Genomic DNA, 113,903 nt, shown 5'->3' with positions numbered 1-113,903 from the left:
GGCTCATCTCGCGCTGACGCTGGCGCAAATGCTGTTTCGCTTCGGGCGAGCCTTCGGTTTCCTTGTGCTCGTCGCGCACTTCCTGCTTGGTCATGCGCAGCTTGCGGAGCAGCCGGATGATCTGGATCGGCAAGTCGATCCCCGCGATCACCACCAGCCCACCCGCCATCACGAACAGGATCGTAACGAACGTGCCCGATAACTGACCGACCGCCCCCGCGACGTCGGCCGACGACGACAGCCCCATCGTCGGCCGCGCCGTCCGCCACAGCAGCCACGCGCCGATCCCACCGAGCAGGATGACCTTGAGCAGCGACTTGCCGAGCTCGATCCAGCCGGTCGGACCGAAGATGCGCTTCATCCCCGAGGCGGGGTTGATGCGGGAGAATTTGGGCTGGATCAGCTTGCCGTTGAAATTGAACGAGCCGAGGCCCGCCTGGCTGAACACCGCCGCCGCAATCGCGATCAGCAACAGGCTGCCGATCGCTGGCAACAAGCCCCACCCCGCCTGCACCAGCGGTTTCATCGGCGACCAATCCTCTATGTCGCCGCGCCCGAAGCGGAAGCTCGCGGTCATGATGCCTTCGCACGCCCCGACCAGCGACTGGCCGAACAGCGCCAGCCAGCCGCACCCTGCCAGCACGATCAGCGCGGTTGCGAATTCGCGCGATTTGAGGACATCGCCCTGCTCGATCGCGTCCTTACGACGCTTGGCTGTTGGGCTTTCTGTCTTGTCGCCTTCGTACTCAGCCATCAGCCGAACACCAGGCGTTGCGCCGCATCCAGGCCTTCCTGGATGATGACGAGCATGTAATCACCCATAGCGGGCATCGCGAGCGCGAGCGCGACGACCCCGACCGCGAGGCTAGCGGGCAGGCCGACCGCAAACAGATTGAGGCTGGGCGCGGAACGGCTGATCATCCCGACGATCAGGTTGAGGCAGAGCAGCAGGAACCCGACCGGCAGCGCGAGCAACAATCCCGCCGCGAAGGTGTAGCCGCCGAAGAACGCGATGTCCTTGAGGCGATCCGCGGCGAGCCAGGCGCCCCCCGGCGGCAGCACAGCATAGCTGCGCACCAGCATGTCGACGAGGACGAGGTGACCGTTCACCGACAGGAACAGGAGCGTCATCAGCACCGACAGGAACTGGCCCAGCGCAGGCGTCGAGCGGCCGTTCTGCGGGTCGATCGCGCTGGCGAATCCGATTCCCATCGAAGTGCCGATCACTTCGCTCGCGATCATCGGCGCGGCGAAGGCGATCTGGAGGATGAAGCCCATGGCGAGGCCGATCAGCGCTTCGGCGGCGACGCTCATGAAGGTGGCGAGGCCGAATATCTCGGCGGGCGGCGTCACCGGATGGACCGCGAGCACCAGCACGCCGATCGCGCCCGACAACGAGATCCGCACGGGCAGCGGCACCGACACCGCACCGAAGATCGGCGCCGCGATGAACGCCGCCCCGATCCGCACCATCACGAAGACGAGCGCCCAGAGCTGCGGCTCTATCGCCAGGCCGAAGCCCAACATGCTATTTCACCAGATCGGGGATGCGCCCGAAAATATCGATCGTGAAGTCGCTCAACAGCCCCATCATCATGCCGCCGAAGATCACGAGCGCGATCCCGACCACGACCAGTTTGGGCACGAAGGTCAGCGTCTGTTCGTTGATCGACGTCGCGGCCTGCACCATGCCCAGGATCAGTCCGGCGAGAAGCGCGGGGATCAGCACGGGCGCTGCGGCGAGCGCGAGCACCCACATCGTCTGGTTGGCGACCCCCAGGAAATAATCGGCGTCCATCGCGTCAGTTGATCCGGTATTTGGGATTGGCGCCGGGCGGCACGTCGAGCCACCATGTGGTCGCTGGACGCTTCATCGGGCGTGGCGGGATGCGGAACGGTTCCGGCATCAAAGGCGGTGAGGCGGGCGTCATGTCGCGAAACTCCCGGCCAGGCTGCCCATCATCATCGCCCAGCCATCGACCAGCACGAACAGGAGCAGCTTGAACGGCATCGAAATGATCGTCGGCGACATCATCATCATGCCGAGCGACATGAGGACCGTCGCGACCACCAGGTCGATGACGATGAAAGGCAGGAAGATCAGGAAGCCGATCTGGAACGCGGTCTTCAGCTCGCTGGTGATGAAGGCGGGCAGCAACACCGAATAGGGCACGTCGACCGAATTCTTGTACGGCCCCGACTTCGCCATCTGCGCGAACATCGTCAGGTCCTTGACCCGCGTCTGCTTGATCATGAACGCATGCAGCGGCGCGCCGGCGCGGCTGATCAGTTCGGTGCCCTGGATCTGGCCGGCGGCATAGGGCTGGATCGCCTGTGTGTTGATCTGGTTGATCGTCGGCGCCATCACGAAGAAGCTGAGCATCAGCGACAGCCCGATCAGCACCTGGTTCGGCGGCGTCTGTTGCAGGCCGAGCGCCTGGCGAAGCAGCGACAGCACGATGATGATCCGCGTGAAGCTGGTCATCATCAGCAGCAGACCCGGCAGGATCGTCAGCAGCCCCATGATGATGAGGACTTGGAGGCTCAGCGACAGCGGCGCGTTGCCCGCTTTGTTGGTCGCGGCGGCGGCGCCGGGGCCGCTCAACTGGCCGAGCGCGCGATCGACCGCGTCGCCGACGCCGGGTGTGGCGATCGGGGCGGGAGCGGCAACGGTCGGCTGCGCCGGGGCAGACTGCGCGAAGGCAGGCGCGGCGACGACGAACAGCGCGATTACGGCGAGCGCAATCAGCACCCATTTCCCGTATCCCAGCGAAAGCGGGGATCCAGCGCCACGAGCGACATTGCCCGAGGCTCCTGGGCTCCCGCCTGCGCGGGAGCACTGGGTATTTTTGAAGAGCGAAGGCCCTTCCACGTTCAGGCGGCGAACCTGGGTCACAGGCTACCGCCCTTGTCGATCAACGTGACCCCGCCGCGCGCGACCGAGACGAGTAGTTTCTTGCCCTCGAACTCGATCACCGCGAGGCGAAGCCCCGGCGACAGCACCATCGTTTCCTGGACGTTGATCAGGCGCGAGGCCTGCTGCTTGTTCAGCCGCCCCTCGAGCTTTCGCCACGCGTACAGGCAACCGATCATGAGGCCGCAGACGAGCGGCAGCAGCACGACCAGCTTGAGGATGTAGCTCCAGAGCATCAGCCGCGCTTTTCGGGCGAGACCAGTTCGGTCAGGCGCACGCCGAAGCGTTCGCCCACCGTGACGACTTCGCCGCGGCCGATCAGCGTGCCGTTGACGAACACGTCGAGCAATTCGTTGGCCGCGCGATCGAGTTCGATGACCGAGCTTTCGCCGAGCGCGAGCAATTCGCGCAGCGTCAGCCGCGTCTGGCCGATCTCCACCGTCAGCTTGACGTCGACGTCCTGCAGCAGCCGGAAATTGGCCGCCATGTTGGCGTCGACCGGAAAAGTACCGGACATGTCGGTCATGCGAGTTCCTCAGGGTTGAGAGAAAGATGATTGAGCCGGATCGCGGCGCGGCCGTTCGAGGTGCCGACCGTGCCGGTGCCGAGCCGTCCGCGGGCGACCATCACGGGCACGTCGGCGGCGACGGTGATCGGGATCACGTCGCCTTCCTTGAGCTCCATGAGTTTCGCGAGGCTGATGACGGGCTCGGCGAGGACCGAGCGGACCGGAAAGGTCACGGTCATCATCGCGCGGGCCAGGCCGTTCTGCCACGCCGGATCGGGCGCCGCGCCCAGCACCTTGCCGGTTAGCGACGGCGCATAGGGCTTCAGCGCCTGGACCGGATAGACGATGTCGACAAATACGGGCTTGTGCGTGCCCTTGGCGATGCCGAAGCGAGTCAGCACCACCGGATCGTCGCCGTCGATCCCGGATACCATCGCGGCATCGGCGACGACCCGGCCGGGCGCAAAACCGATCTTGGCCAGCGGCTCCCAGGCAGAGGCCATCGGTTCGGCGATCATGCGGCCGATCCGCTGATACATCGCTTCCGCCGCCGGCGAGAATTCGGCCGGCATGTCGTGCGGCGCGGCGCCGGTACCGCCGAAGAAAAGGTCAAGTAGTTCGAGCGCGAACTTGCCGTCGATGATCAGCAAGGTCTGGCCCGTCCCCGGGCTCATCGCCATCGGCATCCAGCCGGTCAGGACCTCTGGCCGCTCCACGCGGTAATCCGCGAAACGCTGAACCAATAAAGGTTCGGCCCAGATACGCAGTTCGTGCCGCAGCAGCGGCTCGAACACGCCGCGCAAGCTGCGCGCGAGCCGCGCGGACAGATGCTGCAGCGTGTGGAGATCGCCGAACGGGTTGAGATTCGCGCCACCCAATGCCGCGGCGTGCGTCGCGCCTTCGCGCGGCCGCTCGCGGCGGTCGGTGCCCGCTTCGTCGACGGACATGGTTGGCGTCTCGTTAACCATGTCTCACTGAACAACGAAACTGGTAAAGTAAACGTTACTAATCCCGCCAAAACCTTCCTTCTGCTTCAGCGTCGCGTTGATCGCGGCGGTCAGCCGCTTGGCGAGTTTGTCCTTGCCCTGGCTGGTGAAGACCTCGTCCTCGGTCGCGTCGCCGAGCGCCATCAGGATCGCGGAGCGCACCGCGATCTCGTTGGTCTTCACATTCTCGATGACCGTCTCTTCGTACGGCGTCGATAGTGCGATGCCTACCTGGACGTAATGGACGCTGTCCTGGAGGTTGGAGGTGAACTCCTTGTCCATCGCGTAATAGTTCGACGCATATTTGTCGCCGCCGACGCCGGGAGGGGGCGCCTTGCCGGCACCGCCGCCTTCGCCTTCCTTGCCGCCCTCGCCGCCACCGCCGCGCTTCTGCTCGGACTTGGGCACCAGCTTGTAGCCGGCTTCCTCGGCCGGGGTCTTGGCGTGGCTGCCGCCGCCAAGATAGCCGAGCGCGTAGGCGCCGCCCGCGCCGCCGCCCAGCACGGTCACCGCGCCAAGTGTCATGATCAGCTTGCCTTTGCCCTTTTTCTTTTTGGGCGCGGCGTCGGTTGCGGCTTCGGTCTCGTCACTCATTACTGATCCCCCGGTTAAGCGATGCGGCCGTCATCGGCGGCCTGCTTGTCGTCGGCCCGCACGTCGGCGAGGCGATTGGTGGTCGGTCGGGCACGGTCGGTCTGCGACTGCGAGCGCTGATCGCCCTGCCCGCTCAGATCGACGCTGGTGCCCGACAGGCGGATGCCGCGCGCTTCGGCGGCGGCGGAAAGCTGTGGCGTCGCATCCACCAGCATCGTCCGCGTGCTCGGCTGCTCGGCGGTGAACCGCACGCTGATCGCGCCGTCGGTGTGGGTGCGCAGCGCAATGTCCACGCGGCCCAACGCTTCGGGCTTCAAGCGGATCGACGCGTCGTTGGCGTTGGCGTTGTCCCGCAGCGCCTCGATGTGATCGATCATCTTCTGCGGCCAGTCCTGACGCCCCATGTCGAGCATCTGGCGCTGCGTATCGGCCATCGGCGCGACCGAGAGCGCAGTAGTCGGCTGCGACAATGGCGTGGCGACGGACGCCAGCGTTGAAATCTTATTGTCGTCGCGATCGCTGCGATCCGCCGTCATCGACAGCGCGAACAGCGCGGGCAGCACGGCGGCGGACGTCGCGGGCGCCGCGCTGGTGGCTATCTCGGGGATTCGCAGCTGAAGCGGCGGCAGCTTGATCGGCTGGGGCGACGCGTCGGGCGGAGCGGCCGGCGCAACCTCAGGCTGCGTCAGCATCTTGGGCTTCACGACATCGACGTCGCAAATGCCCTGCGGTTCGACCGGTAGCGGCTTCACTTCGGGCGCAACAGTTGCGGTCAGCACCGCCGGCGCACCGTCCGGAACCGCTTCGGGTGTCACCGGCGGCGAGGCGATCGCGGTGACCAGCGGCGTTGGCACAGGTGTCGGCGCAGGCAACACGATCGCCGGCCCGCCCAACAGCCAGGCGAGCGCAGGGTCTGTGCTTTTGTCCTTATCCGGCAATTCCTTGCCGGTCGCGGCATCGTCTTGCCACTTTTCCTCGTCGGCGGGCGCCTTGATCTTGGGCTTGAACTGCTTGTCGTTCATCACTTGGCAGAACCCACCCTGGTTCGACGAACCGGGCGCGTTAACCGAGGGCGGCGCAGCCTTGGTAGGCAGCGCGACGGAGCTGGCGGCAGACATGGTCAGATCGGTCATGGTACCCCTTCGGCGGGACCTGCACTGCCCCGCACGAGGTGATCAGCAAGGATCGTGCCGAATTTTCCGAACGGGCGGCGCGGCTTCGAGCGCGCGGATCGCCTTGAGCGCCGCTTCGGCGTCGGCGCGGACCATCAGTTTCTCGATCGCGCTCTGGTCGCGGCGCGCTTCACGCGTGGCGTCGGCGGCGCGTTCGGCGGCGCGTTCGGCGTCGATCAACCGCGCCTGGGCCATCTCCGCCGAGGCGTGCAACCGCGAGCGGAAATGCGCGGCGGCGACCAGGGAGAAGCCGTTGCCTTCGGTCGGCGCGGGGGCAACGTTTTCGGCCAGCCGCGCGATGCGGTCCGCGAGGTCGGCTTCGCTCGCGCGCTTGTCCTGCGCAGCCGCCTCCGCAACGCGAGTCATGTTGAGCTGGAGCGTGCGGACGCGCAGCAGGCGTTCGAGTTGCTTCTTACTGGCCATGATCGCCGAACACGCCGATCAGTTCGGCGACGGCGTCGTCCATCGACACCACGCTGTCGGCGTCCTGGCGGATATATTCCATCACCGCCGGATGGCACGCGATCGCCGCGTCGATTTCCGGGTCGGCCCCGCCACGATACGCGCCCATCAGGACGAGATCGCGATTTTCCTCATAGGTCGCGAGATGGCGACGCAGCACGCGCGCCGCGGCGACGTGTTCCGCCCCGACGATGTCGGTCATCACCCGGCTGACCGAGGGGCCGAGATCGATCGCGGGATAGACGCCGCGTTCCGCAAGCTGGCGCGACAGGACGATATGCCCGTCGAGGATCGACCGCGCGCTGTCGACGACGGGGTCGTTGCCGTCGTCGCCATCGGCAAGCACGGTATAGATGGCGGTGATCGATCCGCCGGACTTCACGTCGACGCCCGCGCGTTCGATGAGGTTGGGCAGCATCGCGATCGCGCTGGGCGGATAGCCGCGCGCGGACGCCGGTTCGCCGAGCGCCAGCCCGATCTCACGCCCCGCATGCGCGACGCGAGTCAGCGAATCCATGATGAGCAGGACCTTCTTGCCCTCGGCGCGGAAGCCCTCGGCGATGGCCGTGGCGCGAAGAGCGCCGCGGATACGCAGGACGGGCGAATGGTTGGCCGGAACGGCGACCACGACCGACCGTGTCCGGGCTTCCCCGGCGACCTTGGTCTCGAGGAAGTCGGCGACTTCTCGGCTGCGTTCGCCGATCAGGCCGATCACGACCACGTCGGCTTGCGCCGCGCGCACGATCATGCCGAGAAGCACGGACTTGCCGACGCCCGATCCGGCCATGATGCCGACCCGCTGGCCCTGGCCGATCGTGAGCAGCCCGTTGATGGCGCGTACCCCGACATCCATAGGCTGAAGCACACGCCCACGGTCGAGCGGTCCCTGCAGCTTGCCGGCGAGCGGCCAGTGCTTCGCGCCGCGGATCGGACCGAGCCCATCGATCGGCTTGCCAGCCCCATCGACCACGCGCCCAAGCAGCGCCGAACCCACTTCGGCAGCACCCGGCGCACCGATCGGGCGGACCGATGAATGCGGAAGCAGTGCGGCCGGGCCGCCCAGATTCATCAGCAGCGTTCGGCCGTTACGAAAACCGATCACCTCGGCCTCGACCTTGGCGCCGTTCGCCGCGCCGACCTGGCACACCGTGCCGACCGGAAGATTGAGTCCTACCGCCTCCATCAGCAACCCGTCGAACGACGCCAGTCGCCCCGAAATCCTGGGCGCGGGCGCGAGATCGGGGAGGCCGAGATTTTCGAGATAATCGGCGGTGAAGCGGTTGAGCATCAGCCGGGCAAGCCCACGCGATCGATCTCCTGCGCGAGCTGTTCGAGCCATTGATCGGGACCGTCCTCAACGATGGTCGATGACGATTCGAGCACGAAATGCCCGCGTGCGACATGCGGATCGGCAACCGCGAAGACGTGGTCGGGCAATTTTCCCTCTACCAGCGGCATGTCGTCCGGGTTCATCCGGAGCAAAGCCGATTCGGCGTCGTCACCGATCATCCCGGCAGCGCTTACGACGCGGCGGGTCAGCAGGTCACCTTCGACCCCCGCTTCGCCGATCATCTTGGTCACCAGAAGCATCACCGTCGACCGCAGGTGCGCGGCGAGCCGCTCACGGTCGATCCGGCGATCGTCGGCGATCGCCCTGACCAATCCGTCCAACAAATTCTGGTCACGCTCGCCCAGACGTCCGCCATTGGCGAGCGCGGCGGCGAGTCCCTCCTCATAACCCTGAGTCCGCGCCGCTTCGACCGGATCGACGAACCCGGTCGGTTGCTGCCCGGCGTCGAACGGATCCCACCCCTCGGTCGGGTTCGCATCGGTATCGGCGGGCGAAAAATGGCGCGGCTGCGCGGGGTCGCCCGGCGGCGTCGGGGTGATGTCGCGCGGGGCGAACGCCACGCCCTTCGACGCATAAGCCTGGCGCAGCGCAGCGCCGGCGGCGTCGCGGCGACCGGCAAAGCCCGCGACGAATCCCGAGGCAACTGCGTCAGACATAATCGTCGTCGCCACCCATCATGATCGTGCCGTCCTTCGCAAGCGCGCGCGCCTGCTGGATGATGATCTTCTGCGCATCGAGCACTTCGGACAGCTTCATCGGTCCGCGCGCTTCCATCTCGTCGCGGATACCGTCGGCGGCGCGCGCCGACATGCAGCCGAGGAACCGGTTGCGGATGTCCTCATCGACACCCTTCAGCGCGCGAGTCAGCACGTCACTGTCGATATTGCGGATCAGCGTGCCGAGGTTCTTGTCGTCCATGTCGAGCAGGTTCTCGAACACAAACAGGGCCTCCTCGATCGCCTTGGCGACGTCGCGGTCGATCTTGAACAGCTTCGGCATGACGCGCTGCTCGGTGGCCTTGCGCGCGCCCGACAGGATCTTCGCCGCTTCGCGCGTACCGCCCAGCGTGACACCCGCCGATTGTGTCCCGCCGCCGCTGCGGCCGGCGAGCATCGTGCGCAGCGTCTCCACCGCTTCGGGCGTGATCGGGCCCAGCCGCGCGACGCGATGCAGGATGTCGGGCTGCGCCGCATCGGGCAGCAGTTCGAGCACCTGGCCCGCGACCGCCGGGTCGAGATTGGCAATGACCACGGCGGCGATCTGCGGATGTTCCTTTTCGATCATCGCCGCGATCTCGCCCGCCTCCATCCAGTCGAGCAGGTCGATCTGGCACGCAGCCTCCGGCGGAGTGATGCGCGCGAGCACGCTGTCGGCCTTTTCCTGGCCAAGCGCCTTGGTCATCACATTCTCGATGATCGGTTTCGGGTCGAAGCCGATCGCGGTGCGCTCCCGCGCGCGATCGACGAAATCGTCGAGCACGTCGCCGACCTGTTCCTCGCCGACATCGGCGACGGCGAACATCGCCTTGCCAAGCTGACGCACTTCCTCCGGATCGAGCTTCTGGAGGATGGCCGCAGCCTCCTCCTCGCCGACCAGCATCATCAGCACAGCGGCGCGTTCGACGCCGGTATAGGAGCGAAAGGGCGCGTTCATCAGCGTGCGTCCGCCTTGATCATGTCGCGGACCGCAAGCGCGGCGCGCGTCGGGTTGTCGCGAGTGAAGCCGCGGACGTTGCCGAGCCGCTGGTCGAAATTCTGTCCGCCTTCGAGCTGGTCGAGGCCGACCGGGCCGGCCACGCCGCCGCCCAGGGCAGGCGCGCCGATGCCGAGCGCGGCGAGGTCGCGATTGCCACGGCTCGCCTCGTCGCGTTTCTTGAGCAGCGCCTTGGCCAGCGGACGAACCCCGAGGATCAGCACCAGCAAGGCGATGACAATCGCGGTGACGTTGCGGACAACCGTCGCGAACCAGCTGCTTTCGTAGAAGGCCGGGCCGCTCGCCGTCGCCGTGCTTGGCGCGAACTTGCGGCTGATGACCGTCACCTGGTCGTTGCGGGCAGCGTCGGCGCCGACCGCCGACCGGACGAGGTCGGTGATCTGCTGCAACTCGACCGGCGAGCGCGGCTTCGATCCTTCGACGTCGCGCAGGACCACCGCCACCGACAGGCGCTTGAGGCCGCCGGGAGCATTGCGGGTGACCGAGACTTCCTTGCCCAGGTCATAGGCGCGAGCATATTCGTCGGACGCCTTGGAGGTCTCGGGCAAGCCACCGCCGGTCGCCGGGGGCGTCGCACCCGGGGTCGGGGTAGCGCCCGGCGCAGGGGCAGCAGCAGCGGGCTGCGCTTGTGGCGTCGTCACCGTAGTCGGCGCGGGCGGCGTGTTCGACAGCGCGCCGGGGATGCCCCGCGGCGGCGGCGAGGTCGATGCGCCGTCCTTGCTGGTCCAATTGCCCTGTTCGGCGCGCAAGCTACCGGCCTTGTCATAGCTTTCACGCGTCGAGCTGGTGTCGTCGAGATTGACGTCCGCCGACACCTCTGCGGTGAAGTTGCCCGCGCCAACCAGCGGCGTCAGCAGCGTGGTGAGCTGGTCGCGATATTTCTGCTCGACCTGGTTCTGGAAGCGGATGCGCGCGTCGTTGGCGCTGCCCGCGCCGTCGGGCTTCGACAGCAGCGCGCCCATCTGGTCGACGATCGTCACGCCTTCGGGCTTCATTCCCGGCACTGACGAGGCGACGAGGTTGACGATCGAGGAAACCTGCGCGTCGGACAGCGAGCGGCCGCCGACCAGCTTCAGCACGACGCTGGCGGTCGGCGACGCATTGTCGCGGACGAACACCGTGTTTTCGGGTACCGCGAGGTGGACGCGCGCTTCGGCGACCGCATCGATGTCCTCGATCGAGCGGGCGAGTTCGGTCTCGCGCGCCTGGCGCAGGCGTTCGCCCTCCACCGCGCGGCTGGTGCCCATCGGCAGATTGTCGAGGATCGCATAGCCCGCTGGCGCCGATTTGGGCAGGCCCTGCCCGGCCAGCAGCAGCCGCGCCTTCGAATAATCGCTTTCGGCGACAGTCACGGAATCGGTCGAATCGTCGAGCCGCCCGGTGATGCCGCCCGCCTTCAGCGCGTTGATGACCGCCGATTTGTCGCTGTCGGGCAAGCCCGAGAACAACGTCTTCTGCGTCGGCGTCGAAAGCATGAACCAGGCGAGCGCGGCGGAGGCGATCAGCCCGACCATCAGGATCATCGGCAAGCTGCGGCGGACCGCCGGCTGCGCCAGCATCCCGTTCAGCTGCCTCACCGGATTGGCGAAGGGTTCGATGCCCGTATCGGGCAAGGGTGTGAGTTGTGTGGCCATGATCGATTACACCGGCATGCTCATGATGTCCTTGTAGGCGGACAACAGTTTGTTCCTGACCTGCAACGTCGCTTCGAAGCTCACCGACGCCTGCTGGCGGGCGAGCATCACCTTGGCGATGTCGATCGTTTCGCCGCGTTCGTAGGACGCGGATAGGTCGGCGGCCTGGTTCTGGCTTTCGTTCACGTTGCGAAGCGCCGTCGTCAGCGAATCCGCGAATGTAGCTGGGCCCGTCGATGCGGGCGCGCCGACCCCGGCCTGAGCGTTGACCTTCGCCAGCGCCTGGTTGCGTTCCAGGATCTGCGCGCGCAGCGCCATCACCCGGTCGACGCTCATCGCGCCGTCGATCCCCCCAATGCCGCTCATGCCGACATCCTCGTGCTGCGGGCGAAGTCCTCACCCTGTTCGCGCGCCTTGGCGAGGCGATAACGGAGCGTGCGCTCCGAAATGCCGAGCCGCCGTGCGGTTTCGATCCGGCTGCCGCCGCACGCGGCGAGCGTTTCGCGGATCGCGTGGAATTCGCTGAACTGGACGACGTTCGCCAGTGTCTCGCCGGTTGCGGCCGCGCGCGCCGGGACGGCGTCGGCCTGCGGCGTCGGACGGCGATCGAAGATGATGTGGCTGGCCGAGATAGTATCGCCGGCGGCGAACAGCATCGCGCGCTGAACGACGTTTTCGAGTTCGCGGACGTTGCCGGGCCAGTCGTGCGCCATCAGCGCCTCGACCGCGCTCGCGTCGGGCCACGGCACGACCGAGCGCGTGCCGGCATGGCGCAGGATCATCGCGGCGGTCAGCGCCGGAATATCCTGCGGCCGTTCGGCGAGCGGGCGCGTGGTCAGCGGGAAGACCGACAGGCGGTAGTAGAGGTCTGCGCGGAAACGGCCGGCGGCGACTTCCTCCGCCAGATCGCGATTGGCGCAGGCGATAATGCGGACGTCGACCGGGATTGCCTGGGTCGCGCCGATCGGAATGACCTCGCGCTCCTGGAGCACGCGGAGCAATTTGGCCTGGAGGCCCAGCGGCATCTCGGCGATTTCATCGAGCAGCAGCGTGCCGCCATCGGCCGCACGGAAGAAGCCGTCGCCGCTGCCGCTTGCGCCGGTGAAAGACCCCTTCTGGTGGCCGAACAGCATCGCTTCGAGCATGGTTTCGGGCAAGGCGGCGCAGTTGATCGCGACGAAGGGCTGGTCGGCGCGCGGGCTGGCGCGGTGGATCGTGCGGGCAAGCACTTCCTTGCCGGTGCCGGTCGGGCCGTTGATGAGGACGGTGATGTCGGCGCCGGCGACGCGTTCCGCCAGCGTGAACAGGGCAAGGCTTTCAGGGTCGGCGGCGGTCGGGGCTTCGGGTCCGGCGACATGCGCGTGGACGAAGGCGTTGCCGATCGCGGCGTCCTGAGCGCCGAAAGCGATCCGCGCCGGCTGCCCGTCACCGCCCCGCGTGAAGCCGCGTCCCTGATCGGCGATCACCAGCGTGCGCGTGGCGATCGGTGCGGTCTCGCCGTCCATCACGAGGAAGCTGTCGGTCGCGACCGGGCGAGCGCCGTCCGCAGCGACGCTCAGCCCCTGGGCCTTGAGCGATGAGACGAGCGCATATTTCTGCCTGACGAGCGCGGCGGACGGATGGATCGAACGCATGTATTCCCCCTTCGAGAGAGGGAATGCCGCAAACATAGTAAACGACCGGTTAAGCACGTTGCCGGAAGCGGCAAGAAATTTCCGGCGGCGGGACGCGCACGCGCGCGCACGCCCCCGCGTGGAAGGGGAGGACGGCATCGAGCGGCAGGGCCAGGTCGGCCCGGCGCGTGATCTACGCGGCCCCAAATAAAATTACTTAATCCACGAACCAACCTGCCGTTTCTTCTTGCGACGGCTCGGTTCCCCGGTGGGGGGCAGCGGGGACGTCAGAGCAAATGGAGACGACCAATGACCGTTATCGGAACCAATATCGCAGCGCTCCGCGCTGGCGCCGCGTCGAACAGCGCGGACGTCATGCTGGGCACGGCGATGCAGCGCCTGTCGACCGGCAAGCGCATCAACTCGGCCAAGGACGACGCGGCCGGTCTGGCGATCTCGTCCTCAATGGGCGCGCAGATCCGCTCGATGAACCAGGCGATCCGCAACGCCAATGACGGCATGTCGATGGCGCAGACCGCTGACGGCGCGCTGGGCGAAATCAGCAACATGCTGCAGCGTATCCGCGAGCTGGCCACCCAGTCGGCTTCGGGCACCTATTCGACGACGGACCGCACCAACATGAACGCGGAAGTCACGGCGCTGAAGACCCAGATGACCAGCATCCTGACCAACACCACGTTCAACGGCGTGAACCTGTTCGACGGCACCGCGGGCACCGCGGGTTCGGTCAAGATCCAGACGGGCGTTGCCAGCGCCGACCAGGTGACCGTGTCCTATGCCAAGATCGACCTGGCCGCGCTCGGCCTGACGGCGACGGCGGTCGACACCGCCGCCAATGCCGGCACGGCGATGGGCGCCGTCGACACCGCGCTGACCACGCTGAACACCTCGCGAGCCGCTTTCGGTGCCGCGCAGAGCCAGCTGCAGTCGGTGGTCAACAACGTCACGACCAACGTCACCAACCTGAGCGACGCGCGTAGCCGCATCGAAGACGCCGACTTCTCGGCCGAATCGACCAACCTCGCGAAGGCGCAGATCCTGAGCCAGGCGTCGACCGCGATGCTCGCCCAGGCGAACCAGAACTCGCAGACCGTCCTCAAGCTGCTCCAGTAATCCGAGCAGCCGGAGTACGGCTCCGGCATCCTGCCCCCCTTCAAACAGGGTGCTGGGGCCGAACAGGGAACCCCGGTGGTCGCAAGACCGCCGGGGTTTTTCTATTGGCCGCAGCAGCGATTTGGTTCGCGCTAAAGCGTGTTCGGCCGAGGGCCGGCTGCGCCGCGACGGACTCCCGCGCGACGATACCCCGGCGCTCTCTCAGTCACGCCAATAATCGCCGCGCAGGCCGCCGTCGAAAGCGGCCCGAGCTAAGGCAGCAGCGTTTGAAATCTGAAGCCCAAACCGCACGGGCAAGGATCGTTGCGGCCAAGTTTTTCGACCAGTTCCTTGTCGCCATGGACGAAGCGCATGCCGCGCTTCACCCGCGTTTCGGACGGATAGCCCTTACGGCGCTTGGAAGTGCGCTCGAAAGCAGGGCAGGTCGAACGGATTGCGATGGTTTGCCATTGCCGCCTCCTGTCGTTGTGGGGCGGCTGCGCGCTAGCACGTGGCAGGCGATACGCCTAGATCGCCCGCGACATCGCCTTTTTCAACCGCGCGTGCGCGGAGGCCTTGATCTGGCACACGCGAGCGGCGCCGACGTCGAGCACCTGCCCGATCTCCTCAAGGTTCAGTTCCTCGACATAATAGAGCTGGATGACCTGCGCCTCGCGTTCGGGCAGCGCAGCGATGGCGGCGATCAGCGTGTCGCGCAGGTCGCTTTCCGCGAGCTGTTCGAACGCGTCGGGATCGTCCGACATGAACCACGGACCGTCGTCGGTATAGACTTCGTCGAGCGAATCGAACCGCACGGCCTCCGCGCTCGCATAATCGGTGCGCAGTTTCTCGATCGTGACGCCCAGCTGCGCGGCGACTGCCGCGTCGGTCGGGGGGGTGCGGCCGACGGTGAGCATCGCGACGGTCTCCTGATATTGCTTGCGGCGGCGCATCGCCCCGCGGGTAAGGGTCGCCTGACGGCGCAACTGGTCGATCATGCTCCCACGCAGCCGGGTCGCGAGATATTGTTCGAAGGTAACTTGCCCGCGATCTTCGAAGCCATGGATCGCCTCGACCAAGGCGACGAGCCCGATCTGGACGAGATCCTCGACCTCGCAGACGCCGGATACGCTGCCATGGACATGCCACGCGATGCGGCGGACCAGCGGCGTGTGCTTACGGACCAGGGCTTCGACATCGCGCGCGCGCGCAGGACCGTAGGTGAGCGGCCCAGTGGCGAGCGGGATCGTTCGCGGACCGGCATCGGTCGGCTGGGCGTTGTCGAACGCCACCTTCATCGGCTCCGTGCTCATGCCGGGATCGCCTGGGGCGCCCCGATGACGGCGACGACTTCGACCGCCTTTTCCTCGGGCACTTCGAAGAACGACATGACCGGCGTGTCGGGCAGCACGGTCTTGACCAGCTTGCGAATCGCCTGGCGGATCGTGGGCTGGACGACGAGCGCGAACGGCTTGGCCTCTGCGACCAGCGGGGCCGCGGCATGTTGCAGCGCGTCGACGATGCGGCGGCCGAGATCGGGTTCGATCGTGTGGCGGCGCGACGGGTCCGAACGCACGGCCTGGCCGAGCAGCCCTTCGAGCTGCCCCTCCAGCGTCATCACGCGCAGCGGTTCGTGGACGCCGCAGAGTTTCTGGATGATGAGGCCGCCCAGCTCCGGCCGGATCGCCTCGATGATTTCCTCGGCATCGGCGGTCTTCTGCGCGGCGACCGCGATGGCGGACGCGATGCGGCGGAATTCCTTGAGCGGGATTCCCTCGGCGAGCAGACCTTTCAGCACCTGCGTCAACGTCGTCAGCGGCAACGGCTGGGGCGACAGCGCGGCGACAAGTTGCGGGCTGCGTTCCTTCAACCCGTCGAGCAGAGCCTGCACTTCGTCCGCGCCGAGCAGATCGGCGGCGTTGGCGCTCAATTGATGGTTTAGGTGGGTCGCCATGACTGTACCCGAGTCAACCACCAGATAGCCTTGCCCCGTCGCGGCGTCTGCGTCGCCCGACGAGATCCAGGTCGCCTCCAGCCCGAAGGTCGGGTCCTTGGTCTTCTTGCCGTGGAGGTCGCCGAACCCTTCGCCGGTGTTGAGCGCAAGCATGTCGTCGGCCGACGCCTGATCCTCGCCGACGACGACACCGCCGACCATGATGCGATAGGTATAGGGCGCAAGGTTGATGTCGTCGCGCACGCGAACCTGCGGCACGACGAAGCCGAGTTCCTTCGACAATTGGCGGCGGACCCCAGTGATGCGGCCCATCAGCGGCGCACCGCGACGCTCGTCGACCAGCGGCACCAGGCCGTACCCGATGTCGAGGTTGATCTGCATGCCATCGGACACTTCCTCCCAGCCGATCCTCGACGGGTCCGGCGCGGGTGCGGCGGGCGCGGGCGGCGGCGGACGCTTGGCGATCTGGCGCAGCTTCCATGCGGCGAACCCGGCGATCGCCGCAGCCGACAGGAGAACGAAGTGCGGCATGCCCGGAAGCACGCCGAGGATCCCGAGGATCCCGGCGACCGGGGTCCAGGTCCGCGCCGAGCCGAACTGACTGCCGATCTGGCCCGCCAGATCGTGGCTCGACGTGACACGGGTGACGATCGCAGCGGCGGCGATCGACAGCATCAGGCTGGGCAATTGCGCGACCAGCGCGTCGCCGATCGCGAGCAGGACGTAATTATGCGCGGCGTCGCTGAGCGACAGGCCGTGGCTGACTGGTCCGAGGATCAGGCCGCCGACGATATTGGCGAACAGGATCAGCAAGGCCGCTACCGCGTCGCCCTTCACGAACTTGGACGAACCGTCCATTGAGCCGTAGAAATCGGCTTCGGTCGAGACCTCGATGCGGCGCGCCTTCGCTTCTTCGGGCGTGATCAGGCCGGCGTTGAGATCGGCGTCGATCGCCATCTGCTTGCCGGGCAAGGCGTCGAGGGTGAAGCGCGCCGACACTTCGGACACGCGCCCCGCGCCCTTGGTCACGACGATGAGGTTGATGATCACCAGGATCGCGAACACGAAGATGCCGACGACGTAATCGCCGCCGATCAGGAAGGTGCCGAACGCTTCGATGACGTGTCCCGCCGCGCTCTCGCCTTCATGCCCGTGGACCAGGACAACACGCGTCGAAGCGACGTTGAGGCCGAGACGGAAGAGGGTGGCGAACAGCAACACGGTCGGGAAGGCTGAGAAATCGAGCGGCTTCTGCGCGTTCAGCGCGACCATCAGCACCGCGAGGCTGATCGCGATGTTAGTGACGAAGAATATGTCGAGCAACGCCGCCGGGATCGGCACGACCATGACGCAGACGAGCAGCAGGATCGCGAGCGGCAGCGCGGCATTGCGGGCGTTGCCGCCGAACAGCTTGTTCAGGGAAGTCACCTAGTTTAGCCCCCCATGCTCGCGAGCATCATGTACGCCAGCCGCGCGGTGTCGGGCGTCGGGCGAAGAAGATTGACCGAATTGACGGTCGCGGCCGGCATCGCACCGGCGGTGTTCGTTGGCGTGGCGCGAGCGAGCGCCGCCTTGGCCCAGGCCGCGGCGCTGTCATTGCTGTCGCCCGATCCGGTGATGACGGTCGCGTCGCCGAGATTGGTGATACCGGCGAGCATCGCGAAATTGGCCTTGGCCGTTTCGAAATCGCCGCCCGTGCGTGGGAAGGCGGGATTGGACCCTCTGTTCCCATCGAGCGCGTCGGAGGCGAGTCCGGTCGCGCCGACCTTCGCCGCGCCCTTGTCGAGCTTGGCGGCGAAGCGCTGGTAGATCTCGCCCAGGCTGCGGGCGTTGCCGCCCGCGTCGTAGAAGATGCTGCGGTTAGCGCGCGCGGCCGCCGGGAACATCGCCGCCCCCGACACATTCGGATTGACCTGCATCGTGCGCAGGAACGACCGCGCACCGCCCAGGCCCAGGAAATGCGCCATGTAGAGATCGGTGCCAGTCGCGCCCCGGCCCAGCGAGCTTTCGAGCGAATTCTTGTTGTCCGACGCGAATTCGGCCGCCATCGCGGCGGACACGTCGGGATTGTTGCGCAGGGACAGGATCGCGCTCTTCGTCGACGGGTCGCTCACCACCCAGCGATTGCCCGAGCGCGTGATCGCGTTCGATGCCCAGCCGAGACCATATTCGCTGCCGTGCTGCTTGATGACGCCGAGCCAGCTCTGGTCGATGAACTGATAGAGACCGGTCGCGGAGGAGGTGCCGGCGCGCGCCATCGGGTTCAGGCCGCTTTCGAGCTGCGCCTGGCCGAGCAGATAGTCGAAATCGATCCCCGTCGCCTGCGCCGCCTTCGCGATCGCCGACCGAACCGTACCGATATTCCCCGAGATTGCTTCGACGCCCATCGGCCCCTTGCTGGTTGCCCCACTTCGGGAGCACGTTCAGCAAGAGGTGTGCCAGTTTATCTAAAACCGTCATTCCCGCGAAAGCGGGAATCTCTCTCCGGGCCCGTCAAAAAGCCGAAAGGGGCGTGTTGGCGGAGGGCGGAGGAGCTGGATCCCCGCTTTCGCGGGGATGACGCGGCGGGTTAGGCGTAAGCCGCCACACCGCCGTTCGGGCGGTATCCGCCGACATCACCGGCAAGAAGTTGCAGCCTGCGGCGCACGTTTGCCGCCAGCAAGTTGACGTAGATGCGCGCGGTTTCGTTGAGCCGCTGCGCTTCTTCGGCAAGCTCGCGAACGCCGGGTTCCAGGCTACCGCCGTCGATCGCGGCCAGCGCGTCGATCGCGACCAGCTTGCGCTGCGTCGCGCGATCCAGCGCGTCGACATCGTTCGACTTCATCGCCGCGATTTCGGCGTGGAGCGCGTCGATCACGCTGATCAGGCCGTCACGCCGCGTCATCGGACATCCAGTTGTAGCGCAGCGCAAGCATCTGATCCGCTATGGTCGCGGGCAGGATCGGGAAGGTCCCGTTCGCGATGGCTTGCTTGATACGCGCTACGCGGTCCGTATCGACCGGCGGCTGCGAAGCGAGCTGACTCGCCAGTTGCGTTGTCGGCGACAGTTGCGGCTCGGCGGTTGCCACGGGTGCCACTTTCGGCGCCGCCGCCACGGGCGTGACGGGGGCGATGCGGAGATCGCTGGGCGTCGAGCCCTTCGGTCCAATCGGATCGACCATAGTCCACCTTGACGTTAACTCGGACCATCAAACGACCGCCTGCCGGAAACATTTAGAAAAAATTATTCGCCGCCCGGAATCACGGCCTTGCCGGGTTCGACCGCGATAGCCTGGATCGGCGGTTTGCCATCGGCGATCTTAATCAGCACGCGTGCGCCAGCCGCGGCATCGTTGACCGCGACGCCGTCGCGCGTGACCGCGAAACCGTCGCTGCCGGCGGTCACCGACACCGGATCGCCGCGCTTGATGACGATCACGGGTTTGGCCACCGCGGGCGGCGTCGGCGCGAGCGGACTCGGCGGCACGACGGCGGGCGCGGCGATGCGGACCGGCACGAAGATGCGCCATTCGGGATCGGGACACGCCACGACCACGGAGTCGCGCGCGGGCGTGCGCCAGTTCATGGTCACCATTGGGCACGCGGCCAGCTTGAGCCGGCTGTCGACTGCGGTGCGCGCGCCGCCATCCTCGCCGATCGCATGACCGGTGAAGCCCGCGACGGCCCTGTCGATCAGGGTCGTGCTCTGGAAATTCTGCGCCGCCGCCGGAAGTGCGGCGACGGTGGCAAAGAAGGTTATAGTCGAACGGATCATGGCCTGGTCCTGTCGGCAGGATCGCCGGTAAAGCTGACGGTGACGAGCGCATTGCGACGCCCGGTGCCCGCCGGGGCGATGCGGATGCGGTGGGCGGCGACGCCGTTAGCGATGAGATAGGATACGATCGCGCGCGCCCGGTCGGTGGCGAGCAGATCGGCGCTGCCGGTTGCGGGGTCCACATCCCCTGCCCCGCTCGTCCCGCCACTCACGCGGAGACTCGCACGCGGATCACGCAGGTTGACAGTGGCGAAATCGATGAGCGTCACGGGCGATTGCGGCGCCGCCGAACCGATGGCGAACGCAACGGCGGCGGCGGCGAGCGGAATCGGTTCGGGCGGCGTTTCGGGCGCGGCGACGCCGAACCCTTCGCGCAGCCCCTTGGCCAGCGCGCGGCGGTCGGTCGCCTGCACGAGCACGAAGAAGCCGATCAGCAGCAACGCCAGGTCGGCGAGCGTCCACAGCCAGAGCGGACGCACGGGTGGCGGATCGAGGACCGCGTCGTCGGTCATGCCGCAGCCGACACGATAGAACCGCGTGGCCTTTCATGGTCAGCAAGCGCGGCGAGCGGCGCGACTAACCGCGACCGCTCCTCCGCCTCGGCGCGCGCGCGGCGGCGCAGGCGGACGGCGACCGGCATCGCGACGAGGTTGGCGATAAGCGCCCCATAGAGCGTTGCGAGCAAGGCGACCGCCATGCCCGCGCCGATCGCGGTCGGATCCTGCATCGCCAGGAACATCTTCACCAATCCGATCAACGTGCCGACCATGCCCATCGCGGGCGCGACTTCGGCCATGCCGGCCCACATGTCGGCGGCCCCCGCCTCGCGCAGGATGCGCGCGCGTCGGCGTTCATCAAGCAACCGGGTGACGTCGGCGGGGGTCGCGCCATCGACGATCTCGGCGATCGCGGCGGCTACGTCGGCATCGGCGATCACCGAGCGATCGAGCGTATGGACGCCGTGACGCCGGGCGATCCGGCCGAGCGCGGCGATCTGGTCGATCAGCGGCGTCGCGTCGAACGCATGGCGCGGCAGCGTTGCCAGCGCGGCCATCCCTCCGCCGAGGTCGCGCAGCGGCGTGCGCAACACCGTCGCGACGATCGTGCCGCCGGCGACGATGAGGATCGCAGCGGGATCGAGATAGGGGCCAAGCGCGTCGGGCGTGATCATGCGCGAGGATGTTGCAAGGCCCGGGCCAACTCAGGACCGCTCCCCTGCGACCGGCAACGCAGCCAGAAAACCGGCAATCGACTTGCCGCCGACCGGCAATCCCTTGCCGCTTTCGCCGCCGCCGCACCGAAAAAAGCGCACCGACCGGCAATTGGCACGGGCTTTGCTGAACTCTCGCGCAGGAATTTAACGCGAGGACCGGCAATGGCCGACAACAGTCTGTTCGGGATACATGGGGCGGCGCTCGAAGTGCGCGGCCAGCGCATGGGTATTCTCGCCTCGAACATCGCCAACTCGTCGACGCCTGGCTTCAAGGCGAAGGACATCGATTTCCAGAAGGCGCTGACGTCCGCGACCAGCGGCGGGGGCAGCATCGACGGCGCGCTGAAAAGCGCAACGATGTATCGCGTCCCGCTGCAGCCCAGCCTCGACGGCAACACCGTCGACCTGTCGACCGAACAGACCGCCTTCGCGGAAAACGCCGTCCAGTATCAGACGACGCTGGCGTTCCTGAACGGCCGCATCAACCAGATCACGCGCGCGCTGCGGGGAGAATAAGCCATGCCGGACCAGCCGCTTTCTATCTTCGCCGTATCGGGCCGCGCGATGAGCGCGCAGCTCGTGCGGATGAACACGACCGCTTCCAACCTGGCCAATGCCGGGGCCGTCGCGAGTTCGCCCGAGACCGCTTACCGCACGATCAAGCCGGTGTTCCGCACCAATTTCGACAAGGCGAGCGGGATGGCGACGGTCGATGTCGAGAACGTCGTCAGCGCCGGCGACGCGCCGACCAAGCGATACGACCCGACCAATCCGGTCGCCGATAAGGACGGCAACGTCTGGGTGTCGAACGTCGATGAAACGCGCGAGCTCGTCGACATGATGGAGACGTCGCGCAGTTATCAAAACAACGTCGAAGTGATGCAGACCGCCAAGTCGCTGATCATCGATACGCTCAAGCTCGGGAAGTAAGTAGATGACCAGCGCCTTCGATACCACACTCGCCAATCTGGGCATCAACCGCACAGGCTCGACGACGCCGACGGTCTCGTCCGCCACGTCGCAGACGCTGGGCCAGGCCGATTTCCTGAAGCTGATGACCGCTCAGTTGCAGAACCAGGATCCGTTCAACCCGGTCGACAATACGCAGATGGTCGCCCAGATGGCGCAGTTCTCTTCGCTGTCGGGCATCACGGAGATGTCGACGACGCTGAAGGCGATTGCGGCAAAGCTGACCGGCACGTCGACCAGCGACGCCATGTCTTATGTCGGCAAGACCGTCCTGACAGAAGGCGACACCGCTTATGCCCGCACTACCGGCGGCATCGCGGGCGCGGTCGAGCTGGACGACAACGCCACCGATATGAAGGTCACGATCCAGGACGCCAACGGCGCGACGCTGCGCACGATGAATTTCGGCCAGACCGCCAAGGGCACCGCGCAGTTCGACTGGGACGGCACCACCGATAGCGGCGCGGCCGCCGGCAACGGTCCGTTCAAGGTCATCGTCACCGCAACCAACGGCGGCAAGGCCGTCACCACCCGTCCGCTGGTATGGGCGCCGGTCACATCGGTGACGGACGTTTCCAGCGGCAGTCCCAAGCTCAACGTCGCCGGCCTCGGCGCGATCGACATCTCCGCCGTCCGCGAAGTCGGCTGATCACGAACCCCCTCGGAGTAACGCACCATGTCCTTCTACACGTCGCTTTCCGGTCTTCAGGCCTCCCAGGCGGAGATGAATTCCATCTCGCACAACCTGGCCAACGTCGCGACCAACGGCTTCAAGAAGAGCCGCACCGACTTCGCCGACGTCATTTCGTCCAGCATCAGCGTGTCGCCGACCAAGATGGTCGGGTCGGGCGTGATGGTCAAAGCCAACCGCCAACAGTTCACACAAGGCAACCTGGTCCAGTCGTCGTCGGGCCTCGACCTCGCCATTTCTGGCGACGGCTTCTTCCTGATCAAGCCGCAGCTCGACGGGTCGAAGGTCAACTTCACGCGCAATGGCGCCTTCGCCGTCAACCAGGACCGCTACGTCACCGACGCACAGGGAAATTTCCTGCAGGTGTATCCCGTCGACGGATCGGGCGCGGTCATCGCAACCGGTATCGACCAGACCCAGAGCCTGCGTCTGCCCGCGACCAGCGGCACGGCCGTGCCGACCAGCCAGATCAACATGACGGTCAACCTGCCGGCATCGGGCGCGATCCCGACGACGGCGACCTTCGACCGCTTCGATCCGTCGAGCTACAACCAGTCGACCTCGACCACGATCTACGACAACGACGGCAACCCGCAGACGTTGACGACCTATTTCAAGCGTACGTCGGCGTCGACCGGCCCAGGGGTCGATTCGACCTGGGAAGCATATAACTATGTCGGCGATACCCAGCTCACCGCCGGCGGCAACAACAAGATTACCCTGACGTTCGATTCGAACGGCGCGCTGACGGCGCCGACCAGCGCTACCACGTTCGATCCGTTTACGCCCGCCGGAGCGCCAGGCGCTCAGGTCGCCACCTTCAATTTCGGCAATGCGACCGCCCAGCTGGCGCAGCCGTTCAACATCGCGTCGCGCAGCCAGAACGGCAATGCGGTCGGCCAGATCGAAGGCGTGACCGTCGATGGCGACGGCATGGTCAAGGCGAGCTTCTCGAACGGCGACATCCAGACCCTGGGCAAGGTCGTGCTGGCGAACTTCACCGATCCGGCGGGTCTGCGCCAGCTCGGCGATTCGACCTGGGCGGCGACCGGCCTGTCCGGCTCGCCGCAACTCGGTTCGGCCGGCGTCGATGGCTTCGGCAACCTGATGTCGTCGACGCTCGAGCGCTCGAACGTCGACATTACGGAGGAGCTGGTCAACCTGATCGCGGCGCAGCGCAATTTCCAGGCGAACGCCAAGGCGCTCGATACCGCCAGCCAGATCTCCGAAACCATCTTCAACATCCGCACCTGATGATCGGGGCGGTGGGGGACGCTGAATGGACAAGCTGATCTACACGGCGGCATCGGGGCTCAAGGCGCACATGTCGTCGCAGGCCGCGATCGCCAACAACATGGCGAACGCCTCGACGATCGGCTTCCGCGCCGAGAAGGTCGATTTCGACGCGCTGCTGCTCAAGGGCGACGGCTTCGACAGCCGCCAGCCGACGTCGGAAGAGGTCAAGGATTTCGACCGTTCGTCCGGCGCGATGATCGCGACCGGGCGCAACCTCGACATCGCCATTCCCGGCGATCAGTGGATGGCGGTCCAGGCCAATGACGGCACCGAAGCCTATACCCGCCGCGGCGACCTGAATATCGCGGCGTCCGGCGTGCTGGAAACCGGCGACGGCTTCCCGGTGATGGGGACCAGCGGAACACCGATCACGGTGCCGCCGGCGGGATCGATCTCGATCGCGGCCGACGGCACGATATCCATCATCCCGGTCGGCGGCGACGCCAAGAACCCGCAGGTCATCGACCGCATCAAGTTCGTCAGCCCCAAGGGGTCGCAGACGGCCAAGGGCATCGACAACCTTGTCCGCGTCAAGGGCGGCGGCGTGCTGCCGACCGACGAGGACGCGACCTGCATGAGCGGGACGCTGGAACAGTCGAACGTGAACATGACGCAAGCGCTGGTCGATATGATCGAGAACCAGCGCGCCTACGAAGTGCAGGCCAATCTGATGAAGTCGGCCAAGGACATGGACGAAGGCGGCGCGTCGTTGATGCGCCTGCCGAGCTGAGGAGTGAAATGAGATGAGCAGCGCCGCGATGCATATCGCCCGCACCGGGCTCGACGCCCAGGACATGCGGATGCGAGTGATCTCGAACAACCTGGCCAACGTCAACACGACGGGGTTCAAGAAGGACCGCGCGTCGTTCGCGACCCTGTCGTACCAGACGGTAACGGCGGCGGGCGCGAATTCGTCGAGCGAAACGAAATACGCGACGGGCCTAAACCTCGGCACCGGCGTGCGCATTCAGGGCACCGCCCGGATGGACACGCAGGGATCGATGCAGACCACCGGCAACAGCCTCGACCTCGCGCTCGACGGCGACGGCTATTTCCAGGTCCAGATGCCGGGCGGCCAGCTCGGCTATACCCGCGCCGGTAACTTCTCGCGCAGCCCCGAAGGCCTCTTGGTGACCAACGAAGGCTATCAGGTGATGCCCGGCATCACCGTGCCCGAAGGCACGACCGCGATCACGATCGGCACCGACGGCACCGTCTCGGCGACGGTCGCCGGCCAGACCGAGCCCTCGACGCTCGGCCAAATCCAGATCGCGACGTTCGCCAATGCGGGCGGGCTGCAATCGAAGGGCGACAACTATCTGACCGAAACCGCCGCCTCGGGCGCCGCCAATCTGGGCGTGCCGGGCGAGGACGGCCGCGGCACGATCCGCCAGGGGATGCTGGAAGCGTCGAACGTCAACGTCGTGGAGGAGCTGGTCGACATGATCGAATGCCAGCGCGCGTACGAGGTCAATTCGAAGATGATCTCGTCCACCGACGACATGCTCAAATATGTGAACCAGAACCTGTGATGAAAAACGCTTCCAAGCTCATCGGCGTCTCGATAGTCGCCGCCCTCGTCATCGGCACGGGTGCGCCCGCGCAGGCCGGCATCTTCGGCAAGAAGAAGGCGAAGGAGGATTTCTCCGCCGCCCCGCCCCCCCGCGCGCTGCCGCCCGCACCCGCGAACGGCAGCATCTTCCAACCGCAGGACGGCTATGCCGCTTTGTACGAAGGCACGCGCGCGCGCCGCGTCGGCGATCCGCTGACGATCGTGCTGGTCGAGAATATGTCGGCGTCGAAATCCTCGTCGTCGAAGCTCGATTCGGGGGGCGGGTTCGGCATCACGCCGCCATCGACCGGCCCGCTCAACCTGTTCAAGCCGACCGATATCGGCGCCAGCGGCAACCGCAACTTTAACGGTAAGGGCACGGCTGACCAGTCGAACTCGCTGTCGGGCGAAGTCTCCGTCACCGTGGTTGAAGTCTATCCCAACGGTACGATGCTGGTGCAGGGCCAGAAGCGCGTCACGCTCAACCGCGGCGACGAATTCGTCCAGATCAAGGGCATCGTCCGCGTCGCCGACATCACCGCCGACAATCGTGTGCTGTCGACCCGCGTCGCCGATGCCAAGATTTCCTACACCGGCAAGGGCGACGTCGCGCGCGCCGGACGCCAGGGTTGGCTGAGCCGCTTCTTCTCGGTGATCAGCCCGTTCTGAGGCCGCTCAGCATAGTTAGCACGGCCTTAACTTCCTTTGATGCAAAGTAACCGTCGAACCGGTCGTTGAAAGGCATGTCATGTTGTTCCGTTCGCTCCTCGTCTTGCTCGCCTGCCTGATCGCGGCGCCGGCTTCGGCCGACCGCATCAAGGACCTGGGCAGCTTTCAGGGCATCCGATCCAACCAGCTGACCGGCTACGGCATCGTGGTCGGCCTGGCGGGGACTGGCGACGACAATCTGGAATATACCATCCAGTCGATGAAGGCCGTCGCCTCGCGCTTCGGCCTCAACCTGCCGGCCAACATTAATCCGGGGCTCAAGAACGCTGCGGTCGTGCTGATCACCGCCGAGCTGCCCGCGTTCGCCAAGCCCGGCCAGCGGATCGACATCACCGTCGCCTCGATGGGCAAGGCCAAGAGCCTTCGTGGTGGCGCGCTGATCATGACGCCGCTGATGGGCGCGGACGGCCAGATCTATGCGATGGCGCAGGGCAACCTCGCGGTCGGCGGTCTTGGCATCGAGGGCAAGGACGGCAGCCAGGTGGTGGTCAACGTCCCCTCGACCGGCCGCATCCCCGAAGGCGCGACGGTCGAACGCGCGGTCGCGACCGGCTTCGACACCTCGCCCACCCTCACGTTCAACCTCGCGCGGTCGGACTTCACCACTGCGCAGAATGTCGCGAAGGCGATCAACACGCGCTTCGGCGGCGGCGTCGCAGAAGCGGTCGACGGCGTGTCGATCCGCGTCAACGCGCCCGCTGGCGCGGACATTCGCGCGACGCTGATGAGCGGGATCGAGAATCTCGACGTCGTTTCCGCAGAGCCTCCGGCCAAGGTGATCGTCAACGCGCGCACCGGCACCGTCGTGATCAATTCGGCGGTCCGCGTCGGTCCGGCCGCTGTCACGCACGGCAAGCTGACCGTCCGCATCGACGAGAAGCAGACCGTCGTTCAGCCCGCGCCGTTCAGCAACGGCACGACCGCCAACGAGCAGAAATCGGGCGTCCAGGTCGACGAGGAAAAGAAGCCGATGTTCCTGCTCGCGCCGGGACCGAAGCTCGCCGACATCGTGAAGGCCGTGAACGCGATCGGCGCGTCGCCGTCGGACCTCGTCGCGATCCTCGAAGCGCTGAAGGAAGCCGGCGCGCTGAAAGCGGAGTTGATCATCCTGTGACCGACCTCCCCAACCTTTCGTCGGCGGCGACGCCGACCACCGGCATATCGCTCGACACGAGCCGCCTCTCTTCGTCCGCCAACCTCAAGAAGGCGGGCGAGAAGTTCGAGGCGGTTTTCATCGGCATGATGATGAAGTCGATGCGACAGACCAAGCTGACCAGCGAGGATGGCGGCTTGTTCGACACCAAGAACATGGAAACGTTCCGCGATATGCAGGACAAGAAGGTCGCCGAGAGCATGGCCGAGCATCAGCCGATCGGCATCGGCAAGGCGATGACCGATTTCCTCGCAAAGTCGCAGACGGCGCTCCAGCCGAGCGCCGCCGCGCCTGCCGCTGACACCACCGGGAGCAATACGCCATGAGCGACATGCTGGCGATCGGCGCGAGCGGGCTGCGCGCCTATCAAGTCGCGCTCAGCACCGTATCGGAGAACATCGCAAATGCGGGCACCGCCGGCTATTCGCGGCGGACGACGCAGATCAAGGAAGTCGCGTCGATCAGCAGCATCAGCACGCTGGCGGTCGGCAACGGGGAAGGCGCGGCGGTGGTCGGCGTCCAACGCGTCGGCGATATGTTCAAGATGGCCGAGGTGCTTTCGTCGGGGTCAGACCTCGGCAAGACGGCGACCAGCGTCAACTGGCTCGACCGCATCCAGACCTCGCTCAGCGGCAGTGTGCTGAGCACGCGGCTGTCGACCTTCTTCACTTCCGCGACCACGCTGGCGGGCGATCCGACGTCGACAGCGGCGCGATCCGCGATGCTGGAAGCCGCATCGGGCGTGGCCGGCGCGTTCAGCGAAACCGGCGCGTCGCTCGACCGCGTTTCGGCGGATCTCGACACTACGACGCGCGACACTGTATCGTCGCTCAATTCGCTAGCGGCGACGCTGGCGAAGATCAACCAAGGCCTCGGTCGCGCCGCGCCGGGAACCGCCGGCAACGCCGCCTTGCTCGACCAGCGCGACCAGACGCTGGAGGCGATGAGCGCGCTGACCGACATGCACGTCACCTATGACGATGCCGGCCGCGCGTCGGTCAATGTCGGGGGCAGCGGCGGGCCGTTGCTGGTCGACGGCAATTTCAACGCGACCGTCGGTTATTCCCGCAATGCCTCCGGCACGATGTCTTTCAGCGTGCTCGCCGGCGTGAACCAGCAGACGATGTCGCCGACCGGCGGCTCGCTGGCCGGAATTATCGACGGCGCACAGCGCATCGCCGACGCGCAGCAGGAACTGCACGCCATCGCATCGAAATTCGTTGGCGCGGTGAACAGCGTCCAGGCGCAAGGTCGCGACCTCGACAACAATCCGGGCGCCGACATCTTCGCGATCGACACGTCGCCGGGGGCCGGCACGGCTCAGGTGTCCGTCACGATGACCGACCCGCGTGGCATTGCCGCGGCCGCGGTCGGCGGCGGACAGCGCGACAACACCAACCTTGCCGCCTTTGCGTCGATTCGCACCGCGGGCGCGTTCGAGAGCAGGGTGGTCGACATGACCACGACCAACGCCTCGGCGCTGGCGCAGCGCAAGTCAGTTGCCGACGCGCAGCAAACGATTCGCGACAACGCCGTCAGCGCGCGCGACGCGCTGTCCGGGGTCGATCTCGATACCGAGGCGGTCGACCTGATGCGCTTTCAGCAGGCCTATTCGGCGACCAGCCGCGTGATCCAGGTCGCGCGCGAGACCATCCAGTCGATCCTCGATATCCGGTGAGCGCCATGCAGATCAGCACGCAGCAATTCTACACGTCGAACCAGCGCAACTTCAAGGCGCTGACCACGACTGCCGACATCCTGCAGACGCAGATTTCGACCGGAAAGAAGCTCAACGCGGCGTCCGACGACCCGGTCGGCTATCGCCGGCTGCAGGGGCTGATCCGCGACGGCAGCAACGACCAGGCCTATGCCGGAAACATCACGATCGTGCAGTCGGCGCTGAGCCAGGCCGACACCACGCTCAAGTCGGTGACCGACAATATCCAGCGCGCCAAGGAACTCGCGGTCAAGGCGAACAGCGGCACCTTGTCGGCCAGCGACCGCGGCATCATCGCGGACGAACTCGATTCGATCCTCAAAAGCCTTGTCGATCTCGCCAATACCAAGGATTCGCGCGGCGCTTCGATCTTCGCCGCGGGCGACTCCCCGGCCGTCGTCGACAATGGCAACGGCACCTTCACCTTCGCCACCAGCGGCCCCACGGCGATCCCGATCGGCGATTCGTCGAGCGCGGCGCCGGGCGAGGCGGCGTCGCGGCTGTTCGTCGATTCGGGCGGCGGCAATATCTTGAGCGACATTTCGACGCTGTCCGCGGCATTGCGCGGCACCGGCGACCCGAGCGCGATCGCGGGGTCGATCGGCGACAAACTGACCGCGTCGAACAACCAGATAGCCGGCGTCCAGGGTTCGCTCGGCGCGCGGTCGCAGCGCGTCGACATCGAATCGACCCGCATCACCGACGCCGCCACCGACCGCGAAGTCACGCGCCAGTCGATCGAGGATGTCGACGTGACCCAGGCGATCACCGACTTGCAGAAAACGATGACGATCCTGTCCGCGGCGCAATCCAGTTTCAGCAAGCTGTCCGGCCTGTCGCTGTTCAACTATCTGAAGTGACGCCGGTCCCCCTCCCGCCCGATGCGAGAGTGGCTTGCCAAAAAATCGGTACGGTTAACCGATTGATCATCAAAGCCCATTAACCCTGCCTGTGCCGGGCTTTGCTTGGCCTGGACCGCGGAACAAGGGGGTTTTCAGCACTAATGTTTCCGGTCATCGGCCTGGTTGTTCTGTTGGCGATGGTGTTCGGCGGGTTCGTCTTCACGGGCGGCGCGCTGGGGCCGGTGCTGGAGGCCATTCCCCACGAGATGCTGATCATCGGCGGCGCCGCAATGGGCGCGCTGATCATCGGCAATTCGATGAAGGAGCTGAAGGCGCTGGGCGGCGGCGTCATGAAGGTGCTGAAGGGCCCCAAATACAAGAAACAGGACTATCTCGACGTCATCTTCCTCGTGTCGAAGCTGATGAAGATGCTGCGGATGGACGGGCCGATCGCGCTCGAACCGCACGTCGAAGACCCCAAATCGTCCGCCGTATTCGCCGAATATCCCCGGCTGCTGGCCGACCACACGCTCACCAACCTGATCTCGGACACGCTGCGCCTTGTCGTCGTGTCGTCGGGTACGCTCGACGTTCACGCGGTCGAGGAAGTGATGGATAACGCGATCAAGACCCACCACCATGAGGTCGAAGGCCCGCAGGGCACGCTGCAGTCGCTCGGCGACGCGCTCCCCGCGCTCGGCATCGTCGCGGCGGTGCTGGGCGTCGTGAAGACGATGGGTTCGATCGACAAGCCGCCCGCAATCCTGGGCGGCATGATCGGCTCCGCGCTGGTCGGAACGTTCCTGGGCGTGCTGCTCGCCTATGGCATCGTCGGCCCGCTCGCCAATCGCCTGAAGCAAGTGATCGACGCGGACGCCGCGATCTATCATGTCGTCAAGCAGATCATCATCGCCTCGCTCCACGGCCACCCGCAGCCGCTGGTGATCGAAGCCGCCCGCTCGGGCATCGCACACTCGAACCAGCCGGGCTTCGCGGAGGTCTTCGACGGCCTGCGCGGGCTGGTGCCGCACGGCTCCGTCAGGAGCCGCATAAATGGCCGCGGCGCGCGCTCCACACGGCAACAACCAACCTCCGAAGATCATCGTCAAGAAGATCTTCATCGAGGGCCATGGCGGCCATCACGGCGGCGCATGGAAGGTCGCCTATGCCGACTTCGTGACCGCGATGATGGCGTTCTTCCTGCTGCTGTGGATCCTGGGCGCGACGACCGAGAAGCAGCGCAAGTCGATCGCCGACTATTTTGCGCCGACGCTCGTCGAGTTGAAGCAGAACAGCGCCGGCTCCAACGGCATTTTCGGCGGTTCGTCGATCACCGACAAGGACAATTACCCTGCCCGCGCCGCGCAGACCGGCACGCGCTCGATGACGATCCCGATCGGCGCGACCGGCGGCAACAAGGAAGGGTCGGGCGATAAGGGTTCGATGAAGAACCAAGCGACCGCCGCCGAGGACGCGAAGAACTTCGCGGCGATGAAGCGCACGCTGATGAGCGCGATGCAGGCGCAGCCGATGAAGCGGCTGGCGAGCCATGTCCGCTTCGTCCAGACCCAGGACGGCCTCCGCATCGACCTTGTCGACGATGCCGATTATTCGATGTTCGCGCTGGGCACGACGCAATTGGTGCCGGAGGCTGATAAGTTGATCGGGCTGATCGCGCAGACGATCAAAGACACCAAGAACCCGATCATGATCCGCGGCCACACCGACAGCCTGGGGTACGGCAACCCGCTCAACATGAACAACTGGATGCTGTCGTCAGGCCGCGCCGAGGCGACACGTCGCCGGCTCGCGGCGGGCGGCACGCCAGAGGCGCGCTTCTATCGCATCGAAGGCGTCGCGGATCGCGAGCCGATGATTCAGAACAACCCCACCGATCCGCGCAACCGCCGCGTGTCGATCACGCTCCTGTGGCGCGCGGGATCGTTCAAGCAATAGCTTGCCGGGGGCCCGGGTAGGGGACTAGCCTCCCGCCATGGGTCCTCTCCTCCTGCTCGCCGCCGTCGTCGCCGCGCAACCCGCTGCGACCGTGCGCGTGACTTTCGACCAAAGCGGCATCACATCGGTCGAAAGCGAAGGCTTGGCCGATGCCGCCGCCAACCGCGCGGTCACGCCAGACAGCGTGGTGCGGATCGCTTCGATCTCGAAGCTTGTCACCGCCATCGGCGTGATGCGGCTGGTCGAGGCGGGCAAGCTCGACCTCGACGCCGACGTCTCGAAATATCTCGGCTACACCTTCCGCAACCCCGAGTTCCCGCAAACACCGATCACGCTGCGGCTATTGCTGTCGCACCGCTCCAGCCTGACCGACAATATCGACTACGTCCTGCCGCTCGACGGCGACATGCGGAAGGTGCTGAGCGACCCCAAGGCATGGGACACCGAGCACGCGCCCGGTACGTACTTTCGCTACGTCAATTTCAACTTCCCGGTCGTCGCCGCTGTCATGGAGCGCGCAACCGGCGAGCGGTTCGACCGGCTGATGGATCGGCTGGTGATCAGGCCGCTGAAGCTGAAGGCGTGCTATCAGTGGGACACGTGCGACGACGCGACGATCGCGAAGGGCGTGGTTCTGTATCGCGCCGGCGTGGTCACGCGCGACGACAATCACGGCAAACGCCCCGCCTGCCCCGTCACCCCGGCGTCCGACGGCAGTTGCGACCTGTCGCGCTGGGTCGCCGGGCGCAACGGCGCGACCTTCGCCCCGCAGAGCGGACTGCACATGTCGATGCCCGATTTGGCCAAAATAGGCCGGCTGCTGATGCTCGGCGGCAAGGTCGACGGCGTGCGACTGCTGACCCCGGCGTCGGTCAGGACGATGATCACCCCGGCGTGGACCTATGACGGCACCAACGGCGACATCGGTGAGGGCTGGGCGTGCAGTTATGGCCTGGGCGTCATTACCACCGCGAACCCGACCAAGGGATGTCGCGACGATCCGTTCCGCGATTTTCGCCCGCGCTTCGGGCATCTCGGCGACGCTTATGGCCTCAAGTCCGGGCTGTTCGTCGATCCGGCGCGCGGGGTCGGCGTCGCCTATTTCGCGACCGACGTGCCCAACGAGCCCGGCACCAAATCGGCCTATACGCTGACCGAAGAGAATCTGGCGCGGCCTTGACGCGTACAACCCCCATGGGAAGGATTGCCGCGATGAAGCTACACGTCGCTCTCATTGTCGGCCTTCTTGCCGGTTGCTCGCTCGGCGCGACGCCCAAGCCGCAGGGTCGGATGGTCGACCTGATCATTCACGGCGGGACGATTTACACCGGCGATGGCCCGCCTTTCGTCGGCGACGTGATAATCGATGGCGACAAGATCGTCATGGTCGGCAACGTCACGGATTTCGTCGCGCACCGTGTCATCGACGCCAAGGGCATGATCGTCGCGCCTGGCTTCATCGATCCGCACACGCATGCGGGCGAGTGGCTCGCCTCGCCCAACCCGCAGACCCGGCTGATCCCGGCCTTCCTGCTGCAAGGCGTGACGACCGCCTTCATCGGCAATGACGGCGGCGGATCGACCGATGTCGCGAAGGTGCTGGCAAGCCCAGCGACCAAACCGGTGGGACTCAATTTCGTCACGTATGTCGGATTCGGCAGCATCCGGGGGGCCGTGATCGGCAGCGCCAACCGCGCGCCCACCCCCACTGAACTGGAGCGCGAAAAGGCCTTGGTCGCAAAGGGGATGTGCGAGGGCGCGATCGGCCTGTCGACCGGACTGTTCTACGCGCCGCAGAGCTTCTCCAAGACCGACGAAGTGATCGCGCTGGCGACCGAGGCGGCGAAGCGCGGCGGCTATTACGACAGCCATATCCGCGACGAATCGAGCTACACGGTGGGCCTGATGGCGGCGATCGACGAGATCATCGCGATCGGCCGCGCGACGGGCATGCCGGTGCATGTCAGCCACATCAAGGCGCTCGGCGTCGACGTGCAGGGCAAGGCGCCGGAAGTGATTGCCAAGATCAATGCCGCGCGCGCCGCCGGGGTCAACATCACCGCGAGCCAATATCCGTGGAGTGCATCGGGCACGAGCCTGGTTGCGAGCCTAGTCCCACTTTGGGCGCAGGACGGCGGGACCAAGGCGCTGATCGCTAGGTTCGACGACCCCAAACTCCCAACCAGATTGCGCGCCGACATGGCCGAGGGATTGCGCAAGCGTGGCGGCGCTGCGGCCCTGCTCATCACCGAGGGCAAGTATCGCGGCCAGTATCTCAGCCAGATCGCGACCGCGATGAAAACCGATCCGGTCTCCGCCGCGATCGCGACGATCCGACTCGGCGACCCGGCGACGGTCAGCTTCAACATGAGCGAGACGGACATCGCCGCGTTCATGCAACAGCCCTGGGTGATGACCGACAGCGACGCGTCGGGCGGCCACCCGCGCGTATGGGGCACGTTCGCGCGCAAATATGCGAAATATGTGGTGGCGGATAAGGTGATTTCCTTGCGCGACTTCATCGAGCGGTCGTCGAGCGTGACGGCGAAATGGTTCGGCCTGACCGGGCGCGGTGAGCTGAGGCCGGGCTATTTCGCAGATGTGGTCGTATTCGATCCGAAAACCTACGCGGCGCGGGCGACTTATGAGCAGCCCACCCTGCCCGCCGCCGGGGTGCGGACGGTGGTCGTCAACGGCGTCGTCGCGGTCGACAACGGCGCGCTGACCGGCAAGGCCGCCGGCCGCGCACTGCCGCATGTACCGACCAAGGGGACGTGTCCTTGAGCGCTACTTTCCACCGTCACCCCGGCCTTGAGCCGGGGTCCCGCTTTCTAACTGCGGAGGAAATTAGCGGGACCCCGGGTCGAGCCCGGGGTGACGAGACGTTGTGACCCGCTGGTTCGCGATCCCCCTCTGGCAGCGTGTCGTCGCGGGGCTGGTGCTCGGCGTCATCCTCGCCTTCGCCTGGCCCACCGGCGCGGCGCATTTCCAGTTCGTCGGCGACCTGTTCGTCCGCGCGATCCGCATGCTGGTCGCGCCGATCGTTCTCGTGACGATCGCGGCGGGGATCACCAGCCTCGCCGACCCCAAGCAGCTCGGCAGCCTCGGCGCACGCACGATCGGGCTGTTCGCCGCGACCACCGCGATCGCCGTGTCGGTCGGGATGCTCGTTGCAAGCGTAATCCGCCCCGGCGTCGGCGCCCCGCTCGGCACCACCGCGCCGCATGCCTTGGGCGCGCCTGTCACACCCTATGACCAGCTGATCGGCATCGTCCCGCTCAACATCGTCGACGCGCTGGCGAAGGGCGACATGCTCGCCTTGATCTTCGTCGCGATCCTGTTCGGGGTCGGCGTGGTGCTGACCGGCGAGCCGGGCAAGCCGTTCGCCGCCCTGTTGCAATCGCTCTCCGCGGTGCTGCTCCGCGTCGTCGGGATCGTGATGGAGGCGACCCCGTTCGGGGTGCTTACGTTGATCTGGGTCGCGGTGGCGGCGAACGGGGCGAACGTGTTCGTCCATGTCGGCTGGCTCGCGCTCGCGGTGGTCGCGGGGTCGCTGATCCAGATGCTGGTGGTGCACAGCCTGATCCTGCGCTTCGTCGCGAAGCTGCCGGTGTTGCCTTTCTTCCGCGGTATCGTCGATGCGCTCGTCGTCGCCTTTTCGACCGCATCGAGCGGTGCCACGCTCCCCGTCGCGATGCACGTCGCGGGCGATAATCTGGGCGTCGCGCGGCCGGTCTATTCGACCGTGCTCCCCTTGGGCGCGAGCATCGGCAAGGACGGCACGGCGATGTACGTCGGCCTGCTCAGCATGTTCGCGTTGCAGGCATTCGGCGTGCCGCTGACCCCGCAGGTCTACGCGACCGTCCTGCTGACCGGCGCGCTCGCCGCATTCGGGACCGCCCCGATGCCCTCCGCCTCGCTGTTCATGCTCGCCGCCGTGCTGTCGGCGGTCGGAGTCAGTCCCGAACAGACCGCTTTGGTCGTCGGCTTCGTCCTCCCGTTCGACCGTTTACTCGACATGACCCGGACCGTGCCGAGCGCCAGCGCAAACCTGACCGTCGCAACGACCGTGGCACGGTGGGAGGGGCAGTTGGACGAGGCAGTCTATCGCGCGCCGGATCAGCGATAGAAGCGCAGATTCCCGATCTCGAGCCAAGTCGTCGCGCCAGGATCGCCATGCAGCCGGATCATCAGTGACCGCAGCGATTTCGGATCGAATGCCCCCTGCCCCTGCAAGGCGCTGAACGGCACGCGGACTTCCTGCACGCTCTCGCCCGCTTCGAAATTCGCGTGGAACCAGTCGTCGGGCTGGACGCCGTAAGTGTCGAACGCCAGCGAATAGCGCCCCGATCCGCGGGCATCGAACGCAACGCCGGTGAACGCGCTCGCATCCGCCAGCGTCACCGCGCCCTTCGTCAGCGGCACGATCAACTGTGCGAACGGCTTGGCGCGGGCGCCCATCCGCGCGGTCAGCATCAGCTTCCTGCCCGACCGTGGATCGACCGGCCGCGCGAACAGAATCTTGCTCGCATCAGTGCCGCTTTCGCTGCTTTCCACCGGCAAGGTGTCGAGGTCGGTGCGCCCGTCGCTGCGCGCGCCGGTGTCGATCGGGCCAGCCATCTTCGTCACTGGCATCGGTGTCGGCGTCGGGCCGTCGGCGAGCTTGCGCAAAGCGATCAGGTCCTGATGGCGCCCCGCGACCCATACATGGCGGACGTTGTAGAGATCCTCGATCTTCTCGTCGGGCTTGCCCGCAACCAGCACCAGGTCGGCGCGCATGCCGGGCTTGATCGTGCCTTCGACCTTGTCGAGGCCCATGATCCCTGCGCTGGTGCTGGTCGCCGCGACCAATGCCTCGGCGGGCGTGAAGCCCAGCTGCGTCAGCCAGCGAATCTCGCGGATCGTGGAGCTGCCGTGATACGTGCCCGTGATCCCGGCGTCTGTGCCGATTCCGATGCGGATCCCCGCCGCCTTCAGCGCGCGGATATTGCCCTGCATGATCGCCCAGCGCTTGCTGTCGTACGCCGCGATCGTCTCCAGCGGCTTGGCCATCCGCGCTTCTTCGCGCGCGCGTTCGGCGGGGCGCATGCTCGCCCATTCGCCGGGCATGAACGTGCGGTTTTCCTGCGGCTCGTAGGTCGCGAGCGTCGCGATATAGGCCATCCGATTCTTCTTCATCAGGTCGATCAGTTCGGCATCAACCGGCGCGTCGCCGACGCCGTGGCCGACCGAATCTACCCCGGCCAGCGCGGCGATCTTCGCCTCGCGCAATGTCACCGTGTGCGTAATGACCGGAATGCCGGCCGCGTGGGCATCCGCAACGATCGCTGCCAGCGTATCTTCGTTGATGCTGTTGAGATCGGGATCGCGGCCATAGCGCCAGCCGTCGGCGAAAACCTTGATGACGTCGGGCCGGTAGGCGAGCGCCTTCTTCATCGCGAGGTGTGCGGAGCGCGGCGTCGAGACCTGCAGCGTGAAGAAATCGCCCCAGCCGAACTCGGTCCCATGCCCGCCCGGCACGCCGATCCGCACCGCCAGTTCCAGATGGGGCGCGGCGATGCCCCCCGGCTTCGTCATGTCGCGAACAGGCGCGATCATCTCACCCGACAGCGAATAATCGTTCACCGTCGTCACGCCCGCGAGCAGATAAGCGGCATAGGCCTTGCCAAAATCGTCGGGCGCGTCGAACGCCGGCGCGCGCAAATGCGTGTGGAGATCGTGGAGCCCCGGTATCAGCGTCATTCCGCGCCCGTCGATCACGCGCGTGCCGTGCGGGCGCTTCACGTTGCGGCCGACCGCGACGATCCGGTCGCCCTCGATCAGCACGTCCTCGACCACCGCCGGCGCGCCGGTGCCGTCGAATACGCGGGCATTGTGGATCAGCGTCGCGCGCGGAATTTCCGCCGACGCGGCGCTCATCCCCAGCGCGACGGCGAGGATCGTGGCAAGGCGGCGGATCAGGCTCACGCGCGGCATTTTCACGACTTGCGCGCCGAAGCACAACCCTTACCCTCGCCCGCCATGCTGAAAGGGGTTTTCACTACCGTCCTCGCGCTGGTCGTCGCGCTACCGGCGCCCGCGCAGGATGCGGGGCTGCGGAGCCGAGTCGATGCCGCGCTGGCGCAGGCGGCGGCAGGCACGCGGTTCGGGCTGCTGGTGGTCGACGCGCAGGGCCGCGAGGTCATCGCGATCAATCCCGACCAGCGCTTCATCCCGGCGTCGAACACCAAGATGTTCACCACCGCCGCAGCCTATGCGACGCTTCCCGACATGATCGGCCCCGACACTACCGGCGGCGCGGCAGTGCGGCTGGAGGGGCGCGACGTCGTGCTGATCGGCAATGGCGACGCGCGGCTGTCGAGCGCGGACGATTGCGTCACGGACTGCCTCGCCACGCTCGCCGACGCGATCGCGGCCAAGACGCGGATGGTCGGCAATATCACCGGCGACGACACGTTGTTCCCCGACGAGCGCTGGAGCCCGGGGATGAGCTGGAACAACATCCCGACGCGGTCGGGGACGGGCATTTCGGCGCTGACGCTGGACGACAACGAAATGGTCGTGACGGTGACGGCGGACGGGAGGGTGAGCCTTCCGGCCTATTACACCGTCGACAATCGCATCACCGTCGTGCCGGGGACGAAGAGCAATATCGGGTTCGATCGCGACCCCAACGAGTACGTCCTGCGGCTGACCGGCACGATCGGCGCCGGCGCCAGACCCGAGCGGCTGCGCGTCGGGATCGACGATCCGGCGCGCTACGCGGCGTGGCGCTTGGGCGAAATGCTCAACGCGCGCGGCGTCAAGGTCACGGGCAAGATCGACGTACGCCACCGCGCGCTGACATCGGCCGACGACCCGGCGATCCGCGGCGCAGCGCCACCCGCGCGGCCGCCGGTCGAACCGGTCCTCGCCAAGCTTACGCCGCCGCCGCTCGCCGACGATGTCGTGATCACCAACAAGGTCAGCCAGAACCTCCATGCCGAACTGTTCCTGCGCCGCGTCGCGCTGGTGAACGGGAGCGGATCGATCGCGGACGGGCAAGTCGCGGTCCGGGCGATGCTGGCCAAGGCGGGGGTGGCGCGGACCGCGTTCGATTTCTCCGACGGCTCCGGCATGTCGAGCTACAACCGCGTCGCGCCGCGCGCGAGCGTCGGCCTGTTGCGCTGGATCGCGGCGCAACCCTGGGGCGCGGCCTGGCGGGCGAGCCTGCCGGTGGGCGGGGTCGACGGCACGCTGGCGAAGCGGTTCGCGGGCACGATCCTCGACCGGAAACTGTTCGCCAAGACCGGCAGCCTCAACGCCACCTCGGCGCTGTCGGGCTATATGATCGCGGCGAGTGGTCGAACCTTAACATTCTCGATCTATGCCAACGACATTCCGGATGGGACCAGCGCGACCAGGGCGATGGATGCGGCTCTGGTCCTGATCGCGGCGGGTAACTAAATAGGTCAGCATGGATTACGTTAACGAGTATCGCGACAAGGGCTACGCCATCGTGCGCGGCGTGTTCGCCCCGGACGAGGTCGCGCGGATCGGCGCGGCGATGGACCAGATCTATGCTGAAGGCGTCGCCCATGGACGCAGCTTTCGCCATGGCAACTTGTTCTACAACGTCGTCTCGGGAGAGAACGGCCAGCCGCACGTGCCGATGGCGCAATGGCCGTCCTATCACCAGCGCGTGCTCGACGAAACGCGCACCGACCCCCGCTTTGCCCAGATTCTGAAGCCGCTGATCGGCGGCGACCTGAAGCAGATCATCAACCAGCTCCACTGGAAGCTGCCACACAGCCGTGGCGATTTCGCGTGGCACCAGGATTCGCGCTTCCGCCGCCCGGCCGAGGCGTATCGCAACCTGGCCAGCTCCTACGTCCAGACCGGCCTGGCGATCGATCCGCACAACCCGCACACCGGGGGCATGCGCTTCATTCCGGGGAGCCATACGCAGGGGCCGGTCGATCTCGACACCACGACCGAAGTTCTGGGCCGCGCGCCGCAGGACGCCGCGCTGGAAGCGGCCGGGATCGACCCGGCGAGCCAGGTCGACCTGGTCCTCGAACCCGGCGACGTGGCGATGTGGAATCCGTATCTGGTCCATGCCTCGGGGCTCAATTCGTCGGATCACCTGCGGCGGCTCTACATCAACGGCTATGTCCGGGCCGAGGATTGCGACCGTGGCGAATGGGCGTTTCGTGACGGCCAACCGGTGCCGATCCCGACGACGCCGTCGCTGGTGCATTACGAGCAACTCTTCGAGCGGCCCGAGCCGCACTACGTCTAGCTGACGGCTGCGATCACCGCGTCGCCGATTGCGGGGCGCAAGGCGAAGATGCTGGCCGCGGCTTCGCTGTGCCGGGTCGGATGGACGCGGTTGGTGAGAAGCGTCCACGCCACGCCGCGATCGAAATCGACCCACAGCCCGGTGCCAGTGAACCCGGTATGCCCGATCGTTCCCGGCGAACAGGCGTCCCCGCCAGGCCAGCCCGGATAGCGGCTGTCCCACCCGCAGGTGCGATGTTCGAATTGGGGTGTACAGATCGCGTGTATCATCGCCGACGATACGCTGCTGCCGTTGAGAAACGCCTCAGCGAAATCGAGTACCCCAGCAACCGTTCCGAACAGCCCGGCGTGCCCCGCCGTACCGCCCAGCGCCGAGCAATTCTCGTCGTGCACCTCGCCCTTGAGCATCCGCCCGCGCCAGTGGCAGAACTCCGTCGCGACCGCCGGGCCGGGCGGAGGCCCGTAGCTCAGCCCCTCCCCCAGCGGCCAGGCCGAGAGCGGCTGTCCGGTGATTCGCTCGATCGCGATGCCGAGCAGGATGAAGTTGATGTCCGAATAGACCGGCGGGCCATGCTTCCATTCGCGCTGCAGGACGAACGCGCGGAGCCGGTTGGGGTCGTCGCCATAGGTGTAGATCGGCTCGACCGCAGGCAGGAAGGTGCGGTGCGCCAGGCAATCGCGGAACGTCAACCGCCGCTCGGCCGCGTTGGCGACGTCGTATTGGCGCAGGTCGGGGATCGCGGTCGTCAGCGGCGCGTCGAGGTCGAGCCTCCCCTCGTCCGCCAGCATCAGGATCATTGTCGTCGCCGCGATGACCTTCGACACCGAGGCGAGGTCGAACCAGTGATGCTCGGTCAACACCTCGCGTTCGGGCACGAGCGCGGCATGCCCCGCGAACCGCACCGCGCGCTCGCCGCTCGCCGTCACCACGCCGAGCGTCGCGCCGGGTATTCGCCCATCCGCGACATAGGCCGCAGCGGGCGCGAAGGCGGCGTCGATATCGATCATGCGTCGTCAGGCCGCGGCTGGGCGCGGACGATGAAGGGCAGGAACACGATCGCCGCCAAGCTCATCGCGCCCGCCATGATGAAGAAACCGTCGTACCCGATCGCCTTCTGGAACACCCCCGACAGCCCGGCGAGCAAGCGCGGGATCAGGAAGGCGAGTCCCGACAGCAACGCATATTGCGCGCCGGGGAAGCGCGGGTTCACCAGCAACGAGAGGTACACCACGAACACCGCGCCTTCGAACCCATGCCCGAACTGATCGATCGCCATCGACAGGTAGAGATCGAAATCCCCTGCCGTTACCGCCATCGATCCGATATGAAACCAGACCGGCCCGCCCGGCGCCTGATGCGCGAGCCAGGCGAAGATCCAGTTCGACAGCGCCGACATGACCGCGCCGATCGCCAACGCCCAGCCCATCGGCGCCTTCGCCGCGAGCCAGCCGCCGAGCGCGACGCCGAGCATGCTCGAAAACAGCGCCACCGCGCCGTCGGAAAACGCGATCGCCTCCAGGCTATAGCCAAGCGAATTGAACAGCGGATGCGACAGCGTCAACGCCATCACGTCGCCCATCCGATAGACCGATACGAACAGCAGGATCGGGATGATTACGTAACCGAAGCGCCACGCGACATCGACATACGGCCCTAGCGCGGCCGAGCGACGGAGCGACGCGGTCGGCGGCAATTCCTTGAGCCACGGCACCGCCACGCCCAGCGCGATGAACGGCAGCAACGCGACTGCGAACACCCAATATTTGACGACATCGGGATTATCGAGGCCGACCGATCCCAGCGCCTTGAGCAACAGCCAGCCGACGATGGCGGTGGCGACCCCGGTCACCGCCAGCACCACGAGGCTCGCAATCGTGCCGGTGAGGAGCGCCGTTCCGCGCCCGCCGCCATGTTCGGCATCGGGCCGGGTCAAGGCCAGGATCGGAAACGGCAGGAACGCCGCCGCGGCGATGACCAAGTAAGCGATCGTCCAGTCGCTCTTGGCCGCGATGTAGATCGCCCCGCTCCCCGCCGCGACCATCGCGCTGCGATAGCCCCACAGGTTCGCGGCGACCATAGGCCCCTGCTGCTCGGCGGTCGGCGCGAGTTCGATCCGCCAGGCATCGGCGGCGACCTCCAGCGTCGTCGTCCAGAACGCGAGCAGCACCGCGAACAGCGCCGTCACCGCCAGGTTCTTGTCCGACGAAGTCAGCGCCATCGCGACGGTTGCCAGGAAAATCCCAAGCTGCGCGAGCATGATCCATCCGCGCCGCTTGCCCCAGAATCGCCCGAACCCCGGCACGTCATATTTGTCGAGCAGCGGCGCCCAGGCGAACTTGAAGGTCGGCAGCAACGCGACCCAGGCGAAGAATCCGACCGTGACGATGTCGACGCCATGCTTCGCCAGCCGCAGCAACAGCACGGCGTTGAACATGTAGAAGGGCAACCCCGCCGAAAAGCCGAGCAGCAGGTAGAGCGCCAGCCGCCGCCAGTCGCGCGGCACGGGCGCCGGGGCGGAATCGATCGCCATATCGCTCAAGCGTCGCGGCTCGCGAGTCGGTCGATGGTCGGTTTCATGCGCGCCCCTTCTTCATTGCTGCCCACGCTCCCCCGCCGGCGCGTCCGCGTCAATGGCGGTGATGTTGCAAGCGAGCAACGATTTGGCCGCGTCGCTCACGAAATGCGCCTTGACCATGGCGTGTCGAAAAAAGGGGTGGCGCATTATGGCAGTTTTGTTGCTTAATATGCCCATGAACCGCCGCGGGAACGGCGTGACAGGGGGATTTTCGTTATGATGGGTTCAGCCTCGCTTCGTCTTGTTCTGGCGTCCGGCACGGCGTTCGCTGCCTTGTGCGCGCTCCCGGGAGCTGCTGTCGCGCAAACCGCTGGCAGCGACCAGACCACCGCGTCCGCCGCGACGCCCACAGGCGCGGAGACGCCAACCGACGACAATGCGGGCAAGGACATCCTCGTCACGGGTTCACGCCTCAAGCAGGATCCGAACAATTCGGCGCTGCCGCTGACGATCATCACCAACAAGGATCTGAGCCGCGAAGGCATCAGCAATCCGGAGCAGCTGATCTCGTTCCTGGCGAACAACGGCAACGGCGCGGACAATTTGGCGTCGAACTCCGACGTCGTCACCGGTGCGGCGCGCGGCACCAACGGCTTGTCCGCGGCTAATCTGCGCGGCCAGGGCAGCGCGTCGACACTGGTGCTGTTGAACGGCCGTCGCATCGCGGCGCACGGCCTCCAGGGGTCGGCGGTCGACGTCAACCAGATCCCGTTCGCCGCGATCGACCGCATCGAAATCCTGAAAGACGGTGCCTCGGCGATCTACGGCACCGACGCGATCGGCGGCGTGATCAACTTCATCACCAAGACCGACTTCCGCGGCATCGACGTCGCCGGGTTCGTCGACACGCCGGAAGCGGGCGATGCGCAGATTTACCGCCTGTCGGGCACGGTTGGCTTCGGCAAGCTCGACGAGCAGGGCTTCAACATCATGGGCTCGGTCAGCAAGAGCTGGAACAAGGCGCTGTTCGGGAGCAACCGTGACTTCGTAAATGGCAACCAGCCCAATCGCGGCCTGTCGATCGACACCCGCGGCACCCCGATCGCGACCGCTTTCCCGATCAATCCCACCGCGGCGGGGGTCGGCATTACCCAGACCGGCACGTTGCTGGGCGGGACCAGCGGCGCCACGTCGCTGTTGACGAATCCCGGTTTCTTCATCCCCGGCACCACGACCGCGGCATCGGGCGGCGTAAACCCGCTGCGCCTACCCGGCGGCGCTGGCTGCTCGTCGGTCGACGGCGGCATGAATTACGATTCGGTGCTTTGGGCGAACGCGTCGGCGGCGCTGGCGTGTTCGTGGGACACGGGCCGCGCCGCGACGCTGCAACAGCCGATCCAGACGCTGACCTATTACGGTCGCGCGACAGCGCGGATCGGCAAGAACGAAATCTATCTGGAAGCCACCGGCTCCGACGCGACCTCGCACAAGCTTTTCTCGAACAACCAGTTCAGTTCGAACAATACGTCGCTGCCGATCGCCTATCCGCTCAATTCGCTGACGGCCGCGACCTATAACGCTGTCTACAACAGCATCGTCGCGGTGCTGCCGGCGGTTGCAGCCAATTACGGCAAGCCGATCGCGTTCCGCTATCGTTGCGTCGATTGCGGCAACCGGGAATACACCACCAACACCAAGACGTTCCGCGCCGCGTTGGGGGTCGAGGGTCCGCTGTTCGCCGGATGGGATTACCGCGCCGGCGCATCCTATGCGACCAGCCGGGCGAGTTCGATCCTCGGTTCGGGCTATTATTATCGCGGCACGTTCAGTTCGAACGCCGCCGCTGTCGCGTCGGGTACCGGCGCGACGCTCGCCGGCCAGCCCGACAGCCGCGCACCAACCGCCCCCGGCGCCACCGCGCCCGGCATCGTCGGCCTGTTCAATAGCGGCATCCTCAACCCGTTCTCGCTGACGCAGACGCCGGCGGCGCTCGCCGCGCTGGAGTCGGTATCGGCGCGCGGCGTCCGGCTCTACAGCGGCAAATACGAGACTCGCCAGTTCGACGCGTCGGTGTCGGGCGAACTGTTCCGGCTGCCCGGTGGCATGGTTCAGGTCGCGCTCGGCGTCGATTATCGCAGGGAAAGCTACAAGTTCGACGGATCGTCGGCGGCCACGACCGCCTCACCGGACATCTTCAACGCGGCATTCGACAACGCCAATGCGCTGAGCAAGGTGAGCCGCGACGTGAAGGCGGCCTTTGGCGAAATCCTGTTCCCGATCGTCAAGGGATTCGACATCACGGTCGCTGGTCGCGTCGATGACTATACGGGCTTCGGGTCGACCTTCAATCCGAAGGTCTCCGCCAAGTTCAAGCCGTTCGACTGGATCCTGTTCCGCGGATCGTACAATACGGGCTTCCGCGTGCCGTCGTTCAACCAGATATTCAACGGCGTCACACAATCGCCCAACCCCGGCAACACGCTGGTCGATCCGACGACCTGCCCGTCGGGCGTCGTCGGCACCGGCGGATGCGCGCCGATCACGCCCGATTCGCTGAGCGGCGGCAACCTGGCGCTCGGGCCGGAAAAGTCGAAGCAGTATTCGTTCGGCGCGGTGCTTCAGCCGACCAGCCGGATCAGTCTGTCGGCCGATTACTGGTCGATCGCGGTCGATAATACGATCGGCACGATCACCATCCCGCAGTTGCTGGCGAATATCAACGCGTTCCCGGATCGCATCACGCGGACCAACGGCATCATCACCCTGGTCGACTTGCGGACCGGCAATTTCGGGTCGCGGCGCACCCGCGGCATCGACTTCAGCGCCCGCGCCAGCATCGACGGGCTTGGCGGCGTGTTGTCGGCCGGGTTCGACGGCACCCTGTTGCTACAGAAGAAGGAAAAGCTGCTTCCCAACCTGCCCTATACCAATCTGCGCGGGGTATTCAGCCTGGCCGGCGACCTTGGCCTCAAATGGAAGCACAATGCGTTCATCGCCTACACAACGCCCGACGGGTTCGGTCTGACCTTCTCGCAAATCTATCGCGACGGCTATCAGAACCAGGCCTTGCCGGGCAGCGCCGGACGCCCGGACTACAATCCACGCGTGAAGCCGTACATCATCTACAACGCGTCGATCTCACAACGGGTCAACGAGCATTTCACGATCGCCGCCGGCGTTCGCAACGTGTTCAACACTGACCCGCCGTTCGCGATCACCTATGATTCGAACACCGGTGCCGGCAGCTCGTGGGAACCGCGCGTCGCCGATCCGCGCGGGCGTTCGCTGACGATCAACGCCGAGGTGAAGTTCTAGCCCAAAGCACCATAGGACGATCCAAGGGGCGCTCGCTGGCGGGCGCCCCTTTTTTTGCGGCCGGGCCAGCGCCCGTCTGGTCAGCGCAACTGCACTTTCGCCGTGACCGACAGACCGGGCCGTAGCCGGGCGAGCGCGGGCTGGCCCGGATCGAGCCGGATACGTACGCCGACGCGCTGGACGATCTTGGTGAAATTGCCCGATCCCGGTTCGAACGGCAGCAGGGTGAATTCGCTGCCCGATCCCGGCGCGAAGCTGTCGACGACGCCGGTCAGCGCTTCACCGCCGAGGGCGTCGACATAAATGCGCGCTTTCTGTCCGACGCGCATGTCGCGAGTCTGCGTTTCCTTGAAATTGGCGACGACGTAGAGCGCGTCGACCGGCACCAGGGTAAACACGCGCGAACCCGGCTGGACGAAATCGCCCACCTGGACCTGGCGATTGCCGACGACACCGTCGATCGGGGCGAGCACGACGGCGTGGCCGCGATCCTGCCGCGCAAGGTCGAGCGCGGCGCGCGCCTTCAGCACCGCCGCCTGCGCGCTTTGCAGTTGCGCCTCCAGCACCGGGCGGCGCGCACGGGTAACGAGGTCCTGTTCGCGGCTCACCTGCAGGTCGGCGCGAGAACGGTCGGCGGCCGAGACCGCGCTGACGGCGGTCGCCTTGATGCGCTCGGCGTCCCGGCGCGTCGCGAAACCGCTGGCGACGAGGGCGTCGTAGCGCGCGCGATCGGCTCCGGCGCGCGCGACTTCAGCGTCGGCGGACGCGATGCCCGTTCCCGCCGCCCGGACTTGCGCCGAGGCGAGCCGCTCGTCGGCGGTGAGCGCCGCGAGCGCGGCCCGCGCGCTCGCCACCCCCGCTTCGGCATCGGCGACGGCCGCCTGCGCCGCCGCCACCTTGGCGTCGTAATCCTGCGTGTCGATCCTGATCAGCGGATCGCCCGCGCGCACGACCTGGTTGTCCTTGACCAGGATCGCCGCGACCAGCCCGCCGACCTTGGGCGCGACCGCGCTCGAATCGGCGCGCAGATAGGCGTTGTCGGTGCTCTCGCTCGATCGCGGGGCGAGCAACCAGAACGTCCCAAGCGCCGCGACCGCCAGCGCGATCGCCGCCACGACCGGCGCCTTGCGCGGCAGGCGCAGCGCGCGGCGCGACGGCGCGGCCGCTTCCTCGGCGTCGAGCGTCACCGGCGCGTTCATGCGGCGAACACCAGCAGGGTCGAACTCGCGGTCGCGATCAGGCGCCCCTCGCCATCGCGGATCTCCGCCTCCGAAAAGGCGACGCGACGGCCCATGTTGATCACCCGCCCCTCGGCGCGCACCGGCCCGGTCCCGGCGGTCATCCCGCGAATGTACGACACCTTGAGTTCGATGGTCGTATAGCCCTGCCCCGGCTGGAGCATCGTGTGGACCGCGATGCCGCACGCCGAATCGAGCAAACCGGCCGCATAGCCGCCATGGACGCCGCCCATGGGGTTGTAATGCTGTTCGCCGGGCAAGCCTTCGAACACCGCGCGACCCTCGCTCGCCTCGATCAACCGCACGTCCATCAACCGTCCCATCGGCGGCTGTTCGTCGCGGTCCAGCAGGTCGAGCACTTGGCGCAGGCCGTTCGGCGCGTCGATCGTCTCGCTCATTGGGCGGTCTCCAGATTATACCGCGCGACCAGATCGGCGCGAGCGTCCGCGAGGATCGCATCGGATTGCGCCGAGTCCGCGACCGCACGCGACAGCGCCACCGCGCCGACCATTTGCGCCAGCATCGCGGAGGCTTCGGCATCGGGCGCTGCGCTGCCGATCGCGCGCAGAAGTTGCGCCAGCCGGTCGGACAGGCCCTTCACCCCCGCCCCGAACCGCTCGCGCGCCGCCGGGTCAGCACGCGCCAGGTCGCCCGACAGCGCCGGCAGCGGACAGCCGCGCTCGCGATTGTCGCGGTGCGCCGCGCTCAGGTAAAAATCGATATAGGCGCGCAACGCCCGCCGCGGCTCGTCGTCGGTCGTCGCCGCCAGTCGCGCCCGCGCATCGTCGAACATCGTAGCGACCGCTTCGGCGACCAGATCGTCCTTCGAGGAAAAATGCGCATAGAACCCGCCATGCGTCAGCCCGGCGCGCTCCATCACGCGCGCGACCGAGACGTTATCTCGCCCTTTCGCCCGCAATTCGCGCGCCGCCTCGCGCAGCACGCGTTCCCGCGTCTTCGCCTTGTGATCACCTGAATAGCGCACTTGCAGCCTCCATTTATATGATGCAGATAATATAATCGCGGCTGGAGGCAAGCAACTTGGCGTCGATTCCACTCTCTTCCCAGGCGTCGCACCATGCTCCAGCCGTGCCGTTCAACCCGGCGGCGCTGAGCAACCGTCAGAAATATCTGATTTTTGCGGTGATGGCGTTCGGCCAGTTCATGGCGCTGATCGACATCCAGATCGTCGCCGCGTCGCTCAACGAAGTGCAGGCGGGGCTGAGCGCGGGACCGGACGAGATCAGTTGGGTGCAGACGGCTTATCTGATGGCCGAACTGGTGATGATTCCGTTTTCCGCCTTCCTGGCGCAGGCGCTGTCGACTCGCTGGCTGTTCGCGCTGTCGGCGGGGCTGTTCACGCTGGCGAGCATCCTGTGCGGGTTCGCGTGGAGCATCGAATCGATGATCCTGTTCCGCGCGGTGCAGGGGTTCGTCGGCGGCGCGATGGTGCCGACCGTGTTCGCGACCGGTTACGTCCTGTTCGAGGGCAAGCAGCGGGCGATGATCCCCGCGATCCTGGGCATGGTCTCCGTCCTCGCGCCGACGCTGGGTCCGACGGTCGGCGGGTGGATCACGGATGCGCTGACGTGGCGCTGGGTGTTCTTCATCAACGTGGCACCAGGCACGATCGTGACGGTGATGGTGCTGACGCTGGTCCACGTCGACACCCCGAACCTAGCGATGCTCAAGCGAATCGACTGGGTCCATCTGGGGTCGATGGCGGCGTTCCTCGCGGGACTCGAATATGTGCTGGAGGAAGGACCGAAGAACGACTGGCTGGGCGACCCGTCGATCGCGGTCGGCGCATGGCTGTCGCTGGTCGCGTTCGTGCTGTTCCTCGAACGATCGTTCCGGTCGGACGGGCCGATCGTCAAGCTGACCCCATTCCGCAAGCCGACCTTCGCCTTCGCCTGCATGTTCAATCTGGTGATCGGGTTCGGCCTGTATGCGGGCACGTATCTGGTGCCGATCTTCCTGGGGCGCGTGCGGGGATACAATGCGGCGGAGGTCGGGACGACGGTGTTCATCGCGGGCGTCGCGCAACTGCTCGGCGTGCCGATCGCCGCCAGCCTGTCGCAACGAGTCGATCAGCGGATCGTCATCACCGTCGGCCTGTCGCTGTTCGCCGTCGGACTATGGCTGTTCAGCTACATGACGCCCGATTGGGGGTTCGCCGCTTTGTTCTGGCCGCAAGTCGTGCGCAGTTTCGCGATCATGCTGTGCATCGTGCCGTCGGTCGGGCTGGCGCTGGGTAATTTTCAGGGCGCGGAACTGCGTTATGCATCGGGGCTGTTCAACCTGATGCGCAACCTGGGCGGGGCGATCGGCATCGCGGTGGCGAACACCTGGCTGCAGGATGCGACGCGGTTGCACGTGCTGCGCCTGTCGGAGGCATTGGGCCAGTCGGCGCGCGCTGCACAGGAAATGGCCGCCGGGCTGGCGCAGGGCATCGGCCGGGCCGTGCCCGATCCGCAACGCGCCGCGCTCGCCGCCGACGCGATCCTGGCGAAGGTCGTCGGGCGTCAGGCGCTGACGCTGGCGTTCGACGACGTCTTCCGCATGATGGCCTGGCTTTTTCTGGCAGCACTGGTGATGGTGCCGTTCTGCAAGCCGCCGTCGATCAGCGGCCCGCCACCCGACGCACATTGATCGGACCGGGGACTGGACGAACCCGGACTCGCTTATTATATACCGCCCGTTATGGAAACAGTCCTGGAATCCGTTCCCTCGCGTGGGCGCCCTCGCGAATTCTGCATCGATCAGGCGCTGGTCGCCGCTTTGCGCGTATTCTGGAGCAAGGGATATGAGGGCGCGTCGATGACCGACCTCACCGAAGCTATGGGGATCACGCGTCCCAGCCTCTACGCCGCGTTCGGCAACAAAGAGGAACTGTTCCGCAAAGCGCTCGACCTCTACGAGCGTGAAAAGCTCTGTTACATGGGCGAGGCACTGAAGGCCCCCTCCGCACGCGGCGTCGCCCAGCATCTGCTGGAGGGCGCGCTGGCGAACCAGACCGGCGCGTCGGAGCCGCATGGGTGCCTGGGCGTCATCACCTCGATCGCGTGCGGCGCGGAAGCGGAATCGATTCGTCTGGAAGTGCTGGAACGCGGCAAGGTCGCGTATGCGGCACTGGTCGAGCGCATGGAGCAAGCGATCGCCGACGGCGATTTTCATGGCCCGGTCGATGCCGACGGCATCACCAAATATCTTATAGCGTTGCTGCAGGGCATGGCGGTGCAGGCCGGCGCGGGCGCGACGCGCGAGGAATTGCAGCGGCTGGTCGACACCAGCCTGGCGGTATGGCCGAGCCGTTGAACCCGGCCTTTTCATACTGCATCGCAAAAAATATCGTTCGGTATAAAAATAAGGGTTGAACTCGGCCTGAACGCTTTCTATACTGCACGGTATAGAACATGGATCGCTGCTCGAGCCAGAGAGTCAAACCGGACCCGGCGTGATCACATCCTGATCTGAAGTTGGCTTAAAATGCCGTCCCTGCCCGGGTGCCGCTTCCTGCCGTGCCGGACCAGGGTCGTCCATGATCGAAAAAATGAACATCCCGGCGGACTCCCGCTGCCGGGACCGGGCCGGCGCATCCCCTCTGCGCCGGCCCCAAGAACAAGGAGGAAATGGCCATGGCCTATCTCGATTTCTCACCGGCTGACGGCGGCGCCCTGCTGCTCGACCGTCCCGCCGTCGCGCCCAAGGGCTTTCGCAAGGCCGCCGAACTGACCCCGCTCGAATGGCAGGTGGTCGAGATCGCGCAGCACGACAAGCTTTCCTCGATCCGCCCCGCCGGCCCGATCGTCCGCGCCTTGCGCTGGATGTTCGGCGGCCGCGTCGCGACCGCGCTGTCCGACGGCCGGCTCGAAGCGTTGCGCCGCATGGCAGTGCTGAGCTGGTATCGCGGCTATGCCGTCGCCCCCGCAGAGGTTCGTCTGTTCCTCGCCGCGGGCTTCACCCCCGATCACTACGATTTGCTGCTTGGTCGGATCAACGCGATCCGCGCCAAGCTTCCCCGGAGATTCCGTCGATGAACATGATCGCCCCGATCAAGGACACCGAAGCGCAGCCCGTCGAGGCTGCGCCCGGCCGTTCCGCGCTGTGGAAGCGCGCGATGTGGGTCGTCGCCCCGCTGGTCGTGCTGGCCGGCGGCTACGGCCTCGTCCAGCGCCCCAACCCGGCCATGGCCGCACCGCCGCCGCCTACCGTCACCGTCGCCACGCCCTTGCAACGCGACGTGACCGAATGGGACGATTATGTCGGCCGCTTCGAACCGAGCCGCAGCGTCGAGGTGCGCCCGCGCGTCTCCGGCGCGGTGGTCGCAATCCATTTCACCGACGGCCAGATCGTCAAGGCGGGCCAGCCGCTCTTCACGATCGACCCGCGCCCCTATGCCGCCGCGCTGGCGGAAGCACAGGCGGGCATCGCGACCGCGAACAGCGACCTCGCTCTCGCGCGCGCCAACTACGACCGCGCGCTCAAGCTGGTCGATGTCGACGCCGTGTCGAAGAGCGAGGTCGATCGGCTGAAGGCACAGGTCCAGGCCGCTTCGGCCAGCCTCGCCGCCGCGCAGGCGCGCGTCCGCACGCGGGCGCTCGACATGGAGTTCACCGTGGTCCGCGCGCCGATCGGCGGTCGCATTTCCGACCGCAAGATCGACATCGGCAATCTGGTCGCGGCGGGCGAGGGCGCGAACGCTACCCTGCTCACCACGATCAACGCGCTCGACCCGATCTATTTCAGCTTCGACGGATCGGAAGCGCTGTTCCTCAAGGCCAAGCGCGCCGGCGCGGGCGCCGCCTCGCCGGTCGAGATCCGCTTGCAGGACGAAGGCGATTATCGCTGGAAGGGCCGGCTCGACTTCACCGACAACGGACTCGATCCCAAATCGGGGACAATCCGCGGCCGCGCGGTGCTGAGCAATCCGGCGCTGTTCCTGACGCCCGGCATGTTCGGCAACATGCGGCTGGCGAGTGGCGGCACCGTCCCGGCGCTCATGGTGCCCGACAGCGCGATCGTCACCGATCAGGCGCGCAAGACCGTGCTGGTCGTCGGCAAGGACGGGACCGTGTCGGCCAAGCCGGTTCAGCTCGGGCCGGTGGTCGACGGCCTGCGGGTGATTCGCGGCGGCCTGACGCTGTCCGACCGGGTGGTCATCACCGGCACGCAGATGGCGATGCCCGGCAGCAAGGTTCAGGTCGTGATCGGCGCGATCAAGCCAGTCGCCGCCACCCCCGCACCCGCCATCGCGCCACCCACTCCCGGCCAGGCGACGCTCGCGCAATAGTCCTGGTGCTCCCGCGAACGCAGGAGCCCAGGGCCACGCATCCCGACCTACCCCAGGCTCCCGCTTTCGCAGGAGCGCAGGGACCTCTTGTTTCGAGGAATAGACACCATGCGCCTGTCGCGCTTCTTCATTTCGCGCCCGATTTTCGCCGCGGTCATCGCGGTGGTGATCACCCTGGTCGGCGCGATCGCCTATTGGGGGCTGCCGGTGTCGCAATATCCGGACATCGTGCCGCCGACCGTGACGGTCTCGGCGAGCTATCCGGGCGCCTCGGCCGAAACCGTGGCGGAAACCGTCGCGGCGCCGATCGAGCAGGAGATCAACGGCGTCGACAACATGCTCTATCAGAGCAGCCAGTCGACCGGCGACGGCAACGTCACGATCACCGTCACGTTCAAGATCGGCACCGATCTCGACGCCGCGCAGGTGCTGGTGCAGAACCGCGTCGCGATCGCCGTGCCGCGCCTGCCCGAGGAAGTACAGCGGATCGGCGTGGTGACGCGCAAGACCTCGCCCGACTTCCTGATGGTCGTGAACCTGGTCTCGCCCGACGGGTCGCTCGATCGCGGGTACATGTCCAACTATGCCCTGACGCAGGTGCGCGACCGGCTGAGCCGGATCGACGGCGTCGGCAACGTGCAGCTGTTCGGCAATCGCGACTATGCGATGCGCGTCTGGATCGACCCCAACCGCGCCGCCGCGCTCGACCTGACCGCGGGCGAGATCGTCCAGGCGTTGCGCGCGCAGAACGTGCAGGTCGCCGCCGGCTCGCTCGGCCAGCCGCCCTATGCGCAGGGCAACGCCTTTCAGTTCAACGTCGAGACGCAGGGCCGGCTGACCGACCCCGCGCAATTCGGCAACATCGTGATCCGCACCGACGCCAGCGGCCGGCAGGTCCGCGTGTCGGACGTCGCGCGCGTCGAGCTCGGCGCGTCGGACTATAATTCCAACACATATATCTCGGGCAAGCCGACCGTGATCCTCGCGGTGTTCCAGCGCCCCGGCTCGAACGCGCTCGCCGCCGCCAAGGCCGTATCCGCCGAGATGGAGGCGATGTCACAGAAGTTCCCGAAGGGACTCGGCTATCGCGTCATCTACAACCCGACCGAGTTCATCAGCCAGTCGATCGACGCCGTGATGCACACGCTGTTCGAGGCGGTCGTACTGGTCGTGCTCGTCATCCTGGTGTTCCTGCAGAAATGGCGCGCGGCGATCATCCCGGTGGTCGCGATTCCCGTTTCGCTGATCGGCACCTTCGCGGTGCTGGCGGCGCTCGGCTACAGCCTCAACAACCTGTCGCTGTTCGGCCTGGTGCTGGCGATCGGCATCGTCGTCGACGACGCGATCGTCGTGGTCGAGAATGTCGAGCGCAACCTGGAGCACGGCCTGTCGCCACTCGAGGCGGCGCGGACGTCGATGGACGAAGTGTCGGCGGCGCTGGTCGCGATCGTGCTGGTGCTGTGCGCGGTGTTCGTGCCGACCCTGTTCCTCACGGGCCTGTCGGGCGCGTTCTACAAACAGTTCGCCATTACGATCACCGCCGCGACAATCATCTCGCTGCTGCTGTCGCTCACCCTTTCGCCGGCGCTCGCCGCCTTGCTGTTGCGCGCGCGCGCCGAGGAAAAGACCGGTGGCCGGCTGCACCAGTTGGTGCTCGCCGCCGGCGACCGCTTCAATCGCGGGTTCGACCGGATGAGCAACGCCTATGCACGGTTGACCGCCGCACTGGTCGCCAAGCCGAAGCGGATGATGGCTGTCTATGGCGGGCTGATCGCGGCGACGGGCGCCCTGTTCTGGGCGACGCCGACCGGGTTCATCCCGGCGCAGGACCAGGGATATTTCCTGACTGTCATCTCGCTGCCCCCTGGCGCCAGTGTCGAGCGCACCGACGCCGTGATGCGCAAGGTCGCCGACCGCATCCTGCCCTTGAAGGGCGTAAAGGGCGCGGTGATGCTCGCCGGGTTCGACGGCCCGTCGCAGACGCTCGCGCCCAATTCGGCCGCCGCCTATATCCCGCTCAAGAGCTTCGAGGATCGCGAGAAGCTGGGCGTCACGCTCGGCAGCATCATGGACGAAGCGCGCAAAGCGACCGCTGACATCAACGAAGCGCGGCTGATGATCGTGCCGCCGCCGCTGATCCAGGGCATCGGCTCGGCCGGCGGCTATCGCATGATCGTGCAGGATCGTGGTGGACACGGTTACGACGACCTCGCGCAGAAGTCGTTCGGTCTGATCGGCAAGGCCAACCAGACCCCCGGCCTCGCGATGGTTTATAGCTTCTTCGACACTGGCACGCCGCGCGTGTTCGCCGATGTCGACCGCGCCAAGGCGGACTTGCTGGGCGTGCCGCCGGAACGCGTGTTCGAAGCGCTGGGCGTCTATCTCGGCTCGGCCTATGTCAACGACTTCAACCTGCTCGGCCGCACCTATCGTGTGACGGCGCAGGCCGATGCGCCGTTCCGCGCGACCGTCGCCGACATCGCCAACCTTAAGGCCCGGTCCAATTCGGGCGAGATGGTGCCGATCGGGTCGGTCGCGACGTTCAGCGACAAGACCGGGCCGTATCGCGTGACGCGCTACAATTTGTTCCCGGCGGTCGAGGTCGATGGCGACACCGCTCCCGGCTTCTCCTCGGGCCAGTCGCTCAAGACGATGGAACAACTCGCCGACACGACCCTGCCGAGCGATTACGGGACCGAATGGACCGGCATCGCTTTCCAGCAGAAGGCGGCGGGCAGCACCGCGGGCATCGTGTTCGCGCTGGCGGTGGTATTCGTCTTCCTGGTGCTGGCGGCGCAATACGAAAGCCTCGTCCTGCCGCTGTCGATCATCCTGATCGTGCCGATGTGTCTGCTGGCGGCGATGGTCGGCGTGAACCTGCGCGGCATGGACAATAATGTGCTGACGCAGATCGGGCTGGTCGTGCTGATCGCGCTCGCCGCGAAGAACGCGATCCTGATCGTCGAATTCGCCAAGCAGGGCGAGGAGCAGGACGGCCTGTCCCCGGTCGAGGCCGCGATCCGCGCAGCGCAGACGCGGCTGCGCCCGATCCTGATGACCAGCTTCGCCTTCATCCTCGGCACTGTGCCGTTGCTGATCGCGAGCGGCGCGGGCGCGGAACTCCGCCAGGCCCTGGGCACCGCGGTGTTTTTCGGGATGATCGGCGTCACCGCGTTCGGCCTGTTGTTCACCCCCACTTTCTACGTCGTGTGCCGCGCGCTGGGCGATCGTCTCGCCCGGCCGCGCGGGAACCGCGCCGCTCGCGATGCCGGTCCGTCCGGCGCGCTGCAGCCGGCCGAATAAGGAGCTTTCGAAGATGATCTCGCTTCGTACCCTGTTGCCCGCAGCGTCGACGCTGGCGCTCGCTGCCTGCGCGGCCGGGCCGAACTATGTCGCGCCGACCCCGCCCCTGGCGGCGGCAGGACCGTTCGTGTCGGCCAATTCGCCCGCGCTATCGAGCGATCCGGTCGCGACCAACTGGTGGCGGCTCTATCAGGACCCGGTACTCGACGGACTGATCGCCGACGCGCTCAAGTCCAATACCGACGTTCGCGTCGCGGTCGCGCGGCTCGAAAAGGCGCGGTCGAGTCTGCGTGGCGCGCGGTCGGACCGGCTCCCCTCCACCGGGATCTCCGCCGGGGGCACCTATGGCCGATTGCCCGAAGGCCAGCGCGCGCCGGGCGCTCCGAGAGAGGATTGGTCGGTCGATGCCGGCCTCAATGTTTCCTACGAAGTCGATCTGTTCGGCCGCGTCGCGCGCGGGATCGAGGCGGCGCGCGGCGACGCTGCTGCCGCCGCCGCCGATGCTGACGCCGTGCGCATCGCGGTCGTCGCCGACACCACCCGGGCCTATGCCGACGCCGCATCGGGCGCGGCACGGCTGAAGGTCGCGAACCAGATAGTCAGCCTGCTCGATCGCTCGCTACTGCTAACCCAGCGCCGCCACGAAGCCGGCCTCAACACGCAACTCGACGTGTCGCGTATCGCCACGCTCCGCCAGCAGCGCGCCGCCGATATTTCGGCGATCGCGGCCGAGCGCCAAGCGGCGCTGTTCCGCCTCGCGACGCTGACCGGACGCACGCCCGCCGATTTGCCCGCCATCGCCGGCGAGCGCAGCGTCGGACTGGAAATCACGCAACCGATCCCGGTCGGCGACGGCCAGGCGCTGCTCGCGCGCCGCCCCGACGTACGCGCGGCCGAACGCCGTCTGGGCGCCGATACCGCGCGGATCGGGGTCGCCACCGCCGAGCTTTACCCGCACATCTCGCTCGGCGCGTCGATCGGATCGACCGGCCCCAACATCGGCGACGTGTTCGGCGGCGGGCCGCTGCGCTGGCTGGTTGGCCCGCTGATCAACTGGGCGTTCCCCAACCAGGAAGCCGCGCGCGCCAGAATCGCGGGGGCGAAGGCCGACACGCAGGCGTCGCTCGCGACGTTCGACGGCACCCTGCTGCGCGCGCTGGAGGAAACCGAAACCGCCTTGTCCAACTATGCCCGCGCGCTCGAGCGGCGGACCGCGTTGAAGGCGGCGCGCGACGAAGCGGCGAAGGCGGCGGCGATCACTCGCGCGCAGCAACGCGAAGGCGCGGTCGATTCGCTCGCCTGGCTCGACGCGGAGCGGACGGCGGCCGAGACCGAAGCGGCGCTGGCCGAACAGGATGCGCGCATCGCCGACGCCCAGATCGACGTGTTCCGGGCGCTCGGCGGCGGATGGTCGTCCTGACGGCGATTTTCAATTTGGCGCTGCGTCCGTCCAGTCTGGCGCAGCACAATTGCAGATCAATGCAGTAGGAATAGCATCAAGCGGTAAGTCGTAGCCCGATTCGGTTCGTTGTGTCCCTCGCTGATGAGAATACGCAATGCCATTCGCAGACCGCCCAGCCTTCAATTTCGGCCAGCTCAAGGTGCTGAGAGTCACCAGCCGTGGCGGAGCGCCAGCGTCGCAGGACAGGCTGGAGCTCGATTTCAACGGCTGGGCGCATGGCGGCCGCTGGGCGGTCCAGCTCGACACGGCGCTGGGCCGACCCGGCGATCCGACGCTGATCGTCGCGCAGGGCGTCGCGTGCCTCGCCGTCGCGTGGTGGGCGCAGCTTTCGCCGAAATCCTATATCGAACGCGTCGTCGGCGCGGTGTTCCTTTCCCCGCTCAGCTTCTCGCCGTCCGAAGCACCGGTCGCGCGCAGCCTGCGCCCCAGCCCGGGGACCAGACTACCCTTCCCGTCGATCGTGACGAGCCACGCCTCCCCGATCATCCAGCAAGTGCTCGACCTCGCGGATACCTGGGGCAGCCAGTTCGTCGATGCCGATGCCTCCGCAGAGGTCGCGCGGCGCACGCTCCTGGGGCATCCGCTCGTGTACGAACCGCACCTGATGGAATTGATCGACGCGTCATGGGTGCTGCCTGCACCCGCTGCGCCCGTCGAACCGACGATCCTGCCGGGCATCGACTTGCTCGCAACGACCCGCAAATAGGGCGGCGCGGAGCGGACGGTGGGAATGGCGCACCCGACAGGATTCGAACCTGTGGCCTCTGCCTTCGGAGGGAATAGACGGGACCAACCTAGATGCATGCGATTGCACGCTATGCTACGCTATCTGGTTGGAAAGTCTAAAAATTCTCTAAGGGCATAGCGACATTCGTATCCATCGGTGCGCTGTGATTTCCGCCAGCCTGCTTACGTGGTGCTTACGCGGATTTCCAGCGAAAGCTGGAGGATTGTCATGGGTAAGATCACAAAACGTGTCGTGGATGCCGCCGAGGGGCGCGCCAACGATTATGTCATTTGGGACGACGAACTGCCGGGCTTCGGGCTGCGCGTATTCGTCTCCGGCAAGCGCAGCTATGTTCTTCAGTACCGCGCCGCCGGCCGGTCGCGGCGCTATACGATCGGTTTGCACGGGGTTTGGACGCCTGAGACTGCTAGGCAAGAGGCAAAGGTTCTATTTGGTCGGATCGCAAAGGGGGACGACCCGGCCGAGGAGCGCCAGCTCGATCGCAAGGCGATAACAATGAAGGAGCTTTGCGAGCTTTACCTCGCCGATCTCGAAGCCGGGCTCATCCTCGGGAAGGGCGGTCGCCCGAAGAAGGCGAGCACGATCGTCACTGATAAAGGGCGCATCGCCCGCCACATCATCCCGCTCGTCGGCACGCGGAAGGTCAGGGACGTAACAAAGGTCGATGTAAACCGCCTGCTCAAGGACGTGATGGCGGGTAAGACGGCGACCGTCGTCAAAACCAAGAAACTCCGCGGCAAGGCAATCGTCCGCGGCGGCGTGGGCACCGCCACTCGAACGATTGGGCTGCTCGGTGGCATCTTCACTTACGCGATCGATGCTGGGATCATCGACACGAATCCCGCCCACGGAATTCGTAAGCCCAAGGACAATGTCCGGGAGCGGCGCCTCATCGAGTCCGAATATCGTCTTCTGGGCCAGATTCTTGACGACGCCAGGAGCGACGGTAAATACGCACTTGCAGCCGAACTCGGCAGAGTGATCGCGCTGACCGGCTGCCGTCGCAGCGAGGTGATCAACCTTGGACGGACGGAGGCGGATACGACCGCGAGCTGCCTACGGCTTAGCGACACAAAGGAGGGGATGTCGGTGCGACCGATCGGCCTCCCCGTGGTCGAGGCTCTCGAAGCTCGCATGGAGGCTACGACAGGCTCTTATCTGTTCCCCGGTCAGGGTGAGGATAATGCGTTCGGCAGCTTTCCCAAACACTGGAAGAAGCTCGTCGAGGATACTCCGTTGGCAGACGTGACGCCGCACGTTCTTCGCCACAGCTTCGCGAGCATCGCGAATGACTTGGGCTTCACGGAGGTCACGATCGCAGCCCTAGTGGGTCACGCCAAGGGCTCTGTCACGGGCAATTACATTCATACCCTCGACACGGCGCTGATCATGGCAGCGGACACGATCTCGGGTTATATTCAAGGCCTGCTTGATGGTGTGGAGTTCAAGCAAACCGCATATGCTCTCGATCGCGATTCACGGAAGGCTGCACTCGCCCGCTTCCTGCAGAAGGCAGCTGGAAATGATTCTGAACCTGCAGGCGAGGAGAAGCGGATGGCGGCATAGTGGGGATCATCACTACGACACCAGGATACGCAGGGCCCAGCGGATCGATCTTCACGCTTGAGACATGGGGTCGCAGTCAGCTATCTCAACAAAATCTAGATTTTGCGCTCCACAAGACGGCAAGCCAAGGCCTGTTCGCCCCAGGACGTGGCGAATGTGTCGGAGACTATTTTCCATTGTCCCGCCGGGCTGTGCATGCCGTGATGCTCGCCCATGCAGGAGCACTGACATTCGTCACCGGTCGCATTCCAACAAGCCGGCGCGCATTTCTCCTGCTCGCGATAGGGCTGAATGATATAGACCTTGCCGAATTTCTCGAGACACTGCGCGACGAGCGCGTTGAACCAGGCTTGCGGGGTTTCCCAGAAGCGGCGCTGCTCGTCCCACTCGGGATTGGAACGACGCTCGCGGCGGATCCAAGCTCTGTTGGTGATCTCATATGGCAGTCTCATCCGGAGGCGATGCCCCGGCCCCCGCCTCAGCAGGACCGGAATCTCCTTCTGATTCCAGATGCGCCGGAGTCGTTCGGGCGTACCTTCGTCCAAGCCGAGCCTTTCTAATTATCCTGCGTCGAGACCAACCTCATATCATTGCCCAGCAGCCCCGGACCGCGATGCGATATGCCATCGACAAGCCGAAAGAGGATGCTCTCGAGCTCATGCGTCGGCAGATGCAACTCGGCGGCGATGTGATCCCTCGTGGTGCGTTCACTCCACAATGCACCCAATACTTGCGGCCAGACCACTGAGCATTCCGGGTCCAAACCCTCCGGTTCGCGGGTTCGGTAGCCCCGACGTGAGATTTCGATATTGAACGTCCGGTTTTGCCACTCGCTGACAACGCCCATTTTGTTCAGCCGGTAGGTCAGTGCGGCCACTGAGACGCCCCACCGCTTTTTCGCGTGGATGACCTCCTCAAGCCCAGTGACGTAACGGATTCTGCCTGCGACATCGTCTTGCGGCATTAGGAAGTGCGAGGCGAACTGATCAGCTTCGTTTTCGGCCTGCCGGCTATCCTGCTGTTCGCCATGCCGGTGCATGACCAGATGCCCCAGCTCATGTGCTGCGTCGAAACGACTGCGCTCGGTCGATTTGAAGGTGTTGAGGAACACAAAGGGCTGGGCATTTCGCCAACATGAAAAAGCGTCGACGGTCTTGGTGTCCTCGCAAAGCGAAAAGACGCGGACGCCCTTGGCCTCCAGCAGCTTGACCATGTTGGGAACAGGCTGCTGACCCAAACCCCAATATTCCCGCACGGCCTGCGCGGCTGCCTCCGGTGTGGCGTCCGCGCGAAGGTCGGGTACGTCAGGGGCAGGAAGATTGAATCGCTCTTCAATCCAGTCGTCGAACAGGAAGGCGATGGTGCCAGCCGACAGCGCCGCGTCGCGCTCTTTGGCCGTCATGGAGGTCAGGCTGCGAAAGCTGGCCGACTGAACTGGGAGATCATCAAAATCTCCCGCAAAGAAGAACTCGGGGGGAAAATCTAGCACTCTGGAAAGAGCGCTCAGTGTTTCCTCTTCGGGTTCATTCACACCGTTTTCCAGGCGCGAGATCGTAATTGGCGAGACGCCCACCGCCGTGGCGAGCGCGCGCGCGGTCATCTTTCGCCGTTTCCGGCCGAGAATGAGCCTACGATGGTTAAACATAGCAATCGTCAGTTCTTACGCGAAACAGACACCTCGAAATCGACCGGGGGCGCGTCGTCCGCCAGCGGGTCGGGATTATCCCAATCGCCCTTCTGCACGAGGAGGATGCGCTCGTGGAATTGGTCGAACTGCTCGTCGTTGATCGCGACAGGGCAGGAAAGCTCAGCACGAACGTCGGGACCGTCGGCATAGACGAACAGATACCATGTCGCCGCCGTGATCTCGGCCACTTCCTGCTCCCGCACTTCGGGGAAGAGGTCATATTGGCCAAGCTCGACAGCGCGTGCCGCGCCGGCTCCCTTTTTCGAGGCGGCAATCGGATCGCAGATGGGATCCCCCGCACGGTCGGCATTCTGATAGACGATTTTGATGCCGATCTCGGCGTGGAAGATCGATTCGATATTGTCACGCCGGCATGTCTGCCAGCCCTGCGGCAGAAATACGCGGCGAAGATGTTCGGTGCCTGCGAGGTAGGCGAGCAGCCCGCCTGCGCTGAGCGGATGAAAGGGCGTGGCGTTGCGCCGAGCGCCGACCGCGGCGCGGACGACCTGGAGCAGCTCCGCCCTGGTCACGCGAAGCTGCTCGAGGCGGGGTGCGACTTCAAATTCTTCTGCGAGGACCGCCATGACCACCCCTGTTAACTTTTCACACCTCATTTGAGCAGATAAAAGTTAGCACGTCAATGCGTTTAAAATTCTTAAACCCTGAGACCAAGCTCGCCCGCCAAAAAACATTCTGCCACGGCTTGTTGATAAAGTGTGTCGAGAGTCGATCTAAGTGCAAGAAGCGCTGCAATCCGCTGGATCATTTGCCGCAGCCAGCGGCGCTCCTCGTCGGTGATTCCGTGGCCCACCCGGCGGTCAGCTTGGCGGTAGCCGAGCCACTTCTTGAGCACGGGATAGCCGCCGAGCTGATACCCCCATACCGCCTCTGGAACATGCGCAAAATGCGCTTCATCGTTCAGGAAAAGATCCCCGGTGTGATCTCCCCACATTTGATCCCACGCCGCGTCGGGCAGCTCGGGATCGGTGAATGGGCGTGGGGTCCATTTGCCCTTGCCGCCGCCCCAATATGTCACCGTCAGCTTAAGGTCGTCCGACGAGACTTGTGCGCCATCGACCCGGCGGAGCTGTCCGAGAAGGGCGGAGCGCGCGGGCGTCAGCACGGCGTCGATTACGTCGCGCGCATCCCTATTGGCGTCGAGCAGGCGCACGACCTTCTCGCCGGCGTCCACCATTTTATCGAACAGGTCGGTGTTCTTCGGAATGGGAATATGAGCCCAATCGCTGGACAGCGCGCTTTTATGTTCAGTCTGATAGCTCGGGGCATGGAGCAGGGCGAAGGAGACACGGAATAATCTGCGGACCAAGAGTCGTGCGGCATCGCCGCTGCGTTCCCCGGAGAGGCCAAAATGCTCGCGCAGGACCCGCCAAGCCGGCTCGGCGATATTGGCATCGCGGTGCGCAAGCAGGTCGTTGCTGATCGTCTCGCGCGGGAAAACCACCGAACCACGTTCATGGACATGCAGATTTACCAGCGTGGTGGCGTAAAGCGGCCACGTCTCGGATACCTTGCGCGGTTCCGGAACGGTGATCAGCCATTCGTTGTCGGCGAGGTTTTGCGAGAATTCCGGCCGGGCCTCATTGAGCCATTTGTGTTTCTCGACGTAATAGATATTCCGCTGATCAAGCGGGAAAGTCAGAAACGGCTTCACGCTGTCGGTCTTAAAATGTCCCTCTTCCTTGAGGGCAGCCCACGCCTTTTCCGGTTTATACCGCGCTTTCGCTTCAGCGATTTCGGGAGCGGCAAGAGCGGCGCTCTGAAAGCTTTCGGCGTCAAAGTATTTCCGGACCCTGGTCGTCAGCGTGGCGGTATCTGCGTCGATCACGCCGCCTTCGACGCCTCGATTGTGATTCACTCCCTGGAATTTTGTTGGGAATAGTTCGTCGAGCGCCGGCCAGGCCTCGAAGCCGCCCTCGATCACGCGCGGCGAGAGCCGCCAGCGTCCTTCGGCGCTGGGATGAATATCCTCATAGGCCGGCGCCTCGCCGGGGACGATCGCCTCCCCGCTCGACAGGCTGGCGATCAGCGCTTCGCGTTTCCGCGCGGCTGGACCCCAGAAATCGCGATAGTGGACCTGGGTGGCGGCCGGCGCGGTCGGCGCCTCGGCGCGCTTGATCCATGTAACGATCGCCGTGCCGGGCTGGATACCGCGCGAGTCCATGTCCGTGGTGAACACGCTGTCGTCGCGCGTGCCGGCGCCGGGCAGACCCTTGGGGATAACCTTGCCGGTGCGATATTTATCGCCGTTGAGGTTGTCGACCCAAACGGCATGGAAATTCGACAGCAGCGACCGTCGCATCAGCGGGTGGGACCGGCCCGTCAGATAGGAGGAGTTGGAGATGTAGGAGACCACACCATAGTCGGCGGCGATCCCGATCCGCTCTTCGGCCAACCGGAGAAAGCGAACGTAAAGATCGTCAAGCAGCTGCTTCCTGACCCCGAACTCCTCATAGAGCCTGCTGCTGCCCTTCTGCTTCATCAAGGGGCGGCCGAAACTGTCGAGCTTGACCAGGCCGTCCTTGGTCTTTTGCTCGACCAGCTCGATTCCCTTGTAATGAGCTACCAGCTCAGCCTCTTCCGCCTGCGCCGCGCCGGTGAAGCGGTCATAAGGCGGGTTGCCGATGACGACGATGATCTTGGCCTCGCGCTTCACCTGCTGGGAGGCGTCGAACTCCTCGCGCATCTCGGGAAAATTGAGTTTGACGTCGCCATGCTCGTGCCAGCCCGACAGCGCGTTCGTCAGATAGACGGCAAGGCGCCTGTCGGGATCCGGTTTCGCGCCGAGCTGCTCCAGCAGCAAATAGAGCTGCAACTGGGCGATCGCGAAGGGCGCGGTCAGAATCTCGAAGCCGATGACGCGGTCCTGAAACGCCCGTGTCAGTTCCAGCCCGACGGTGGTGGCGTCGCCTTCCGCGATCAGTTCTTCGGCAATGCAGCGGGCGACCTCGAGAAGATAGGCGCCGGTCCCGCAGCAGGGATCGAGCACGATCACACCGGGATCGGCCAGGCCTCGTGCGCGGCCGAGTTCGGTCTTGAGCAGATAGTGGACGCGCCGGACCTGATAGCGGACAACCTCGGGCGGCGTGTACCAGACGCCGAGATCCTCGCGCAGCTTGGGATCGAACGCCTCAAGGAACGGTTCGTAGAAATAGGTGATGGCCGCGGTCGAGGTTTCGCCATCGATCGTCGGGAAGGTCATCCGTCCGCGAAACAGCGGACGATCTACCCGATTCAGCGTGGCGATCGCCCGCGCCAGATACGGTTCGAGCCCGAGATGTTTCATGCGCGCCGGGTGGCGAATGTCGTGCAGCAACGCGTCGAGGAAAGGAATGGGGAGGAAGCTGTGGGCATCGTCGATGTCGAACACCGCTTCCGCGTCCGCCTCTTTGTCCCACAGGATCCACGCGGCGAACAGCGCATAGAAAACCGACTGGACGAGCGATGAGCGGAAGAAGCGCGCCCCTTTTTCGTCGTCGATGTCGAAGGCGAGGCCGAGTGCCTGATGATAGTCGTCGAGCAGCGGCTTGAGCGGCTTGAGATCGCCGGGCAGCGCGTCCTTCGCGTCGCGGGCCTGCCGCGCGAGGATTTTGGCGAGATCCGACGGCGCGCCGATCCTCGCCAGGTCGGTGACGGCGTGGGTAACGATGTCGATGAGCGCGGCGACGGCTTCGGCATCGACCTTTGGTTTGGCACCGCCGGTGACCGCTGCCCACAAATCGACCGTTTTCTGCAGCACCCGCTTGTCCGGCGGCACCGGCGTCACGCCGTCTCTTATATAGGCCGGGTCGCACACGAGTAGGCCGAAGCCGCGGACATTGCACAGCAGAACGACGCCCGTTTGCGCGAGGTAACGCCCGATCTGATCCTTCTGCTCGGTTGATGCAGCGAGATCTTCTAACGTCGTGCTGGCGCGTTTGACCTCGCCGAATACGCCGACAAAGAGCGCGCCATCACCGAGCACGAAGTCCGGCATGTCATGGCTGGCAGCGCCTTTTTCCGAAGTGCCGGTCCGGACATCGAACGGCAGCTTTTCGGATTTCAGGACGGACGCGAGCAAGGTGCGCACATCTGGATAGAAGGTCGTTTCCGTCGATGACGGGAGCGCTTCCAGATTGCGCGTGTCGGCGCAGTAGGCTGCGATCGACTCTGAAAGTGGCGTGGACAACCGGAAACCTTTCAGCGGGCGCGACGTGCCCGACATGGATCGAAAAGGCTCGGAGCACCGGGGCGGTGAACCGAGAAGACTATCTCTTCCAGCGCCGGCCACAGCAAGGCCGCGCTCATATCGTGAGCAATCTTACGTCGGGATCGGCATCCGGGATGCGCTTCATCCGGCCATCGGCGGTCACGAAGATCAGGTCGCGCTCCTTAGCCTGCGCGCACATCCAGAGGTCGTTCTCATCAATCCCGAGCTTCTGGCCGGTGGCTTTGTCGACCCATTCCTCGATATATTTCGGGCGGTCCTTTCGGAGCACCTTTGCCAGATATTTCTGCGCGATGCGCGCCTTCACCTCGGCATAAACCGACGCCGTATGATGTGTGATGGCGATGACCGCATGCGAGCGGGCCTGAACTAGCATCGCCTCCAGGGCCGCCAGATTCCCCTTGCCGATCGCGGCGGCAAGTTTGGTGCCGAAACCGAGTTCAGCGAGCGCGACGGCGGAAATGAAGCGCGGGCTGTCGGCAGGCAGCGCCGCCAGCGACAGGCTCTTTTCGGCATGATGGGGATGCGTCGGATCCAGATAGATGGACAGGATCGTCGTATCGAGAAGATAGGCGTCCATTCTCCTCTAGGCCACATAGTCGCGGAGCAACGACAGCTGGTCCTCGGGCAAGGGTTGGAAAATCTTCCGGACCCAGTCTCCGCCAGGTCTGAAGCGCCCCGATACCCGTTCGGCTAGGTTCAATCCTGGCACGGGGTAGAGATTGTCCCAATGTTGCCAGCCGTGGGGAACGGGACGTTCAGAGCCTTCGAAAAACGCCAAAAGCTGCCGCTCAAGTCTCAGCGGAAGGTCATAAGCTTCAAGGACAGCGGCATCGATCTGGGCCAGCAACCGCGTAAGCTCGTTATCTGCGCCAGCCAATATCGGCGGCGCCTGGACAAGGGCGACATAGTTATGGACCAGCTCTTCCAACTTCACGGACAGAGACACCGGCATCGGAATATCGCCTACAACAGAGGCCCGGAACCGATCTTTCGGTGAGTTCACTGCGAGAAAGGCGTTGGCGACCGGCCCATTGAGAACGCCCGACAACGCGAGCAGCTCGGACGAGCTCGACGGGGCGACAGGCCAGAGACCGAAAAACTGTTGCGAACAGAGCAGGCCTTCCGGGTCGGCGAAGGCGCCAATGCACCATGCGCCGCGGCTCAGGCGCGTGGCGCTTGCGATGATTTTGGGTTGTGCCCAGTCATGCGCGCCACCCCGACGCAGATGATCGGGTTGGAAATCCAACCAGATTGGTCGAGGCGGCAGATATTGTTGAAGGTGGCGCGCATTGGCAAAGCCCAGCCGGTATCCCGGCTTCTCCGTATCGCTGGTCGCCTGGTCCTGGCTGTAGGTCCACTCTAGCCCTCGGCTTGGCCTTAGAACCGAGCTGAGCCTTGGATGGTTCTTCAGATAGTCCCACAGGTCGTTCAGCGGCGGTATCCAAAGGCGGCCTGCAGGCTGGTCATCGACGGCGCGGGTCACATCGCGATGGACCGTTGTTTGCCCGGTTTTAAGGAAGGACGAACGGTCGCGTTCAGCGACCTCGGTCGAACGGAGCGCGATCGTTTTTGCAACTGGCGTGCGCAGATCGCGCGCAATGACCGCTGATGACTCGACGTCCGACGCGCCAAAAATCCCGTCTGGTAGCTTGAGGATCTCGACGCAGCCGTAGAGACTTTCGATCCGACGCCGCTGTTCCGCGAACTGGCGTTCGAGGATAAACGATCGTGGCAGTACAAATCCGAGGGCAAGCGGTTTCGCGTCAATTGCGGCGCTGAGCGCAGCGATCGCCTTCGAATGCGTTTCGCTCGCGACCGCGTAGCGATCCTTATCGGCGGGATCGAAGGCTTCGAATGGCGGATTGCAGACAATCACGTTGTTCGCACCGATCCGGCGTGCCAGCGCGCCGTCGGCGAACAGATCGGCCTCTTCGACATGCCAGCCATTGTGATTGGGATAGTCGGCGAGGATCAGCGACAGAGTCGCCACCTCGCACGCAAAGGGATCGACCTCGTCGCCGGAAATATGGCCGATAAGGAAATCGTGGCGCTGCTGGTCCGACCATTCCACGGGCAGGAGATCGCGCAGGTGGCGCAGCGCCGACACCAGAAACACCCCGGCGCCGGCGAATGGCTCGTAGATCCTGATATCTTCGGGTTTATGATTGTGCAGTTCGAGGCGTTGAACGACATATTCCGCCACCTGGCGTGGTGTACTGTGCGTCCCGAACAGCTTCCGTGTTTCCGGCGTCACCAGCGTGTTCTCGTACACGAAGGCGAGATCGTCGGACGAGATGTTTGAAAAACTGATGCCCGCACGCAGATGCCGCCATGCGGCATTGAACATCGCCGGCAGCGCCGTGTTCGCGGACCCACCGATCGCCCCTAGTGTATAATAGGTCTCGATACCGGTCAGAACCGACACTAGGTCTTCGGGATTCCAGCCATCGGCATAGGGATGGCGACGATCCTGCAGCACCTTTGCGGCAAGTAGGCGAAACACGACGCGGAAGAGCGTGCGCGGATCGAGGCGATCTCCACCGGGCGCTTTCCGCACCAGATCGAGCGTCTCGACCAGCAGGCGATCCAGCTTGAGGTGGATCTCGCCTTCGATCGCGGGCAGCAGCCCAAGATCGACGAAATCGAGCTGGTAGCTCCCGCCGGCGGTGCCGACCGACTTGGCGCGGTGGATGGCATCCGGATGCCAGTTCACCTGATTGCGGGCGAACAAGGCTGTCAGATCAGCAAGCTTGATCTTTTCGATCGCGCGGGGAGGATCGACGCTTCTGACCTGCCAGACGGTCACTTCTTCATTCTCGATGACGAATAGCAGAGGCGCACCGAGTGCCCTGTGCTCATTCACCAGATCGACGGCATGGCGACCATCGCCGTTCACGACCGCGAGCGCCGCGGACCGATATGACGGGGGCGTTCGCGTGAAGGCGACAAGCGGCACTGTCCGGGTCGTGTTGGTGTCGACCAATACGTCCGCGAAGGCATAGTCGCGGACGACCGCTTCCGAGCGGTAGCCGGCTTCCTGGACGGCTAGTGCGATGCGTTCGACGGCGTTCACAGCCGGCCTCCCCGCGCAGAGGCTGAAGCGCTGATCGGCATCGGCGGAAAACGAAGCGACGTTTGCTCCCGGTCATCGCTTGCCGCCAGCAACTGCTCCCGAAGACGCGCCACCATCGGACCCAGGGGGATGGTGATCAGCGGCTGATCGCTAACGATCTCGGCAAGCTCCGGGCGGAGCTGCAATTGCGCACTCGCCACATCGATGACCAACTTGGCGCGCTCCAGCGTCGGCCAGGGTGACAGGTTGCACAGCTCGAACAGGGGTTCGGCGATCGGCGTCAATGCGCCGACGCGCACCGCCATATCTATCGCCAGCGATCGTATGACCGAAACGGCGACGAGATCGCCTGAGCTGAAGCACGGACTATGTCCTCGTCCCCTTCGTAAAGGAGCCAGCGCCTTCTTCCAGTGGCGATAGGTTTCCGGGGCGATCGATATCGCGCTGCGAAGCTGGCCAGGGGTATAGAGAACCGTCACGAAATCAGCCCACGATCTTGTTGTTTACAACAAGATGCTCTGTTTTCTCTCTCGTTGCAAGAAACGATGCTCCTTGGATCATGCGAGCCCCGTTTCAAAACGTACCAAGATCGCCCGCGACCGACGATGCGATTCGCTCTGGATAGAGTGCATAGGGTGGGCTCACCCTGGATCGCCAGTGGCTAGCCCGCCGCATTTTATCCGAATGCCGCCGCTCCTACGACACCCTTCGAATGCTGTTGTAACCGCTCAGAATTCGCATTCTTTACCTGTCTCCGACGCCGTGATGGCGCGGTCCGAACCAACGGAGACAGCCCCAAGTGACCCAGCCATCGGCCATCGTTCACGCGCGCGGCACAGCGATGCTGAAGAGCGCGCTGGGTCCGGCGATCGCGGCCTGGCTCGACGAACCCAATGTTGCCGAGGTGATGCTCAATGCCGACGGCCGGCTCTGGGTCGATCGGCTCGACAGCGGCATGGCGAGGACTGAAGAACGGCTGTCGCCAATGCAGGCAGAGCGGATCATCCGTCTCGTCGCGCACCATGTCGGCGCCGAAGTCCATCGCGGTTCACCGCGAGTCTCGGCGGAGCTGCCGGAAGGCGGCGAGCGGTTCGAAGGCCTGTTGCCGCCGGTGGTGACGGAGCCGGTCTTCTCGATCCGGCGACCGGCAAGCCTACCACTTGCACTGGCCGACTATGTCGCCGCCGGGACGATGACCGCGACCGCGGCGGCCTATCTCGCGCAAGCGGTGCAGACCCGTGCCAACATCCTGGTCGCCGGCGGCACATCGACCGGCAAGACCACGCTGACCAACGCGTTGTTGGCGGTCGCCTCGGGCGGCCAGGATCGCATCATCCTGATCGAGGACACGCGCGAGCTGCGGTGCGATGCCGCCAATGTCGTGGCGCTCAGGACTGCGCCCGGCGTCACCATGACCGATCTCGTGCGGTCGAGCCTGCGCTTGCGCCCCGACCGCATCCCGATTGGTGAGGTACGCGGTCCCGAAGCGCTCGACCTCTTGAAAGCCTGGGGCACCGGTCATCCCGGCGGGATCGGGACGATCCATGCCGGCACCGCAACTGCCGCGCTGCACCGGCTGGAGCAGCTGATCCTTGAGGCCATCGCGCATGTCCCGCGCGCGCTGATCGCTGAGACGATCGACGTGATCGCTGTGCTGACCGGACGGGGCACCGAACGCCGACTTTCCGAACTCGTCCGCGTCGAAGGGCTCGAGCCCGACGGCAGCTACCGCCTTCTCACGATCCACCACGCCCAAGGAGCACATTCATGACCAGATTACAGACCATCCGTCGCGCCAGCCTTGCCGCTGCCGCGATGCTCTACGCCATGCCGGCCTGGGCTGGCGGCACGGGCATGCCGTGGGAAACGCCGCTGCAGTCGATCGTCGACTCTGTGCAGGGCCCCGTTGCCAAGGTGATTGGCGTGATCATCATCGTGATCACCGGTCTGACGCTCGCGTTCGGCGACACATCGGGTGGGTTCCGCAAGCTGATCCAGATTGTGTTCGGCCTGTCGGTTGCGTTTGCCGCCTCGTCTTTCTTCCTGAGCTTCTTCAGCTTCGGCGGCGGGGCACTCGTCTGATGCAGGAGGACCTGCCCGGGTTTGCGGCACCCGTGCATCGGGCGCTCGCCGAGCCGATCCTGCTCGCGGGAGCCCCCCGCGCGCTCGCGATCGTCAACGGCACGCTCGCCGCTGCGATTGGCATCGGCCTGCGGCTCTGGATCGCGGGCCTCGTGATGGCGGTGGTGGGGCACGGCCTCGCCGTGTTCGCCGCGCGTCGCGATCCGCAAATCCTGCCCGTCGCCCGCCGACACATGGCCCTTCCCACTCTTTTCGAAAGCTGAACCTTATGATGTTCCTGCGCGAACATGCCCGCCACGCGTCGCGGCTCTCGGATTTCCTGCCCTGGGCGGCGATGATCGCGCCCGGCATCATCCTCAACAAGGATGGCAGCTTCCTGCGCATCGCGCGGTTCCGCGGCCCCGATCTCGACAGCGCGACCCAGGCCGAGCTGATGGCGACTTCGGCGCGACTCAACAGCGCGCTCAAGCGGCTCGGCACCGGCTGGGCGATCTATGTCGAGGCGCAGCGCAAGCCATCGCCGGGCTATCCGATCTCGGACGGATTTGCCGATCCGGTCTCGGCGCTGATCGACGAGGAACGCCGCGACCTGTTCGAGGGCGGCGACGTCACCCAGCCCAATTTCACCAGCACCTATTATCTGACGCTGCAATGGCTGCCGCCGGCCGACGACACGTCGAAGGCGTCTTCGCTGCTGTATGAGGGTGATGCGCAGGGCGTCGCCACCGCCGCGGACCATCTCGACGATTTCGAGCGCGACACGGGCCGAGTGCTCGACATGATCGAGGGCGTGATGCCCGAAACGGCCTGGCTCTCGCCGGCCGAGACGCTGAGCTATATCCACTCGACGATCTCGACCCATGATCAACGCGTCACGGTCCCCGAGACGCCGATGCATCTCGACGCGCTGCTGGCCGACGAAATGCTGGTTGGCGGGTTGGCGCCGCAGCTCGGCGACAAGCATCTGCGCTGCCTGTCGATTACCGGCTTTCCGGCCTCGACGGTGCCGGGGATGCTCGACGAGCTCAACCGGCTCGGTTTTGCTTATCGCTGGACGACGCGGGCGATCTGCCTCGACAAGGTGTCGGCGCAGCGGATGCTGACCCGCATCCGCCGGCTCTGGTTCTCCAAGCGCAAGAGCCTCGCCGCGATCATCAAGGAGGTGCTGACCAACGAAGCGAGCGTGCTGGTCGACAGCGACGCCGCCAACAAATCGGCCGAAGCCGACGCGGCGCTGCAGGATCTTGGCGCGGATATCGCGGGCTACGCCTATGTCACCACCACGATTACGGTGCTGGGCGACACGCCCCGCGACGCCGATTTCCGCCTTCAGGCGATCGAGAAGATCGTGCGCGGCCGCGACTTCGCCTGCATTGCCGAAGGACTGAACGCGATCGAGGCATGGCTCGGTTCGCTGCCGGGCAACCCTTACGCCAATGTCCGTCAGCCGCCGATTTCGACGCTCAACTTGGCCCACATCATGCCGGTGTCGGCGGTCTGGGCAGGCCAGGATCGCGACACGCATTTCAAGGCGCCGCCGCTGTTTCATGCCCGCACCCAGGGCGCGACCCCGTTTCGGCTTTCGCTCCACGTCGGCGATGTCGGCCATACGCTGGTCGTCGGTCCCACCGGCTCGGGCAAGAGCGTTCTGCTCGCGTTCATGGCGCTCCAGTTCCGCCGCTATGAGGCTGCGCAGATCTTCGCCTTCGATCATGGCGGTTCGATCCGTGCGGCAACGCTCGGCATCGGCGGCGAGTGGCACGATCTGGGCGGTGCGCTTGGCGGCGACGCCGCGCCGGTATTGCTCCAGCCGCTTGCCCGGATCGACGAGCCGGATGAGCGGGCCTGGGCCGCCGACTGGCTCGCCGCGATCCTCGCACGCGAAGAATTCGCGATCACGCCCGAGGTGAAAGACCATCTGTGGACGGCACTCGGCAGTCTTGCCGACGCGCCCGTCGCGCAGCGCACTTTGACCGGCCTCACCGTGCTGATCCAGGCCTCGGGCCTGAAACGCGCGCTCGCTCCCTATACGCTCTCCGGTCCCTATGGCCGGCTGCTCGATGCCGACGTCGAACATTTCGGGGAAAGTGATGCGCAGGCTTTCGAAACCGAGGGCTTGATTGGCACGCCAGCGGCGCCCGCGGTGCTTGCCTACCTGTTTCACCGGATCGGCCGCCGCCTCGATGGCCGGCCGACGCTGATCCTGATCGATGAGGGCTGGCTCGCGCTGGATGATCCGATGTTCGGCCGCCAGCTGAAGGAATGGCTGAAGACGCTGCGCAAGAAGAATGCGAGCGTCGTGTTCGCGACCCAGAGCCTCGCTGACATCGAAGGCTCGGCGATCGCGCCGGCGATCATCGAAAGCTGCCCGACCCGACTGTTCCTCGCCAACGAGCGCGCGCTCGAGCCGCAGATCGCCGGCATCTATCGCCGGTTCGGGCTCAACGACCGCCAGATCGAGATCATCGCCTCGGCGACGCCGAAGCGCGACTATTATTGCCAGTCGGCGCTCGGCAACCGGCTGTTCGATCTGGGGCTGGGGCCGGTCGCGCTCGCCTTCGCCGCCGCGTCGCAACGCAGCGACCTCACCGCGATCACCGCACTGATCGAGCGGCATGGGGCCGATGGCTTTGCCGCCGCTTGGCTACGCCACCGCGGCCTCGGCTGGGCCGTCGATCATCTCACCAATGATGCACTCAAACCTGAGGAGACTTTCGCATGACCCGCTTTCGTAAACCAACGCTCGCCCTTGGCGTCGCGGCCTTGGCGCTGATGATTGCCGCTCCAGCCGACGCCCAGTTCGGCGGGATCGTCTATGATCCAAGCAACTATGCGCAAAACGTGCTGACCGCCGCGCGCACGCTGCAACAGATCAACAATCAGATCACCCAGATCCAGAATCAGGCGCAGAGCCTGATCAATCAGGCCCGAAACCTGACCAACCTGCCGACCAGTATGTTGTCGAGCATCCAGCAGGACATTGATCGCACGCGCCAGCTGATCACCCAGGCCCAGCAAATCGCCTACAAAGTTGAGAATATCGATCAGGTGTTCAGTCAGCGTTATCCTTCAGGATCGCTGACCGGCACTTCGTCGGGCGCACTCGTCACCAATGCGCAGACACGTTGGACCGATGCGCTCGCGTCCTATCAGGATGCGCTCCGCACCGGCGCGACCGTGACCGGTAATATCGACGGTACGCGCGATCAGGCATCGACGTTGGTCACCGCGAGCCAGGGCGCGACGGGCGCGTTGCAGGCGGCGCAGGCCGGCAATCAATTGGTGGCGCTCCAGACGCGCCAGCTCGCCGACCTGACCGCCATGGTCGCGGCGCAATCGCGCGCCGCGGCAATCCAGGCCGCGCGCGCTGCCGCCGACGAAGCGCAGGGCCGCGAACAGACCCGCCGGTTTCTGGCGCCTGGCGCGGGCTATGTGCCGCATAGCGTGACGCTGTTCCATGACTGAGGAACGGGCGCGCGCGGCACACCGCCGCTTCGCCGGATTTGGCTGGCGATCGATCGCGATTGCTGCTGCGGCGGCAACGACGGGGATATGCGCCATGGTCGCCTTGAGCGATCCGGCGCCGCCGGCCGCGCACTACGCGGTCGGCGAAGCCCCCGACGTGCAGGCACCTGCCAACACCGATCCGCTCCGGGCGGAACTGGCGCGGTGCCGCACGCTGCTTAGCGGTAGTGACGACGCGCGTTGCCAGGCGGCGTGGGAAGTGAACCGGCGCCGCTTCATGGGCGAAAGCCGGAGCTACGTGGCACCCGTCGAGCCGGCGCCGATCGAAGCCGCGCCGGTCGATAGCCCGACGGCGGCAGCCAGTGCGGCTGCGCCTTCATCGACTACGGAGCACTGAGCCATGGAAGGCACAGGCGTCATCGATCGGTTTCTCGATCTCTTCGCGCGCTATATCGATTCAGGGTTCGGCCTGATTCACGGCGATGTCGGCTTTCTCGCGAGCTCGCTGATCGTCATCGATGTGACGCTGGCGATGCTGTTCTGGACCTGGGGTGAAGGCGAGGACATCGTCGCCCGGCTTGTGCGCAAGACGCTGCAGGTCGGCTTCTTCGCCTTCCTGATCGCCAACTGGAACGGCCTCGCCAAGATCATCTATCTGAGCTTTTCGGGGATTGGCCTGAAGGCGGCCGGCTCGGGCAATGCGAACGATCTGCTCCATCCCGGCAAGATCGCGCAGATCGGCATCGACGCCGGGCAGCCCTTGCTCGACCAGGCCTCGCTGCTGGTCGGGCCGGTCGGCATCTTCACCAACTTCGTCCAGATCGCGGTGTTGCTGCTCGCCTGGGCGATCGTACTGCTCGCCTTCTTCATTATCGCGATCCAGCTGTTCGTGACGCTGATCGAGTTCAAATTGACCACGCTTGCCGGCTTCGTGCTGGTGCCGTTCGGGCTATTTGGCCGCACCGCGTTTCTCGCCGAACGTGTGCTCGGCAATGTGATGGCTACGGGCATCAAGGTGCTGGTGCTCGCGGTCATCATCGGCATCGGCTCGACCATCTTTCGCGATTTCGTGATCGACTTTGGCGGCGCGCAACCGACGATCGAACAGGTCGCGAGCCTCGCGCTGGCGGCGCTGACACTCCTCGGCCTCGCGATCTTCGGACCCGGCATCGCCTCAGGTCTGATCTCAGGCGGCCCCCAGCTTGGTGCCGGCGCTGCAGTCGCGACCGGCGCTACTGTCGCCGGGATCGGCGCCGCCGCGACGATGGGCGTCGCGGGCGCTGCCGGCTTGGCAAGCCGTGCCGGGTCCGCCGCCGCCTCCACCCTCTCCCGATCCGCCGGTTCGCCCAACTCCCCCGGGGCTGGCGGTGGATCCTCGTCAGCGCCACCTGCTCCCCCGGCGCCGACGGGCGGCGCTCCGACGGTTCCCCCACCGTCTGGAGCGCCGGGAGGTGGAGCGGGTTCGGGCGGTGACGATAGCGGTGCCGGTCCGTCAGCATCTGGTGGGTCGTCCGGGGCGACCGCTGACGGAGGCGCTGGCGCCAACGAGGCTGCGCCGGATGCCACCGTCGATCGCACAGCGCCATCCTCGCCCGCTACGGCACCTGCTGAGGCGCCCGCGCCGTCGTGGGCGAAGCAACTGCGTCGCCGCCAGGCCATGGTCCAAGGCGCGACACTTGCCGCCCACACACTTCGCTCCGCCGACCACCATGGCGGGTCGGCCCATATCTCGCTGGAGGATCGTTCATGAACCCGTTCCGCCGTCCCTCATCGCGCTTCGGCCGTGAGCCCGTTCCCGAAACCCCCTATCAGCGTGCCGGCCAGGCGTGGGACGACCGTATCGGATCAGCGCGGGTCCAGGCGCGAAGCTGGCGGCTGATGGCATTCGGTGCGACCGCGCTGTTGTCGCTGTCGGTCATCGACAATCTGCGGCTGCGGTTCGGCTCGCATATCGTGCCCTATGTGGTCGAGGTCGATCGGCTTGGCGCGGCGCGCGGCGTCGCCCCGGCGACGTCCGACTATCGCCCGACGGATCCGCAGATCGCGTGGCATCTCGCGCGCTTCATCGAGAATGTGCGCTCGCGCCCGGCCGACCCGATCGTGCTCCGCCAGAATCTCAATGCGGCGTATGATTTCACGACCGAACAAGGGGCGGCCGTGCTCAACGACTATGCCCGCGGCCATGACCCGTTTGCTGATCTTGCCGACAAGCAGGTCTCGGTCGATGTGAAGAATGTCGTGCGCGCGTCCGCCGACAGCTTCCGTATCGCCTGGGACGAGCGGCACTACGACCATGGCCAGCTTGCGGCGACGACGCATTGGACCGCGGTACTCACCGTCGTCGTCCGCACGCCCAGCGACGCGGCGACGCTCGGTCGCAACCCGCTCGGGCTCTACGTCCACGCCATCAACTGGTCCCAGGATCTCGGAGAATGACCATGCGCACATTATTGCTCGCCACACCGCTTTTGATTTCGGCCGCCGCGGCGCAGGCACAATCGGCGCCGCCATCGGCACGGCCGGTTGCCGCAGCCACGGATGCGGCCCGGGTGAGTGCGCGCGCCGCCGGCTGGCAAGGCGCGACACAGTTGTTTGTCTATGCGCCGGGCGGCCTTTATCAGGTCTATGCCGCGGTCGGTCAGGTCACCGACATAATGCTGCAGGAAGGCGAAACGCTGTCGGACTCCGGCGCGGTCGCAGCCGGCGACACGGTGCGTTGGGTGATCGGCGAAGCGGCAAGCGGAGCCGGCCCCACGCGCCGAACGCACATATTGGTAAAGCCCACCGATCCGGGCATCAGAACCAACCTCGTTATCAACACCGATCGGCGGACCTATCATGTCGAGCTGCGCTCGACGCCCGCGACGTATATGGCGAGCGTCGGCTGGTCCTATCCGCAGGATGAGTTGATCGCCGTGCGCGCCCGGATCGAGGCGGCAACGGCCGTCGCCAACACCCAGGTCCAGACCGGCATCGATCCGGCCAGGCTCGATTTCGCATACCGGCTGACCGGCGCCAAGCCGCCCTGGAAGCCGGTGCAGGTGTTCGACGATGGTGCCAAAACCTATCTGCTGTTCCCGCAAGACATCGCGCAGACCGAGTTGCCGCCCCTTTTCCTGATCGGCGAGAAGAACAAGGCTGAGCTCGTCAACTATCGCGTGTCCGGGCGCTACATGGTCGTCGATCGCCTGTTCTCGATCGCCGAACTCAGACTCGGCACCAAGAAACAGCAAATCGTCCGCATCGAGCGGACGCGTGCTCGGGAGCCGCGGTCGTGAGCGAGCGGGACGAACTTGCCCGCGACCCGGCTGAGAAGCGGCCGCCGATCGCGACTCGCGCAGCCGCCCCGACACCGCGACGCTTGTCGCGCAAGGCGCTGGCAACGCTGGCTGGCGTCAGCGCGCTCGGCGTGGCGGCGGCGTTGGGCTACAGCCTGACCACAAGCCATCGCACCCAGGACCACCAAGAGACGGTCTCGGTCGAACGGCGCAATACCGATGCGCTGGCGGATGCGCCGAAGGATTATGGCGATCTCGCACGGACCGCGTCGGCCGGGATCGCCGCTCCGCCGACGACACCCCAACCGGTCACCACCCCACCGCTTTCCGGTATGGCCCCAGCATCGCCGGGCACGGCCAACAATGAAGCGTCGGCCGAGCAGCAACGCCGCCGCCAGCAGCGCGACAGCGCGCGGGCGAGCAAGCTGTTCGCCGGCACCAGCGAAGGCGCACGCTCCGCGACAGCCAGCGCCGAACCGCCGCCCCCTCCCGGCCAGGCTGCAACCGGCGAACTGGCCCCGGCCGGCAATGGCGATGCCCAGGATCGCAAGGCGGCGTTCGTCGCCGGCGGGACGCGCGAGCCGACCGTGAACAGCGGGAGGCTGACTGCACCGGCCGGTCGCTATGTCGTCTCGGCCGGCTCGACGATCGCAGCGGCGCTGATCACCGGGCTGTCCTCCGACCTTCCCGGGCAGGTCGTGGCGCAGGTGACCGAAGACGTGTTCGACACGGTGACCGGCCGCACGCGGCTGATACCGCAAGGGACCCGGCTGATCGGCGTCTATGACGCGCGAGTCAGCTACGGCCAATCGCGCGCGCTGGTGGTGTGGACACGGCTGATCTTTCCCGACGGCCGCTCGCTCGATCTTGACCGGATGGTGGGCACCGATGCCGCAGGCCAGTCAGGGCTCACCGATCGTGTTAACAATCACACTGGCAAGCTACTGATGGCGGGGCTGCTGTCGACCTTGTTCGGGGTTGGGGCCAATGCCGCGACCACCGGCGGCGGCGACAATGCGGACATCGCCTTTGCCATTCGCGAGAGCGCGGGCCGCTCGGTTGAAAGCGCGGGCGACAAGATCGTCAGCCGGCAGCTCGACGTGCAACCGACCATCACGGTGCGGCCGGGTGCGCGGGTCCGGGTTTTGGTGAGTCGCGATTTGGTCCTCTCGCAATGGGGCGAGAACTGACGGACTCGGCGGGGCACGTTCATGCAGACGGAGAATCAGGCTCAATCATATTCAGCGCTTCGATGGCGTGATCGAGATAGTTCACGACCATCTCCTCCTCAGGCCTGTCGAGCAGCCCGCGAGCGATTTCGATTAGGCTTTCGGCCTCGCGGCGGCGATCGACAATCGTGGGTGGCAGCTTGGACATCAGCAATCCCGTACCGAGTAGCGGCGTGATCCACCCATAACGAATAGGCACGATCGTTCCTAGAACGATCGTGCCTACGCTGTGATCAAGTGGCGATGGACCTCAAGGTAATTCTATCGACCAATCTTAGGCGGATACGCAACGATACGGGGCGCACGCAGGAGGAAATGGCGCACGTGCTCGGCATCAGTTTGCGCTATCTTGGGTCCATTGAGCGTAACAAGGTGTCCCCGAGCGTGACGCTGCTTGGAAAATTTGCGGTCGTACTTGGGATCAGCGCCTGCGATCTGATTACGCCGGCGAAAGTCAGTCGCGGGACGCCGTAGAGATAGGCGGCTGGGCGGCGGATGCGTGCTTTCGCACGCAGGCTAGTAATCGGTGACGCAGCGGATTCCGGTCATCCTTCGGCCAGACAGCGTCGATTCCCACAAAGGCATTTTCGTCAACGATTGGTCGGAAGGCGATACCATCGCGTGGTACCGACGCTGATGATAGCGTGATCGCCGCACCAAGCCCGAGTCTGACCATTTCGATGAGCGCGCTGCGTGAAACATCGTGAAGTTCGCAGTCGAGCGGCTGGTCTCCTGCTCGTGAGGTCACTGCACGATAGGCCGCCAGATCTCCCTGATGAGAACGCAGGAGGATCGAAAGCGACGACAGGTCCACCCAACGAAGGTTCTCTCTTGTCGCGAGCGGGTGATCGTCCCGTATCCCGACGACCAGTGGTTCTTCCCAAAGTCGCTCCTGCACGACGGCTCCACTCGTCAGTTCGGGGAACAGCGCGGTGAACGTAATGTCGAGAACGCGCTCGTTCAGCTGCCGATGTAACTCGCTGGGCGAGGCTTCTACGAAGCGGAGTTGCACGTCGGGACAGGCTTTATGGAATTCCGCGATCCCGCCACTGAGCGGGCTTGAGGTGAGCCCTGGATAGAAACCGACTGCCAAAGAACCTGTCTTGCTCTGCGCAGTGGCGAGAGCACGATCAATATGTCGGTCGACCGTAAAAAGGAGCAGCTTCACCGTGGGTAGGACGGCCCGACCGATCGGCGTCAGCGCTACCGGAGCGCCTCGGCGTCGTTCGAACAGATCGCCACCGTACAATTCTTCCAATCTGGCGATCGTCTGACTGACGGCTGGCTGGCTCACCCCAAGCTGGCGCGCCGCTTCGGCAAAGCTACGCGCCTCCGCGACCTTCAAGAATGTTTCAAGCTGGTTGAAGTCCGGACGGGCCGTTGATCGACGGGAAAGCTTACCGCGCTCGTTGCGCAACATTTACGGTCGCCACTGCTCTTCCACAGTGCGGCGAAGAGTGCGCACAATTTTGCTGCTTGGTCCGGAAGCTAGCCGACACAACAACTACCCCATCTGAGGAAATTGATTTTGGGCGGGCCGTTGACCAGCAACGAACGGAAAGACAATATTAAAAATGGTTCGCAGTTTAACTTCCTTATATCCTTCGTAATTAATTATAACGGAACTAGAACATTAATTTCTTCACAGGTCGTGAAAGCTCGAAATAGATTTTTCTCCCGCGATAATCTTCCAATGTTCGACCGCAGCGCGAACTTCGATATCGCTTAACCATTGCATCGCGCTTGCACGGAGGCGTTTATTTGTTGGGCGACCCGAGGACAGCCGTAATAGGTGCGCGGCCATCCAACCGCCTGCGGCCAGTATGGATAGGCGCAAAAATGATGTCGCGGCCGCCCGCCGATCCCTATTGCTGTCGAATGATATAAGCCTTGTTGCGGCATCATCGAGAAGGTCAAGGCAAGGGAAAAGTAATCCCGCGCCATCCCCTGAATTTGCGGTGTCACGCGCCATCGTTCGAAAAATCTCCAAGCCATCGCTGCGCAACAACCGACGTTCGACCAAATCCAAGGCTTGAATTCCAGTAGCGCCTTCAAAAATCGACAACACGCGTGAATCGCGCAAATTCTGCTCCACCGGCCAGTCGCCGGTATAGCCTGCTCCCCCCAGCACTTGCATTGCACTGCTGGAGACGTTGAAGGCCGAATCTGCGCCAAAGGTTTTTACGATCGGTAGCAGCCATTGCGATAGCGATTCGGCATCGCGACGCGCCTTATCGTCCGGCTCGTGGGCAGCGAGATCGGCTTGAACGGCAAGCGCATACAGCAAGCCCCGCAAAATCTCCGTGGTTGCCGCCTGCCCCGCCAATTCGCGCTGGACGTCGGGATGTTCGATAATCGGTTGTGCTACCGCGCCGCCGCCACCCTGCCGGCGTTCGCGCGCATACAGCATCGCGAGATCGGCTGATCCGGCGGCGATACCCAGCCCTTGCGCCCCGACTGCCAGCCGCATGCTGGTGATCATCGCGAACATCTGTGCCAGCCCACGCCCCTCGGTGCCGAGCAGCCACCCTGTGGAGTCGTCGAAGCCGAGCGCGCATGTCGGCGAGCCGTGAAGGCCGAGCTTGCTCTCGATCCGGCGGACCGAAATCCCGTTCCGGCGCGGCGATCCGTCCGGCTCCGGCAACCAGTCGGGCACGAGAAAGAGGCTGAGGCCGGCCGGCCCCGGCGCGGCGCCGGGCGTTCGGGCCAGCAGGCAATGCCCGATCCGCGCGGTGAGATTCTGATCTCCGAACGAGATCCACATCTTCTCGCCCGAAACCGCCCAGCTCCCGTCGCCGCGCGGGCGGGCGCTGGTGAGAATGCGGCCGACATCGGATCCGGCGCCGGCCTCGGATATGCAGATCGTCGCGCCCCAATCGCCCGAGACGAGCAGGGGCAGCCACTCGGCCCGCACGTGGTCCGGTCCGAATTGATCGACTAGTTTCACGGCGGAGCGCTGCGCCACCGGGAGCATGCCGAACGCCGGGCAGTGGCGATCGAATATTTCCTGCACGGCGATCGCCAGCAGCCGGGGCAGGCCTTGCCCGCCAATGACCTCGGCATGTTCAAGCATGGGCCAGCCCTGCGCGACGAACGACCGCCACGCCGCGGCGTGGCCGGGCGCGGTCGCAACGCGGCCGTCGACCAGCGTAGCGCCCGTATCGTCCATCGCGAGATTGAGCGGGCCGAGTTCCTTCGCTGCGAATTTCGCGGCCTCGCTGACGATCGTGGCCATCGCGTCGTCGGTTGCCGCCGCGAAACTGTCGGACAGGCTTCTCAGGCGCGCGAGACCCGGGGCATGCCGCATCTGCTCGATGATGACATCGACCGACGCTGGCGGGATCGAGGCGCGCATCAGGAATGCTCCAATTTTGCGTTGAGCCCGAGGATCAGCACGATCGCCGGCGGCATGACGGCGATCACCGTCAACGCGAGGCCGAAGGCGAGATGGCCGGCAAAGATCGTGTCGGACAGCCACGCGACCAGCGTCGGCCCGAGCGCGAGGCCAATCAGATTGACGCCGAACAGATACAAAGCGGTGATGAGCCCGCGCGCCTCATTGGGCGTGATTGCCTGGAGGAAGGTCGGGCCGAGCGAACTCGGCAGCGCCAGCGCCAACATCAGCGGCGCGGACAGCAGCAGCGCCACGGTTACGTCCGAGGCCGCCGCAAGCGCCAAGCCGAACACCAGCACCGCGACGAGGCCCGCACCCATCGGTAACAGTGCCGGCGCGGCGCGACCAGCGCGCGCGCGGCGATCGGTTATCCACCCGCCCAGCCACATGCCGGCGGGGCCGAGCAGCAACACGATCGGACCGAAATGCCAGCCGAACCGTGCTGCCGACCAGCCGTAGCGGCGCATCACGATTGTCGGAAACCAGGCGAAGAAGCCATAGAAAACCGTGCTGAGCAGCGCGAGCGCGGCGATCACTATCGCATAATCGAGCCAGCGGCGGCGGATGAGCCGCAGCGAGAGCGCGAAGCTCGGCCGGCCATCCGCCGGCACGGCACGCTCGCCGCGTCCGGGTTCGGGCAGCGTCGCCAGCAATAGCGTCACCGGTAAGCCGGGCAGGCCGGCGACCAGCAAGGCGATCTGCCAGCCCTGCATCTTCACCCCCCAGCCGGCGGCGAGCCCGCTGAGCTGATCTGCGGAAGACGCGATCGAGCCGCCGAGCATCAGCGCAAGCCCCGATCCGAGAAAGATGCCCGACGCGTAGATCGACAGCGCCCGCGCGCGGCGATCCGGCGCGATACTGTCGGACAGCATCGAATAGGCTGCCGGCGACAGCGCCGCCTCGCCCGCGCCGACCAGCATGCGAGCGAGGAAGAGAAAGCCGTAACTGTGCGCGAACGCCGCCGCCGACGTGGCCAGGCTCCAGGTGACGATGCCGAAAATCATCAGGTTGCGGCGGTTCAGCCGATCGGCGAGGAAGCCGAGCGGGAGGCCGAAACCGGTGTAGAAGACGGCGAAGGCGAAACCCTGCAACAGGCTGAGATCGGTATCGCTCAACGCCAGATCGGCGCGGATCGGTGCGACGAGCAAGCTGAAGATCTGGCGGTCGATGAACGAGATCGCATAAGCCAGTGTCAACACGCAGACCAGATAACGGCCGCGCCCGGCGGACGGGTATGAGGCCCCGTTCGCCGCCACGCCTGCGGTCGCGATTGGTTCACCCACAGCCAGCATCAGTATTTGAAGCCGAGTTGGATGCCGATCTGCCGGGGCCGGCTGATCGGCCCGCCGCGAACCCGTGGCAGGAAAGAAGCAGTCGCGAGGAAGTCGGTGTAGATCTTGTTCGTCAGATTCTCGCCGAACAGCGAGACCCGCCACCGGTCGTTGGGCGTGGTCAAATCGAGCCGGGCATCGAGCAGGACGAAACCCTTCTGGTTGGCGTAAGGATCGTTAATCAGCGACGCATTATAGTTGGTCCTGAAATTCGCCGTGACCCCGCCATGGACGACAACCGGACCGACCGGTGCCGTATAGTCGATCGATCCCGAGCCCGACCATTTCGCGCTGAACGGCGTCGGGGTACCCGACAGATTGCAGAACGGCGTCGTCGCCTCGGGCGGGCACGGCGCGTTGGCGAAATCGATGTAGTGTGCGTCCAGATAGGCGAGGTTACCGCTCAGTTTGAGTTGCGGCGTCACCGCCAGCACGAAGTCAGTCTCGACGCCCTTGCTGATCGACGAGCCGGCGTTGCGCACCTCGAAGGCGTTGATGTTCGAATTATAGGCGCTGACCTGCAGATCCTTGTAGCGTGCGCTGAACAAGACGACGTTCAACTCGAGCCGCCGGTCGAACAGGAAGCTCTTGATTCCGCCTTCGAAGGATTCTGCGGTCTCGGGGCGGAACACGGCGGAATCGCGGGTCGGGTTGACCGGATTGGCGTCGACACCGCCGGCCTTGGCACCGCGCACCCATTTGGCGAAAATATTGATGTTGCGGCTGGGCTTGAACGAGATCACCGCTTGCGGCTGGAGACGATCCTCGGTCAGCTTGAAGCCCCTGAAATCGTGCGGGATGATCGTCGCGGCCGATGCGATCGGGCTTTCCTTGGTCGGATCGATGATCGTCGTCAGCGGCAAGGTCGCGCGGAGCGTCTGGTCGGCATTGCGGGTGACGGTGGTGTAGCGGGCGCCGAGCTCCAGCGTGATCTGCGGCGTCACCTTGTAAGTCGCATCACCATAGAAGGACCATTGATTGGCATGCGTGGTCAGCAAGCCGTAGCGGCCCCAGCTGATTGGCGGGGTGTTGCGGCTGAGCAGGCTCTGCGCGCGCTGGTTCTCATACTGATAATAGGCGCCGCCGATCACGTGCAGCGCATCAGTGACGTTGCCGCTCAGCCGGACTTCCTCGCTGAACTGGCGGTAACGATCGGCCGGCTGCTGCGCGCCGATCGCGAACGGGCCGAAGTCGGCGTCGGCGATCTGCGAATAGTTATAGTCAGTATAGGCCGTGGTCGAGACGATGTCGGCGCCGCCCAGTTTACTTGAAAGCTCGCCGAAATACGTGTGCGCAATCAGATGCAGGCTGTCGTTCGGGATGTTGAACGGCGCTGGCTGCGCCTTCTGCGTCTCGAGATTGAGGCCGGGATTGACCACCTCGATGTTCAGGCCGGGATTGTAGACTGCCTTGAGCTCGCTGCCGATGCCCCTGGAGCGATCAATCTCGTATTTCAGGATCAGCTTTGTGTCGGGACCGAGGTCTGCCGCGAGCAGCGCGCGCAGGCCGTAATTGCGCAGCAACGGCACGTTCGGTTCCGAACCGGGCGCGGAATTGTGCAGCCAGCCCTTGTCGAGCTTCTCGCCGTAACCGGACAACCGGATCGCGAGGCCATCAATGATCGGCAGCGATATGCCGCCTCGCACTACCATTTCATGCGCCTCGAACTCGTACGATGCGAGGAGATCGGCCGCCAGTTCATTCCCCGGGCGGCGCGAGGTGACGCTGACCGCGCCCGAGGTCGTGCTGTTGCCAAAGGTCAGCACCTGCGGCCCGCGCAGGACCTCGACGCGCTCCGCATCGAAGATCGGCAGGCGGCCATCGACGTTGCGACCGTACGAGACGTTGTCGAAGAACAGGCCGGTTGATTGCTCGAACGCATAGTTCGATCCCGCCGCGCCGGCGCCGCGGATGATGCGGAAGGCACCGATCGATCCGTTGCTCTGGCGGAAATTAGAGACCAACTTGGTGAGATCCTGGATCTGCAGGATATTTTTCTGCGCCAGCGTATCGCCGCCGATCGCGGCCAGCGAGATCGGCACGTCCTGGGCTCGCTCTACGGTCTTGCGCGCCGTCACGACGATGTCCCCGTCGAGGATGTTGCTGCCGGCCGGCGCGGCGGGCGGCGACGTCTGCGTGGGCGTCGCGTCAGTGGGCGTTTTCGTGGCCGTTTCGGCGGCGGCTCCCGTCGCCTGCATCAGGCACATCGCCAGCGCGGTGCCGGCCATCAAGTTCTGAACAATCATGGCATCTCTCCCCTAAATCGACCTTGTCGCTGGTCTCGTTCGTCGTTGTCGGATCGGCGCGCGGCTATCGCGGTGGTTGGAACGGCTCGGCGGCGGCGGCTTCGAAGCGCTCGCGCCGCACGTTTTGCTTTGCGAAGGTCGCGTAGCGATCCATGAAGGCGTGAAAATGCGGCGTCGTGAAATGCGCCTCGATCGCCGTCCGATCGGCCCAGCATTCGAAGAGATGCAGCCGGTCGAGCGCTTCCGCGTCCCAGCCAAAATGAAAGGCAAGACAGCCCGGCTCCGCGCGCGTTTTCGGCGCGACTTCGCAGATCAGCTCGATCATCGCGGCGCGGTCGGCGTGTCGCATGTCGTATCGGGCGACGATGAGGATCACGCCGGGGCTTTTGTAGTCAGGACCGCGTCGGTCGGGCGCTCGTCGAAGAATTCGACTTCCTCGAAATAGCCCGCGACGACCGAAGCCGGATGGTGGAACGGCGCGACCGCGACATGCCTGCCGACCGATGCGGCGACCGCGTCGCAAGCCTCGGCCACGCACCAGACACTCAGCATGAAGGTGAAGCGCTCGGCCGGCTCCCCGCCGTCGAGGCTCACGATCGTCTCGGCGAGGATCGTGTCGAGCACGGCGCCCGCGACGCCGTCCAACTGCGCTAGCGTGTTGAACCAGCCGCCCAGCGCCGCCGCAAAATCCGCGTCCGAAACGCCGCCGTCGCGCGACACAAGTACGATAAGCTTGGCGCCGCGCGGCACGCCCCACCCGGCCGTCTCGCGCGAGAAGAAGGCGATCGCGCCGCCGCGGTCAGCGAACCGCAGTTCATCGGGCATGACATGTTCGCGGTACGCCGCCGTCGTCGCGAAGCTCCGCTCGAGCGCGTCGGCGCGTTTCTGCCAGATCTCGGTAATGCCGTCATAATCGAAGGCTCGCCCGAACGGCGCCGTGGCCCCGACATGATCCTGCAGATAGCGCGAGACGAAATCGTGGTAATCGGGAATCCCGGCCAGCAGCGGCCCGTGCGCGTCGCGCCAGTGTGTGCCGAACTGCGCAAGGCTCAGGTCCGGCCGGCGGCGATTGAGGACGACACGTTTCAGCATTGCGGGGCTTCCTCGCAAAAATGGCGTGAGAAGAAATCCGCGATCATTGCGGCGGCCTCGTCGGGCCTTTCGAAATGCGGAAAGTGGCCGGCCTCGGGAAAGGCTGCGAAATCGAGATCGCTGAAATATCCGGGCAGCGTCTCGCCCCAGGCTGCGGGCAGCGCGCGATCCGCCGCACCCCAGCGCACGCAGGTCGGCGTCGCGATCGGGGTGGCGGCGGCCGGGCCGTCGCACATCGCCTTCGCGCGCGCTGGTCCGCGGCTGACATACCAGTTGAACCCGCCCTGCAGATTGCCGGGCTTGATATACTCGTCCACCCAGCGATCGAGCACATGATCGAACACGCCCGGCCGCTCCGCCCAGTGATCGAGGAAATGCGCGAGATACGTCCGGCACGTCTCGCGCGAGGAGCCGATCAGGTCCGCCGCCCACGGCATCTGGTGGAAATCGAAATGCCAGTTCTCGTGGATCTGCGCCGGTTCGCCCCAGCGCTTGCCGATGCCGCCATGCGGGCAATCGAAGAAGAACAGCCCCACGATGCGATCGGGCATCTGTCGCGCCATCGCCTGCCCGATCACCGCGCCGAGATCGTGCCCGACAATCCCGAACCGCCCGATCCCGAGCGCATCGACCAGCCGCCACATGTCGCGGGCATGCACATCCTCGCCGACTTCGGACGAGGGCGCGGTGTCCGCCGCGCCGCTCGCGCCGAACCCGCGCAGATCGGGCGCGATTGTGCGGAATCCGCCATCGGCCAGCCGCGCCATCACCGGCTCCCATACGCCCGAAAATTCGGGCCAGCCGTGCAGCAACAGGATAGGATCGCCCGCGCCCTGGTCGAGTCGGGCGAGCATCCGGTCGCCGCAGTCAATGGACTTGCGACGATCGGCGCCGGCAGGTGGAGATGCGGGGAGGGTCATCGCAATCGCTCAGACCGCGAGCATTCCGCCGTCGATCGGCAGCGTCACGCCGGTGATGTAGCTCGCCATTTCGGAGGCGAGGAACACGATCGGCCGCGCGACTTCGGAAGGTTCTCCGGTGCGCTTGAGCGGCGTGCGCGAGAACAGGTCGGCCATCGCCTCGGTATTGGCGCGGCGCGTGGCGGTCATCTCGGTATTGATCACGCCCGGCGCAACCGCGTTCACGCGAATGCCGTGCGGTGCGAACTCCTTGGCGAGCGACTGGGTCAGCAGCACCACGCCGGCCTTCGAGGCCATATAACCGTAAGACGAAGTGTAGGCGATGAACGAGGTGATCGATGCCAGGTTGATGACGGTGCCTTTGGTCGCGCACAAATGCCCGAAAAAGGCCCGCGAGACATGGAACGTGCCCGACAGATTGACGTCGATCTGGCGATGCCAGATCGCTGGCGCGTCATCGCGATCGATCGGCGCCGCGCCCGATACGCCGGCGGAATTGACGAGGATCGAGACCTGCCCGATTTCCCCCGCGATCCGCACCGCGAGCGCCTCGCAGCCGGCGAGATCGGTCACGTCGATCGGAAAGGCATGAGCCGTCGCGCCGGTTTCGCGCAACGCTTGCGCGGAGCGCTCCGCAGCCTGCGGATCGAGATCGGCAAGGATGACCGCGGCGCCTTCGTCGCAAAAAGCCCGGGCAATCGCCGCGGCGAGGCCGCCGCCGCCGCCCGTGATAAAGGCGAGCTTTCCAGTTAGCAGCATAGAGTTGCACCCTCGCTATGGTTTGATTTCGTTTGGCGCCCTGATCGGTCAGTACGCATAATGAAGCCGCACACCGTACGTGACGGGCATACCTGCATAGGCTTTGATCGTGTCGTAGAGCGGGACAAGATTATTAACGTAATACTCGTTCGTTACGTTGTCGGCATAGACCAATACACGCCACCCGGCTTGCTTGTTCTCGATTCCCGCGCGCAGATCCAAGGTGTTGTAGGCATCGATCGTCAGCCGGGGATCCTCGCCGAAGACCGCCGAAGCCGAGGATCGATAGGCATAACTGCCGCCGACGAAAGCGTTGATCTTGCCCGTAAGTGCCCAGCCATATTCGGCGTCAGCATTGAACTGCCATTCGGGCGAATAGCTGAGGATTCGGCCAGCATAGTTCGTCACCACGCCCTTGGAATCGAGGCCGATATAATCGTCGATCCTTGTTTTGATGTACGATCCCGATGCCGTCACCGCGAGGCCGCGCACCGGCACCGCGCTGAGATCTGCCTCGATCCCGTAAAGATGCGATTTAGGCACGTTGGTAAGCCGCGACAGCGTCGCGAAAATCGGATCGCGGAAGAAACCGCGGAGTTGTTTGTCGCGATAATCGTAGTAGAAGCCGGCGACGTTGAGCTGGACCCGACGGTCGAACAGCTTGGCTTTCGCGCCCACTTCGTAAGCGAGGACTTTTTCCTGCCGGGCGGGATCATATTGCGTGTAGCTGGTAGACGGCAAGGTCGGGAAACTGCCCGATTTATAGCCTTGGCTGACCGAGACGTAGAGCAGGGTATCAGGCATCGGCTTCCAGTCGAGCGCGCCGCGCCACGAGACGTTATGCTCTTTGAGCTCGGCGATCGTGAGCCCGGGTGTGGCGGTCAGGCTCGCATTGCCGTTGGGGTTCACGAAGGTCGTGCAGGTGCCGGTCTGGAAGATGCCGGGCGTGAAGGCGGAATTGGGCAGCAGCGGCAGGCCAGCGCCAGAGCGCACCGAATTGCTGACAAACTGGATGATCGGCGAAAGCGTGTTGTCGCCCGAATCGCCGGCGCACCCCCGGAAATCCGCCTTGAAGCTGGTGTAGCGTGCGCCGGTCGTCAGCGAGAGCGTGTCGGTCAGGTGCCAGTCCGCCGATGCGAAGGCGGCGATCGCGGAGATCTTCTGGTCGGCGAAATTATTGGCGCTTTTGACCGTGGTTCCGGCCGGCGGCCGGTTCGCGGAGGTGTTCGCGCCGACGACCTCATTGGTGTCGTGCGTGTCGCTATGACTGTAGTTGCCGCCGACCACCCATTTGACGATATCGCTCTCGCCCGCCAGCCGCAGTTCCTGCGAGAACGAGCTGATTTTGCCGCCGGTCGTGTTCGAGAAGATGTTGACCGCGGTCGCATCATATTCGTTGCTCGCGCGGGTCTTGAAATGCGAATAAGCGGTTAGTGACGTGATCGTGATTTTGTCACTGAGATCCCAATCGATCCGGCCCGCAAGCTGGCCGAATTCGTCATGCTTTAGCCGATCGAGATTGGTGCTCCAGTCGGCGATACGCGGATCGCGTGGCGGGATCGGCGTGGCGAGCAGCGCGGGATCGGCATTGCCGGGAAATTCGATGTCGAGCGCGCGAAGCTGCGGCGCCTGCGTCTGGCCGTGGTCGCTCCAGCCTTCCGCGGTGAGCGACACGCGGAGCGCGGCGCTGAGATCGGCATCGACGATCAGGCGGCCGGTCAACTTGCGGACCTTGCCGTTGCGGTCGCCCGGCCGCGTCTGGCTAACTTGCCAGCCGTCGGCGGTATCCGATTTGAGCGCCAGGCGCGCGCGAATCTGCTCCGTCAACGGCCCGCTGACGAAGCCGCCCGCTTCGAGATGATTGAACCGCCCGAAGCCGAGATCGACCCCCGCCGAAAAGGTATCGGTCGGCTTGTGCGCGATATAGTTGATCGCGCCCGCCGTCGTGTTCTGGCCATAAAGCGTGCCCTGCGGTCCCTTGACCACCTCGACGCGCTCGAGATCGAAGGCGGCGCCTTTGGTGGTGATAGGAAACGGATAGGCGACCTCGTCCTCATAGACGCTGACGGTGCTGCTCGCCGCGAGGCTGGTGTCGCTGAAGCCGATCCCGCGCAACGTGTAGATCGGCGTGTTGAGGCTGGAATCGGCATAAGTGAAGCCCGGCACGATCCGCGACAGGTCGGACGGATCGCTGAAGCCGGCTTTTTCGAGACGATCCGCGCCCAGCACGGCCACCGCAATCCCGACATTATTAAGCTTTTCCTCGCGCTTCTGCGCGGTCACGATGATGTCGCCGACTTCGGTAGCGCTGTCGTTGGATCGCGACGCGGTTTGCGCGTGCGCCACGCCGCCGGCGAGGAGCGCGCCGCCTGCTACGGCGAGCGCCAGCATGCTCGCGCCGTTTGCCCTCGCAGAGCGCGGATTCAATCCTGTGGACATGGAAAACTCCCCTCTTTTTTTTGTTCGTAAGCGTGACGACGGCGACGCATTGCGCCTCCGTCGAATCGCTTCGCCGGCAGCTGTTTGCCGGTACTTGATCTCGGACTTTCGGCGCCTTGCGGGGCGGAGCGGTCTTCCGGCTCCCGCATCACGACGATGACATTCAACCATTCCCTGAGGAGGAGGTGATTACCGGGGGAAGAAGGTATCAGGCAACGATATTGTTTCGATCGTTACAATAGGATAATCATATATCTTATGCCGAACCTACGAGCGATCCGTTATTTCCTCGCCGTCGCCGAAACTGGCGGTTTTTCCCGCGCGGCGGAGAAGCTGCGCGTCGCGCAGCCCTCGATTACGACGCAGATTCAGCTGCTTGAGCACGAGCTCGGTGTACCTCTTTTGATCCGCCACCGGCGCGGTGCCGTACTTACGGAAGCAGGCCTCTATTTCCGCGAGCAGAGCCTCGGCATCCTTCGCCAGATCGACGCGCTCGGCAGCGACACGCGCGCGCATGCCAACGAACCGAGCGGCAGCCTAGTGGTCGGCACGACACCCTCGCTGCGCACCTTCGCGGTCGTGCCTGTCGTGCGGCGATTCTGCGGCGATCATCCGGCGGTGCGTATCCGCATGGTCGAGGCAACGACGCTAGTGCTGCGCGATCTCGTCAGCAACAATCAGGTCGACGCCGCGGTGGTGCCGACGATAGAGGTACTCGACGGTCTCGACACTATTCCCCTCGCCACCGACCCGTTGTGCCTGGTCGGCCCGATCGAGGCATCGCTCTGCATGGACGAGCCCCGCCAGATCGTCGATCTAAAGGGCTTGCCGCTGCTGATCGCGAGCCAGCCGAATAGTTTTCGCAAGTTGCTCGACCGGCTGGCTGCACGCGCCGGGATCGATCTCAACATTCGTATTGAGGCTGATGCGCTGCCGCTCAGCATCGATCTGGTCGGCGCTGGCGGCTGCTATACCGTCGCGACTCTCGGCGCCGCGAGCGAGGCGCTGGATCGCGGCCTGGTCTCGGCGGCGCCCATCCAGGGCGTCGCGATCACGTGGGTGGTCGCAACTGCTCGCGAACGCTCGCGCTCGGCCGCCACCTTGCGGTTCATCGAAATGCTGCAGCAACAATGCGCGGAAATTTTTGCGGCCCGAGCGGGCGCCCATCCGTCTTGACGGCGCTTTCCAACCGTGCGAGACGAACCACAACTGAAGGAAGCGGTTTTTCCTCGGTTGCCATTCCCAAATAAAGCTTTGTCCGGTCGTTGATCGGAGGGAGAGGGATATGTGCAATCTGGAGTCCACCGAAAATCCGAGTATCCGCTCGCTCCTTCACGGGATGCCGACCAATTGGGGCAAATGGGGCCCCGATGACGAAGTCGGCTCGCTCAACTACCTCGACACGGCGCAAGTTCTGCGCGGCGTAAGCGCCGTGCAGCAGGGGAAGACGTTCACGCTGCAGGTTCAGATGGGCCGCCCGCAAGGCGACCCGTTATGGCCGGGACGCGCCCCGCTCCAGCGCTTCAACATCCTCGACAAGGGCGATTTCCTGAGCGGGAAGATGGACGCCACGCCTGCCCAGCCCGAATATGCCGACGACATGATGATCCTCAACCTGCAGGGTTCAACGCAATATGATGCGCTCGGCCATGTCTGGTACGACGACCAGCTGTATAACGGCTATGACGCGAAATCGACCATCGGCGGGCTCGCCAAGGCAAGCGTCCTACCGATAGCGGAGCGCGGTGTGGTCGGTCGAGGCATCCTGCTCGATATTGCCCGACATCGCGGCAAGCTCCATCTCGACCGCGCCGAAACCTTCGATCACGAAGACCTGATGGCGACTGCCGACGCGCAGGGCGTCTTGATCGAGAAACGGGACATCCTGCTGATCCGTACCGGCTGGGTCGGTTCGTTCTATACGCGCGATCCGGCGGAGTTCTACGCTGATTATGTCGAGCCCGGGCTCACGTTCAGCCCTGCGCTGGTGGAATGGTTCCGCGACATGGAGATCCCCAATTTCGTCACCGACACGATCGGCAACGAAACCTCGATCGATCCGGTCTCGGGAGTCGCAATGCCGCTCCACAACGCGTTGATGCGCAATCTCGGCGTCGCCTTCACCGAGATCGCGCAGCTCGATCCGCTCGCGGAGGATTGCGCGGCCGATGGGCAGTGGACGTTCCTGTACACCGCCGCCCCGCTCAAGGTCGTCCAGGGCACTGGCGCGCCGGTCAATCCGATCGCGATCAAATAGCGACGCCTGCCGCCACGGCAGCATTACAAAAAGGAATAGCCATGATCAGCGCGATCCTCGACGAGCGCATCGATACCCGAATCTTCACGCGCCTGAATCCCATCACCGGCGAGGTCGCCTCGACGGCGCCCGCCAATAGCCCAGCCGACGCGGCCGCGATCGCCGATGAGGCGGCGGAAGCCTTTCCCGGCTGGTCCGCGCTCGGGCCGAATGAGCGGCGACGTCTGCTGATGGGCGCGGCGGACGCAATGCAGGCCAAAGCGCCGGACTTCGTCGATGCGATGGTCGCCGAGATCGGTGCCACTGAGGGCTGGGCGCGGTTCAATCTCAATCTTGCGATCGGCATCGTGCGGGAGGCAGCGGCGATCACCACTCAGATCTGCGGCGAGGTCATCCCCTCGGACAAGCCCGGCTGCATCGCGATGGCTTTGCGCGAACCGATTGGCGTGATCCTCGGCATCGCGCCGTGGAACGCGCCGATCATCCTCGGCGTGCGCGCGATCGCGGTGCCGCTCGCCTGCGGCAACACCGTGATCCTCAAGGCGAGCGAGCAATGCCCACGCACCCACGGCCTCATCGTCGCCGCGTTCCGCGAGGGCGGCTTGCCCGAGGGCAGCGTCGGCATCGTCACCAACGCGCCCGAGGATGCCGGCGCAGTGGTCGGCGCGCTGATCGATCATCCCGCAGTGCGCCGCATCAACTTCACCGGATCGACTGCGGTTGGCCGCATCATCGCGAAGCGCGCGGCCGAGTATCTCAAGCCGGTGCTGCTTGAACTTGGCGGCAAGGCGCCGCTGATCGTGCTCGAGGATGCGGATCTCGACGAGGCGGTGAAGGCGGCGGCGTTCGGCGCGTTCATGAATTCCGGGCAGATCTGCATGTCGACCGAGCGGATCATCGTGCTCGATGCGATCGCCGACGCCTTTGTCGAGAAGTTCGCGCGCAAGGTCGATACGATGGCGGTCGGCGATCCGAGCGAAGGCAAGGCGCCGCTCGGCGCGGTGATCGATCGCAGGACCGTCGCGCACGTGACGGCGCTGATCGAAGACGCGCTCGCGGCGGGCGCGGAGATGCTGGCAGGGGGAGCGGCCGACGGCGTGCTGATGCCCGCGCACGTGATCGACCGCGTCACGCCCGCGATGAAGCTGTTCCGCGACGAAAGCTTCGGGCCCGTCGTCGCGGTGATCCGCGCGAGGGATGAGGCCGAGGCGATCGTCCTCGCCAACGATACTGAATACGGGCTCTCCGCTGCTGTCTTCACGCGCGACACCGCGCGCGGCCTGCGCGTCGCGCGCCAGATCAGATCGGGCATCTGCCACGTCAACGGCCCGACCGTACACGACGAGGCGCAGATGCCGTTCGGGGGCACCAAGGCCTCCGGCTACGGCCGCTTCGGCGGCAAGGCCGGGATCGACAGCTTCACCGAGCTGCGCTGGATCACGATCGAGACCCAGCCCGGCCACTTTCCCATCTGACTCACTTCAACGCACGGAATGGAAAATCCAATGACCGAGACATCCCCGCTGGGCACCGTCGCCTATGACATCGTCGATCGCATCGCCTGGGTCGCCTTCAACCGGCCCGAGAAGCGCAATTGCATGTCCCCCACGCTCAACCGCGAGATGATGGGGGTGCTCGACGCGCTCGAATATCGCGACGATGTCGGCGTGCTGGTGCTTACCGGCGAGGGCACCGCCTGGTCGGCGGGCATGGACCTCAAGGAATATTTCCGCGAGACCGAGGCGAAGGGGCTCGGCGCCACGCGCCAAGCGCAACGCGAGAGCTATGGCTGGTGGCGGCGGCTGCGCTGGTATCAGAAGCCGACGATCGCGATGGTCAATGGCTGGTGCTTCGGCGGCGGGTATGGCCCTCTCTTCGCCTGTGATCTCGCTTATGCGGCGGAAGACGCGCAGTTCGGCCTTTCCGAGATCAACTGGGGTATCCTGCCCGGCGGCGGCGCCACCAAGGTCGCGACCGAGCTGATGCCGTTCCGCAAGGCGATGTACCACGCGATGATGGGCGAGAATGTCGACGGCAAAACTGCCGCCGCCTGGGGCCTCGTCAACGAGGCGTTGCCGCTCGCCGATCTCAGGGCGCGCGTGACCGCGGTCGCGACCGTGCTGCTCAAGAAGAATCCGGTCGCGCTCAAGGCGACCAAGGATGCGATCCGGCGGGTCGGCGAGATGACTTACGACAATGCCGAGGATTATCTGATCCGCGCGCAGGAAGCCGCCAACAGTCAGGACAATGAAGGCCGCAAGGAAGGCATCAGGCAGTTCATCGACGACAAGACCTTCAAGCCCGGTCTCGGCGCCTATGACACGAGCAAGCAGAAGGCGCGCGAGGCATGACGGTCGCCGCCACGATCGCGCCGCCCGGCGCGCGCGCGCTCGATCGCCTGCTGAAGGCACGCTCGGTCGCCATTCTCGGCGTGTCCGAACGCACCGGCGCGCTCGGCAATCAGGTGCTCGCCAATCTGGAGCTGCATGGCTTTGCCGGCGATATCCACCTGATCAACGCGAAGCACGACATGCTGGCCGGCCGGTTATGCCTGCGCTCGGTCGACGATCTGCCGATCGGCGTCGATGCGGCGGTGCTCGCGATTCCCGGCGCGGCTGTGCTCGACACGGTGCGCGCGCTCGCCCGGCGCGATGTCGGCGCGGCGGTGATCTTCGCGGCGGGCTTCGCCGAGGGCGGCGAGGAAGGGTTCGCCGTCCAGCGTGAACTGGCGCGGATCGCCGCCGACAGCGGCATGGTGATCGAGGGGCCGAACTGCCTCGGCATGACCAATTATGTCGACGGGATCGCGCTCACCTTCGTCAAGACCCCCGCCGAGCGGCTAGGCGACCGGCCGGGCGTCGGCATCGTCTCGCAATCGGGGGCGATGGCGGTGGTGCTGGGCACTACGTTGATGTCCAAGGGGCTCGGCATCTCGATCTCGGTCTCGACCGGCAACGAGGCGGCATCGGGCGCGGAGGATTATCTCGATCACCTGATCGATGCGCCGCACACCCGGGTCATCGCGCTGATCGTCGAGCAATTCCGCCAGCCACGGCGTTTCCTCGCGCTCGCGGCTAAGGCGCGCGCGGCGGGCAAGCCGATCATGCTGCTGCATCCGGGCCGGTCGAGCGCGGCGCGCGAATCCGCCGCGACGCATACCGGCGCGATGGCGGGCGACTGGCAGGTGATGAAGACGCTGGCCGAACATGCCGGCGTCGTGCTGGTCGGCGGGCTGGAGGAACTTGCCGACGTGATCGATCTCGCGATCCGCTGCGGCCCGCTCGCGCCGGGCGGCGCGGCGGTGCTAACCGAATCGGGCGCGTTCAAGGCGCTGGCGCTCGATCTGTGCGAGGCGATCGGGCTCGATCTTCCTGCTCCCGCGCCCGAAACGAGCGCCGCCCTGCGCTCCGCGATGCCGGATTTCATTCCGGTCAGCAATCCGATGGACCTGACCGCGCAATCCTTGGTCGATCCCGATCTCTATCGCCGCACGCTTGCGCCGTTGCTCGCCGACGATCGTTTCAGCGCGATCATCCTCGGGATCATCCAGACCGATGCGGCGACCGCGAAGCTCAAATTCGAGCCGATCATTGAGGCGATCCGCGCGCTCGCCCCCGCAAAGGCAGTGATCTTCGCGGGGCTCGACGAGGGAGCGCCGGTGCCGTCCCACTTCATCACCGCGCTGCGAGCGCTCGGAGTCCCGTATTTCCCGTCGCCCGATCGTGCCTTTCGCGCCGTCGCCCGGCTGAACGCGCGGCCGCATGACGGCATCGCCGGTCTCGCGCCCGTCACGGCCGCGTTGCCGCATGGTGGGGTGATCCCGGAATATCGCGCCAAGGCGGTGCTGGCGGCAATCGGCGTGCCCTTTCCCAAGGGTGGATTCGCCACCACGGCCGAGGAGGCGCAGGCGGTCGCGGCGCGGATCGGCTATCCCGTCGTGCTCAAGGCGCAGGCACAAGCACTCAGCCACAAGAGCGATGCGGGCGGAGTCATCCTTAATCTCGCCGACGCCGATGCGCTTGGCGCAGCGTGGCAGCGACTGCACGACAATGTCGCAGCTTATGACGCGAGCGTGTCGCTGGACGGCGCGCTGATAGAGACGATGGGCGCGCGCGGGGCCGAGCTGATCGTCGGCGCGCGCAACGATCCCGAATGGGGGCCGGTCATCCTGATCGGCTTCGGCGGCGTGCAGGCCGAGATCCTGCAGGACGTCCGGCTGCTCCCGCCCGATCTGCCGCACGAGGCGATCATGGCCGAGCTGCGCGCGCTCAAATCCGGGGCGCTGCTCGACGGGTGGCGGGGATCGCCCGCACTCGATGTCGAGGCGGTGGCCGCGATCGTCGCGCGGCTCGGCCGGCTGCTGCTCGGCACGCCGGCGATCCGCGAGATCGATCTCAATCCGGTGATCGTCTTTCCGCAAGGCCAGGGCGCGATCGCGCTCGATGCGCTGATCCTCGCCGACTGAATGTTCCCGGTCGCCGCCGCCCGCCAGCGGCGACCGGGGCCTCAGCCCGCCAATTGCCGTTCGAGCAGATCAAGCACGCGGTAGCACGGCATCACCTGCGCAACCGAGCCGTTCGGCTCGCGGCCTTCACGGAGCGCGGCGACGAACTCACGGTCCTGCAATTCGATGCCGTTCATTGAGACGGCGACTTGCGATACGTCGATCCGCTCCTCCCGGCCGGTGACGAGATCGTCGTAGCGCGCGATATAGGTCGCAGTGTCACCAATATAGCGGAAGAAGGTGCCGAGCGGCCCGTCATTGTTGAAGCTAAGCGACAGCGTGCAGATCGCGCCGCGCTCGCTCTTGAGCTGGATCGACATGTCCATCGCGATGCCGAGATCCGGGTGGATCGGGCCTTCGATGGCGTAGGCCTGCGTGATCGCCCCGGCCTGATAAGCGAACAGATCGACGGTATGCGCAGCGTGGTGCCAGAGCAGGTGATCGGTCCAACTACGCGGCTCGCCTTTGGCGTTGATGTTCCTGCGGCGGAAGAAATAGGTCTGGACGTCCATCTGCTGAATGTCGAAGTCGCCCGCGACGATCCGCTGGTGGACGAAATGGTGGCTCGGATTGAAGCGCCGGGTATGGCCGACCATGCAGACGAGCCCGGTCTCCCGCTGCCTTGCCAGCACAGCTTCGGCATCGGCGAGGCTGTCGGCGAGCGGGATCTCGACCTGGACATGCTTACCCGCATCCATGCACTGGATCGCCTGGGCGGCATGCATCTGCGTTGGCGTGCAGAGGATCACCGCATCGACATCGGCGCGGGCGAGCGCATCCTCAAGATGCTCGGAACTATGCCTCGCGCCGTATTTCGCGGCGATCGCGGCGGCCTGTTCGCCGGTGCGGCTGACGATCGAGACGATCTCGACGCCGTCGATCAGCGTGAGACCTTCGAGATGCTTCTCTCCAAAGGCGCCGGCGCCGGCGAGCGCGATTCTCATGCGATGATCTCCGGGGTAACGGGTTCGAGGACGATGTGGCCGACCGCAGTGTTGCTGGCGGGCACGTGATAATGGCGGTGAAGGCAGCGCGTGGCCTTGCCGAGCGCGCCGCGCATGATCAGCCACATCACCATCTCGATGCCTTCGCTGCCGGTCTCGCGCAGATACTCGATGTGCGGCACCCGGCGGAGCCGGTCGCTCTCGCCGACCAGCCCGTCGAGGAAATCCTTGTCCCACGCCGCGTTGATCAGGCCGGCGCGCGCGCCCTGAAGCTGGTGGCTCATACCGCCGGTGCCCCAGACCTGCACGTCCAGACCCTCCGCGAAGCTCGCCACCGCGCGCGCGATGGCCTCGCCCAGCGCCCAGCAACGATTGCCCGAGGGCGGCGGATAGGTGACGACATTCACCGCGAGTGGGATCACCCGGCACGGCCACACGGCCACTTTTCCGAACATCATCGAGAGCGGCACGGTGAGGCCGTGATCGACCTGCATCTCGTTGATGATGGTCATGTCGAATTCATCGAGGATCAGGCTCTGCGCGATATGCCAGGCGAGATCGGGATGACCCTCGACGACCGGCACATTGCGCGGTCCCCAGCCTTCGTCGGCGGGCTCGTATCGCTCGCCACAGCCGATCGCGAAGGTCGGGATAATCTTCATGTCGAATGCTGAGGCGTGATCGTTATAGACGAGGATCACCACATCCGGTCGCGCTTCGGCCTCCCAGGCGCGGGTCCATTCGTAGCCGGCGAAAACGGGCGCCCAATAAGGCTCCGCCGTCCTGTCGAGGTCGCTCGCGACGCCGAGCGCCGGGATATGGCTCGAGCCGACGCCGGCGGTGATCCGCGCCATCGTTAGCGGCCTTCCCGGATCGAGCGCTGCCCCTCGGGGGAGCGGCCGCCAGCGATCATCATCGCGGCATAATCGTCGAGGCTCATGCCGCTCATTGTCGAGACTGCCTGCAGAAAGGACAGGCCGTCGCTCGAGAAGATCTTGGCCATGAAATAGATGTTGCCGCCGAGATCGAGCAGCCGGTTATAATCGCGCGCGAGCACAGCCTGCTTCTGCGCCTCGCTCATCGGCCAGCCGTCGAGATAGGCACGCTCGTCAGCTTGCCAGCGGTCCCGGTTGTCGGGGCGCATCAGGCTCATCGCGAACTGGTTGAGGTGATAGCCCGCTCGCGCGCGTTGCGCGGTGAAGACACGCGTACCGGGGATATCCTCGAACTCGGCGAGATAGGCGTGGATATCCATCAGCCCGTTTCCCCGGGCCAGTAGAGCCGCATCGGATTGTCGACGAGGAGCTTGCGCTGCAGTTCCGCCGTCGGAGCGATACGCGGGATGAGGTCGACCAGCTTGCCGTCATCGGGCATGTGGCCGACCATGTTGAGGTTCGGGTGCGGCCAGTCGGTGCCCCACAGTACGCGATCGGGGAAGCGCTCGACCACCTTGCGTGCGAACGGCACGAAATCGTCATAGCTCGGCGGACCGGACTTTGACAGCCGCTCGGGGCAGGTCACCTTGGACCAAACGTTCCGGCGCTCCATGAAGGTCAGGAACGATGCGAATTCGGGGCCCTCCGGGTCTTTCGTCACATCGGGCCGGCCCATGTGATCGACCACCAAGGTCGTCGGCAAAGCCGTGAAGAAATCCCATTTCTCGGCGAGATCGGCCGCCTCGAAATAGATTACGACATGCCAGCCGAATGCTGCGATCCTGTCGATGATCGCACGATAATAACTGTCGGGCCGAGGATCGACGAGCCGCTTCACGTAATTGAAGCGCACCCCGCGCACGCCAGCCTCGTGCATCGCCGCCAGTTCGTCCTCGCGGATATCGCCGCGCACATCGGCGACGCCGCGCGCGCGGCCGCGGGCATGGACGAGCGCGTCGATCACCGCGCCGTTATCCTTGCCGTGGCAGGTCGCCTGCACGATCACGTTGCGCGAGAAGCCGAGGAAATCGCGCAGTTCGTAAAGCGCGTCGCGTCCGGCGTCGCAGGGCGTATATCTGCGCTCGGGCGCGAACGGAAATGCATCGCCCGGTCCGAAGACGTGACAATGCGCGTCGACCGCGCCAGGCGGCGGCGTGAACGCAGGCTTCGAGGGCGCCGGATCGAAGCACAGCCAGTCGGCATCCATCGCGAAGGCGCTCACTTGCCGAGCGCCTTCAGCATCGCATCGAGCCTCGGGAAGACGCGCCGGGCGTTGCCCTCGAAGATTGCGTGGCGCTGAGCGTCACTGATAGGCAGCGCGTCGACGTAGCGTCTGGTGTCGTCGAAATACTGCCCGGTAGTCGGATCCACGCCGCGTACCGCGCCGACCATCTCGCTGCCGAACAGGATGTTCTTCGTCTCGATCACCCGCGCCAGCAGATCGATGCCCGGCTGATGATAGACGCAGGTATCGAAGAACACGTTGTTCATGACATGCGTGCCGAGGTCGGGTCGCTGGAGCATGTCGGCCAGCCCGCGATAGCGACCCCAATGATAGGGCACCGCGCCACCGCCATGCGGGATGATGAAGCGCAGCGTCGGGAAATCGGCGAACAGATCGCCCTCGATCAGCTGCATGAACGCGATCGTGTCGGCGGCAATATAATAAGCGCCGGTCGCATGCAGGCCGGGATTGCAGCTTCCCGAGACGTGGATCATTGCCGGCACGTTGAGCTCGATCATCTTCTCGTAGAACGGATACCAGAAGCGATCGGTGAGCGGCGGCGCGGTGAAGTCCCCGCCGCCCGGATCGGGATTAAGATTGCAGCCGATGAACCCGAGTTCGGAGACGCAGCGATCGAGTTCCTCGATCGAGCCGGCCATGTCGGCCCTCGGGTTCTGCGGCAGCATGCAGACGGGCGCGAAGATGTCGGAGTATAGATCGGCGCAGCGCCGGATCAGGTCGTTATTGGCGCGCGCCCAAGCCTTCGCCACATTCTCGTCGCCGACATGCGGCGCCATTGCGGAAGCGCGCGGCGAGAAGATCGTCATGTCTGCGCCGCGCTCGCGCAGCAGGCGGAGCTGATTCGCTTCCAACGTCTCGCGGATTTCGTCGTCGGAGATGGCGGGATAGCGCGGGGAGCCCTCGCCAGTCAGGAACGCGGCCTTTTGCCTCTGGCGCCAGCCGTTATGCGCGCTGGGTGCAGTAGTATAATGACCATGGCAATCGATGATCATACGGCCTGCGCCTTCGGGCCTGGCATGACGATGGCGAGTTTGGCGGCGAGCCCCTCGGGCGGCGAAACTCCAAGCGTGCCGATTGCGCGCTGGCGTTTGACGGTGCCGTTGCTCATCACCGCTCCCGTTCCGAGCGCGTCGAGCGTCTTGATGACTTCTTCCATCTCGGCGGCGCGGCGAACGCCGTGTGCGAGCATGCGATCGAAATTGTAGTCCGCGCGCTCGGCCCAGCGCGCAGACGGCTGGCCCGCGTCGAGTGAGGAGAGCACTTCGTCAAGCACCCCAGCGCGATCGGCGGCGATCAAGCATTCGGCGGTGAGCGCCTCGATGCCCTTGACGATCACCGATCGGATCATCTTGATCGATGAGGCGCGGCCGACCGCACCAGCGATGATGCGGACATTGGAGAAACCGAGCCCGGCGAGAAAGGCTGCGCCCGCTTCCGCGTGCATACCGGAGACCAGTAATGGCGCTTTCGTGCGCGCCGGCAGTACCGCCGACATCACCGCAACATCAACATAGCGTCCTTTTTTGCTATCGATGGCGGTCGCGGCAGCGCGCTTGGTGTCGGGGGAGACGCTGTTCATGTCGAACCAAAGGCAGCCGGGCGTGATCCGCGCACTTTGGGCGACGCGTAGAGCCTGGTCGGCAGTCACGAGCGACAACACTGCCTCAGCCGTATCCAGCGCCTGGCGCGCGGTGGCGCAGCCGGCGACGCCTAGCGCAGCATACTCCGTCCGTTTCGCGGCGGCGAGATCGGGCCGGTCGGTCTTGACGTCGTATGCGCGCAGATCGGCGGCGAGGCCAGGCGTGAACGCCATCGCGGCCTCTCCGAATCCGATTAGGGCTGTCGTCCGCTCCATCGGTCCCGCTTGGCGCGCGCCGCGCACCCAGCCCAATCGAAATCGTCGGCGGATTATTCGAAATCCTGATTCCTTATGCGCGATGCCGAGTTCGACAATGCCGCCAGGAAGCCTGCCTGCGGGCGAGTCGGCCGCCAGTCGCGCCGCGTCGTTACGCCGATCACGCGGCCGCTCATCTCGGGTTGCGGCCCGATCGCGGCCAACACGCCGCTGTCGACCTCCAGCGCGACCTGCTGCGGCGAGAGCAGAGTGAGGAAATCGCTTTCGACGAGGATGCCGCGGATCACCATGACCGATCCGCAATGGATCGGGGCGCGGGGAAGCGGGCCGCTCCCGAACAGTCGTTCCCACAGCGCGCGCAGGGGCGCACCCGAATGGCCCACGATCCAGGGATAGCTGGCAAGCTCATGCGCGGACGGCGACGCCGCGCCCGCGAGCGGATGGCCGGCGCGGCCGACGATCATCAGCCGGTCGGTGAGGAGCGCCGTCTGCAGCAGATCGGGCGGGGCGGGTTCAGGGCGCAACGCACCGATCATGAGGTCGATCGCGCCGTCGCGCAGCGCCTCGACAAGTTCGCGCCACGAGCCTTCGATCACGTCAATTTCGGAGTGGGGCAGTTCGGCGACAAGCTGCGCGATCGCGCGCGGCACCAGCATCGCTCGCGATAGCGGCATCGCGCCGATCACGACGCTGCCGCCATTGACATCGCAGATTTCTGCGATCGCCGCCGCGATTTCCGCGCGCGCGAGACGAATGCCGCGTGCGAGCCGCAGCCCCGCCGGGCTGAGCGCGATACCGCGCCCGCGCCGGTCTACCAGCGGGATGCCGCAGATCTGTTCGAGATCGCGCACCGCGCGGTGAATCGCCGGTTGCGAGAGGTCAAGCGCCGACGCAGCGCCAACGAAGCTCCCAGTATCGGCGAGGCTGAGAAAGGCACGGAGTTGCGTCGCGGTCATAAGCCATTCGGGCCTGGCGAATCTGCGCCCTGCGCGCACTGCGGCGGCAAGATGCGCGAACGCCGCCGTGCCGCGCTCGGCCAGCGCGTATCCGGCTTCGGTCGAGTCCATCCCGCCCGGTCGCCTCAAGAACAGCGCGACGCCGAGTTGCGCCTCGAGCTTGGCGATGCCTTGGGTCAGCGCCGGTTGCGACAAGCTGACGGCATTGGCGGCAGCGCTCATGCTGCCACACTGCACGATCGCGCCGATCGCGCGGAGGTGCCTGAAGTTGAGATCGAAGGGCACGACGCTCATGCAAGACATAGAGAAAACTTATCGACGTCTTGCAATTCGAAATTGCGATCTCTCGCGGAAGGTTCACGTCGCACGAGCGAAGGAGATTGCGAACATGGCCAAGGTCGTCACCCGGATCGAGCGCGCCGACGCGGCGGTCATCGACGGTCTCGCGCATGCCGGCGTCGCGACAGTGCATGAAGCGCAAGGTCGCATCGGACTGCTCGCCAGCCGCATGCGCCCGATCTATCCGGGTGCGCGCGTCGCCGGATCGGCGGTGACGATTTCGGCACCGCCGGGCGACAATTGGATGGTCCATGTCGCGATCGAACAGCTCGAGGCGGGCGACATTCTCGTGCTCGCCCCGACAAGCCCATGCGAGGACGGCTATTTCGGGGATCTCCTTGCCACCTCGGCAATGGCGCGCGGCTGCTGTGGCCTCGTCATCGACGCAGGCGTGCGCGATGTGCGCGACCTCACGCAGATGGGCTTCCCGGTCTGGTCCACGGCGGTGTTCGCACAAGGGACCGTCAAGGCGACGCTCGGCTCGGTCAACGTGCCGGTCGTCTGTGCGGGGGCGGCGATCGGCGCCGGTGATATAATCGTGGCGGATGATGACGGCGTCTGCGTCGTTAAGCGCACAGATGCTGCAGGCGTGCTCAAAAAAGCACAGGCGCGCGAGGCGAACGAGGAAGCCAAGCGCCAGCGGCTCGCGGCGGGCGAACTCGGCCTCGACATCTACGACATGCGCGGCAAGCTCGCGGAATTGGGTCTGAAATATGAGTAACGGCGTGCGATGCATGTGGATGCGCGGCGGCACATCCAAGGGCGCATTCTTCCTCGCTGAAGACCTGCCAACCGACGCCGCCGCGCGCGACGCCTTCCTGCTGCGTGTTATGGGCTCGCCCGATTCGCGCCAGATCGATGGCATGGGCGGCGGAGATCCCCTTACTTCGAAAGTCGCGGTCGTGTCGAAATCGGCGCGCGACAGCGTCGATGTCGACTATTTGTTCCTGCAGGTCTTCGTCGATCAGGCGATCGTCTCGGATGCGCAGAATTGCGGCAATATGCTTGCTGGCGTCGGGCCGTTCGCAATCGAGCGCGGGCTGGTCGTGGCGAGCGGCGGCGAGACGCGAGTTGCGGTCTTCATGGTCAATACCAGCCAGATCGCGGTTGCGACATGCCAGACGCCGGGGGGCATCGTGACTTATGCGGGTGATGCGCGGATAGACGGCGTACCGGGCAGTGCCGCGCCGATCGCGCTCGAATTTCGCGACACCGCTGGCTCATCGTGCGGCGCGTTGCTGCCGACTGGCAACGCCGTCGACATGATCGACGGAGTGGCCTGTACGCTCATCGACAATGGTATGCCGTGTGTGGTGTTCCGCGCCGCCGATGTCGGCGCGACCGGCTATGAGGACCGCGAAACGCTGGACACCGCGGCGGAGTTGAAGGTGCGCATCGAAGCGATCCGGTTGCAGGCCGGGCCGATGATGAACCTCGGCGACGTTGCCGACAAATCGGTGCCGAAGATGATGCTGGTGGCAGCACCCGCCCATGGCGGCGCGGTGACGGTGCGCAGCTTCATTCCTCACCGTGCGCACGCGAGCATCGGCGTGCTGGGCGCGGTGAGCGTGGCGACGGCGTGCCTGATCGAAGGATCGCCCACCGCAGCAGTTGCGGAGGTGTCGGACGGTGCGCGCAAGACGCTGTCGGTCGAACATCCGACCGGCGAGATGAGCTGCATTCTGAAACTGGACGATGCGGGCAACGTAACGACCGCCGCTTTGTTACGCACGGCTAATAAACTGATGGATGGCGAAATCTTTGCGTGAAGGCCGATAAAAGAGCTTAAGATATCATGCGAATGCAGACGGCGGGATAGTCGGCACAATAAGGGCCGACCGCGACGGGTCGTGCCACGCCACGTACCCCGGGGAATCCACACGGACTCTACCGTCAGATTTTTATCTAATAGGATTACAATAATATTATCCTATCGAAGCGATCGTAACAATATCGTTGTTTTATACATTGTCCGGCCGATATTGCTCCTCCCCTAATGGCTTGGTCTCGCTATCACAGCGTGGGAGTCGGAAAGAGGTCGTCTCAATGAGTGATCTTGTGCAGCGCTTCGACGTCACCCCCTCGCTGATAAACCAGATCAACCAAGAGGGAGCGGTTGTACTTCGACAACTCTTCACATCAGAGGCTATCAAAGCTTTTGAAAAGGCCGCACTTGACCTCAGCGTGCCGCCAGACCACGATGGTGATAATTCCTTCAAGCGGCTGGCGTATGGCGACGGACCGCCATCGAAAATCATCACCGCTCTGTGTAGATCCACGGAGTTCTCTCGCATCATCGGGAGGCTGACGGGCCAGCATCAAGTAGCCACCAATATGCTCTCGTTTGAGCTCACACCTGCCGACAAGGGGTCAGAGTGGCACTTCGGACGTAGAAGCTTCTGCTTCGTTGGACCGGAAGTCGCATCCTTCACGCTTTGGATACCCCTCACGCCTGTTAGGGAAGAGCCGAACGGCGGAGGATTGATTTGGGCGCCGCAGGATATGTTCAGTGCCTATAGCCGCATTCAGCAATGGACGATGGTCTTTCGAAGTTTAGGAAAAATAGGCGGCAGAGATTTTTTGAGCGCGGCGCGCCTTCTGCAGTTTGGCCCGGACGGAGATCCTTGGACCGGACCATTTGACGAGCAGATCCTTGAAGCCGCAAAGCACCCTGATCAGGACTTTGATCCAGGAGATGCGCTGCTGTTTTCAAGAAACGTGTGGCACCGGACCTCTCGCCTGAAATCAGCGGATTTGCCGAACCGAAAGGCAATCGTGATAAGATTTTCCGATGGACGATCCTTCTTGGACAAGAAATGTATTGAAGGCGTCGCTAAGTCCTTGCGGCCGAAAGCCGACAACTTCCTCACAATGCTGATGGACGCCGACGAAACCGTTGCGCTTGCTGCCCAGCCCTTCGCCACTTCACTGGCTGAATCTGAACCTCTTCCTGAGAGTGTATCCAGCTAGGCTGAGCGGAATATGAGCAAATCGACGTTGGCGAGCGTACGAGATTTGAGCCGAACGGGCGTCACGATGCAAAAGACCAAGCTCGACATCCGCCCCCTGGCGGGTGCGCTGGGGGCCGAGATTCGCGGCGCCGATCTTCGCCGTCTTCTCGACGAGGATGATCGCAAGGCATTTCGCCGGGCGCTGCTCGACCATCTCGTGATCTTCTTTCCCGACCAGGGGCTCAGCAACGAGGAGCTGCTGGCGTTCGGCAAGACATGGGGGGCGTTAGCCACATATGATTTTTCGCCGACGCTTGATGCCGACCCCGAAGTGGTCGAGCTGGCCGCGTCGAGCGGCAAAACCGCCGACATCTGGCATACCGACCTCACGCACCAGCCTGACCCACCTCTCGGTTCGGTCCTCACGATGGTACGCCTGCCCGCCGTTGGCGGCGATACGATGTGGCTAAACCAATACCTTTCCTATGAGCGTCTATCTGCGCCGATCCGCAACCTGATTGATGGATTGACCGCCATCCACGAATATCCCGATCGGTTGAGAAAGGGCATCAAGAACAAGGACGCCGATCCGGGTAACGGCACGGAGCATGCCGTCGTGCAGGTCCATCCAGAAACGGGGCGCAAATGCCTTTATGTCAACCGAATGTACACGACGCGCATTCCGCAACTGTCACCATCGGAAAGCCATGCGCTGCTGCAAATGCTGTTTGCCCATTCGGAGGATTCACGCAATGTCGTGCGCTATCGCTGGTCCGAAGGCACGACTGCAGTCTGGGACAATCGCTGCACGCAGCATTGCGTAGTCAATGATTTCGAAGGCGAGCGCGTGATTCGTCGCGTGACGATCGCGGCCGATCCGCTCGCGAAGATCGAGAGTCCATGGGGCAATTATGTGCCGGGGCAGAGTTCTACTTCGACGATGATGGGTGTGACCTAGGGAGTAGACCCATAACTATTGATCCAAATGCGTATTGAGAAGAGCTTGATCCTAAATCCAGAAAGTAAAAACCGCCGCTTGACCCAACGCTCGCATCGCGGGACACACTTCCACCAGAGGCACTTCTCAATGAAAATCCCAGGTCAACTCCCAACGGAAATCAACATTAGGACAATACTTCCAAATTCTTGACAGCTTTTCGGGTCGAAGCGCCGGCCCAAGCCTGAAAATTTGAAGCGGAGGTCTCGGCTTCCTTGCGGAGCCATTCCTTGAACTGTTTGACGTCGCTTCGACGCCGCAGCTTGTCCTGCGCATATATCAAACGATAGCCGATCGGAACGGCAATGCACTCGTCGAAACATGGATCGACGCGCCCCTCAGCAATGATCCGGTCCGCGAGCATCGGCACTGCGATCGCAACGCCCAGGCCGCTTGCCGCTCCCTCATAAGCAAGGTGCGTATTCTCTACATCAGAATACTGATAGCTACCGGCCGATTCGCCAACTCCGTCGAGCCATCCTGCCCAAAGATCGGTCGCGTTCTTCGCCCGCAGCAAACGGTGCGCTCGAAGATCTTTGAACGCTTTGGGCGCCTCGCGCCCATCTGCGAGCCGCTTTGAAGCGATCGGCACGCCACTAAGCGTCACCAAAGGGTCGGATGCATAGTCGGGAGCATCTCGCGCGCCACCCCAGATCGCAAGATCTACCTCGCCACTTCGCAAGCGAGCAGAACCGCGGCCAATTTCGAGATTGATTGTAATGCCGATGCTGGAATGAAGTTCACCGAGCCTTGGCATCAGCCATCCCACTGCCAGCGCATGTGAGGTTATTACCCTCAGATGATCTCCAGCCGGTTGGTCGCGCAGCTGATTGGTTGCCCTGACGATATTCGCCATGGACGACTCGATCTCGCGACCATAGGCGCGTCCTGCCGCGGTGATTTGTGGTGTCGGGCCGGATCGATCGAATAACGAGCGTCCGACGAATGCTTCCAGAGTTTGAATTCGCCGGCTGAATGCGGAAGGGCTCAGCGCAATCTGCTCGGCGGCTTCCTGAAAGCTGCCGGCATCAAGCGCGAGCAAGAATGCCTCTATCGACTCTAGCGATGGAGCGCGACGTCCAGCCATCAGTGCCTCCGCCAAACAAATTGGCCGAGATTGACCTACGCGCTCCAAGTTACAATCGTGCGGCAGTCTGCCGGTATCGGCGTAAAGGCGCACGGGCGCACAGCGCGATTACGGACGCTACCACGAGCATTATGGGAGGCACTACCGCGAGCGATCTTCCCACCAATAACTCGTTGCCGATCACGTGATCGGTGACAAGTGCGACGACGCTGGGGCCGAGGCCCAGCGCCAGCACGTTGACGGTTAGCAGTGCGACGGCATGGCTCACCCCGCGCATGTGCGCCGGGGCGATCTCCTGGAGAAGCGCAGGGCCCGAACCGGCAGCGACAGCCACCGCCAAATTGGCAGCGGCAAACGCGATTAAGCCGAGGCCGGGAGCTTCTAAAAGCGGCGCGAGAGCCGCAAACGGCGCAGCGATCAACGCGCCCGCAGCCATGATCTTAAGTCGCCCGTCGGCAACGCCGCGACGCACCAGCGCATCGCCGCCAAATCCAGCCAACAGAACGCCCACGACGCCGGAGACAATCACCGCCGGCCCATAGGCTTGCCCCACCATGACCGCCGACCAGCCATGGTGCCGGATGAAGAAGCTTGGTAGCCAGGCGGCAATGCCGTAGCTCGCCATCAGTGCGAACGCTACGGCAAGGTTGATGAGGATCATCGCACGCCCCTTTCCGACCAGGAAGTCGATCGAGTCGCGCAGCGACACAGGCGGCAGCGGCGCAGCGGCATATGCGCCACGCGTCGGCTCGCGCAGGCTGGCTGCCCATGCTGCGACAAGCAATCCAGGTAGCCCGAGCGCAACGAAAACCAATTGCCAGCCATGCAGAGCGCGCCCCCACGGCAGCGCGATTTGCAGCGCGGAAAGATGGCTGATCGCGAATGCGCCTAGCAGCAGCGCCAGGCCTGAGCCGATATGCAGCCCGAGCGCGTAGATCGCAGTGGCAATGCCCATTCGTTCGGGCGGGAAACGATCGCCGATCAACGACATTGCGGTAGGAGTCATCGTCGCTTCACCCGCGCTCACCATGATTCTTGCGGTGACGAACGCGGGGAAGCTCACCGCCAGCCCGCAAGCCGCTGCCGCTAAACTCCATACACCTATGCCGGTGGCCAAGACGCGAGTGCGCTTGCGGGTATCGACCAGACGACCGATCGGCAGAGCAGCAAGCGATAGGAACAATCCAAACGCAAATCCTTGGACAAGGCTCACTTGAGTATCACTCAGATGATATGCGGCCTTGATCGGCTCGATCAGCAGATTGAGAACGTGCCGGTCGATGAAAGCGAATATGTACGCGACCAACAGAACAGCGAGTGTGTACCAAGCGTAGCCTGGTGTACGCCTGCTGGTCACGCGTTAGGGCCGTGATCGACTGGTATTGCAAGATGCGGATAGAGGGCAGCGCAGTCACGTAGGTCGTTCGCTACTATCCCTGCCGGCGTCACGAGTTCGAACCGATGGGCGTCAGGTTCGAGTTCGAGCACCATCATCGCCACGAGTTTCTCACCGATCCGTTCCTGCAAGGTGTCAGGGATGACATAGGCGAGCGACGGCGCCCAGACATGTTCGACATCATCCACGATCAGGCGACGATGCTGATGGGTGTGGCCTGCGATGACAAACCGCAGATCGCGGTTTGTGGTCCGTGCCAGCAGCCCCGCTGCGTGATCGGGTGGCAGATAGCGTTGATGCATTTGCACACCGCCCAGCCCGTCGCGGAACAGCGGTTTGTGCAAGAAGAGGCCCAGCGGGGCGTCATTCTCCATCAGCACCGTATCGAGCCACGCATCCTGCTCCGCCTCGGCGGTATCGCCATTGCCGTATAACTGGGCGTTCAGGCCGACAAGTTGCCAGCCGTTCCTTTGAATTGACCAACGATCCGGGCCGAGCACGTTGCGAAACTCGTCCAGCGCTGGCTCGCTAAAGGCAGCCTCACCGGATGACCGAGGCGATTTGAGCGCCTCGCCGATGTCGTGGTTTCCAGGGACCGCTAGCATCCGAACAGGAGCCGCACTAAATTGACGACCGGCGTGATCAAACTCTTCCGGGAAAGACACGCCGTCGGCGGTGACATCGCCGAGATTGACGATCAGGTCGATCCGCGCGGCTTCGACCCATGCAAGCGCTACCGCCAGATTATAGTCAAAAGCGGGCGCCCGCGGCGACAGATGCGTGTCGCTGACAATAGCGATGCGCATGCCCTCAGAACCGGGCTGTCGCGCGCGCGAAGAACTCGCGGCCACGGAAACCCAGCCCGCCCGCCTCTGGGTAAGGCAGGCTTCCACCTTGTGTGAGCGCTCGCTCGGCGACCTTGTCCGCATAGGCGTCGAACAGGTTTATCACGCCTATCCCGAACTTGAACCGATCTCCGACGCGGAAATCCGCGCCAAGATCCGTAGTCCATTCCGGCCCGAACCGCTGCTCGGTCGTCACTGGTACAAAGCGGAACGTCCCGAACCGCGTAACGGTCGCGGTCAGACTGACCGCACCGAAATCAAACGCGCCGGCGACATTCAACTTATCGCGGGGTTGGGCATAGGCAAGCAGGTCGATCGAAGAGGTAGCCAGAAGCGGCAACGCTGGAAGAACCGGATTTGCAGCGAGCCTGCGGATCGTGGTAGTCGATCGATTATAACCGACATCGATCCGCGCGTGGCCATGGCCGATGCGACCGCGCCAGCCGGCAATTATGTCGAAACCGCGTGTGCGCGTGTCCAGCGCATTGGTGAAGAAGCGAACTTGCGAGGCGTTGGTGATGCCTGCGGTGCGCAATATGGCCGAAACCGCCGTACCGGACAGCGATTCGCTGAGCGCGATACGATCGTCGATATCGACCTGGAAAGCGTCTGCAGTGAGCGTGAAACCCGCGCCGGGCGTAAGGACCAGGCCGCCACTGAGGTTGGTCGAGGTTTCGGGCTTCAGCGGCCGCCCGCCCAGTGCAAGGGAAACGGGATCGGTTGCGGCGAACGTGCCGACGTTGACAAGCACACCGTTGCTCGACTGGCTTGTGACGGTTGAAAAATAGCTTTGCTGGAGCGACGGTGCGCGAAAGCCAGTGCTGATCGTGGCGCGCAAAGCGGCAATCGGGATAGGCTGGAAGAAGAGGCTCCCCTTGCCGGTCACCTTGTCGCCGAAGTCGCTATAATGTTCGTAGCGCCCGGCAGCACCCAGCCGGAGTGAGCGGGTGATCGCGAGTTCACCATCGACGAATGCCGATACCGCGTTACGACCTTGATCGACTGGTGTCGGCGGATTGAACCCCGGGAAACCCTGGGCGCCAGAGCCAAAAAAAGAGGCCGCTTCGCCGCTACGTATTTTGTAGCGTTCGTAGCGATGCTCGACGCCGAGAGCGAGGTCCGCGCCAGCGAGCAGCCCGAAATGGCGGCTGACCGTCAGGTTGGCGATGTTTTGCAAATAGCGCGCACCGCCCGCGTCGAAACGTGTCGGACTGGTTGCACCGAGCGAAGTATTGGCCGTATCGCGGCTTACGAAATCGGCTTGGTCATAGCCGAGCGTGTCGCTCAAATCCGCCTTCCACGCGCCTTCGTGCCGCAGGCCGACAGTCCCGCCCACATCATCGAGCTTGAGTGCGACAAGCGGCAGAAAGCCATTAGGGAACAGAACCGGTGACGTGGTCGGCACACGATACTGGATCGTATTATCGGCATTCCGGTGCGCGTAAATGGCGTTGGCATACGCTTCCCAACCTCCGCCGACCGGCAGCACAGCGGCAACCGAGGCGCTGATATCCGTGCGGCCTGCCTCGCCCTGACGGTTCGTGACGCGCCCAAATCGGCTATCCACATCGGCTCGGTTGAACTCTGACAGGCGGCGTACCTCGCCGGTGAGCACGATCGTCCCACCCTCGCCAAGCTTGAACCCTTTCGTGACGGTGGCAATCTTGATCGCCCCGTCACCGCGCTGGGTAATGTCGCTCTGCACTGAAGCAAAGCCGGTCGTATCATGACGGAGGATAATGTTGATGACCCCAGCAATGGCATCGGAGCCATATTGTGCCGCCGCCCCATCACGCAGAACTTCGACCCGTTCGATCGCGGCGACCGGAATCAGATTGAGATCGACCGGCACCTGGCCGCGTCCTATCGTATTGTTGAAATTGATCAGCGATGAGGCGTGACGGCGTTTACCGTCGACAAGGATCAGCACCTCGTCCTGGCCAAGCCCTCGCAAGGTCGGTCCGCGTGCATTGGCTGCACCTCCCGAATTGACCGCGCCAGCGAACTCGAGCGACGGCGAAACGAATTGCAGGATTTGCGACAGGTCGCCAAGGCCGCGAGCCTGAAGGTCCGCGGCGGAATAGGAATCGACAGGCGAACTCGACTGCACCGCACTTCGTGGGGCGGCGCGGCTACCGGTGACCACGATGTCGTTATCGGTTGTCGAGGGCGCCTCCTGTGCGTTGGCGAATCCACTCCAACATAACTGAAGGACCAGTGCCCCGGCACTTGGCCATCTTGTGATCCGCATTTGTCGCTCCCCGCCTTCAATCGTGGCCGGAGTTTTACCTCTCTGTCTCAGCGCAACCACCGCAAAGACCGCAAGCCGGTTTGTAGGACATGCAAGTGACATTCTTGATGGATACGGACTTCTCGAACGTGGCGCGTTCGCTATACTTGCCGGATGCGCTTTATCATCGCCCGCCATGCCGAGACTATCTATAATGCCGGCGCTCGGATGCAGGGCAATGGTGCTCACACGCCACTGACGCGTGCCGGCATTGTTCAGGCCGAAGCAATGGGCGCAGCGCTCGCCGAACACCTTCGCGGCGCCCCAGATATCGATATTTGGGCATCACCAGCGGGTCGCACCCTGCAAACGGTTTCGATCATAGCCGAACACCTGGGCCGTGATTTCTTCGACGTGCGGACCGATCCGCGCCTTTTGGAGATCGATGTGGGAGATTGGGCCGGGCGCCTGTACGCGGACGTCGTCGCAGAACAGGGCGCGATCATGTGCCCGGATCGGAGAGTGTTTACT

Annotated in this window: 108 protein-coding genes and 1 pseudogene (2 of these 109 running past the window's edge); 50 read left to right on the top strand and 59 right to left on the bottom strand. The window is 65.0% G+C overall.

Annotated elements, in window-relative coordinates; genetic code table 11:
* The 17 genes from J0J06_RS13440 to J0J06_RS13360 form a co-directional block, all read right to left on the bottom strand.
* On the bottom strand, positions 1–754 hold the 5' portion of the coding sequence (locus J0J06_RS13440; protein ID WP_294042837.1) for a flagellar biosynthesis protein FlhB. It extends 374 nt beyond the left edge of the window; only the first 754 of its 1,128 coding nucleotides appear in the window; it begins with the start codon at positions 752–754; its stop codon lies beyond the left edge, outside the window.
* Positions 754–1,527, bottom strand: coding sequence for a flagellar biosynthetic protein FliR (gene fliR / locus J0J06_RS13435; RefSeq protein ID WP_294042836.1), 774 nt, complete (start codon positions 1,525–1,527; stop codon positions 754–756). The genes J0J06_RS13440 and fliR overlap by 1 nt, the downstream gene beginning before the upstream one ends.
* 1 nt (position 1,528) lies before the next feature.
* Complete coding sequence (fliQ, locus tag J0J06_RS13430; protein WP_294042834.1) at positions 1,529–1,798, bottom strand: flagellar biosynthesis protein FliQ; 270 nt, start codon at positions 1,796–1,798, stop codon at positions 1,529–1,531.
* 4 nt (positions 1,799–1,802) lie between these two features.
* On the bottom strand, positions 1,803–1,931 hold the full coding sequence (locus tag J0J06_RS13425) for a hypothetical protein (protein ID WP_294042832.1): 129 nt from the start codon (positions 1,929–1,931) through the stop codon (positions 1,803–1,805).
* Positions 1,928–2,752 (bottom strand): flagellar type III secretion system pore protein FliP, encoded by an 825-nt coding sequence (fliP, locus tag J0J06_RS13420; protein WP_294042830.1) that lies wholly within the window; start codon positions 2,750–2,752, stop codon positions 1,928–1,930. Before fliP ends, J0J06_RS13425 begins: the two co-directional genes overlap by 4 nt.
* Positions 2,753–2,892: 140 nt before the next feature.
* Positions 2,893–3,150 (bottom strand): flagellar biosynthetic protein FliO, encoded by a 258-nt coding sequence (locus tag J0J06_RS13415; RefSeq protein WP_294042828.1) that lies wholly within the window; start codon positions 3,148–3,150, stop codon positions 2,893–2,895.
* Complete coding sequence (fliN, locus tag J0J06_RS13410; RefSeq protein ID WP_146573251.1) at positions 3,150–3,440, bottom strand: flagellar motor switch protein FliN; 291 nt, start codon at positions 3,438–3,440, stop codon at positions 3,150–3,152. Before fliN ends, J0J06_RS13415 begins: the two co-directional genes overlap by 1 nt.
* Positions 3,437–4,369, bottom strand: coding sequence for a flagellar motor switch protein FliM (locus J0J06_RS13405; RefSeq protein ID WP_294042826.1), 933 nt, complete (start codon positions 4,367–4,369; stop codon positions 3,437–3,439). The genes fliN and J0J06_RS13405 overlap by 4 nt, the downstream gene beginning before the upstream one ends.
* 24 nt (positions 4,370–4,393) lie before the next feature.
* The gene (locus J0J06_RS13400; protein ID WP_294042824.1) at positions 4,394–5,002 is read right to left on the bottom strand and encodes a flagellar basal body-associated FliL family protein; all 609 of its coding nucleotides are present in this window, start codon (positions 5,000–5,002) and stop codon (positions 4,394–4,396) included.
* 14 nt (positions 5,003–5,016) lie between these two features.
* Entirely contained in the window at positions 5,017–6,135 is a 1,119-nt protein-coding gene (locus J0J06_RS13395; RefSeq protein WP_294042822.1) for a flagellar hook-length control protein FliK, read from the bottom strand.
* Positions 6,136–6,177: 42 nt separating this feature from the next.
* A complete protein-coding gene (locus J0J06_RS13390) occupies positions 6,178–6,597 on the bottom strand; it encodes a hypothetical protein (protein WP_294042821.1) in 420 nt (139 codons plus the stop codon).
* Positions 6,587–7,924 carry a FliI/YscN family ATPase gene (locus J0J06_RS13385; RefSeq protein ID WP_294043368.1) on the bottom strand — a complete coding sequence of 446 codons (1,338 nt, stop codon included), beginning with the start codon at positions 7,922–7,924 and terminating at the stop codon, positions 6,587–6,589. The genes J0J06_RS13390 and J0J06_RS13385 overlap by 11 nt, the downstream gene beginning before the upstream one ends.
* Positions 7,924–8,643 (bottom strand): flagellar biosynthesis protein FliH, encoded by a 720-nt coding sequence (locus J0J06_RS13380; protein ID WP_294042819.1) that lies wholly within the window; start codon positions 8,641–8,643, stop codon positions 7,924–7,926. Before J0J06_RS13380 ends, J0J06_RS13385 begins: the two co-directional genes overlap by 1 nt.
* Positions 8,636–9,640, bottom strand: coding sequence for a flagellar motor switch protein FliG (gene fliG / locus J0J06_RS13375; RefSeq protein ID WP_294042817.1), 1,005 nt, complete (start codon positions 9,638–9,640; stop codon positions 8,636–8,638). Before fliG ends, J0J06_RS13380 begins: the two co-directional genes overlap by 8 nt.
* Positions 9,640–11,334 (bottom strand): flagellar basal-body MS-ring/collar protein FliF, encoded by a 1,695-nt coding sequence (gene fliF / locus J0J06_RS13370; protein ID WP_294042814.1) that lies wholly within the window; start codon positions 11,332–11,334, stop codon positions 9,640–9,642. Before fliF ends, fliG begins: the two co-directional genes overlap by 1 nt.
* A 6-nt stretch (positions 11,335–11,340) precedes the next feature.
* Positions 11,341–11,700: a flagellar hook-basal body complex protein FliE gene (gene fliE, locus J0J06_RS13365; protein WP_294042812.1), complete on the bottom strand. Its 360-nt coding sequence runs from the start codon at positions 11,698–11,700 to the stop codon at positions 11,341–11,343.
* Positions 11,697–12,968, bottom strand: coding sequence for a sigma 54-interacting transcriptional regulator (locus J0J06_RS13360; protein ID WP_294042810.1), 1,272 nt, complete (start codon positions 12,966–12,968; stop codon positions 11,697–11,699). The genes fliE and J0J06_RS13360 overlap by 4 nt, the downstream gene beginning before the upstream one ends.
* 288 nt (positions 12,969–13,256) lie before the next feature.
* Here J0J06_RS13360 and J0J06_RS13355 point away from each other — a divergent pair, with 288 nt between their 5' ends.
* Positions 13,257–14,081, top strand: a complete 825-nt coding sequence (locus tag J0J06_RS13355; protein WP_294042808.1) for a flagellin — start codon at positions 13,257–13,259, stop codon at positions 14,079–14,081.
* A gap of 506 nt (positions 14,082–14,587) precedes the next feature.
* On the opposite strand, the gene J0J06_RS13350 is transcribed toward J0J06_RS13355, so the two are convergent.
* From J0J06_RS13350 to J0J06_RS13315, 8 genes are all read right to left on the bottom strand, one after another.
* Positions 14,588–15,373, bottom strand: coding sequence for a sigma-70 family RNA polymerase sigma factor (locus tag J0J06_RS13350; RefSeq protein ID WP_294042806.1), 786 nt, complete (start codon positions 15,371–15,373; stop codon positions 14,588–14,590).
* A complete protein-coding gene (flhA, locus tag J0J06_RS13345; RefSeq protein ID WP_294043366.1) occupies positions 15,370–17,433 on the bottom strand; it encodes a flagellar biosynthesis protein FlhA in 2,064 nt (687 codons plus the stop codon). Before flhA ends, J0J06_RS13350 begins: the two co-directional genes overlap by 4 nt.
* A gap of 14 nt (positions 17,434–17,447) precedes the next feature.
* The gene (locus J0J06_RS13340; RefSeq protein WP_294042804.1) at positions 17,448–18,401 is read right to left on the bottom strand and encodes a lytic transglycosylase domain-containing protein; all 954 of its coding nucleotides are present in this window, start codon (positions 18,399–18,401) and stop codon (positions 17,448–17,450) included.
* 182 nt (positions 18,402–18,583) lie between these two features.
* Positions 18,584–18,898 carry a flagellar protein FlgN gene (locus J0J06_RS13335; RefSeq protein ID WP_294042802.1) on the bottom strand — a complete coding sequence of 105 codons (315 nt, stop codon included), beginning with the start codon at positions 18,896–18,898 and terminating at the stop codon, positions 18,584–18,586.
* On the bottom strand, positions 18,885–19,175 hold the full coding sequence (flgM, locus tag J0J06_RS13330) for a flagellar biosynthesis anti-sigma factor FlgM (RefSeq protein ID WP_294042800.1): 291 nt from the start codon (positions 19,173–19,175) through the stop codon (positions 18,885–18,887). The genes J0J06_RS13335 and flgM overlap by 14 nt, the downstream gene beginning before the upstream one ends.
* Before the next feature lie 62 nt (positions 19,176–19,237).
* Positions 19,238–19,768, bottom strand: a complete 531-nt coding sequence (locus tag J0J06_RS13325; RefSeq protein WP_294042798.1) for a flagella basal body P-ring formation protein FlgA — start codon at positions 19,766–19,768, stop codon at positions 19,238–19,240.
* A complete protein-coding gene (locus J0J06_RS13320) occupies positions 19,765–20,280 on the bottom strand; it encodes a flagellar motor protein MotB (RefSeq protein WP_294042796.1) in 516 nt (171 codons plus the stop codon). Before J0J06_RS13320 ends, J0J06_RS13325 begins: the two co-directional genes overlap by 4 nt.
* Positions 20,277–20,939, bottom strand: coding sequence for a MotA/TolQ/ExbB proton channel family protein (locus J0J06_RS13315; protein ID WP_294042794.1), 663 nt, complete (start codon positions 20,937–20,939; stop codon positions 20,277–20,279). Before J0J06_RS13315 ends, J0J06_RS13320 begins: the two co-directional genes overlap by 4 nt.
* Before the next feature lie 204 nt (positions 20,940–21,143).
* Here J0J06_RS13315 and flgB point away from each other — a divergent pair, with 204 nt between their 5' ends.
* The 16 genes and pseudogenes from flgB to J0J06_RS13235 all read left to right on the top strand — a co-directional run bounded on the left by flgB (position 21,144) and on the right by J0J06_RS13235 (position 36,015).
* The gene (flgB, locus tag J0J06_RS13310; RefSeq protein WP_294042792.1) at positions 21,144–21,497 is read left to right on the top strand and encodes a flagellar basal body rod protein FlgB; all 354 of its coding nucleotides are present in this window, start codon (positions 21,144–21,146) and stop codon (positions 21,495–21,497) included.
* A 3-nt stretch (positions 21,498–21,500) separates the two neighbouring features.
* Entirely contained in the window at positions 21,501–21,911 is a 411-nt protein-coding gene (gene flgC / locus J0J06_RS13305) for a flagellar basal body rod protein FlgC (protein WP_294042790.1), read from the top strand.
* A 4-nt stretch (positions 21,912–21,915) separates the two neighbouring features.
* Positions 21,916–22,599 carry a flagellar hook capping FlgD N-terminal domain-containing protein gene (locus tag J0J06_RS13300; protein WP_294042788.1) on the top strand — a complete coding sequence of 228 codons (684 nt, stop codon included), beginning with the start codon at positions 21,916–21,918 and terminating at the stop codon, positions 22,597–22,599.
* Positions 22,600–22,626: 27 nt separating this feature from the next.
* Entirely contained in the window at positions 22,627–23,895 is a 1,269-nt protein-coding gene (locus J0J06_RS13295) for a flagellar hook protein FlgE (protein WP_294042786.1), read from the top strand.
* Between the two features lie 25 nt (positions 23,896–23,920).
* Positions 23,921–24,667, top strand: coding sequence for a flagellar basal-body rod protein FlgF (gene flgF, locus J0J06_RS13290; protein ID WP_294042784.1), 747 nt, complete (start codon positions 23,921–23,923; stop codon positions 24,665–24,667).
* A 13-nt stretch (positions 24,668–24,680) separates the two neighbouring features.
* On the top strand, positions 24,681–25,469 hold the full coding sequence (gene flgG / locus J0J06_RS13285) for a flagellar basal-body rod protein FlgG (protein WP_294042782.1): 789 nt from the start codon (positions 24,681–24,683) through the stop codon (positions 25,467–25,469).
* A complete protein-coding gene (locus J0J06_RS13280) occupies positions 25,469–26,158 on the top strand; it encodes a flagellar basal body L-ring protein FlgH (protein ID WP_294042780.1) in 690 nt (229 codons plus the stop codon). The genes flgG and J0J06_RS13280 overlap by 1 nt, the downstream gene beginning before the upstream one ends.
* Before the next feature lie 79 nt (positions 26,159–26,237).
* The gene (locus tag J0J06_RS13275; RefSeq protein ID WP_294042778.1) at positions 26,238–27,332 is read left to right on the top strand and encodes a flagellar basal body P-ring protein FlgI; all 1,095 of its coding nucleotides are present in this window, start codon (positions 26,238–26,240) and stop codon (positions 27,330–27,332) included.
* Positions 27,329–27,697, top strand: a complete 369-nt coding sequence (locus tag J0J06_RS13270; RefSeq protein WP_294042776.1) for a rod-binding protein — start codon at positions 27,329–27,331, stop codon at positions 27,695–27,697. The genes J0J06_RS13275 and J0J06_RS13270 overlap by 4 nt, the downstream gene beginning before the upstream one ends.
* Positions 27,694–29,049 carry a flagellar hook-associated protein FlgK gene (gene flgK / locus J0J06_RS13265; protein WP_294042774.1) on the top strand — a complete coding sequence of 452 codons (1,356 nt, stop codon included), beginning with the start codon at positions 27,694–27,696 and terminating at the stop codon, positions 29,047–29,049. The genes J0J06_RS13270 and flgK overlap by 4 nt, the downstream gene beginning before the upstream one ends.
* 5 nt (positions 29,050–29,054) lie before the next feature.
* Complete coding sequence (gene flgL / locus J0J06_RS13260) at positions 29,055–29,948, top strand: flagellar hook-associated protein FlgL (RefSeq protein WP_294042771.1); 894 nt, start codon at positions 29,055–29,057, stop codon at positions 29,946–29,948.
* 143 nt (positions 29,949–30,091) lie between these two features.
* A pseudogene (gene motA / locus J0J06_RS13255) lies at positions 30,092–30,949 on the top strand (flagellar motor stator protein MotA); the annotation flags it as partial.
* Between the two features lie 34 nt (positions 30,950–30,983).
* Entirely contained in the window at positions 30,984–31,886 is a 903-nt protein-coding gene (locus J0J06_RS13250) for a flagellar motor protein MotB (protein ID WP_294042769.1), read from the top strand.
* 37 nt (positions 31,887–31,923) lie between these two features.
* The gene (locus J0J06_RS13245; protein WP_294042768.1) at positions 31,924–33,066 is read left to right on the top strand and encodes a serine hydrolase; all 1,143 of its coding nucleotides are present in this window, start codon (positions 31,924–31,926) and stop codon (positions 33,064–33,066) included.
* A 32-nt stretch (positions 33,067–33,098) separates the two neighbouring features.
* The gene (locus tag J0J06_RS13240; RefSeq protein WP_294042766.1) at positions 33,099–34,670 is read left to right on the top strand and encodes an amidohydrolase family protein; all 1,572 of its coding nucleotides are present in this window, start codon (positions 33,099–33,101) and stop codon (positions 34,668–34,670) included.
* Between the two features lie 103 nt (positions 34,671–34,773).
* Positions 34,774–36,015, top strand: coding sequence for a dicarboxylate/amino acid:cation symporter (locus J0J06_RS13235; protein WP_294042764.1), 1,242 nt, complete (start codon positions 34,774–34,776; stop codon positions 36,013–36,015).
* On the opposite strand, the gene J0J06_RS13230 is transcribed toward J0J06_RS13235, so the two are convergent.
* The gene (locus J0J06_RS13230; RefSeq protein WP_294042762.1) at positions 36,006–37,853 is read right to left on the bottom strand and encodes an amidohydrolase family protein; all 1,848 of its coding nucleotides are present in this window, start codon (positions 37,851–37,853) and stop codon (positions 36,006–36,008) included. The genes J0J06_RS13235 and J0J06_RS13230 overlap by 10 nt on opposite strands.
* A gap of 54 nt (positions 37,854–37,907) precedes the next feature.
* Here J0J06_RS13230 and dacB point away from each other — a divergent pair, with 54 nt between their 5' ends.
* Together dacB and J0J06_RS13220 are read left to right on the top strand one after the other, a co-directional pair.
* Positions 37,908–39,332: a D-alanyl-D-alanine carboxypeptidase/D-alanyl-D-alanine-endopeptidase gene (gene dacB, locus J0J06_RS13225; RefSeq protein WP_294042760.1), complete on the top strand. Its 1,425-nt coding sequence runs from the start codon at positions 37,908–37,910 to the stop codon at positions 39,330–39,332.
* A gap of 10 nt (positions 39,333–39,342) precedes the next feature.
* Positions 39,343–40,167, top strand: a complete 825-nt coding sequence (locus tag J0J06_RS13220; protein ID WP_294042758.1) for a phytanoyl-CoA dioxygenase family protein — start codon at positions 39,343–39,345, stop codon at positions 40,165–40,167.
* Here the strand turns inward: J0J06_RS13220 and J0J06_RS13215 are convergent.
* Entirely contained in the window at positions 40,164–41,174 is a 1,011-nt protein-coding gene (locus J0J06_RS13215) for a serine hydrolase (protein WP_294042756.1), read from the bottom strand. The genes J0J06_RS13220 and J0J06_RS13215 overlap by 4 nt on opposite strands.
* Complete coding sequence (locus J0J06_RS13210; protein WP_294042754.1) at positions 41,171–42,697, bottom strand: permease; 1,527 nt, start codon at positions 42,695–42,697, stop codon at positions 41,171–41,173. The genes J0J06_RS13215 and J0J06_RS13210 overlap by 4 nt, the downstream gene beginning before the upstream one ends.
* A 33-nt stretch (positions 42,698–42,730) precedes the next feature.
* On the opposite strand from J0J06_RS13210, the gene J0J06_RS13205 reads away from it, so the two are divergent.
* Both J0J06_RS13205 and J0J06_RS13200 read left to right on the top strand, forming a co-directional pair.
* Positions 42,731–42,910, top strand: coding sequence for a hypothetical protein (locus tag J0J06_RS13205; protein WP_294042752.1), 180 nt, complete (start codon positions 42,731–42,733; stop codon positions 42,908–42,910).
* A gap of 48 nt (positions 42,911–42,958) precedes the next feature.
* Entirely contained in the window at positions 42,959–45,997 is a 3,039-nt protein-coding gene (locus tag J0J06_RS13200) for a TonB-dependent receptor (RefSeq protein WP_294042750.1), read from the top strand.
* Positions 45,998–46,077: 80 nt separating this feature from the next.
* Here J0J06_RS13200 and J0J06_RS13195 read toward each other — a convergent pair whose 3' ends face one another.
* The 3 genes from J0J06_RS13195 to J0J06_RS13185 are packed head-to-tail and all read right to left on the bottom strand — an operon-like array spanning position 46,078 to position 48,220.
* On the bottom strand, positions 46,078–47,196 hold the full coding sequence (locus J0J06_RS13195; protein ID WP_294042748.1) for an HlyD family secretion protein: 1,119 nt from the start codon (positions 47,194–47,196) through the stop codon (positions 46,078–46,080).
* Positions 47,193–47,633 carry a PaaI family thioesterase gene (locus tag J0J06_RS13190; protein ID WP_294042746.1) on the bottom strand — a complete coding sequence of 147 codons (441 nt, stop codon included), beginning with the start codon at positions 47,631–47,633 and terminating at the stop codon, positions 47,193–47,195. The genes J0J06_RS13195 and J0J06_RS13190 overlap by 4 nt, the downstream gene beginning before the upstream one ends.
* Complete coding sequence (locus J0J06_RS13185) at positions 47,630–48,220, bottom strand: TetR/AcrR family transcriptional regulator (RefSeq protein ID WP_294042744.1); 591 nt, start codon at positions 48,218–48,220, stop codon at positions 47,630–47,632. Before J0J06_RS13185 ends, J0J06_RS13190 begins: the two co-directional genes overlap by 4 nt.
* A gap of 104 nt (positions 48,221–48,324) precedes the next feature.
* On the opposite strand from J0J06_RS13185, the gene J0J06_RS13180 reads away from it, so the two are divergent.
* From J0J06_RS13180 to J0J06_RS13145, 8 genes are all read left to right on the top strand, one after another.
* Positions 48,325–49,887 (top strand): DHA2 family efflux MFS transporter permease subunit, encoded by a 1,563-nt coding sequence (locus J0J06_RS13180; RefSeq protein WP_294042742.1) that lies wholly within the window; start codon positions 48,325–48,327, stop codon positions 49,885–49,887.
* 51 nt (positions 49,888–49,938) lie between these two features.
* Positions 49,939–50,553 carry a TetR/AcrR family transcriptional regulator gene (locus J0J06_RS13175; RefSeq protein ID WP_294042739.1) on the top strand — a complete coding sequence of 205 codons (615 nt, stop codon included), beginning with the start codon at positions 49,939–49,941 and terminating at the stop codon, positions 50,551–50,553.
* A 320-nt stretch (positions 50,554–50,873) separates the two neighbouring features.
* Entirely contained in the window at positions 50,874–51,275 is a 402-nt protein-coding gene (locus tag J0J06_RS13170) for a hypothetical protein (RefSeq protein ID WP_294042737.1), read from the top strand.
* The gene (locus J0J06_RS13165; RefSeq protein ID WP_294042735.1) at positions 51,272–52,528 is read left to right on the top strand and encodes an efflux RND transporter periplasmic adaptor subunit; all 1,257 of its coding nucleotides are present in this window, start codon (positions 51,272–51,274) and stop codon (positions 52,526–52,528) included. Before J0J06_RS13170 ends, J0J06_RS13165 begins: the two co-directional genes overlap by 4 nt.
* 108 nt (positions 52,529–52,636) lie before the next feature.
* Positions 52,637–55,831, top strand: coding sequence for an efflux RND transporter permease subunit (locus tag J0J06_RS13160; protein WP_294042734.1), 3,195 nt, complete (start codon positions 52,637–52,639; stop codon positions 55,829–55,831).
* A 13-nt stretch (positions 55,832–55,844) separates the two neighbouring features.
* A complete protein-coding gene (locus J0J06_RS13155; protein ID WP_294042732.1) occupies positions 55,845–57,251 on the top strand; it encodes an efflux transporter outer membrane subunit in 1,407 nt (468 codons plus the stop codon).
* Positions 57,252–57,387: 136 nt separating this feature from the next.
* Positions 57,388–57,999, top strand: coding sequence for an alpha/beta hydrolase (locus tag J0J06_RS13150; protein ID WP_294042731.1), 612 nt, complete (start codon positions 57,388–57,390; stop codon positions 57,997–57,999).
* 249 nt (positions 58,000–58,248) lie between these two features.
* Positions 58,249–59,607: an integrase arm-type DNA-binding domain-containing protein gene (locus J0J06_RS13145; RefSeq protein WP_294042730.1), complete on the top strand. Its 1,359-nt coding sequence runs from the start codon at positions 58,249–58,251 to the stop codon at positions 59,605–59,607.
* A gap of 95 nt (positions 59,608–59,702) precedes the next feature.
* Here the strand turns inward: J0J06_RS13145 and J0J06_RS13140 are convergent, their stop codons facing one another.
* From J0J06_RS13140 to J0J06_RS13110, 7 genes are all read right to left on the bottom strand, one after another.
* Positions 59,703–60,152, bottom strand: a complete 450-nt coding sequence (locus J0J06_RS13140) for a hypothetical protein (protein ID WP_294042728.1) — start codon at positions 60,150–60,152, stop codon at positions 59,703–59,705.
* Positions 60,153–60,163: 11 nt separating this feature from the next.
* The gene (locus tag J0J06_RS13135; RefSeq protein ID WP_294042726.1) at positions 60,164–61,252 is read right to left on the bottom strand and encodes an ImmA/IrrE family metallo-endopeptidase; all 1,089 of its coding nucleotides are present in this window, start codon (positions 61,250–61,252) and stop codon (positions 60,164–60,166) included.
* Between the two features lie 8 nt (positions 61,253–61,260).
* Positions 61,261–61,878: a hypothetical protein gene (locus J0J06_RS13130; protein WP_294042724.1), complete on the bottom strand. Its 618-nt coding sequence runs from the start codon at positions 61,876–61,878 to the stop codon at positions 61,261–61,263.
* Between the two features lie 71 nt (positions 61,879–61,949).
* A complete protein-coding gene (locus J0J06_RS13125; RefSeq protein ID WP_294042723.1) occupies positions 61,950–65,516 on the bottom strand; it encodes a type ISP restriction/modification enzyme in 3,567 nt (1,188 codons plus the stop codon).
* 79 nt (positions 65,517–65,595) lie between these two features.
* Positions 65,596–66,099, bottom strand: coding sequence for a PIN domain-containing protein (locus J0J06_RS13120; RefSeq protein ID WP_294042721.1), 504 nt, complete (start codon positions 66,097–66,099; stop codon positions 65,596–65,598).
* A 6-nt stretch (positions 66,100–66,105) separates the two neighbouring features.
* Positions 66,106–68,595, bottom strand: a complete 2,490-nt coding sequence (locus J0J06_RS13115; RefSeq protein ID WP_294042720.1) for an N-6 DNA methylase — start codon at positions 68,593–68,595, stop codon at positions 66,106–66,108.
* Complete coding sequence (locus tag J0J06_RS13110) at positions 68,592–69,074, bottom strand: hypothetical protein (RefSeq protein ID WP_294042718.1); 483 nt, start codon at positions 69,072–69,074, stop codon at positions 68,592–68,594. The genes J0J06_RS13115 and J0J06_RS13110 overlap by 4 nt, the downstream gene beginning before the upstream one ends.
* A gap of 362 nt (positions 69,075–69,436) precedes the next feature.
* Between J0J06_RS13110 and trbB the strand changes: the two genes are divergently transcribed.
* From trbB to J0J06_RS13060, 10 genes are read left to right on the top strand one after another with little or no spacing between them, the layout of a single operon-like run.
* Entirely contained in the window at positions 69,437–70,366 is a 930-nt protein-coding gene (trbB, locus tag J0J06_RS13105; RefSeq protein WP_294043364.1) for a P-type conjugative transfer ATPase TrbB, read from the top strand.
* On the top strand, positions 70,363–70,677 hold the full coding sequence (locus J0J06_RS13100) for a TrbC/VirB2 family protein (RefSeq protein WP_294042716.1): 315 nt from the start codon (positions 70,363–70,365) through the stop codon (positions 70,675–70,677). The genes trbB and J0J06_RS13100 overlap by 4 nt, the downstream gene beginning before the upstream one ends.
* Positions 70,677–70,940: a VirB3 family type IV secretion system protein gene (locus tag J0J06_RS13095; protein WP_294042714.1), complete on the top strand. Its 264-nt coding sequence runs from the start codon at positions 70,677–70,679 to the stop codon at positions 70,938–70,940. The genes J0J06_RS13100 and J0J06_RS13095 overlap by 1 nt, the downstream gene beginning before the upstream one ends.
* Positions 70,941–70,945: 5 nt before the next feature.
* Positions 70,946–73,399, top strand: coding sequence for a conjugal transfer protein TrbE (gene trbE / locus J0J06_RS13090; protein ID WP_294042712.1), 2,454 nt, complete (start codon positions 70,946–70,948; stop codon positions 73,397–73,399).
* Positions 73,396–74,142, top strand: a complete 747-nt coding sequence (gene trbJ / locus J0J06_RS13085) for a P-type conjugative transfer protein TrbJ (protein ID WP_294042710.1) — start codon at positions 73,396–73,398, stop codon at positions 74,140–74,142. The genes trbE and trbJ overlap by 4 nt, the downstream gene beginning before the upstream one ends.
* Complete coding sequence (trbK-alt, locus tag J0J06_RS13080; RefSeq protein WP_294042708.1) at positions 74,135–74,539, top strand: putative entry exclusion protein TrbK-alt; 405 nt, start codon at positions 74,135–74,137, stop codon at positions 74,537–74,539. Before trbJ ends, trbK-alt begins: the two co-directional genes overlap by 8 nt.
* Positions 74,540–74,542: 3 nt before the next feature.
* Positions 74,543–75,892, top strand: a complete 1,350-nt coding sequence (gene trbL, locus J0J06_RS13075; protein ID WP_294042706.1) for a P-type conjugative transfer protein TrbL — start codon at positions 74,543–74,545, stop codon at positions 75,890–75,892.
* Positions 75,889–76,578 carry a conjugal transfer protein TrbF gene (gene trbF / locus J0J06_RS13070; RefSeq protein WP_294042704.1) on the top strand — a complete coding sequence of 230 codons (690 nt, stop codon included), beginning with the start codon at positions 75,889–75,891 and terminating at the stop codon, positions 76,576–76,578. Before trbL ends, trbF begins: the two co-directional genes overlap by 4 nt.
* Complete coding sequence (gene trbG, locus J0J06_RS13065) at positions 76,575–77,420, top strand: P-type conjugative transfer protein TrbG (protein ID WP_294042702.1); 846 nt, start codon at positions 76,575–76,577, stop codon at positions 77,418–77,420. The genes trbF and trbG overlap by 4 nt, the downstream gene beginning before the upstream one ends.
* Complete coding sequence (locus J0J06_RS13060; RefSeq protein ID WP_294042700.1) at positions 77,417–78,610, top strand: TrbI/VirB10 family protein; 1,194 nt, start codon at positions 77,417–77,419, stop codon at positions 78,608–78,610. The genes trbG and J0J06_RS13060 overlap by 4 nt, the downstream gene beginning before the upstream one ends.
* Positions 78,611–78,629: 19 nt before the next feature.
* Here the strand turns inward: J0J06_RS13060 and J0J06_RS13055 are convergent, their stop codons facing one another.
* The gene (locus J0J06_RS13055; RefSeq protein WP_294042698.1) at positions 78,630–78,848 is read right to left on the bottom strand and encodes a hypothetical protein; all 219 of its coding nucleotides are present in this window, start codon (positions 78,846–78,848) and stop codon (positions 78,630–78,632) included.
* Positions 78,849–78,892: 44 nt separating this feature from the next.
* Here J0J06_RS13055 and J0J06_RS13050 point away from each other — a divergent pair, with 44 nt between their 5' ends.
* Complete coding sequence (locus J0J06_RS13050) at positions 78,893–79,123, top strand: helix-turn-helix transcriptional regulator (RefSeq protein WP_294042697.1); 231 nt, start codon at positions 78,893–78,895, stop codon at positions 79,121–79,123.
* Here the strand turns inward: J0J06_RS13050 and J0J06_RS13045 are convergent.
* From J0J06_RS13045 to J0J06_RS13005, 9 genes are all read right to left on the bottom strand, one after another.
* Positions 79,104–80,069, bottom strand: a complete 966-nt coding sequence (locus tag J0J06_RS13045; protein ID WP_294042695.1) for a LysR family transcriptional regulator — start codon at positions 80,067–80,069, stop codon at positions 79,104–79,106. The genes J0J06_RS13050 and J0J06_RS13045 overlap by 20 nt on opposite strands.
* A 222-nt stretch (positions 80,070–80,291) precedes the next feature.
* The gene (locus tag J0J06_RS13040; protein WP_294042693.1) at positions 80,292–82,004 is read right to left on the bottom strand and encodes an acyl-CoA dehydrogenase family protein; all 1,713 of its coding nucleotides are present in this window, start codon (positions 82,002–82,004) and stop codon (positions 80,292–80,294) included.
* Positions 82,004–83,242, bottom strand: a complete 1,239-nt coding sequence (locus J0J06_RS13035) for an MFS transporter (RefSeq protein WP_294042691.1) — start codon at positions 83,240–83,242, stop codon at positions 82,004–82,006. The genes J0J06_RS13040 and J0J06_RS13035 overlap by 1 nt, the downstream gene beginning before the upstream one ends.
* A gap of 92 nt (positions 83,243–83,334) precedes the next feature.
* Entirely contained in the window at positions 83,335–85,620 is a 2,286-nt protein-coding gene (locus J0J06_RS13030; protein WP_294042689.1) for a TonB-dependent receptor, read from the bottom strand.
* 64 nt (positions 85,621–85,684) lie between these two features.
* On the bottom strand, positions 85,685–85,996 hold the full coding sequence (locus tag J0J06_RS13025; protein WP_294042686.1) for a putative quinol monooxygenase: 312 nt from the start codon (positions 85,994–85,996) through the stop codon (positions 85,685–85,687).
* Entirely contained in the window at positions 85,993–86,712 is a 720-nt protein-coding gene (locus tag J0J06_RS13020) for an EthD domain-containing protein (RefSeq protein WP_294042684.1), read from the bottom strand. The genes J0J06_RS13025 and J0J06_RS13020 overlap by 4 nt, the downstream gene beginning before the upstream one ends.
* Positions 86,706–87,632: an alpha/beta hydrolase gene (locus J0J06_RS13015; RefSeq protein WP_294042682.1), complete on the bottom strand. Its 927-nt coding sequence runs from the start codon at positions 87,630–87,632 to the stop codon at positions 86,706–86,708. The genes J0J06_RS13020 and J0J06_RS13015 overlap by 7 nt, the downstream gene beginning before the upstream one ends.
* 9 nt (positions 87,633–87,641) lie before the next feature.
* On the bottom strand, positions 87,642–88,391 hold the full coding sequence (locus J0J06_RS13010) for an SDR family NAD(P)-dependent oxidoreductase (RefSeq protein WP_294042680.1): 750 nt from the start codon (positions 88,389–88,391) through the stop codon (positions 87,642–87,644).
* Between the two features lie 48 nt (positions 88,392–88,439).
* Positions 88,440–90,782: a TonB-dependent receptor gene (locus J0J06_RS13005; protein ID WP_294042678.1), complete on the bottom strand. Its 2,343-nt coding sequence runs from the start codon at positions 90,780–90,782 to the stop codon at positions 88,440–88,442.
* Positions 90,783–91,088: 306 nt separating this feature from the next.
* Here J0J06_RS13005 and J0J06_RS13000 point away from each other — a divergent pair, with 306 nt between their 5' ends.
* The 5 genes from J0J06_RS13000 (at position 91,089) to J0J06_RS12980 (ending at position 97,552) form a co-directional block, all read left to right on the top strand.
* A complete protein-coding gene (locus J0J06_RS13000) occupies positions 91,089–92,006 on the top strand; it encodes a LysR family transcriptional regulator (RefSeq protein WP_294042676.1) in 918 nt (305 codons plus the stop codon).
* Between the two features lie 109 nt (positions 92,007–92,115).
* Complete coding sequence (locus tag J0J06_RS12995) at positions 92,116–93,087, top strand: cyclase family protein (protein ID WP_294042674.1); 972 nt, start codon at positions 92,116–92,118, stop codon at positions 93,085–93,087.
* A gap of 41 nt (positions 93,088–93,128) precedes the next feature.
* On the top strand, positions 93,129–94,562 hold the full coding sequence (locus tag J0J06_RS12990; RefSeq protein WP_294042672.1) for an aldehyde dehydrogenase: 1,434 nt from the start codon (positions 93,129–93,131) through the stop codon (positions 94,560–94,562).
* Between the two features lie 30 nt (positions 94,563–94,592).
* Positions 94,593–95,438, top strand: coding sequence for a p-hydroxycinnamoyl CoA hydratase/lyase (locus J0J06_RS12985; RefSeq protein ID WP_294042670.1), 846 nt, complete (start codon positions 94,593–94,595; stop codon positions 95,436–95,438).
* A complete protein-coding gene (locus tag J0J06_RS12980; protein WP_294042668.1) occupies positions 95,435–97,552 on the top strand; it encodes an acetate--CoA ligase family protein in 2,118 nt (705 codons plus the stop codon). Before J0J06_RS12985 ends, J0J06_RS12980 begins: the two co-directional genes overlap by 4 nt.
* 41 nt (positions 97,553–97,593) lie before the next feature.
* On the opposite strand, the gene J0J06_RS12975 is transcribed toward J0J06_RS12980, so the two are convergent.
* The 7 genes from J0J06_RS12975 to J0J06_RS12945 are packed head-to-tail and all read right to left on the bottom strand — an operon-like array spanning position 97,594 to position 103,821.
* A complete protein-coding gene (locus J0J06_RS12975; protein ID WP_294042666.1) occupies positions 97,594–98,535 on the bottom strand; it encodes a Gfo/Idh/MocA family oxidoreductase in 942 nt (313 codons plus the stop codon).
* Complete coding sequence (locus tag J0J06_RS12970) at positions 98,532–99,389, bottom strand: class III extradiol dioxygenase subunit beta (RefSeq protein WP_294042664.1); 858 nt, start codon at positions 99,387–99,389, stop codon at positions 98,532–98,534. Before J0J06_RS12970 ends, J0J06_RS12975 begins: the two co-directional genes overlap by 4 nt.
* A 2-nt stretch (positions 99,390–99,391) precedes the next feature.
* Positions 99,392–99,790, bottom strand: a complete 399-nt coding sequence (ligA, locus tag J0J06_RS12965) for a protocatechuate 4,5-dioxygenase subunit alpha (RefSeq protein WP_294042662.1) — start codon at positions 99,788–99,790, stop codon at positions 99,392–99,394.
* On the bottom strand, positions 99,790–100,677 hold the full coding sequence (locus tag J0J06_RS12960; protein WP_294043362.1) for an amidohydrolase family protein: 888 nt from the start codon (positions 100,675–100,677) through the stop codon (positions 99,790–99,792). Before J0J06_RS12960 ends, ligA begins: the two co-directional genes overlap by 1 nt.
* An 11-nt stretch (positions 100,678–100,688) precedes the next feature.
* Positions 100,689–101,708, bottom strand: a complete 1,020-nt coding sequence (locus J0J06_RS12955) for an amidohydrolase family protein (RefSeq protein WP_294042660.1) — start codon at positions 101,706–101,708, stop codon at positions 100,689–100,691.
* Positions 101,705–102,571 (bottom strand): NAD(P)-dependent oxidoreductase, encoded by an 867-nt coding sequence (locus tag J0J06_RS12950; RefSeq protein ID WP_294042658.1) that lies wholly within the window; start codon positions 102,569–102,571, stop codon positions 101,705–101,707. The genes J0J06_RS12955 and J0J06_RS12950 overlap by 4 nt, the downstream gene beginning before the upstream one ends.
* A 53-nt stretch (positions 102,572–102,624) precedes the next feature.
* Entirely contained in the window at positions 102,625–103,821 is a 1,197-nt protein-coding gene (locus tag J0J06_RS12945) for a LysR family transcriptional regulator (RefSeq protein WP_294042656.1), read from the bottom strand.
* 94 nt (positions 103,822–103,915) lie between these two features.
* Here J0J06_RS12945 and J0J06_RS12940 point away from each other — a divergent pair, with 94 nt between their 5' ends.
* The 4 genes from J0J06_RS12940 to J0J06_RS12925 all read left to right on the top strand — a co-directional run bounded on the left by J0J06_RS12940 (position 103,916) and on the right by J0J06_RS12925 (position 107,775).
* The gene (locus J0J06_RS12940; RefSeq protein WP_294042654.1) at positions 103,916–104,587 is read left to right on the top strand and encodes a 4-carboxy-4-hydroxy-2-oxoadipate aldolase/oxaloacetate decarboxylase; all 672 of its coding nucleotides are present in this window, start codon (positions 103,916–103,918) and stop codon (positions 104,585–104,587) included.
* The gene (locus J0J06_RS12935; RefSeq protein WP_294042652.1) at positions 104,580–105,635 is read left to right on the top strand and encodes a 4-oxalomesaconate tautomerase; all 1,056 of its coding nucleotides are present in this window, start codon (positions 104,580–104,582) and stop codon (positions 105,633–105,635) included. The genes J0J06_RS12940 and J0J06_RS12935 overlap by 8 nt, the downstream gene beginning before the upstream one ends.
* 277 nt (positions 105,636–105,912) lie before the next feature.
* Positions 105,913–106,836: a hypothetical protein gene (locus tag J0J06_RS12930; RefSeq protein WP_294042650.1), complete on the top strand. Its 924-nt coding sequence runs from the start codon at positions 105,913–105,915 to the stop codon at positions 106,834–106,836.
* Positions 106,837–106,902: 66 nt separating this feature from the next.
* Positions 106,903–107,775 carry a TauD/TfdA family dioxygenase gene (locus J0J06_RS12925; RefSeq protein WP_294042648.1) on the top strand — a complete coding sequence of 291 codons (873 nt, stop codon included), beginning with the start codon at positions 106,903–106,905 and terminating at the stop codon, positions 107,773–107,775.
* A 166-nt stretch (positions 107,776–107,941) separates the two neighbouring features.
* Here the strand turns inward: J0J06_RS12925 and J0J06_RS12920 are convergent, their stop codons facing one another.
* The 4 genes from J0J06_RS12920 to J0J06_RS12905 are packed head-to-tail and all read right to left on the bottom strand — an operon-like array spanning position 107,942 to position 113,495.
* Positions 107,942–108,901 (bottom strand): LysR substrate-binding domain-containing protein, encoded by a 960-nt coding sequence (locus J0J06_RS12920; RefSeq protein ID WP_294042646.1) that lies wholly within the window; start codon positions 108,899–108,901, stop codon positions 107,942–107,944.
* A 49-nt stretch (positions 108,902–108,950) separates the two neighbouring features.
* Positions 108,951–110,207 (bottom strand): MFS transporter, encoded by a 1,257-nt coding sequence (locus J0J06_RS12915; RefSeq protein ID WP_294042644.1) that lies wholly within the window; start codon positions 110,205–110,207, stop codon positions 108,951–108,953.
* Between the two features lie 47 nt (positions 110,208–110,254).
* Entirely contained in the window at positions 110,255–111,103 is an 849-nt protein-coding gene (locus J0J06_RS12910) for a metallophosphoesterase (protein ID WP_294042642.1), read from the bottom strand.
* Between the two features lie 4 nt (positions 111,104–111,107).
* Positions 111,108–113,495: a TonB-dependent receptor gene (locus tag J0J06_RS12905; RefSeq protein ID WP_294042640.1), complete on the bottom strand. Its 2,388-nt coding sequence runs from the start codon at positions 113,493–113,495 to the stop codon at positions 111,108–111,110.
* Between the two features lie 51 nt (positions 113,496–113,546).
* Here J0J06_RS12905 and J0J06_RS12900 point away from each other — a divergent pair, with 51 nt between their 5' ends.
* On the top strand, positions 113,547–113,903 hold the 5' portion of the coding sequence (locus tag J0J06_RS12900) for a histidine phosphatase family protein (RefSeq protein ID WP_294042638.1). 264 nt of this gene lie beyond the right edge of the window; the window shows 357 of its 621 coding nt (coding positions 1–357); its start codon is at positions 113,547–113,549; its stop codon lies beyond the right edge, outside the window.

Source organism: Sphingomonas sp., from assembly GCF_017304615.1.
GTDB lineage: Bacteria > Pseudomonadota > Alphaproteobacteria > Sphingomonadales > Sphingomonadaceae > Sphingomonas.
Note: the sequence above shows the minus strand (reverse complement) of the source record. Positions and strands in the feature narration are given on the sequence as shown.

What these genes read in the sequence shown, in the direction of transcription:
- J0J06_RS13200 (WP_294042750.1), top strand. Translation starts at nt 42,959, where the DNA reads ATGATGGGTTCAGCCTCGCTTCGTCTTGTTCTGGCGTCCGGCACGGCG.
- J0J06_RS13340 (WP_294042804.1), bottom strand. Translation starts at nt 18,401, where the DNA reads ATGGGCGTCGAAGCAATCTCGGGGAATATCGGTACGGTTCGGTCGGCG.
- J0J06_RS13150 (WP_294042731.1), top strand. Translation starts at nt 57,388, where the DNA reads ATGCCATTCGCAGACCGCCCAGCCTTCAATTTCGGCCAGCTCAAGGTG.
- J0J06_RS12945 (WP_294042656.1), bottom strand. Translation starts at nt 103,821, where the DNA reads ATGAGCGTCGTGCCCTTCGATCTCAACTTCAGGCACCTCCGCGCGATC.
- J0J06_RS13400 (WP_294042824.1), bottom strand. Translation starts at nt 5,002, where the DNA reads ATGAGTGACGAGACCGAAGCCGCAACCGACGCCGCGCCCAAAAAGAAA.
- J0J06_RS12955 (WP_294042660.1), bottom strand. Translation starts at nt 101,708, where the DNA reads ATGATCATCGATTGCCATGGTCATTATACTACTGCACCCAGCGCGCAT.
- J0J06_RS13005 (WP_294042678.1), bottom strand. Translation starts at nt 90,782, where the DNA reads ATGCTGGCGCTCGCCGTAGCAGGCGGCGCGCTCCTCGCCGGCGGCGTG.
- J0J06_RS13155 (WP_294042732.1), top strand. Translation starts at nt 55,845, where the DNA reads ATGATCTCGCTTCGTACCCTGTTGCCCGCAGCGTCGACGCTGGCGCTC.
- J0J06_RS13295 (WP_294042786.1), top strand. Translation starts at nt 22,627, where the DNA reads ATGTCCTTCTACACGTCGCTTTCCGGTCTTCAGGCCTCCCAGGCGGAG.
- J0J06_RS13210 (WP_294042754.1), bottom strand. Translation starts at nt 42,697, where the DNA reads ATGGCGATCGATTCCGCCCCGGCGCCCGTGCCGCGCGACTGGCGGCGG.
- J0J06_RS13275 (WP_294042778.1), top strand. Translation starts at nt 26,238, where the DNA reads ATGTTGTTCCGTTCGCTCCTCGTCTTGCTCGCCTGCCTGATCGCGGCG.
- J0J06_RS13100 (WP_294042716.1), top strand. Translation starts at nt 70,363, where the DNA reads ATGACCAGATTACAGACCATCCGTCGCGCCAGCCTTGCCGCTGCCGCG.
- J0J06_RS12940 (WP_294042654.1), top strand. Translation starts at nt 103,916, where the DNA reads ATGGCCAAGGTCGTCACCCGGATCGAGCGCGCCGACGCGGCGGTCATC.
- J0J06_RS13165 (WP_294042735.1), top strand. Translation starts at nt 51,272, where the DNA reads ATGAACATGATCGCCCCGATCAAGGACACCGAAGCGCAGCCCGTCGAG.
- flgC (WP_294042790.1), top strand. Translation starts at nt 21,501, where the DNA reads ATGCCGGACCAGCCGCTTTCTATCTTCGCCGTATCGGGCCGCGCGATG.
- flgL (WP_294042771.1), top strand. Translation starts at nt 29,055, where the DNA reads ATGCAGATCAGCACGCAGCAATTCTACACGTCGAACCAGCGCAACTTC.
- J0J06_RS13020 (WP_294042684.1), bottom strand. Translation starts at nt 86,712, where the DNA reads ATGCTGAAACGTGTCGTCCTCAATCGCCGCCGGCCGGACCTGAGCCTT.
- J0J06_RS12960 (WP_294043362.1), bottom strand. Translation starts at nt 100,677, where the DNA reads ATGGATGCCGACTGGCTGTGCTTCGATCCGGCGCCCTCGAAGCCTGCG.
- J0J06_RS13335 (WP_294042802.1), bottom strand. Translation starts at nt 18,898, where the DNA reads ATGACGCGGCGTGACGGCCTGATCAGCGTGATCGACGCGCTCCACGCC.
- dacB (WP_294042760.1), top strand. Translation starts at nt 37,908, where the DNA reads ATGCTGAAAGGGGTTTTCACTACCGTCCTCGCGCTGGTCGTCGCGCTA.
- J0J06_RS13000 (WP_294042676.1), top strand. Translation starts at nt 91,089, where the DNA reads ATGCCGAACCTACGAGCGATCCGTTATTTCCTCGCCGTCGCCGAAACT.
- J0J06_RS13325 (WP_294042798.1), bottom strand. Translation starts at nt 19,768, where the DNA reads ATGATCCGTTCGACTATAACCTTCTTTGCCACCGTCGCCGCACTTCCG.
- J0J06_RS13395 (WP_294042822.1), bottom strand. Translation starts at nt 6,135, where the DNA reads ATGACCGATCTGACCATGTCTGCCGCCAGCTCCGTCGCGCTGCCTACC.
- J0J06_RS13355 (WP_294042808.1), top strand. Translation starts at nt 13,257, where the DNA reads ATGACCGTTATCGGAACCAATATCGCAGCGCTCCGCGCTGGCGCCGCG.
- J0J06_RS12920 (WP_294042646.1), bottom strand. Translation starts at nt 108,901, where the DNA reads ATGGCTGGACGTCGCGCTCCATCGCTAGAGTCGATAGAGGCATTCTTG.
- J0J06_RS13385 (WP_294043368.1), bottom strand. Translation starts at nt 7,924, where the DNA reads ATGCTCAACCGCTTCACCGCCGATTATCTCGAAAATCTCGGCCTCCCC.
- fliN (WP_146573251.1), bottom strand. Translation starts at nt 3,440, where the DNA reads ATGACCGACATGTCCGGTACTTTTCCGGTCGACGCCAACATGGCGGCC.
- J0J06_RS13240 (WP_294042766.1), top strand. Translation starts at nt 33,099, where the DNA reads ATGAAGCTACACGTCGCTCTCATTGTCGGCCTTCTTGCCGGTTGCTCG.
- trbG (WP_294042702.1), top strand. Translation starts at nt 76,575, where the DNA reads ATGACCATGCGCACATTATTGCTCGCCACACCGCTTTTGATTTCGGCC.
- J0J06_RS12925 (WP_294042648.1), top strand. Translation starts at nt 106,903, where the DNA reads ATGCAAAAGACCAAGCTCGACATCCGCCCCCTGGCGGGTGCGCTGGGG.
- trbK-alt (WP_294042708.1), top strand. Translation starts at nt 74,135, where the DNA reads ATGACTGAGGAACGGGCGCGCGCGGCACACCGCCGCTTCGCCGGATTT.
- J0J06_RS13300 (WP_294042788.1), top strand. Translation starts at nt 21,916, where the DNA reads ATGACCAGCGCCTTCGATACCACACTCGCCAATCTGGGCATCAACCGC.
- flgK (WP_294042774.1), top strand. Translation starts at nt 27,694, where the DNA reads ATGAGCGACATGCTGGCGATCGGCGCGAGCGGGCTGCGCGCCTATCAA.
- J0J06_RS13040 (WP_294042693.1), bottom strand. Translation starts at nt 82,004, where the DNA reads ATGCGCGCCTCGATCCCGCCAGCGTCGGTCGATGTCATCATCGAGCAG.
- flgG (WP_294042782.1), top strand. Translation starts at nt 24,681, where the DNA reads ATGAGCAGCGCCGCGATGCATATCGCCCGCACCGGGCTCGACGCCCAG.
- flgF (WP_294042784.1), top strand. Translation starts at nt 23,921, where the DNA reads ATGGACAAGCTGATCTACACGGCGGCATCGGGGCTCAAGGCGCACATG.
- J0J06_RS13215 (WP_294042756.1), bottom strand. Translation starts at nt 41,174, where the DNA reads ATGATCGATATCGACGCCGCCTTCGCGCCCGCTGCGGCCTATGTCGCG.
- J0J06_RS12990 (WP_294042672.1), top strand. Translation starts at nt 93,129, where the DNA reads ATGATCAGCGCGATCCTCGACGAGCGCATCGATACCCGAATCTTCACG.
- J0J06_RS13415 (WP_294042828.1), bottom strand. Translation starts at nt 3,150, where the DNA reads ATGCTCTGGAGCTACATCCTCAAGCTGGTCGTGCTGCTGCCGCTCGTC.
- ligA (WP_294042662.1), bottom strand. Translation starts at nt 99,790, where the DNA reads ATGGATATCCACGCCTATCTCGCCGAGTTCGAGGATATCCCCGGTACG.
- J0J06_RS13195 (WP_294042748.1), bottom strand. Translation starts at nt 47,196, where the DNA reads ATGAACGCGCCGGTGACGCTCGACGCCGAGGAAGCGGCCGCGCCGTCG.
- J0J06_RS13280 (WP_294042780.1), top strand. Translation starts at nt 25,469, where the DNA reads ATGAAAAACGCTTCCAAGCTCATCGGCGTCTCGATAGTCGCCGCCCTC.
- trbL (WP_294042706.1), top strand. Translation starts at nt 74,543, where the DNA reads ATGGAAGGCACAGGCGTCATCGATCGGTTTCTCGATCTCTTCGCGCGC.
- J0J06_RS13175 (WP_294042739.1), top strand. Translation starts at nt 49,939, where the DNA reads ATGGAAACAGTCCTGGAATCCGTTCCCTCGCGTGGGCGCCCTCGCGAA.
- trbB (WP_294043364.1), top strand. Translation starts at nt 69,437, where the DNA reads ATGCTGAAGAGCGCGCTGGGTCCGGCGATCGCGGCCTGGCTCGACGAA.
- J0J06_RS12970 (WP_294042664.1), bottom strand. Translation starts at nt 99,389, where the DNA reads ATGGCGCGGATCACCGCCGGCGTCGGCTCGAGCCATATCCCGGCGCTC.
- trbF (WP_294042704.1), top strand. Translation starts at nt 75,889, where the DNA reads ATGAACCCGTTCCGCCGTCCCTCATCGCGCTTCGGCCGTGAGCCCGTT.
- J0J06_RS13130 (WP_294042724.1), bottom strand. Translation starts at nt 61,878, where the DNA reads ATGGCGGTCCTCGCAGAAGAATTTGAAGTCGCACCCCGCCTCGAGCAG.
- J0J06_RS13245 (WP_294042768.1), top strand. Translation starts at nt 31,924, where the DNA reads ATGGGTCCTCTCCTCCTGCTCGCCGCCGTCGTCGCCGCGCAACCCGCT.
- J0J06_RS13390 (WP_294042821.1), bottom strand. Translation starts at nt 6,597, where the DNA reads ATGGCCAGTAAGAAGCAACTCGAACGCCTGCTGCGCGTCCGCACGCTC.
- J0J06_RS12930 (WP_294042650.1), top strand. Translation starts at nt 105,913, where the DNA reads ATGAGTGATCTTGTGCAGCGCTTCGACGTCACCCCCTCGCTGATAAAC.
- J0J06_RS12950 (WP_294042658.1), bottom strand. Translation starts at nt 102,571, where the DNA reads ATGGAGCGGACGACAGCCCTAATCGGATTCGGAGAGGCCGCGATGGCG.
- J0J06_RS13350 (WP_294042806.1), bottom strand. Translation starts at nt 15,373, where the DNA reads ATGAGCACGGAGCCGATGAAGGTGGCGTTCGACAACGCCCAGCCGACC.
- J0J06_RS12975 (WP_294042666.1), bottom strand. Translation starts at nt 98,535, where the DNA reads ATGAGAATCGCGCTCGCCGGCGCCGGCGCCTTTGGAGAGAAGCATCTC.
- fliG (WP_294042817.1), bottom strand. Translation starts at nt 9,640, where the DNA reads ATGAACGCGCCCTTTCGCTCCTATACCGGCGTCGAACGCGCCGCTGTG.
- J0J06_RS12985 (WP_294042670.1), top strand. Translation starts at nt 94,593, where the DNA reads ATGACCGAGACATCCCCGCTGGGCACCGTCGCCTATGACATCGTCGAT.
- J0J06_RS12935 (WP_294042652.1), top strand. Translation starts at nt 104,580, where the DNA reads ATGAGTAACGGCGTGCGATGCATGTGGATGCGCGGCGGCACATCCAAG.
- J0J06_RS13405 (WP_294042826.1), bottom strand. Translation starts at nt 4,369, where the DNA reads ATGTCCGTCGACGAAGCGGGCACCGACCGCCGCGAGCGGCCGCGCGAA.
- J0J06_RS13010 (WP_294042680.1), bottom strand. Translation starts at nt 88,391, where the DNA reads ATGCTGCTAACTGGAAAGCTCGCCTTTATCACGGGCGGCGGCGGCGGC.
- J0J06_RS13045 (WP_294042695.1), bottom strand. Translation starts at nt 80,069, where the DNA reads ATGTTGCGCAACGAGCGCGGTAAGCTTTCCCGTCGATCAACGGCCCGT.
- J0J06_RS13425 (WP_294042832.1), bottom strand. Translation starts at nt 1,931, where the DNA reads ATGACGCCCGCCTCACCGCCTTTGATGCCGGAACCGTTCCGCATCCCG.
- fliE (WP_294042812.1), bottom strand. Translation starts at nt 11,700, where the DNA reads ATGAGCGGCATTGGGGGGATCGACGGCGCGATGAGCGTCGACCGGGTG.
- J0J06_RS12905 (WP_294042640.1), bottom strand. Translation starts at nt 113,495, where the DNA reads ATGTCACTTGCATGTCCTACAAACCGGCTTGCGGTCTTTGCGGTGGTT.
- J0J06_RS13170 (WP_294042737.1), top strand. Translation starts at nt 50,874, where the DNA reads ATGGCCTATCTCGATTTCTCACCGGCTGACGGCGGCGCCCTGCTGCTC.
- J0J06_RS12980 (WP_294042668.1), top strand. Translation starts at nt 95,435, where the DNA reads ATGACGGTCGCCGCCACGATCGCGCCGCCCGGCGCGCGCGCGCTCGAT.
- J0J06_RS13250 (WP_294042769.1), top strand. Translation starts at nt 30,984, where the DNA reads ATGGCCGCGGCGCGCGCTCCACACGGCAACAACCAACCTCCGAAGATC.
- J0J06_RS13205 (WP_294042752.1), top strand. Translation starts at nt 42,731, where the DNA reads ATGGTCGGTTTCATGCGCGCCCCTTCTTCATTGCTGCCCACGCTCCCC.
- J0J06_RS13050 (WP_294042697.1), top strand. Translation starts at nt 78,893, where the DNA reads ATGGACCTCAAGGTAATTCTATCGACCAATCTTAGGCGGATACGCAAC.
- fliF (WP_294042814.1), bottom strand. Translation starts at nt 11,334, where the DNA reads ATGGCCACACAACTCACACCCTTGCCCGATACGGGCATCGAACCCTTC.
- flgM (WP_294042800.1), bottom strand. Translation starts at nt 19,175, where the DNA reads ATGGTCGATCCGATTGGACCGAAGGGCTCGACGCCCAGCGATCTCCGC.
- J0J06_RS13095 (WP_294042714.1), top strand. Translation starts at nt 70,677, where the DNA reads ATGCAGGAGGACCTGCCCGGGTTTGCGGCACCCGTGCATCGGGCGCTC.
- J0J06_RS13160 (WP_294042734.1), top strand. Translation starts at nt 52,637, where the DNA reads ATGCGCCTGTCGCGCTTCTTCATTTCGCGCCCGATTTTCGCCGCGGTC.
- fliQ (WP_294042834.1), bottom strand. Translation starts at nt 1,798, where the DNA reads ATGGACGCCGATTATTTCCTGGGGGTCGCCAACCAGACGATGTGGGTG.
- J0J06_RS13135 (WP_294042726.1), bottom strand. Translation starts at nt 61,252, where the DNA reads ATGTTTAACCATCGTAGGCTCATTCTCGGCCGGAAACGGCGAAAGATG.
- J0J06_RS12995 (WP_294042674.1), top strand. Translation starts at nt 92,116, where the DNA reads ATGTGCAATCTGGAGTCCACCGAAAATCCGAGTATCCGCTCGCTCCTT.
- J0J06_RS13320 (WP_294042796.1), bottom strand. Translation starts at nt 20,280, where the DNA reads ATGACCGACGACGCGGTCCTCGATCCGCCACCCGTGCGTCCGCTCTGG.
- J0J06_RS13220 (WP_294042758.1), top strand. Translation starts at nt 39,343, where the DNA reads ATGGATTACGTTAACGAGTATCGCGACAAGGGCTACGCCATCGTGCGC.
- J0J06_RS13360 (WP_294042810.1), bottom strand. Translation starts at nt 12,968, where the DNA reads ATGCGTTCGATCCATCCGTCCGCCGCGCTCGTCAGGCAGAAATATGCG.
- fliR (WP_294042836.1), bottom strand. Translation starts at nt 1,527, where the DNA reads ATGTTGGGCTTCGGCCTGGCGATAGAGCCGCAGCTCTGGGCGCTCGTC.
- flgB (WP_294042792.1), top strand. Translation starts at nt 21,144, where the DNA reads ATGGCCGACAACAGTCTGTTCGGGATACATGGGGCGGCGCTCGAAGTG.
- J0J06_RS12910 (WP_294042642.1), bottom strand. Translation starts at nt 111,103, where the DNA reads ATGCGCATCGCTATTGTCAGCGACACGCATCTGTCGCCGCGGGCGCCC.
- J0J06_RS13120 (WP_294042721.1), bottom strand. Translation starts at nt 66,099, where the DNA reads ATGGACGCCTATCTTCTCGATACGACGATCCTGTCCATCTATCTGGAT.
- J0J06_RS13145 (WP_294042730.1), top strand. Translation starts at nt 58,249, where the DNA reads ATGGGTAAGATCACAAAACGTGTCGTGGATGCCGCCGAGGGGCGCGCC.
- J0J06_RS13380 (WP_294042819.1), bottom strand. Translation starts at nt 8,643, where the DNA reads ATGTCTGACGCAGTTGCCTCGGGATTCGTCGCGGGCTTTGCCGGTCGC.
- J0J06_RS13015 (WP_294042682.1), bottom strand. Translation starts at nt 87,632, where the DNA reads ATGACCCTCCCCGCATCTCCACCTGCCGGCGCCGATCGTCGCAAGTCC.
- J0J06_RS13125 (WP_294042723.1), bottom strand. Translation starts at nt 65,516, where the DNA reads ATGTCGGGCACGTCGCGCCCGCTGAAAGGTTTCCGGTTGTCCACGCCA.
- J0J06_RS13190 (WP_294042746.1), bottom strand. Translation starts at nt 47,633, where the DNA reads ATGAGCGAGACGATCGACGCGCCGAACGGCCTGCGCCAAGTGCTCGAC.
- trbJ (WP_294042710.1), top strand. Translation starts at nt 73,396, where the DNA reads ATGACCCGCTTTCGTAAACCAACGCTCGCCCTTGGCGTCGCGGCCTTG.
- J0J06_RS13030 (WP_294042689.1), bottom strand. Translation starts at nt 85,620, where the DNA reads ATGATTGTTCAGAACTTGATGGCCGGCACCGCGCTGGCGATGTGCCTG.
- trbE (WP_294042712.1), top strand. Translation starts at nt 70,946, where the DNA reads ATGATGTTCCTGCGCGAACATGCCCGCCACGCGTCGCGGCTCTCGGAT.
- J0J06_RS13315 (WP_294042794.1), bottom strand. Translation starts at nt 20,939, where the DNA reads ATGATCACGCCCGACGCGCTTGGCCCCTATCTCGATCCCGCTGCGATC.